This is a genomic window from Exiguobacterium sp. s11 (genome assembly GCF_018619015.1).
Lineage (GTDB): Bacteria > Bacillota > Bacilli > Exiguobacteriales > Exiguobacteriaceae > Exiguobacterium_A > Exiguobacterium_A indicum.
This window is the reverse complement of the sequence record NZ_JACSNF010000002.1, coordinates 1-115343: the sequence shown is the minus strand read 5'-3', so window position 1 is coordinate 115343 and position 115343 is coordinate 1. Positions and strand designations below refer to the sequence as shown.

Below are 115343 nucleotides of genomic sequence, written 5' to 3'. Positions count from 1 at the left end.
CGTCGATTTCTGCTTCTCCTCGTGTGAATAAAAAGGGCGCGACGATATGACTACCCGGATCAAACGGACGGAGCAGTGGATGTGTCGTTTGCTGATAAACACCACCTGTGTCTACGACGAACGTTTCTCCTGCTTTCTCAAGTACGATACTATCCCCTTGCCCGACATCTAAAAACGTGATTTGTTCAGGTACGTGCCACTCTGTGTAACCCCATGCCGTAAGCAAAAGAATCAGCGGGAGAGCATGCCCCCACCATCTCCGCTCAGCAATATACCAAGCGATTACTGTTCCGACAACGACGATTGTCAAGACGATCGGAGAAAATGCTGGAACGGCAACCATTGCTAACGGCAGATTCTCCGCCAGTCGTAACGCTTGGTCCATCCATTGAATCGCGTACTGATGCGCGATCTGAAACGTCGAACTGAGCGGTAAAAATTGAAGCGTCGCCAGAATGAAAGATCCCGGCAGAATCACCCACTCAATCCAGCCACCAATTAATAAATTCAACAACGGAGACCAGATTGAAACCGTTGTTTGTTCAATCCCCTGTAAAAACAAAAGGGTTCCGAATTGTGCCCACGCACTGATAAGTAGCCAGTTCCAAGGACGACGAGCCGAACCCATGAGTCGTCTCGACAGCACAAGAAACAGCGTCAGTCCGACCGTCAATTGAAATCCGATATCGTAAATGACATTTGGTTGAATCGCTAATTGAAAAGCCGCGACCCCCGCAATGACCTCGACCGGATCTAACGGTTTGTGGAAACGACGACCGAGCAACAGAATGATCGCGACGAGCACAGCCCGAGTGACTGGAGGACTCCACTCCGTCAACCATCCGTACATCGGCAGTAAGATCAGAACGATATCAAGTCGTTTTTCTTTTGTCATCCTGATTTTTCGTAAGACGTACAGCAGACTAAACACTAAAAAAGCGATATGTGATCCTGAGATGACGATCGCATGTAATAAGCCGAATTTCTTAAACCGTTCGAGCGTCACTTGATCCATTAATCGATCCTCACCAAATACAAGTGCTTCGACGTAGAATGCTTGCTTTTGTGGTAACAAGTCTTCTATCCGTTTCAACCATGCTTCACGTACCCGTCTTCCTTCTGCCGCATATCCAAGTGTCGGATGACAGGAATCAAACGAATGTACTTCCCACTTTCCAGCGTAACGATTCGTATGCATGAATTGCAGTTCGTCAAAACCTCCCGCATTCGATTGTTGACGGACATCGAGCGGTTCCGTATCGACGTGACAGGAGTAACCGATTCGTTCGTATCCTGTCTCATCTTCTGCAATCGTTGCCGTCAATAGAATCGATTGACCGTTGCTCTCCGCCTCATAGCGAATTCGATCCCCATTACGCTTACCTGATAAGATGTCAACAGACGAGACGTCGTGCGGTTCAGGTGACAGATGACCCATTCCGATGAATAGACAACTCAGAATGAACAAAAAGAAAAGACGACCGATTGAAAAAGACCATGACTTCATGACAGTAAATAGCATCAGCGTCACTAACCACCAGATCGATTCTTTAATGGCGACAATGAGTAAGAGAACGAACAGCGCATGAAGTGGCATCAGTAGACGATCAGGTAGGATTTAAGCGATTCTAACGTCTTTTCCCCAAAGCCCTTCACATCTCCGAGTGATTCATACGTCGCAAATCCCCCCTTCTCCTCACGATAGGCTAAGATCGCTTCTGCTTTGGCAGGACCGATTCCCGGAACCTCCATCAACTGTTCCGCCGTTGCCGCATTGAGGTCAATCAGTCCTTTTGGTATCTCTGCTTTTGAGCGTTTCGTTGGTTTCGGCTGATCTTTCGTCTTTTTTACCGGCACGATGACTTCCTGTCCATCAATGAGACGTGCCGCGAGATTCATTTGTCGAATGTCAGCTTTCTCAGTCGTCTTTGCTTTTTCGATTGCATCCTTCACTCGATCACCGAGGTGAAATTGATAGGGTCCAGGTGCTTCTACCGCCCCTTTCACATCGACAATGATGAGTTTGTCACGAATCGAGGTATCTTTTTCTGCTGGCTCTGCTTTTGCCTCTTGTTGTTTATCCGTTAAGGACGGTTGATCGACCATCGCTTCATTCGAACAAGAGGGTAATGGTACGAACAATAAAATGATGAGTAGCAGGACGACGACGAGACCTGCGATCTGTTGCAAACGTGGAACGGTCAAGACGAATCCCTCCTTTTTCCACGACTCTAACAGGTCGCTACGGACTTCAGGAAACGAAGGAATACGTACTAACCACTCTTTTACAACATGATACGGTGTGTTATGTCGGATAAAGGTCATATCATCCATACCGTTACTTTGAATTAGCATCTGTTTGACGAACAAAAAATCCGTCTTCTTCGAGCAACACGAACGTGTATCGCTTAAAGAAGACGGATGAGATTACTTTTACATTTTTTCAGCAACGAAGAAAATCCGCTCGGCTGTCTCAGAAGGAGCATCCGGTCCAAAATCGCCTGTGACCGCAAGAACCCGGAATCCGGCGTCGCGTAACCACGTCACGTACTGTGCTGGAGGATACGTCCGCTGATGATGCGTTTCATCGACACGCTCATAGCGACCGTCCTCTTCCTCGATGAAGAAAGTCAGTTCATGGACGACAGAAAGCGGTGCTTCACCAGGATCCGCGAACCAGATATACGAACTTTGCTCCGCATGTGTCGCATATGTCTTTCCATTGAACAATGTTTCCATCTTGTATGGAGAGTGTGTATCAAATAAGAGACGTCCACCCTCTTTGAGGATTGCTGCTACATGTGTAAACGTCTGTTTGACATCCTCTTCCGTCCGGAGATAGTTCAAGGAGTCGCATAGGATCGTCGCGGCATCGACAGGTGTCGGCAATTCGATTTCGCGCATGTCTTGCGCCCAGAATTGAATGCGTAATCCCTCTTCCATCGCTTTTTCCTGCGCGACTTCGAGCATCTCTTCCGATAAATCGATTCCGAGCATCTCATAGTGTGCCGCTAATGCAAGCGTCGCCGTACCCGTTCCACATCCGATATCAGCAATCGTACTGCCAGTCGGAACGTATGCTTTGACCCAGTCGACCCATTGATCGTACGGGACGTCTTGCATCAATTCATCATAGATGTAGGCGAACTGTTCGTATGCCATTAGTTGACCTCGACTTCAACCTTTGGAGCATCTGCCCAGAGTTTTTCGAGATTATAGTAATCACGATCGTCACGGTGGAAGACGTGAACGACGACGTTTTCAAGATCCGCTAACACCCAACGTGCCGCATCGAATCCTTCGAGACGTTTGATCGGCAGGTTATGTTCGTGCGCGACTTCTTTGAGTTCACGTGCGATTGCCTGTACTTGTTTTTCTGAATTCCCTTCACAGATGACGAAGTAGTCGGCAACTGGTGAGATGCTCGACATATTCAGGACGACGATATCTTCAGCGCGTTTATCGTCGATGGCATTTACGATTAATTGTAATTCTTGTTCGACTGTCATAGGACGGTCCCCTTTCGTTTGGCCGCGACGAAGGCATTATAAGTCTCAATCGTTCGCGGAAAGATGATGGCTTGTTTTTTACATAAAAAATGAATCGTCTGACTGAGTGTTGCAATGACGGCGTCCGTCAAATCCTGCTCCGCTACTTCACGAAGCGCTTCGACACCTGGATAACTGCGATTTGGTTCAATCGCATCCGCGACGAAGATGATTTGATCGAGCAACGGCATACCGGGTGCCCCCGTCGTGTGATTTGCGATGGCCTGATAAATCACGTCTGAATCAAGACCAAGTTCTCGACGGACAAGCTCCGCACCTACTGGCGCATGAAGCAGTTCGTCATCATAATCGAGTAAAACACGTTGATTCAATTCAACGGCAATCGAACGCATCTCATTCGTATCTCGGTATTTCGCATAATCATGAAGCATAGCAGCAAGTGTTGCTTCTTCTTCGTCAACACCATATTTAAGAGCTAAGTGTCGCGCTGTCTCGACGACACCTAATGTATGCACATAGCGTCGCTCAGGCAACGTACGCTCAATGATTTGACGTGCTTCTTCAAGGCGCATATAGATTCCACTCCTCAATCCGTTGTCGAACGGCTTCCGGTACAAGGTAGCGAATGCTCCGTCCACGCGCGACCCGTTGCCGGATATCCGTCGAAGAAATTTCTAGCAATGGCATATCGACCGCTTTCACACGGGCACCACGCGGAATCAGATACCGACTGCCTGGTCGAGCGACGGCACCAAAGACGACTTCCTCGTATAACTGTTCGGCTTGATACCACGTATCGAGACTCACGAGTGAATCTGCTCCAATGAGAAATAGAAACTCATGCTCCGGGTACCGGTGCTTGAGTGCACGAATCGTATCATACGTATAGGAAGGCTCTTCGCGCTCAAACTCGATTGCTGAGACGGAAAAAGCAGGATTCAATGCAATTGCTTCTTCTACAAGGCGTAAACGCTTGGTTGCGTCTGTGACTGTACGTTGTTTATGCGGTGGCACATTCGCTGGTACGAACCAGACCGCATCGAGTTCGAGTTGTTCCTGCGCTTGTTCGGCAATCAGGAGATGACCGATATGCGGAGGATCGAACGTTCCGCCCATCAGTCCGATTTTCATCGTGGCAATTCGAGCGTCTTGTTCTCTTTTGATTCTTTATAGAGAACGATGACTTTTCCGATGACTTGAACGAGTTCAGCATTCGTTCCTGCGACGAGTTCTTGTGCGACATCCTTCGGTGCGTCCGCACAATTTTGCAATACTTGTACTTTCAAGAGTTCCCGTTTTTCGAGCGCATCCATCAAATCAGCACACATCGCTTCTCCGACTCCATTTTTACCGACTTGGAAAATCGGGTTTAAGTCGTGAGCTGTCGCGCGTAAAAAACGTTTTTGTTTACCTGTTAACATGATTAAAATTCCTCCAATTGCTTTCGTATCACCTGCTCGCCAAGTGCAAGGTCAGGTGCTTGTCCGGTGAAGCGTTCAAATGCTTCAGCCGCTTGTAAGACGAACATCGGGACGCCGTCAAGTGTGTCGAGACCTTTTTCGGTCGCTTCACGCAATAGACGGGTCGGCGTCGGTCGATAAATAATATCACAAATCAAGGCGTGCGTCTCCGTCAATTCGATCGGACATGCCTCGATATGTGGCGCCATCCCGACAGAAGTCGTATTGATGATGACGTCGTAACTCGTTAAATCAAATGTTTTTTGCCATGGTAGAACGGTTGCTCCGAATTCATCGGCAACTGCCTTAGAGCGTTCTTCTGTACGATTCGTGATCGTCACATCTCCGGGCAACGCAGCAATGATGCCTCGCGCCGCACCGCCCGCACCAAGAACGAGCGTCTTTTGAAATGACGGACGACGTTCTGTCAACGCGCGGACGAATCCGATTCCATCTGTATTCGCACCAACCAACTGCCCATCCTGCCGATATACCGTATTCACGGCGCCTGCTTTTTGAGCTGCCGGCTCTAGCCGATCCAGATACGGAATGATTGCTGTTTTATGTGGAATCGTCACATTGATTCCGTCTAGCTGATGTATGCGTAATTTCGTAATGATTTGCGGCAATTGCTGCTCCGTTACATCGATGAGGTCATAACAGCCGAAAAGCCCAGCCGCTTCCAGCCAAGCTGTATGCAGCTCAGGTGAAAGTGAATGGGCAATCGGATGACCGATAACGGCAAAGCGCATCAGACGAGCGCCTCACGTAAGGATACAGCGACACCTTTCGGGGCGTAAGCAGCGACACGTCCACCTTTTCCGTGAACCGCAACCCACCCGAGTCCACTGAAGACGATATCCGTCTTCATGTTGTCGCGGAGGCTGAATTCATGACGGACAAGCGGCGGTAGCATCTCACGCGTCTTTTCGTTTGGCGGAGACAACAGCTCACCGTTGTGGTTCGCGTATAAATCATCTGCCTTTTCAAGCTTCGTCCGGTGAACTTTCAATTCGTTCGACATGTAGATGACGAATGAACGCTTGTTCCCTTCCATATAGTCCAATCGTGCAAGACCTCCGAAGAAGAGTGTCTGTTGCGGATGGATTTGGAAGACTTGTGGCTTGATCTCTTTTTTCGGTGTGATCAGCTTCAAGTCCTTTGCATCAACATAGTGAGCCATCTGATGATGATTGATGATCCCCGGTGTATCATACAGGTTACAGTTATCGTCGAGTGGAATGTCGATCAAGTCTAGTGTCGTTCCTGGGAAGTGACTGACCGTGATGACGGCTTCATCTTCTTCACCAAAGCGTTTGATGACTTGGTTGATCAGCGTCGATTTCCCGACGTTCGTACAACCAACGACATAGACGTCGCGGCCTTTTCGATAATAATCGATTTTTTCAGCGAGTTCATCGACTCCGTGCCCTTTTTTCGCACTGATCAGATGAACGTCGACTGGACGTAATCCAAGTTCTTTCGATGCTTGACGCATCCAGTTCATGAGACGGTTCGGGTTGAGTGACTTCGGTAATAAATCGGCTTTGTTCCCGACGAGTAAGACGTCGTTTTTACCGACGAACCGATGTAATCCCGGTAACCAGCTTCCATTAAAATCGAAGATATCAACGATTTTAACGACAAGTGCATCTTTTTGACCGATTCCGTCTAAGATTTTAACGAAATCATCGTCCGATAACGATACATCTTGAATTTGATTGTAGTGCTTTAATTTAAAGCAACGTTGGCAAATGACCATTTCACGATCAAGTGCAGATTTAGGTGCGTATCCTGGTGCTTTTGTGTCTTCCGTTTGAATGGCGACACCACAGCCAGCGCAGTGGATTTCTTCGATCATATTATGTTGAGCCGCATGCGGGAACGATATCCCTTCTCTTTTCACCGTAGCGCCCTGCTCGCTACTCCAAGAGCGTAACTTCCGACCTCTCGCCGTACATGTTGCGACTGCTGCCTTCCCTTTCATCTACCGATCTGACAGGGTTATTGTTGCTTATCCTGACGAAGTGTTTCGATCGGATGCTCCAGTGCAGAAGGATCTTCCTTGACGCGTTGTGTCAATTTATAGATTCCTTTGCGTTTCATCCGGCGGAAAATGACACGTTCCATCAGGCGATTGAATTTCGTGACGACACCGTCCGTCTTAACGACAGGTTGAACGTGGATGACTTCGATTCCAACGGAGTTTGCACCGAGTACATCCGTAAAGAGTTGGTCTCCTAAGAAGACAACTTCCTTCGCATGATAACCGAATTCCGTCAATGCTCGTTTAAACCCGATAGGAAGCGGTTTTCGAGCAGGCGCAATATAATGCAATCCGAGTGGATCCGCGAACTTCTTGACGCGGTCTCCGTTATTGTTCGATACGATGATGACGTCGAAACCATATTGATTATTCACCATATCCAGCCAAGCAACCAATTCGTCTGGAGCATCTGCGATATTCCATGCGACGAGCGTATTATCAAGATCGGTCAAAATCGCTTTGACACCGTTTCGTTTGAGCATTTCAAGGTCGATATCGTAGATCGAAGCCACGAAATGTTTCGGATAAAGTCGTTTGAACAAGAATAAAACCTCCAGATAATGGTCTAGCTCTATAGTTAAGTTTAAGAAACAGTTATGCTCTTATCGTTCAATTATAGCACAATCAGGTAGTAAGAGCGACGCACAAAAGAAAACGGAAGGTCCACCTTCCGTTTTCTTAATAATATCGAATCCACAGATAGAGTTGCGATAGAATCAACGTTACGATCGTGATCGGTGCTCCATAAATCAAAAAGCGCATATAGGTAAATTTTTCACCTTGTCGTGTCGCGAGACCCGCGACGATGACGTTCGCCGATGCACCGATCAATGTCCCGTTACCACCGAGACAGGCACCGAGTGAGAGGGACCACCATAACACGTCCACTTTCGCATCTGCTGGTGATAATCCAATTCCAGCAGCTACATCATTGATGAGTGGAATCATCGTCGCAACGAACGGGATATTATCGATCGTCGCACTGGCGATACCAGACAACCAAAGAACAGCAGTCGCTGTCGTCTGAATGTCACCGCCTGTCAGATCAATCGTCTTTTCAGCAAGGTAGCGAATGATACCTGCTTCTTGAATCCCGCCGACGAGCACGAATAGTCCAGCGAAGAAGAAGATCGTCGTCCATTCAACACGAGCAAAGATTCCTTCTAGCTGATGATCGTTTTCAATCGTCAGCAACATCAGGATTGTCGCTCCAAGAATCGCGATCGCCGGTGCTTCGAGATGGAGTCCGATGCGATCAAGCACCGGATGCAGTACGAACAGCGCAATCGTACTGACGAGGACGATACTGCTTCGTGCGACCAATTTTCGACTGACGATATAACTCTTCTCATCGATTTCCATCAGTTTCTGCCGATCTTCCGCTTCAACATGTAGTTGCTTCCGGAAGACGAAGTAAAGAATGCCGATCGTTACGACCGTGATGACGAGGATGATTGGTGCGAGATTCACTAAAAAGGCATTGAACGTCAAGTGTGGATTCGCAGCACCAATCATGATGTTCGGTGGATCCCCGATCAACGTTGCTGTTCCACCGATATTCGCAAATAGGACTTCTGCGAGCAAGAATGGAAACGGCGCGATCTTCAGTATCTTCGTAATCGAAAACGTGATTGGAACGATCAATAGAACCGTCGTGACGTTATCAAGGAATGCAGATCCGAGTGCTGTCAATGCGGACAGTAAAACCAATACCTTGATCGGATCACCTTTTGTCGTCTTCGCAGCGCGGATCGCGATGTATTCGAACAAGCCAGATTGATTGGCAATCGTGACGAGAATCATCATCCCAATCAATAAGACGATTGTTCCCCACTCGATATATTCAAACAATGCAGTCTCGAGATCCACAATGCCGATGATGACCATCGCGAGCGCTCCAAGTAAGGCAACGATTGCTCGACTAATTTTTTCACTGATGATGAAGCCATAGGTCACTAAAAAAATAATGAGTGCGATATACGTTTGGACCTGCGTACTTCCGATTTCTGCTAATGCCAGTGCCGGCATGATTCATTCCTCCTAAATGTAAGGAGACGCCCATAACGGGCGCCTCGCTGTCATGAATGCCATTGTCCGAGGCGTTGCCCCATTAAAACCGGTCCAATCGCTTGGCTGTCTAACGTCAATGCATCTTTCGGACAAATCAGGACGACCGTCGAACCGAATGAGAAGTATCCAAACTCATCCCCGCGACGAAGGTCCTTCGACTCGTTCGTCCGAACGATCGAGTTAACGTTCAGTGCACCGACCATGACATGTTCAAGTGCGTGTTTCCCTTGGACGATGCGCGTCACGCGACGGTAATTACGTGTCAACGGGCGAAGCGCATGTGTAAGACCAATCTCATTCACCGGTGCCGAATCGCGACCGAGCGTATAGCTCGTCCGGACTGTTCCATCCATCGGCACATGAACCCGGTGATAGTTTTGCGGACTTAAGTAAAAGATCATCACACGTCCACCAACATATTGCTGTGCTTCATGATGGGAACCGAGTAACTCGGATACCGTATACGATTGTCCTTTGACAGTAAAGCGGCTATCAGCCGTCAAATCGTCAACGACAGACAATACACCGTCACACGGACTGACGAATGCACCTTCTGCTTGATCGATCGGTCGCATTTCCGGTTTGACATGACGAATGAAAACGTCATGTAAACTCGAATACGCTTCTAAATTCTGAGTCGCTTCTGTCATATTTAAATCGTATGCCTGAACGAACGGACGGATGAACGGACGACTGATACGGCTCATCGCAAACCGTTTCAGTTGTTTAGCAACAAGCGGGTGTCCATTTAATTCGAACACGCGAGAGTAAAACCATTTTTTAATCATTGAGATCACCAGATGATTCTTCTTTTGAGTCCTTTACGTCTTTTCCAGCGAAGAACTCTTTATAGCTGTCTTCTGTTTGTTCACCTGCTACGCGTCCGACTTCCTTACCGTCTTTAAAGTGAACGACCGTCGGTGTACCCTCGATGCCAAACGTGTCCCAAGCCGACTGTTCGACAGCAAGATCGATCTGTTCGAATGGAATGTCTTGTTTTTCACCAAGCGGAACGAGATATGGTTTTACTTTTTCACAGTGGACGCATCCCGTTTGATAGAAATACGTATAGAATTCATCACCGGATTTCACTTTATCTGCGACTTGTGTAGCCGTTAGATTGCCATTCTTCGATGCAGAATCTTCTCGATCCGTGAAGACGAGCAGTAACCCCCCAACCAATACGATCAAGGCGATGACTCCCGCTGTAATCCAATTCGCCTTGGATTGCGGTTTTTTCGTGTTTTTACGTTTCGACTTCTTTGACACGTCTATCCCTCCGTCATTCTGGTATTAGCCATTTTTTCTGAATCATTATAGCATGACCATTCGCAAGAATCGTATCGATTTGCAAAGCGTCATCAATCAGTAACAGATCCGCTCGTTCTCCGACCGCGATTCGCCCGCCCGGTATACCATATGCATCCGCGACATGTCGCGTGATCGTCGCGATTGCCTGATCAAAAGCAACACCCTGCTCCACTGCATCGCGAACGGCTTGCATCAGAGAAGTAGGCTTTCCTGTATCAATCCGCACTAAGCGACCTGCATCATCAAACGCCGGAAGACTTGCGCCAGCGTCGCTCGACATCGTGATCTGCTCGGGTGGGATTCCCGCTGCTAAAGCACGAGCAACAGCCTGTCCTGCTGGAATCTCGCCTTCCGCAATGAAAGTTTCCGTCGTACACGTCGTAAAATCGATTCGACCTCCCCGTTTCGCCCAAGCGAGTCCCGCCTCAAAAATCCGTTCACTCCGGTTGATATGCGTCGGAAGGAATTGTCCGATAGGGAGGTCCGTCGTATCAATCACCTCATGTAACAGATCGAGCCCTTGTTTCCCGTCTCCGATATGGACGTTCATCGTTCCCGACACGCCTTTGACCATGCCGGCAATTCGGGCTTCTGACGCTAATCGCGCGAGTTCATGAGCCGTCGGTTGTGTCGATCGGTGATCGTTGATGGCAATCTCTCCGATACCGATCACTTCATTGATGAGGACGATATCATGTCCTGTCGATTGCGTCAGGAAGACCGGCGGAACCATATAACTTCCGCTTAATAGAAAGGGGCGGATACCAGATGCAGCATATCCCCGTATGTGTGCCAGTAGGTCAATTCCTGTTCGTGTCCAACCATCCGTTCCGAGCAATCCAACGACCGTCGTGACACCGCCTTCGAATATGTCACGAACAGTCAACGGTGCCGTTCGCGTGGCAAATCCGCCTTCTCCTCCTCCACCGATCGGATGTAAGTGTCCGTCGATGAATCCGGGGACTAGCCGTTTGTTGCGACCATCAATCCGGTGCGTGATCAGTGCTTCATCTATGGTGTAGGAACCGATTCCAATGATCTGATTCCCTGCGATGTAGACATTTTGCGGCATCTGTTGCCACAGAACCTGTTCGATGACGATCATCGATCATTCCTCCTTAAGACAAAAAGCGAGCCTATCGCCCATGTGACGACATCTCGCTTTTCCTTATTCTGCCTTAGTCCCTTGACCAAGACCTAAATCTTCATTGACGGCATCGAGTGCGAAGACGACAAGTGAAGTGACGACAGACATAGCTGTCGCGAATCCGAAGCTATACGTTACTGCATCAACTGCCGATACGATGAACACAGCCGTGTTCACGAGTAAGAATGACCAAAAGAATGTAACGAGAAAACGCATGATTTCCCCTCCGTTTCCATAACGTACTATAGAGTTATCCTACGATTTGTAGTATACCATTTTTTAATCCAAGCAACAGCTTTTCTCTAATTTTTTCAAGCGCTTTCTTTTCCTTGAAAAACTTAATCGTTTCATACGAAGGACAATCGCTTCATATGCTACAGTAGAATTAACGAAAAGAAAGCGGAGGATTTCATCATGACCCGTCACTTAATCGCTGTCGATCTCGACGGCACCCTTTTAAAAGATGATAAGACAATCAGCGCTGCGAACATCGCTGCGCTCCAGCGTGCGCGTGCGAATGGTCACGAAGTCGTCATCGCAACTGGACGACCATTTCGTCACGCTCGAAAATATTACGAACAGCTCGGTTTGACGACACCGATCGTTAACTTTAACGGTGGTCTCGTCCATCATCCACAAGACATCCACTTTGAAGTCCAGCATCATCCGATTCCATTAAAAACTGTTCAACATATTTTAGAATCCGTCGCTGAGACGAAAACACAAAACATCGTCTGCGAAGTCACGGATCATGTCTATTTTCAATATGACCCAGTCGGCATTTACGAATTCTATACCGACCACGCCTTATCCGTCACGACCGGAGATTTACGAAAGGTGCTTATGCATGAACCAACATCTCTTTTGATTCATGCCAAAGGAGAACACGTCGATGAGATCCGCTCCGAACTATCTGGCATCCATGCCGAGACAGTACTCAATCGTCAATGGGTAAAGCCTGAATTCATGGTCGAAGTGATGCGTAAAGGTACAAGCAAAGCGGTCGGTCTTGCCCATATCGCCGACCACCTTGGAATTGATTCGCGACAGATCGTTGCGTTTGGCGATGAAGAAAACGATTTAGAGATGATCGAGTATGCTGGACACGGTGTCGCGATGGGTAATGCCATCCCTGCGCTGAAGCATCTGGCAAACGGAACGACGAAGCGAAATGAGGATGACGGGATCGCGTATTACTTGAGACACGTCCTCGGGCTCGCATGAAAACAGATAAAAGGCACTTCTGCATGTTGCAGAAGTGCCTTTTTCATTATCCTTTTCGGAAGTATCCGACGACCGAGTCTGTCGCGACGACGTTGATGAAGACCGTCTCGTCCGCTTCCCGGCAAATCCGTTCAATGTCCCGTAATTCATGACGCTCGATGACCATCATCAACGTCGCTTTTTCAGCTCGAGAATACGTACCGATCGAAGGAATTTGCGTGATTCCTCGAATGATGTGCTGATGCAAAGCCGTCGTGATGTCATCCGCATGATTCGTGACGATGAAGATCGTCAGGCGCTGATTGCTCGTATGAATTTCATCGACGACCTTAGACGTCACGTAGATGAAGACGATCGTATACAAAGCAGTCGACCAACCGAACAACGCTCCTGCTAATAATGCGATTAAGAAATTCAAGACGAACAGATACAAGCCGACACTACGATCGGAGAAACGAGCAAAGATGAGGGCAACGATATCGAAACCACCTGTCGAAGCACCGAACTTAATCGTTATACCGGTACCGATCGCAAGCAAGACCCCTCCAAACACTGCATTCAGTGTTTGATCACCTGGTATGACAGCATATTGAGGAATAAGACCAATGAAAATCGTCGTTGCCAATACCGAAACCAACGTAATGATTGTAAAACTCCGACCTAACATGATCCATGCGAGCACGATCAAAGGGATGTTCAACGCCAAGAACCAGACGTTTTCACCAAACGCAAATGCTGTATTTTGAAGGACTTGCGTCAGGATTTGGGCAAGTCCTGTAAATCCAGTCGAATAGACACCACTCGGAATCAAAAACCAGTTCATGGCAACGGCAATGACGAATCCCCCAATCGAAGCCACGATCACTTTTAACATACTTTCCTTTACTACTGCTGTCACACGCCGTTCTCCTCTCATTCATAACTATCTTGAAACACTTTAGCACATTCAAATGTCGTCGGATAGTCAAGATTTCCAAAGATTGATGTTCTTTTTCATGATGGCGTTTTCATTTGTGACAAAGGTGTCCTGCTTCTTGTTACACCCCAAAAAAAGAACCGACTCAAAAATCGGTTCTTTTTTCTCTCTTATACTGTCATCGAAGCAGGAACTGTAATCTGTCCTCCTGCCGGAACTTCAACAGTTGTTCCATGAACGTTTAAGCTGAATGCTTCGCCTTCTGTTTGGGCGATTTCGACGGCATTCGGCTGTACATGGACATGGATATGATGACCTCGCCATTGCATCCGGAACGTATAGCTCGTCCAGCCTTTTGGCAACATCGGCTTGAAGGATAACGTATCGTTCGCCACCCGTAATCCAGCGAATCCGTGGACGATCGACATCCATGATCCAACCATCGACGTGATGTGTAACCCGTCTTCCGTATCATTGTTGTAGTTATCGAGGTCAAGTCGTGCTGAGCGTTGGTACAGTTCGACCGCTTTTTCCTCATAACCGACTTCCGCCGCAATGATTGAGTAGATACATGGTGATAATGACGATTCATGAACCGTGCGTGGTTCATAGAAATCGAAGTTCGCTTTTTTCTCTTCTACACTGAATCGATCCGTCAAGAAGTAAAGACCTTGTAAGACATCTGCTTGTTTAATGAAGACAGAGCGAAGGATCCGGTCCCATGACCAATTCTGGTTTAGCGGAAGATGTTTTGGATCGAGGTCAGCGACCAAGATTTGTTCCTTATCCATGAAGCCATCCTGTTGCATGAAGATTCCTGGTGCTGCCTCATCTTTCGGATAATACATCTTCGCGTCGATATCTGCCCACTTTGCCAGCTCCTCATCCGTCAACGCTAATTGATGCATGAGTTCTTGCAGACGTTCTGGTTCTTCTTGTGCCAAATGACGGTGGACGGTCTGCGTATATTCGAGACACCATGCCGCAATCAGATTCGTATACCAGTTATTGTTGACGTTGTTCTCATATTCATTCGGTCCCGTCACGCCAAGAATCATATAGACATCCTTGTGCGGCACGTAATTGACACGGCTTGCCCAGTAGCGGGAAATCTCGACTAACACTTCAAATCCGTATTGTCCGAGGTACGACGTGTCTCCCGTGTAGTTCGTGTAATTATAAATCGCATGCGCGATTGCACCGTTCCGGTGAATTTCTTCATGTGTGATTTCCCACTCGTTGTGGCACTCTTCTCCGTTCATCGTTACCATCGGATAAAGTGCACCCTTCATTCCGACATTCTTATCCGCATTTTCTTTCGCTTGCGGTAATTGATTGTGACGATACTTGAGTAAATTCCAAGCAACTTCCGGTTTCGACGTCGCAAGGTAGAAGTTTAAGCAATACGCTTCTGTATCCCAATACGTCGCACCACCATACTTCTCGCCCGTGAATCCTTTTGGTCCGATATTCAGGCGTGAATCTTCACCTGTGTAGGTCTGGAACATATGGAAGATGTTGAAACGAATCCCTTGCTGTGCCTCGACATCTCCTTCAATTTTCACGTCCGCTTCTTCCCAGTGGTGCAACCAAGCTGCTTCATGTGTAGCAAGCAATGTATCAAAGCCTGATTCGAATGCGACGTGAACACGTTTCATCGCTTGCTCCAGTAGCGCATCGATTTCATGGTCGCGATTCGTTACGAGTGCGACGAATTTTTCGACTGTGACAACCTCACCTACTGCGGCTTGTTTCGTGAAACGATTCGCGACGTACTGCGTATTGCCATCGACGACCTCACACCGCGCGCCTTCGACATCCGTGATCATCGCTGCCGTCACATGCCAATCGAGCTTTTTCGTTTTTGATGTGACATAACCGAACCGTTCTTCAATTCCGTGTTCGACAGGAAGCCAGAACTTCTCGTCATAGTTCGAGTCTTCATTTTCAACATCTGCATCGAGATACGATTCAATGACGATTTCTGCTTCAAAATTGACAGGTGTCACCGTATATTGCAAGGCAGCGATTTCTTTATCAACGATCGAGAAGAAACGCTTGGATTCGACTTTCGTTTCCTCTACCCCATTCTTCAATAGCATCGTCCGTGTCAACACACCGTGTTGCATATCAAGTTCGCGTTTGAAGTCGATGACTTCCCACGTGTTCAAATCAACAGCTTTTCCGTTGACGGATACTTTCAATCCCATGATATTGACAGCATTGAGTACTTTCGCAAAGTACTCTGGATAACCGTTTTTCCACCAGCCGACACGTGTCTTATCCGGATAGTAAACACCTGCGACATACATGCCTTGATGCGTGTCCCCTGTGTACTCTTCTTCAAACGTCCCGCGCATTCCCATATGACCGTTTCCGATCGATGTCATCGATTCTGCCAATCGATTATCTTCTGGATGAAAACCAAGCTCTGTAATTTTCCACTCATTGACCTCAAAAAGTCGTTTCATCGTCAAGTCGCTCCTTTTTATGCTACGCATGTCGGTCACCCTGATCATGTAAGCGTTTCATCTATACTATACATTCTTTATTGTACACATAAAAAGCATCAATGCAATCGTTTGCACGAAAATAAATTTCTTTTTCTGCAACCGCTTCCTTTTACTAGAAATCGATATCCATTTGAATCAAAAAAAGTCTATTTTCAAACCAATCGGCTTAAAAATAGACTATCATTTCATGCTTCAGATTTTCCGCCACAAGACTGACGAACGACGAGATAATGCGGAACGATGACGCGTTTCCCATAAGGTGTCGCATCTTCATTGATTTGTTCAATCAAACAATTCGTCGCTTCAAAACCAAGTCCAAAAATATTGATTTCAACAGAAGTCAACGGTGGGCTTGAGAATTCTGCGATGAACAAGTTATTGAAACTGACGACGGCCATTTGATCCGGCACACCAATCCCCATCTCATTCAGTGTACTCATGACACCAAGTGCCATCATATCGTCACTAACGACGACAGCCGTCGGCGGATGTTCAAGCGACATCAGTCGCTTGACTGCCTCGGCTCCTCCTGTCGTCATGAATGGTGCACTGACGATGTAGGATTCTTGAATCGGAATGCCCTCTTCCATGAGAGCCGTCTTGTAGCCACCGACACGCTCTTGCGTCACAGCTAAGTCCTGTGCGCCTCCTACGAATGCGATACACTCATGCCCAAGTTGATGCAAGTACTTCGTCACTTCGCGACCGGCTAGATAATTATCCGTATCGACATACGTGACATGTGATGAATCACTGAATGGTTTTCCGACGACGACGAACGGAAACTTCGAGTCTTGCAGAAATTGAACGACTTTGTCATCCGTACGGGAATACAGTACGACGACACCATCGACCCGACGGCCCTGAACCATCGAGACGACACCTTCATATACTTCTTCTTCCGAGACACCTGTCGTCATATATAACGAATATCCATTTTGATGCGCTTTTGTACTGATTCCTCGAATGACCTCCGAAAAGAACGGGTTTTGTAGTGTTTTCGTTGCAGCACTTGGCATGACGAGACCGATCGCCTGTGTCGTTCGATTCGCTAGACTGCGTGCATGAACGTTCGGATAATATCCGAGCTCATCCATCGCCTGCCGCACCCGTTCCTTCGTCTTTTGACTGATGCGTGAACTATTCGCAATGACGCGTGATACCGTCGAGGGTGCGACATTCGCTTCCCGTGCTACATCCTTGATTGTTACCTGCATCCCCTTCACCTCACATTTCCCCTAGTTAAGTATTTTATTTTGTTTGACGTTGCATGCGTTTACGGTGAACGAGAAGAAGTATGAGCGCTAAAATAGGAGCAATCGCACCAATTGCGATGATCGACCACCAGTTGACTTGTGACTTTTCGATGACATAGCTGTTCGCACTATTTGCATCAATCGTGATCTCATAGGCGTCACCATCTTGACGCACCAAGTCTGAGAATAAAAGTCCTCTTAGACGCTGATCATCACCGATTTCTTTCGCAGACACGCGTAAGCTCGTCTTTTTTTCTCCAAGATTAATCGCGTAAACGACTTGTTGTTGTTTCGTCTCCCGTGAGTAGACTGCCATATGATCGGTTTTTGCGATCAAGCGTTGCTTCCCTGTTGCAAACGCTGGGTAGTCCTGACGCATCTCGTTCAACGTTTTTACGTACTGTTGCATCTTCTTGTTTTGATCAAATGTCATCATCATTCGGTTTCCGGGATCCTCGCCACCTGGCATCGCTACCTCTGTTCCTTGGTAGACGATCGGCATCCCCGGAGCAGCATAGAGTGCGAACAACGCTAATCGAAGCTGCCGCTCCTCTTCGTCTGCTCCACCAATCTTTGCTTCCGTGATGAAGCGTTTGACATCATGATTATCAATGAAGGTTGCAAGTCCCTTGGCATTCGGATTAAACGTAGTATCTCGATTATAAACTGAATCGAGCTCTTCCGCGGAACCATTTTTGCGAGCAAACTGATCCTTGACTCCATAATAAAACGGGAAGTTCGTCACGGAATCAAAACCTAATTTCGAATAGGATGCGATTTTTCGCGGATCTCCATCGAACACTTCAGCCAACAAGAATAAGTCCGGATGCTTTTCTTTTATTGCTGGGATAAACGTTTCCCAAAATGTGGCTGGCACATGGCGAACCGTATCGAGCCGGTATCCGTCTATACCCGTTTCATCGACCCAGTAGTTCGCGACATCAACTAAATAATCCATGACTTTCGGATTTTCTGTATTGAAGTCCGGTAAATCGAACAGCCAGTTATTCTCGACTTCCGACGGGTTATTCCAATTCATGATCGGTTGATTTTTATGAAACCACTCCGGTTTTTCTTTCACCATTGGATGATTTGGTCCTAAATGATTGACGACAAGATCAAGGACGACCTTGATATCCCGTTTATGCGCTTCTTTGACGAGACGTTTAAACTCTTCCTTTGTTCCGAAGTGCGGATCAATCTCGTAATAATCATCCGTCCAGTATCCATGATAACCATTCGGACGGTTCTTAAAGATCGGCGTCAACCAAATCGAAGTGAATCCCTTTTCCTTGATGTAATCGAGACGTTTCGTCACGCCTGCTAAATCGCCACCTTGGAACGCTTTTGGATTTTCAGGATCCGCCTCTTTATCATTACTCGGATCGCCATTCTCGAACCGGTCGACCATGATGAAATACATTCGTTCTTTTTCCCAACCTGCTGCTTCACCCGTCATCGGTTGAAGCCCGATAGACAAGAGAAGCGGCAAGAGGAGAAGCATTATGCCTCGTCTCATGCCGCTGATTTCCCCCTTATGATTATCCTTTTGTTCCACCTGCTGTCAATCCAGACACGAAGAAGCGCTGGAATGCGAAGAAGAGAAGAACGATTGGAACTGCTGATAATACGGCACCTGCCGCAAATAACGTGAAGTTATTGTCGAACTGCTCCGACACCATGTTGTACAACCCGACCGCAAGTGTCTGTTTCTCAGGAGAACGCAGGACGAGCGATGCTAAAATGAAGTCGTTGAATGGTGCCATGAAGTTGAACAACGCGATGACGGCGACCATCGGTTTTGCGAGCGGTAAGATGATTTGCCAGAAGATTCGTAAGTGACCGGCACCATCCATCCGCGCCGCCTCATCGAGTTCTTTTGGAATCGTATCGAAATATCCTTTTGCAAGATACGTATTCATTGGAATCGCTCCACCCGAGTAGAGTAGGATAAGCGCCAGATGCGTATCAAATAATTCTAACATATTAAGCAAGACATAAATCGCAATAATGGCAACGAATTGCGGTACCATCTGCAACACGAGGAACAAGATCAGTGAATTTTTCCGACCGACGAAGCGATAGCGTGAAAAAATGTATCCTGTTAACGTGATTAGAGCGACGGAGACGACCATCGTGATGACGGCAATCTTGATTGTGTTTAAATACCACATGCCATAATCCGTTTTTGATGGATCGAACAAATCGAAGTAGTGAATCAAAGTCGGATTACTTGGGAAGATATCCGATGTAATACTTTTCCCTGGGTTGAGTGAAGTACCAACAACCCAAAGGAGTGGATAGACGATAATGATGGAGGCGACCGTCAAAATGAGATATGACAACGCCATGTTGATTCGGTTTTGTTTTCTCATATTAGATCATATCCTCATCTTTGAATGATTTTGAACGCTTGAACTGAATGACGGCAATCGTCATGATGAAGAACGACAACACAAGCGTGATCGCTGCTGCGAATCCATACTGAGGGTTCGCGCCAAGCGACAATTTGTAAATCCACGAAATCAAGATATCCGTTCCACCAGCCGATTGACCCGGCACTGCCGGTCCACCGTTGTTGAAGAGATAGATGATATTGAAGTTATTGAAGTTGAACGTATACTGCGTGATCAAGATCGGTGCTGTTGCGAAAAGAATCATCGGCAATGTGATCAAGCGGAACTTCTCTCCTGCTGTCGCTCCGTCGATTGTTGCTGCCTCATAAAGATCTTCTGGTATCGACTGCAAGATTCCCGTCGTCAGTGTCATGATGTATGGGAAACCTAACCACCACTGAATCCCGATCAAAGCAAGCTTCGTATACGTCGGATCTGTCATCCAGTCGACACCGTCAGTAAGACCGATCGCTGGTAACAATGTCGTATTGAAGACACCGAATGTCTCATTGAACATCGAGCGGAAGATCAAAATCGTGATGAAGGCTGGTACTGCCCATGACAGGATCAAGATGGAACGGAAGAACCGTTTTCCTTTGAGTCCTTTTTGGTTCAGCAAGACTGCAAGTCCGATACCGATTGCGATGACACCTGTCGTCGAAGCGACGGTCCAGACAAGCGTCCAACCAAGAACGCTGACGAATGTATCGCGGAAAATATCAACCGTAAAGATATTCAAGAAGTTTTGAATCCCGATCCAGTCGACCAGCTTTGCTGGAGGCGAGTTGTTGAACTTATAGTTCGTAAAAGCAATTAAGAAAGTAAAGATCAACGGTAAGACGACTGTGAACACTAAAAGTACTAACGAAGGAATCAACATCGCATACGGGAATCCATTATCGCGGAAGTTCCGTAGTTGCATCTTCAAGGAAGGTACTTCGAGGTTCATGTCGCGCAACTTACCGATTCGATACGCATCGATAAAGTTCCAGACGTAAATGGCGATACCAAAGACAAGTAAAATCAAGGCAATGATGCCCTCGACCATTAGAAAGATCGAGTGATCCCCCCTTACGCCTGGTACCTCACCGAGTGTAATCAAGCCCCAGATCGCTCCGCGATCGCCAGGACCATTTCCGGCTCCTTTGAAGAACAGTTCAAAGTTGACGAGAAAATATGATAGTACGACGACAAAAAATGTCGCGCCTTTAAGGAATTGTTTATTGTATAGTTGTCCTACTCCTGGAATGATCGACATCAGCGCCGCAATCGTGCGGTGGTTCGTCTTTTTTTCAGGCGTTGGATTCGTCGGGTGTGGTGTTGCAATCGCAGCCATCGTCCGTTCTCCTTTCCAAAGGTCATGTCTGACCTCAGGCTTCTCTTCCAACCATAAAGATGAGGGGGAATCCAAGATCCCCCTCTCTTTATCTCTTTGTCATGGATTCACGCGTTCCACTTACGCTTATTGATTGTTTGCTTCGATTTGTTGCTTGATTTGTTTGACAGCATCATCAGCTGATTTTTGTGCGTCTTGTTTGTTTGTTGCAACAAGCTGGAGTGCTGCTGCCATTGGTTCCCAAACTTGACCCATCTCAGCGATGTTCGGCATTGGCACACCGTTTTGTGATTGTGCGAAGACTGCTGCTGCGACTTCGTTATCCTTGATTGCTGCATCTTCTTGAAGCGCAGTGACTGGTGGGATCTCATTGTATTTTTCGAACATTGCTTTCGCGTTCTCTTCACCAGTGAGTGATGCCAAGAACTTCTCAGCCCACTCTGCATTTTCCGAGTATGCTGAAATCGCGTATGTTTTTACACCAACGAATGTTTTAATCGGCTCACCGTTTGGAAGTTTCGGAAGAGCTGAAGCTCCGAGGTTGATGCCTTTTTCTTTATAGCTCGCAACTGCCCATGGACCGTTCATGACAGCAACAGCTTTTTTATCGCCGAAGAGTTGGTCAAGTGCTTGACCACCGCCACCACCGATAAGACCTTTCGGGAAGAGACCTTCTTTGTACCACTTGCCGATGTAATCCATACCTTCGACAGCACCTTTGTTGTTCAAGCCGATATCTGCTGGATCCAATTTGCCACCGTTGTCTTTGAAGACATATCCGCCGTAGCCACCAATTGGACCGTGTGCGAAGTAGAAGTTATCCCAAAGCGCGAGGAATCCGTATTTGCCGTCTTTCTTTTGCTCTGTTGAGATCTTGTACAGATCGTCCATTGAAGCTGGTGCTTCTTTTAATTCATCTTTATTGAAAAGGAGGATTGGTGTTTCAACTGCTTTCGGATATCCGTAGACTTTACCGTCAAACGTTACTGCTGATTTCGCTGTATCGATGAATGGCTCAAGTGCTTTTTCGCCATCCTTGAGCTCTGCGATCAAGCCTTGGTCAACGACTGTACCGATTTGGTCGTGTGGAAGAAGCATGATATCCGGTCCTTTACCTGCTGGTCCGTCAAGTGCTACTTTCTTCTGCTGATCTGTCATCTTAACTTCTTTGACTTCGACTTTTACGCCTTCTTTTTCTTCGAACGCTTTAGCTGCTGCTTTAGTCGTTTCAGCTTTTTCAGTGTCTTCCCAGATGACGATCTTGCTTGGTTTTTTACTACCTGAATCTGAAGATGATGATTCAGAGTCTGATCCACCGCCACATGCTGCAAGTGCACCGATTGCCATGACAGATACAGAGAGACCTGCTACGAATTTTTTCATTTCCATGATTGAAATTTCCTCCCCAAGTTAACTTATGAATGATAAGTTTTAATGCACAACGTTTGCATAAAGGCACAACCATTTTCTCATGATAACAACCGAGTGGTTGTAAGCGTTTTATGAAAACGTTTGCATCACCTTTACATTTTTATTATACAATCTAAAATCCTTTTGACAAGTCCTTTTATTCAATTATTTTCTTACATTTCAAAAACTTTTTATTTTTGATTTCATTATTTGAATCAAATGCTAGATAGAATAAGTGCATAAAAAGAAAACGTTTTCATTTTTATTGTTTGCACAACGTGATGCAAACGATTGCATCATACTCTCGACTTTTATCAGGAATCCTTGATTTCACGGGATTGGAATTGACTTTAAGAAAGCGCTTTACTATTCTTAGGTCGAAGACATAATCAATATGATGCAAGCGATTGCGTTAAGGAGTGACTGCCATGTTCAAAGAAGCTGTGTTTCACCGTGCGATGTCTCCGTTCGTCTATAAATATGATGAGCGAACAATTCACATCCGTTTACAAACGAAAAAAAATGACGTTGATCGCGTCGATTTGATATGGGGCGATCCATACGATTGGCATACTGAAAATCCGGATGCTGCCGATTGGAACTTCGATCCCTCAAAATCAAACTACTGGAATACATTTGAAACACCGATGAAGCGAAGTGGATCAGATGAGTTATACGATTATTGGTTCATCGATGTCGTACCTCCCTTCCGTCGTCTACGATATGGTTTCCGTCTCCATGACGGTTCAACGAGTCATGTATTCACGGAACGTGGATGGTTCGACGAAAAACCGCTCGATGATACTGGCTACTATTTCTGCGTTCCTTTTCTTAATGCAGTCGACGTATTCACTGCACCAGATTGGGTCCAGGATACGGTTTGGTATCAAATCTTCCCAGATCGCTTCGCAAATGGCGATACGACGAATGATCCAGCTGGTACACTCCCATGGAATAGTACAGCACCGACGACGACGAATCTTTTCGGTGGAGATTTCCAAGGGGTCATCGATCACATCGATTATCTCGTTGAACTTGGTATCACTGGTATTTACTTCTGCCCTATCTTCTTGGCGAAATCGAATCATAAATATGACACAATCGATTACTTAGAAATTGATCCACAGTTCGGTACGAAAGAGAAATTCAAGGAAATGGTCGATTTGTTACACGCACATGGCATTCGTATCATGCTAGATGCCGTTTTCAATCATGCCGGCTTCCACCACAAAGCATTCGCTGATATTCGTGAACATGGTAGTCGTTCCACCTATAAAGAATGGTTCCATCTGCGCGATTTCCCACTCGTGACCGAGCCGCTACCGAACTACGATACATTTGCTTTTGTACCTGAGATGCCAAAATTCAATACCGAGAACGATGAAGTAAAATCATACTTACTCCATGTCGCCCGCTACTGGGTCGAAGAATTCGGAATCGATGGCTGGCGACTCGACGTCGCCAACGAGGTCGATCACGCATTTTGGCGTGATTTCCGTCAAGTCGTCAAGGAAGTCAACCCTGACACGTATATCCTTGGTGAAATTTGGCATGACTCACAGGAATGGTTGCTCGGTGACCAGTTTGACGCCGTCATGAACTATCCATTTACGAATGCCGCTTTGAACTTCTTTGCCTTAGATAAGACTAAAGCAAGCTCGTATGCGAACGATATGTCGCATGTGTTGTTCTCAAACACGATGAATGTCAATGAAGTGACCTTCAATCTAATCGGATCACACGATACACCGCGTGCGTTGACACGTGCTGGGAATAACAAACAGAAGCTTCGTCTTCTCTTGTTATCGATGTTGACGTTCTCGGGTAGTCCCGTCATCTATTATGGTGATGAGATCGGTCTCGATGGCGATCAAGATCCAGGCTGCCGAAAATGTATGCCGTGGGATCCAGAGGAGCAGGATCAGGAGTTATTCGCCTATACACGACACTTGCTACAGCTTCGAAAGCAACATAAGACGCTTGCGAACAAAGGACATATCTCTTTCGTTCACGCGAATGATGAGACGAATACAATCATCATGCGTCGCATGAGCCCGGAAGGATTATATTATATCTACTTCAACAATTCAGATGCTCCCGTTTCGTTGACCGCTCCACAAGCTGGTCGGGGGCTTGATTTAATGACGAACACGCACCAGCAGACGCTTGATGTCTCTCTCCCTGCGTATTCTGGAACGATCGTTCAAGTCTTATAACCATTTAAAAGCCTGTACACTCACCTTCTGAAAAAGAAGTTTTGTGTCCAGGCTTTTTTCTGTATCCGTTCTCCAGGAGAGAAACGAGTTAATGAATGCTAGCGAATTAGGGTATAGGGTACAGAAAGGAGGACATCCTCCATGGAAATTTTCTTTTACGCCGGTCTCATCCTCATCGGCTTATTTACGATCAGTTATTTGAGTGAACGATTCCATGTTCCGAGTATTCTGGCCTTCATCTTGATCGGAATCGTCCTTGGATTTTATTACGACCCTCCCGAAGAGCTGAAACTCGGAGGAGAAGCGGGCATCATCGTCCTGTTCTTTTTACTTGGTCTAAAATTTTCAGTGGCGGACTTGCTGATTCAGCTCCGTTCCATTTGGAAAGCAGGAGTCATCGATATTCTACTTTCGTTTGGTGGGACTATCCTGTTGACCCTATCGTTTGGCTTTTCAGTCGCCGAATCGTTTTTGATTGGCTGTGTCTTATATGCGACGAGTTCTTCGATTTCTGCTCGGCTGCTCGATCGGGAACCGCATAAACATCAGGATGTGAATCGCTTCGTGCTGTCCTTACTCGTCTTCGAAGATTTGATGGCACCAATACTACTGACAACGGCCCCGTTCGTTTTAGGGACTGAGACGTTCTCGGTTGCCAAAATCAGCATCATCTTTCTCGGGTTCGCCTTCTTATTCATTGCTTTAATCATCATGACGTTATTCATCCGAAGACGGAAACGTCTCGTCGATTCACTCTACCGTCATCCTGATGCCGGCATCGGAATCATCGGCTTGATCTTGTTATTTTCCGGTATCGGTATCTTATTCGGATTGTCAGAAGTACTTGGCGCCTTCATCATCGGTATTCTGTTAACCGAACTGGATGAGACGCGTTATCTTAGACGACTAGTCACTCCGTTCCAAGACTTATTATTACCATTGTTCTTTATCACGTTCGGAATGTCATTCGAGTTGACTGACGGATTACCGATTGATCTATTTTTCTTCGCTCTTGTCATTTGGGGAGTCGTCTCTAAATTTTTAGTCGGTTACCTCGGCGGAAGGTCCTTTGGTTTATCGAATTATCATGCGATCGAATCTGGCTTTTGTCTGGGTCCACGTGGTGAATTTTCGATACTTTTCATCACGCTCGCTAGTGGTGCATTCGTGACGTTGACCGGGATATACATTTTTGTTTCTGCTTTTCTTGGAATTCTACTATTCCGTATCTCTACAGGATTGACGAACCGTACACATGCGACCGCACGAAAAATCAAAAAGAAATTGAATTAAAAAGACGTCGGCGCATCGTGCGTTTCCGACGTCTTTCTTCTATAAAGTATGCTCGATTCATCGTCCGACAAAAACAGGGCGTTTTTTTTCGATGAAGGATTCAACAGCATGGCGATGGTCTTCCGTTTTTCCAGCACGTGACTGATAGATGATTTCTTGAGCAAGCATTTCCTCCAAGTTACTTTCATAACTCGCTGCTTGCAGCTGCTTGATGTACCCGATCACTTTTGTCGGACGATCTGCCAGCTGACGAGCAAACGCTGTGACCTCTTCTACAAATTTCTCTGATGGGATACTTCGTGTCGCAAGATTGAGCGAAACGGCTTCTTCTGCTGAAATCGTGTCACCGAGTAACGCAAGCTCCGTTGCTTTTGCCGCACCGATTAGCCGGGGTAAGAAATACGGTGCTCCTGCATCCGGGACAAGACCGATATTGATGAATCCGAGCGACAATTTCGCTTCAGCGTGGACGAGCCGGAAATCGCAGGCGAGCGTTAGTGACAAACCGGCACCTGCCGCTACACCATTGATGGCAGCGATCGTCGGTTTTTTTGATTTAGCAATCGCCCGAACGACAGGATGATAATACTGTTGTAGATATTCACCATGATCGAGCTCAGGCGAGACGGTTTTCAAATCTTGTCCTGCACAAAAACCACGTCCTTCACCAGTCAAGACGATGACACGTACTTCCTCATCCTGATTCGCTTCTTCTAGAGCGTCTGCCAACTCTTCTAGTAAATTCGACGTTAATGCATTCAGTTGTTTGGGTCGAGCTAGCGTTAGCGTTGCGATTTGATCCTTGACGACATAATGCATTTCTCGTTTCATCAGATTCCCCTACCTTTAAAAAATGAATGATTGTTCATTATGATGTATTCGTGATATTTTATGAAAATCCTTTTAAATCTCTTTTTTTTCGATGAAAGACAAAAAACCCTCTTTCATTATGAAAATCGAAGGCGTATAGTTTCAAAAAGATAAAGAAACACTATTCGTTTTATGAAACAAAGGGGATTTATTTATGAAAACAGTCAAGCAACCAAGCTTATTCCACATTACGTGGCCATTATTCATTGAGATTGCATTGCATATGAGCCTCGGGATCATTGCAACGTTGATTTTAAGTTATTACTCGGATAGCGCTGCTGCGGCAGTCGGTGTATCCAATCAAATTTTGAATATCTTCATTATTCTCTTTAACATCACCTCGGTCGGTGCAACGATCATCATTGGTCAGTACCTCGGTGCAAGAAAGACGCAAAACGCTCGTCAAACGGCTCGTTCTGCTTTTGCGATTAACTTGTATACCGGTCTCATCGTTTCTCTGACCGTCGTGTTGTTCGGAAGACAACTTCTTGGATTTTTCTCGTTAGAAGGAGAGACGCTCGTCTATGGCGAAACGTTCATTAAGATCGTTGGTCTATTCCTTTTCTTAGAAGCCATCTCATTGACACTGGGTGCGATTCTCCGGAGTCATGGATTCACTAAAAATGCTATGTACGTCACGCTACTCATGAATTTCGTTAGTGCTTTTGGTAACGTCATCGCTGTTCTTGGACTCTTCGGCATTCCCGTTCTCGGTGTTGCTGGTGTCGCTTGGTCGATTGTCGTCGCCCGGACAATCGCTGTCCTTGTCTTGTTCTTTGTCGTTTACCGCAAACTTTCTTTACGTTTTACAGTAAAAGACTTGATTCATTTTAATCGTGAAGATGTGAAACGAATCATGAACATCGGAATCCCATCTGCTGGTGAAGGGATCTCCTATCAATTCTCACAACTCATCATCACAGGATTCATCGCAACAATTGGTGAAGCAGCGTTGTCTGCTCGTGTTTATGTATCAAACATCACGATGCTTTGTTTCCTATTCACGCTTGCCATCGCTCAAGGAACGCAGTTACTCGTCGCACGCCAAGTTGGTGCGCAACAATTTGAACAAGCATATGGACGTGCTGTGAAAACATTGAAGATTGCTGTTTTCGCAAGCTTCATCTCAGCTGTTGCACTTGCTTCATTCGGTTCATCGATTCTATCAGCGTTCACATCGAGTCCTGAAATCATTGCAATCGGTATCCCACTACTTTGGGCAAGTGTCATTCTTGAACCAGGTCGCGCAATGAACATCGTACTGATGGGAACTCTTAAATCGGCAGGAGATGTTCGTTTCCCTGTCGCCATCGGTATTCTATCGATGTGGGGAATCGCGGTCGTCCTCAGTTATACACTTGGTCTTGGTTTCGGTCTTGGTTTACTTGGAATCTGGATTGCCTTCTCTGCTGACGAATGGTTCCGTGGCATTTTTGCCATGAAACGTTGGCATGGACGGAAATGGGTCCAATACTCACTCGTCAAAGGAGAAACACATGAGCAAAACGAACGTCGAGAGGCTTCTGAAGCAGTCTAAGATTGACTTCGAATCCCTCACTTATCCTGTTGATCTTGATGACTTATCTGCTGAAGCCGTCGCTAGAAAGATTAATTACCCCCTTTCGACCATTTTTAAAACCCTTGTTTTGAAAATGGTCGAAAATAAATATGTCTTCGTCGTCATTTCGGGGGAAGAAGAACTCTCTCTAAAGGCAGCGGCTAAAGCATTGCATTCGAAAAAAGTCGCGCTTGTTCCGATGAAGGACTTAGAAGACCTGACTGGCTATATTCGAGGCGGTGTCTCTGCAATCGGTGCTAAGAAGAATTTTCAGGTTCTCTTATCGGATCGTGCTATCCATGAACCATTCATCATCATATCCGCTGGAAAACGTGGACATCAAGTTCGGTTGAATCCTCATGATTTTTTATCTTTCACTCAGGGGATTCTCTTTACGAACGGCTGAATTCCATCTCCTAATTATGGTATGATGAGTAGTATCGATGAAGTGGCAGGAGGAATCATTTTGTGGAAAGATCGTGTTCGTAATTCAATACCTAACCTATTTACGTTCGGAAATCTGTATTGTGGTTTTTTAGCCATCGTCATGGCAGCAAAAGGTGATTTTCAAAATGCCACCTTACTAATCGTCATCGCGATGATGCTTGATAGTCTGGACGGACGCCTTGCTCGGATGCTTGGTGTAGCAGGCGACTTCGGAAAAGAACTGGACTCATTAGCAGATATCGTGACATTCGGTGTCGCACCTGCAATGATGGCCTACTATACGTATTTCTATGAATTCGGAGAAGTTGGTTTACTCATCTCTGCTCTGTTCCCGTTGTTTGGCGCATTTCGTCTTGCTCGTTTTAATTTATCGGCAACGAATGTGGCATCTGCTTATTTTTCAGGTGTACCGATTACAGCGGCAGGTGGTATTTTGGCCGTCGTCACGTTGTTTAGCGGACGAATGAACGACTTGATGGTCCCACTCGTTTTTACAGGTCTTGCCTTCTTGATGGTCAGTCGTGTCAAGATTCCAAGTTTTAAAGACATTCCCGTTCCGCGCCATACGTTCGTCATCACCTTTACGTTGCTATACGTGACGTATGTCATGATTGCGCGTAGCAATGAGTGGTCTACGTTTTGGTTCGTTGCTGTTCCGTTGTATATCGCGTTTCTCCTTTTCTCGTTCATCAAAAAGAAGAAACAAAAACAACATTCAAACGGATGATGATAGGAAGTGGTTCGGTTTCTCTTACGAGAAGCCGGACCACTTTTTTTATAAGACCGCTTCTCCCTCGCTCGTTTTCAAGATATATGGGTATACTTATGACAGAAGCTATTTTGGAAATGGAGGAATGTCACGCATGGAGCAGTTTCATAAACGTCTTTGGATTTTCTTTTCGATTTGGTTCACCATCGGCTTGATCTTAGTCGGTTTTTCGTTACTTCCCCCTTGGCTCGAGTGGGCCAATGCCGTCTTTTTATTCGCTTCCGGCTTATACGCAGCTCTCTATTTTTGGCATGTCTTACCGAAGGGGCGTCTTGTCATCCCCTTTATCTTCTTTGGTTCGATCATCATTGAGTCGATTGGGGTCCATACCGGTTGGCCGTTCGGAACATATCGTTACGAGTCGGATTTCGGTGTCCAATTATTAGGTGTACCGATTACGATCGGGGCTGCATGGCTATCGGTCATGGGGGCGAGTCTCGCTTTCTCCCGTTTGTTCTCGTTTCGCTATAGTACATTGATTCTCGTTCCATTGTTTGCCGTCTGGCTCGATTTAGCGATCGATCCTGTTGCTGCTAACGTGAAATCGTATTGGCTTTGGCAAGACGGTGGCTGGTATTACGATATTCCGACACAGAATTTCTTCGGGTGGTATGGAACGGCGCTCGTCTTTTCCTTTTTCATCAATCGATATCAAGTCAAGGCGACGGATGCCGCACTCGAACAAAACAATCAGTATCTCTTTTTGATGTTGCACACTTTATTCGGTGTAACAGCAGGAGTTGCTGGTCTCTATGGCGTCACTTTAGTCAGCTTAAGTGCATTCATCGTCTATTTCATTGTGAAACGAGGGGTTATCGTTGAAAGAAGCAAACAAAAGCAAATTAGCTGAATCCGTATTTCATACGTATGTCGATCATGCTTTGATCCGACGTCATTTCCACCGTGTCTTATATCGAGCTGACGATCTACCTGTCCCTGGTCTCATGCTTGCTACGCACAGTTCTTGGTGGGACGGTATGATTCTTTTTCATTTGGATCAGACCTGTTTTCATCACGACCCCTACGTCATGATCGATCAAGCAGGGCTTGCTCGTTTCCCGTTCTTCTCCCGTCTCGGAGCTTTCTCTGTTGACCGGACATCATTCGCTGATATCAAGACAAGCCTTCATTATGCAAAAGAACGACTTCAAAATGGCAGCAGCGTCTGGATGTTTCCTCAAGGCGAGGAACGTCATCAAGAGGACCGTCCGCTTCGCTTAGCAAGTGGTGCCACACATTTGACGCGTCATACGGATCACGTGTCTCTCGTTGCCTTTTATTATTCATATGGCCATGAACAGCAACCGGACGTCTACATCCGGACGCGTCGTTTTCGTCCATTACCTAACGAACGGTCAAGTGCTCAGGCAAAACGACTGACAACAGAACTAACTGATTTATACGACGACATTCGAGCAGATGCCATTGCGGAACGTGTTGATTTGTATCGCTGTATCTCTACCCGAAGGGAACCACTTCCTGCACGAACGGAGCGCTGGTTACGGGAACTTCGGTCATGAGTTGGTTCTTTCTCTTCTTCGCTCTAGCTGTCTGTCTCTACACATGGATCAATTTAGCTTTCTTACCACGATTAACGGATCCCGTTCAACCAGATAGTCTAGCAATCTGCATCCCGTTACGGAATGAGGAGCGTAATGTACGAAAATTATTAGACGCATTAGAACCCGCTCTGACACCAGGGATGCACGTTTACTTATATGAAGACCGCTCGACCGATCGGACACGTGAGTTATTGCTTAATCGGATCGGTCAAGACGACCGTTTTACAGTGATTGATGGTCTTCCCTTACCAACAGGCTGGGCAGGAAAGGTTCATGCATGTCATCAACTCGCGAAACGAACGACAGAGGACTATCTGTTATTTCTCGATGCTGATGTGACACTGACACCGGATGCGATTTGTCGCTTATACGGAACGTTACGAACAGAACAAGCCGTTTTCCTTTCCGGTTTCCCGTCCTTTCCTGTACCGACGTTTCTCGGGAAGTGTTTGATTCCGATGCAACATGTTCTTATTGCACAGCATCTTCCGATTCCGTTTCGCAAAGTGAAGCATCCAGCGTTTGCTGCTGCTAACGGCATGGTCGTCCTCGTCGAACGACACGCGTATGATCAAGTCGGTGGACATGAAAGTATTCAATCGGCTCTCGTTGACGACTTAGAACTTTGTCGTACATTTAAACGAAACGGGTTAACGACGACGCTCGTCGAAGTCGCCCCAGCAGTCTCTTGTGATATGTACGCCACGAACGACGAAGTCTGGCAAGGTTTTCTAAAGAATGTCTTTCGTGGGATGAACGATTCTTACGTCGTCGGATTATACTTTCTACTCTTTTACTTGGTTCAAGCAAGTGTCCTACCTTATCTCATCCTTCACCCATCCTGGCAGATGGGTGGCGCACTGATTCTTCTTTACTTAGCACGATTCCGGATCGATCGTGCGGCACGAATCCGACATGTTTGGTGGCTCCATCCTCTCGCGGTATTCCTTTATGTCATCTTGCTAGCAAGTGCAATGATTCGAAGCTTTAGGAAACGGGAAATCACATGGAAGGGTAGGACCTATTCATAAGGAGGAATCAGTAGCATGAAACATATAGCTGTCATCGGAGCCGGTCTTGGTGGACTCAGCGCTGCCATCTCATTAGCAGCAAAAGGATTTCGCGTCACGGTCATCGAGCGTAATACACATATCGGTGGCAAAATGATGCCGATCGTCACAGAAGGACATCGCTTCGATTTTGGTCCGAACACGATCACGATGCCGGAAGTTTTTCAGTCTGTCATTCTTGAATCCGGTGCGGATCCCGATGAGTACTTTACATTCACGAAACTTGAACGTCATACGGTCAATCATTTTTCCGACGGACGAACATTAACATTCTCGTCTGGACGCGAAGCGATGCGGACAGAAGTAGATCGTTTCACGAACGGTCAGTTGGCGAAGAACGATATTACGGGTTACCAAGAAGAAGTGGCGAAGTTGCATACGATCGCAAAACAACAATTCTTTACGAATATTGATTCGTATATCCGCCCCTCCCTCTGGCGAGACATGTTGAAAGTGCATCCCTTTCAAAACCTTCATGGGTTGCATAAGCACTACTTTAAGGATAAAGGGTTAATTCAGGCACTCGATCGTTATGCGACGTATATCGGGAGTAGTCCGTATCAAACACCCGCTACCTTCAGTTTAATCGCTCATTTAGAACTAAATGACGGTGTCTACTTCACAAATGGCGGTAATACAGCAATCGCAGAAGGGTTCGCCCGACGTGCAAAAGAACTAGGTGTCGTCTTCCGTCTTGGCGATGAAGTGACACAGATCGAAGTCGTCGATGGACAAGCAACGGAAATTGAATTGAATCACTTGGAATATCTACCGGTTGACTTCGTCGTCATGAACGGTGATTTGTTGACACAATATCCACGTCTGATCTCAGAAACGGCACGACCTGATTTTAAAAATCCGACACCTGCTCAAGTCGAACCGTCGATTTCTGCCTATGTTCGATGTATCGGTCTCTCACGTCGGATCGAAGGGCTGGCTCATCATAACGTCTTCTTCTCTTCGGATTACGAAGCTGAGTTCAAGGCACTCTTTGATGAAAAACGTTACGCTGAGGAGCCGACGATCTATATCTCGAATTCTTCCGTCACAGCACCAGAAATGGGACAAGCGGGTGATAACTTATTCGTGCTCGTCAATGCACCTGCAACGGATACTGGACATGCGATTGATTTTGATACGTATGATCAACTGATCAATCAACGATTGCAGTCCTTTGGGATTGATATTTCGTCCGATGTCGTCTTCGAACAACGGGTCACGCCACAGGATATCGAACAAACCTTCTTTGCCTATCACGGCTCATTGTATGGCTTGTCATCCAATGGCATCCGGTCGTCTTTCCTCCGTCCGAGCAACCGTTCAAAAAATGTTCACAATTTGTTTTTTGCCGGTGGATCAACGCATCCTGGTGGTGGTAGTCCAATGGTGACGCTTTCAGGAAAACTAGCAAGTGAACGAATCGTCTCTGCTGTCGCCGCTACCCTGTGAACGTTATGTGAATTGCATATCAATCACTTGTACGGACAACTAAGATTTGATACGATTACTTCGAGTTCAAGAGGTAGTGATTGACCCCACATCCTCAATCAAGCGCAAGGTGACTTCCCCGAGTCAAGAGCGTTGAAGAACTTACTTTTTCTAACCAGCGAAATCAAATGGGACCCACCCATTTCATCACGTGACTCATCGTGTGTCCATTCGCATGACTTACGACGTTCCCCCTTAGATCGTCTCATCCGTTTGGTCCACAGATAGCTCGATAAAGAAAAGACCATCCCCGTGGTCGAAACAGACCTATCTCGTAGTCCAGATGTTCGCTCTGGTGTAGAAGTAATCTGAGACTCCCCGGTCTCAGACCATAGAAAAAAGACCTTGGTCCCCGCCAAGGTCTTTTTTCTATGGTCATGTATTAAATCGTAGCAAGTAACTTCATTTTTTGCCAACGGCTGACGTATGCCCGTTTTGTAAAGACGTCATAGTGATTATCCCGCGCTGCATCGAGTATACCGCGGTACAGGAAGGCAGCAGCCTTAAGAGCACGCCGACTCTCTCGTGGATACCGTTCAAACGATGGAATCGCCGCGTCATACAGATGCTCTGCTCGAAGTGCAACCTCTTCCCAGAGACCGATGAAGTCTCCTGAAGGACGACCAGCGAGTAACGACTCCGCTGTGACACCGTATGTCTCCATCCATGAATGAGGCAAGTAGATACGGCCGCGTTTTGCATCTTCACCAACATCTCGTAAAATATTCGTTAATTGCATCGCGATTCCAAGATCGATAGCAGACTTACGAAGATCAGGCTGTTGCGGTGCAAGGATGGGCAACAACATCAAACCGACCGTACTCGCTACGTAGTAGCTGTATTGCTCTGTCTCTTCAAGCGTCTGATAACGATTTTTCTCTATATCCCAACGCATCCCTTCCGCGAGCTCAAGGAATGGTGTCTCATCCATTTCATAACGTTCAAATACGTCTGCCAACGCAATCCATAACGGTTTATCTAATACTTCGCCATCACGGAATCGTTTGAATTCATTCAAGAAAGCCAGTAAACTCTCTTTCGGCGTATCCGACTCATCGACGGTATCATCGAGGAACCGGCAAAATGTATAGATGGCATAAACAGCTTGTCGATCTGCTTTTGGTAAGAGTGAAAAGGCTTTATAGAACGTCTTAGATCCGGACTGAATGACTTCCTCACATTTGATATACGCGTTCTGGATCGTCACTGAATTCATGTTTCCACCCCATCTCTTGTTCCATTCGGTTTACGAGTATCGTTGCGCCCATCATGACGACTGGTACTCCTCCACACGGATGCACCGATGCACCGACGGCATATAATCGATCGATATCCGGATACGGTTTTGCCTGTGTCTTTAAGGCAGCCGATTGGCGAATCGTCGGCGCAATCCCAAAACTACCTCCCTGATATAATCCAAAGGCCTGTGCATCATTCGGTGTACGAATCTTCATTTCTTGTATCTTTTCCCGGAATCCCGGATGATGATGCTCGATTTTTTCAAGTACAGTCTCAATGAAGTCTACTTCTTCATAATCTTCTACACCATAGCCTCGCGGAGAAGGAATTAATGAGTAGACGACACTATCGTCTGTTCCTGTTAAACTACGGTCAATCCGACTCGGATGGAACAGATAGACTGCCGGATGTTCTGGTAATCGTCCTTTTTTAAAGATATTCGTCATGAGCGGTTCCAAGTCGTTTGGCATCAAAAAGCGATGCACCGGTAAATCGACTTTCCCTTTCATCTTGAAATACAGCAGTAGCGTACCGCCTGAAGGCGTATAGGTCTTAGGTTGTTTACCTTCTACAAGACGTTCCATCAATGGAAACTCTCCGTTTAATACGATTTGATCGAATGCTTCCTGTGTGCCATCTTGTAAGACGATTTCCTTCGCCTGTCCTTGGTCGATGACGATTCGTTCAACGGGTGCCTCGAAGACGAATCGGACACCACGTTCGACTAATGTGTCGTACATGCGTTCAGCAAGCGAGAAATAGCCACCTTTTACATACCAGACACCTTCTGCTTGTTCCCGGTACGGAATCAAACCGTAAATCGATGGTGTTGTATAAGGGTTTCCGCCGATATAAAATGTCGGAAAACTGTATGCCATGCGCAAATATTTACTCTTGAAGTATCGCTTCAAATGGTCATGTGCAGTCTCTAGAGCATGCATCTGTAATAATGGACGCATCATGTCTGGGTGCAACAACTCCGTCTTCCGACGATAACCACGTTCTAAAAATTTCGATACACTCGTCTCATAATCCTTTTCTTTTTGATGCATGAATTCATAAAATCCACGACCTTCACCGAATTGACGTTCGATCGCGATCGCTTGATCCACGACATCGGCTACTTTCGTAACGACCGTACCATCGTCGAAGTGAAGGTCATACAATGGATCGACCCGTTCAAGTTCTACTCCCGTAACTCCGGCTTCTGCCAACTGCTCTTTTAACTTGCCTGGCATCAGAACGATCGTCGGACCTTCATCGATGCGGCCACCCGATTCAAAATCGACGGATCGTAATCGACCACCGACATGCGCTTCTTTTTCAAAAATCGTAATCTCGACTCCAGGATGTCTTGCTGTCAGCAAAAGCGCTGCATGCAGTGTACCGACACCGGCTCCTACGAATCCTATCTTCATGTCCGCACCCCTTCTTTTTTGAGCACGAGTTCTGCCGTAATACGCGCGGATTCGAAAATCGTCGGTAATCCGCTACCCGGATGTGTGCCACCTCCGACGAGATACAGATGATCGAGCTCTTCAAATTGATTATGCGGTCGGAAATACATCATCTGTGTCAACTGATGACCGAGATTGAACGTCGCGCCTTGATGGATTCCCATCGCTTCCCAGTCGTCTGGCGTGAACATCTCTTCGACTTCGATTGCCGCTTCAATCCCTTGATATGGTGAACGCGTTTCAAGAGCGTCTAGAACACGACGACGTAGTTTCGGTCCTTCGATCGACCAATCGAGTTCAGAGTAATTGTTCGGCACCGGCACTAGGACATACATAGCAGACTTGCCTTCAGGTGCTAGCGTTGGATCAAGAATGGATGGATTTTGGACATAGAATGAAAAGTCATCCGACAATTCTAAAGTCTGCGTCATCTCGCGAACGTTTTTCTCATAATCCTCTGCAAAGTAAATCGTATGGTGTGGTGCATCGAACGTCCGGTTGACACCAAGGTATAACATGAACGTCGAACACGAGAATTTTTTGCGGTCAATTTTTGGTCGGGACCATTTTTTCAAAACCCCTTCCGGCACCAGATGATTCATCGCATGTGCGAAATCGGCACCGATGATGACTTCATCGAATAACTCATGTTGACCTGACTCGAGGATGACTCCTTCGACAGCTTTTCCGTTTAAAATCAATTGTTCGACGCCCGCACCCAACTGTACGGTTCCGCCTAGCTCCTCAATCGCACGTTGCATTGCAAGCGGTACTTGATGCATCCCACCAATCGGATGGTGGACACCGTAAGCATGTTCCATGTAAGACAAGATCGAAAAACCACCCGGACATTCCCAAGCTGACATGCCTAAGTATTTCGCTTGGAATGTAAAGGAATACTTCAATTCTTCGCTCGTGAAGTAATCGGATAAAACATCATAAAGCGATCGTCCGAGCGATAGGCGTGGCAGTGCCGTTAAGACACGCGGTGATAAGTAATCCGTCAGCCGATCGTGACGTGTCTGTAAGATTGGCATGAGTTTTCCAAGCTTAAGTGCTTGCTCCGCCATGAATCGATCGTACCCTTCTCCGTTTCCAGGAAATTGTCGTTCGATTGCCTCTTTCATCCGGTCCCGATCCGTCGTCATCGTAAACTCCTCTGTTCCTCCTTTGAAATAGAGTGTATACATCGGATCAAGTGCCTTTAAATCTAAATAATCTTCTAACCGAAGACCGGCTTCGTGAAAAACGTTTTCTAAAATATGCGGCATATTAAGGAATGTTGGTCCTCGATCGAACGTATAGTCACCTAGCTTGACGGCAGAAGTTCGTCCACCGACTTGCGTTTGTTTTTCGTAAACGGTGACGTCTACTCCTTTTCCTGCTAATAACAAGGCACATGCAAGTCCCCCAGGTCCTGCTCCTATCACTGCTACGCGTCGCTTCACCCAAATCTCTCCTTTTTATCTCTCATCGTTCAACTATTATACTAAGCACATAGTAAAAGCAACAAATTTGAACTGTCTTCTAACTGTAAAAACGCCAGACTTCGCTTAGGAAGTGGCGTTTGCAGTCACAATATACCAGGCACCTTCTTTTAGGAACGGTGTGATCGAAATGTTTTCAAACCCAGCTTTCGATAGATCTTCTTTCAATTCTTCCTTACTTGGTAATGGATACAGATTCTCATGCAACGTCATGAAGGCATTGAATGCTGCTGAGAATGGTGCACCGTGTGAACTGTCGCGTAATGGTGTGACGAGAATGACTGTTCCATCATCCTTGACGAAACGACGAACTCCTTCTAATAGCGCAAGGCGCTCCGGTTGCGGGAAGTAATACAAAATATTATTCATCATGACACCGTCATATGTCTCTTTCACATCAAACGTTTTAATGTCCCCGACGACAAAATCAATCTCTCCACTCGTATCTCGTCGTTTTGCTTCGGCGATGACGGATTCTTCAATATCGATTCCGGCGAGTCGTAAGTCCGGCAATGCCTCGTGAATTTTACGGAGATATCCACCATAAGCACAACCAATATCAAGTAGTGAGGTCAGGTTACGACTCCGAATGATATGGCGTACTGCCGGGAAAGCAACAGTCTCAACGAGAGCTGAAGTTTCAGCCACGATGTCTCCATGTTCCTCTCCATTGAATGTCTTTTGTTGACCCTCTTCTAAAAACTGAGGATAAGAGAATAGTGCTGGCAAGTGCAGCTCCATCATTTCCGATAACATGAATCCGATACTGCGATCGTCTGATTGAGAGAGTTCCGGAAGAACATGGCGAGTCGCTGTATATCGCAAATCTTTTTTCTTCAAGTGACCGACTGCGACGCCAACTTCGAACCAGCGGGATAACGCTTCCTGTGTCAGCGGACGCTGCATTCGTAACTGTGTCTCTGCTTGTGTTGCCCCTGTTTGAAGAGCATCGAATAATCCATATTTATAACCGATATACCCATGCCAAAGTGGTAACACCGGTTCTGCGCGTTTCATCCATTTTCGTGCCCGGAAAACTTTCGTCCATTCCTTCAACTGTGCCACAAGCGTTCCCCTCTCTACTGTGTAATACATCCCTTTTCCCAAATAACAACCACTTGTAAACAAAAATTACTAACGAACATGACAAAAAGAGTCCTTTCAACCTGTAAGGTCGAAAAGGACTCTTTGATTTCGCATGAACTTAGAAAAATTTCATACCATATGGGAGTGAATAGCCTAGGAATACTGTCACAAGGACGAGTACGATGAATCCGATGACGAAACCGGAATAAGCTTTTCCTTTTTTAAGTCGAACAAGTGTCAACTCTCCGAAGATGAGCGATAGTAAGCCGAGTGTAATCTTCGCATGGTAGAGTGGGTCTGGATTTTCAGACATCCCCATGATTTTGATGTACAGATAAAGACCTGTCGCGAACGTCAATAAGAGTAAAAGACGGAACGCCATATGAATCCCTTTTGCAGCTTTTTTGTTGTTCTTGTACATCGAAAAGGCGACGAAGAACGTAACCAATAAAAGTACCCAAAGTAAGACGTGTGTGTGAACGAATGCTGTGATTGGCATTTCATTTCCTCCTTTCTTTTCCTATTTCATCGTATCTGATTTCAGGACGAACACCTAGTGTTATTTTGTTGATATATGGTTTTTTCAGGAGATTGTCACATGTGTAGACTGGACAAGTGGAAATTTGACGGTAAAAAGACTACCTTCCTTCACGACTGACTCGACATGAATTTCTCCACCATGACCCGTGACGATTTCCTTACAGATAGCTAGTCCTAGACCAGTCCCACCAATTTTTCGACTATCCGAGTTATCGACGCGATAGAACTTTTCGAATAGACGACTCAGCGATTGTTCTGGAATCCCGATTCCCTCATCTCGAACTTGAAGAATAACTTGATCAAGTGATGTCGTGAGTACGACATCGATCGCACCACCAGATGGTGAATATTTCACCGCATTATTCAATAAATTATTGAGCAACTGTCTGATTTTTTCTTCGTCTGCTTCAATGACAGGCAACTGATTTCCCTCGTGACGGAACGTAATCCGATGAGCCTGTGTCGAAGCCGCATAAAATTGTGTCGTTTCTTCAGCAATCGTATAGATGTTCACGGATGCTTTTTTATACGATTGTGTGCCCGACTCCATGCGCTGGACATCTAAGAAATCATTAACGAGATTCGCAAGACGTTCCGTTTCGGAATGGATCGTCCGCAAATATCGATCTTGGCGCGACTCTTCGATGTCTCGGTTGAGCATGAGTTCTGTAAATCCGTAAATCGAAGAGAGTGGCGTCCGAAGTTCATGAGAGACAGTTGAAACGAGTTCTGATTTCAAACGATCCATTTCAGTCTCTTTCGTCACATCACGCATGACGAGCATCGTTCCTTTATGTACGTGATGGATGTGGATCACCTCGACATAAAATTGAATGAATACCGTTTCGTTTCGAATCGAGAACTGTAAACTATCAGTCGGTAATTCTCCACGCAGAACTGCATCAACATAACGGCTAAAGACTTCTGGTTCGTCGACAACGGATCGAATGACTTCTAAGCACGTTTGCAATGTCTCCTGTTCAGTCTGGACACCATAACGTAATTCCGGGAATAAATCGTATAATGGTCGATTGACGAAGACCTCTTCTTTACCCAATTCAAGATAGATGACGGCCTCTCGAATCGAGTCAAGAATCCGCTCCGTCTTCGTTTTCTCTTTCGTCATCTCGTCAAACAGCCGCATCCGTAAAAGCGATAGCGATAATTGGCGGGAGAAGGACATGACATCACGCATCTGTTCGTTCGTAAACTGATCGCGGTAACGGACAAGGTAGATGTACGCAATGATATCATCTGCAGTGGGGTCGAGAATCGGTACAGCTGTTTCGTACATATAGTACGGATATGGCAATGGATGATTGCTTGCGACTTGTTTAGAAGAATGAACAGGTGACTTTAGTGACTCAGCTCGTTTTAAGAGAGACGCATCGTTTTGAAGCAGCTGTTCTGCCAATTCATCCGTCATTCCATACGTAACGACAGAATAACTATCTTCTTCATCAACAAATACTAATGCACCAATCTCAGAATCCGTGATCGTGACGAGTTTCTCGATGATTTCCGGATAAGCAGTCAACGACTCACGCGCCGCGAGCGTTTCTGTCAAATCATTCCGATACTGCAGATGTTGCTCATTCCGCATCGTCAGCTCTAATGCTTCTTCGAGTTCTTCTTGCTGTGCTTGCAATTCTTCCTGCTGTGCTTGCAATTCTTCCTGTTGCGCTTGTAATTCTTCATTTTTCGCTAATAAATGCTGCTTGTTCTCGGAAATCGAACTTGCCATCTGATTGAAGGATAACGCCAGAATTCCGATTTCATCTTTACGATTCGGTACTTTAACGCTCGAAACATCTTCACCGTTCGCAAGCCGTTGACTGTTCTTGACGAGAGATAATAATTCCATCGTGATGCGGCGGATAAACGGATAAATAAAGAAAATCAAGACGGCAAGTAAGACGACGATATTCGCTAACCAAATCAGCTGTGTCGTCCGGATTTCCCGTTCCAGTTGGTCGCTCGTCCGTTGTGCCCAATCCTCTAAAAATTCACGATAACCGCCGAGTGCTAGCTCGCTCTTATTGATTTCCGAGAGTACATCAATGTTTCCTTGAGCATCTAATTGAATCTTACCTTCAGCTGATAATCGCTGACCAAGTGGCAATTCAGCAAGTGTTGTTCCTTTTAAGAAGGATTCCGTGACATCTCCAGATTCTTTCGCTTCGACATACGATTGAATAAGCGGCAAAATCGCATCGAAATAATAACCATACAATTCTCTCGAGGACTGGGCGAATGCCTTTCCTTGATCATAAATCGCATTTTTTTCGAACCATTCTGTTTGCTGATCAATCTTATCTTGTTGAGCCATGACTTGATTGTATAGATCACCATTCCCCATCAAGGCATAACCGCGCATGTTGAACTGGACATCCTGCCACTCTTCCCATAAAGCGCCCGCACGTGCACTCCGGTCACGGATATCTTCTAATTTCGCCCGAGTCGCCTGCAGTTTCGTATCGGTGTAGTTGTAGACGATCAATGATGAAATCATCAATGTAGCTAATACGACATAAAAGGAGGCCATGAGTTGACGTCCGATTTTTCGATTAATCCACTTGGTGATCACTCAGTATTCCTCCCACGACATCAATCAGTTCTAACGGACTAAAGGGCTTCGAGAAAAAGTAATTCGCTCCGATTTCTTCTGCTCGTTCGCGGTCTGATTGTTGACTTTTAGCCGTCAACATCATGATTTTTAAGTGTTGCTTATCTGGATGTTGTCGGACTTTTTCGATGACTTCAATCCCTGTCATTCCAGGCATCATGTAATCGAGTAAAACGAGATCATACTCAGCGTTCATGATTTTTTGATACGCTTCGTCACCGTCTGTCGCTTCGTCAATCGTATATCCTTCATCTTCTAGTGTATCGAGTACTAACATGCGTAAGACATCTTCGTCTTCTGCTAATAAAATACGCGCCATCTATTAAAACCTCCCAAAATTATCCATCATCAAAGTGACATATCTTCTTTATTTTACACAGTTCCTTCACAATAAGAAACGGAAATCACTTCAGAAACTGATTTTACCTCCTTCTTCTTCATCCCTCTTTCGACCCATACTAAAACCTCCCTCATCTCTACCTAAAGTAGGAGGATGAGGAAGGTCTCAGTAATTTAAATTAAATCAATCGTTTCTTCTAAAGCAAACGCATAGATGACCTTGCGTGAAATTTGAATATGAAGAATCGCTTCTAACGCTTCTTGATACAGATTCAACTGAGTTGCGTACCGATCCCGTAACACATCAGCAGGTGTCTGTCCGACTTCCGTCGTAACGATTTGATCCGATTTATAATCGAGCAAGATATATGACTCCCCATCCTGAATCAAACAGTCGACGATTCCTTGCATGACTGCGTCATCCACTGGACCTGTCCAGTCTTTCCGGAAACGCGATGCCCCGATCTTATATGTGAACGGCAACTCCCGATAGACGTGGTTCGTCCGTAATCGTTCGCTGAACAATTGTCCGATTTCAGAGTCGAGGAACCCTTGTAACTGTGCTGTCGCTTCCCGCATCGTCGTCGCTTCAATCGGCGTAATTCGTTCCGTCGCTTCCCATTGATTGATTTGTTGCGAAATCGATTCGTCCGGTTCATACAATTGCATCGCTAAGTGTAAGACCGTTCCTCGTTCCGCTCCACTTAAAACAGGTCCGAGGAATTGTGGCGTACGGTAATACGTCGTCTGGCGATATGTCGTTTCGAATGCTGCACGTTCTAGCTGTTCCGCCCGCTTCAGTTCCGTGACGGTCTGTTTTGCTGCCGTCTCTGTCGCAAGCGCATGCGGATACTGATACGAAAATGCCGCTTCGACGATTTCTTTGACTTGCGAATTAACCGGCACATCGATTTTTTCAAGCTTCTGAACATGTTCGAGTTGCTCCACGAGTGTTGAGATTTCTTGATACGGTGCTAACTCCTCTAAAGACATCACGCGAATCGACCAATCCGTCTCATCCGGACGTAGTAAACTGCTGCGTAAGACTGCCGGAACGACCCATTCCGCATAACTCTTCGCTTGGCGCCGGTCATTTTCAGGAAGTAAGACTTCATCTGGTGGCGTCATCTGCCAGGTCGCCATTTGATCTTCTAAATCCTTGACTGTCCCGACGAGAATCAACTTTTCCTTCGCTCGAGTCATCGCAACATACAAGACGCGCATCTCTTCTGCCTTCATCTCTCGATCCATTTCCCGGCGGATGACTTCTTTTAAGAGTGTCCCAGATCGCAAACGACGAATCGGATCAATCGCATCCAGGGCAATACCATACGTCTTATGCAACTGAATCGCCTGCATTTGATCCTGTTTGTTGAATTGCTTCGTCAATTGGCTGACGATCGTCACGGGGAACTCGAGTCCTTTTGATTGGTGGATCGTCATGATGCGAACGACGTCCTCGTCTTCTCCAAGCGAACGGGCTTCTGCGAAGTCTTCTCCTCGTTCAATTAATCGATTGATCAGACGAAGGAAACGATAGAGTCCACGATAACCGGACGTCTCATATTGCTTCGCTCGCTCATATAAGGCGTTCAAGTTGGCTTGACGACTTTTTCCTCCGGCGAGACAGCCGACGTACTCAAAATAGCCGGTCTGATCAAAGAGCGATCGAATGAGGGCAGGTAGGGCACTCCCACGCGCTTCAGTTCGCCATGATTGAATCTGACGGATGATTTCATCCATTCGAATTCCGAGTGATGATTCCTCTGCCGCCATTGCTAGCGCTGCCTCATAAAAGCTTCCTTCTTTTTGTTTTGCTCGAATCCGTCCTAAATCTCGATCCGCCACCCCAAAAATCGGCGATCGTAACAGACTCGCGAATGGGATGTCTTGAAGCGGATTATCGATCGTCTTGAGCAATGCCATCATGATTTGAATTTCCGTCGCTTGGAAGTATCCGCCCGTCGTATCCGCATAGACCGGAATCTCATACTGTTCGAGCACTTCGACAAGCGCTTGGACACGCTTACCACGCGACCGTGCTAAGACGACGATATCGCGGTATTCACACGTTCGGAATCGGTTCGATTTCGCATCGTAAATCAGATGTGGATGCTTCGAATCAACGAGTTCTAAAATTCGCGTCGCAATCGCTCGTGCTTCAACCTCTTCCTTTTCACTATCAAGTGGATCTATCAAGAGTAATTCAGGCGCCACTTGCTCCGATTCGAGATAACTCAGATTCCCGAGTCGAAGGTGCGCGGCCTCATCGTAATCAATCTCCCCGACCGTCTCATCCATCACTTGGCGGAAGATTTGATTCGTTCCATCCAGCACCTCAAGACGACTCCGGAAGTTTTTTGTTAAATCGATCCGTGTTCCAACGTCGGTCTGTTGGAATCGTTTGAATTTCTCAAGGAACAATCCTGGCTCTGCATGACGAAATTTATAGATGGATTGTTTGACATCACCGACCATGAATAGATTTCCTGTCGCCTCATCCGTTTTCGAGACCAATTGGATGATGCGTTCCTGAACCTCGTTCGTATCTTGATATTCGTCGACCAGTACTTCAACGAAGCGTTCCTTCAGAAGTTTTGCCACGTCTGACGGTTGTCCTTCGTCCGTCAAAATCTCTAATGCAAAATGTTCAAGATCCGAAAAATCGACGATACCACGTTGTTGTTTCGCTTCGAGATAATCGCTTGCAAATTGACGTACGAGTGTCACGATCGTCTCCACGTGTCGAAGCTGCGACCGCAAGTCCTCCAAGTAATCAACACCAGTCTTTTGGACGAACAGCTCTTTCATTTTCTTGAACTCCGCTACGAGTCGCGTCCGCTCTGCTTGAAACGGTTTGATTCCTTCATCCCCGCGTGGACTCTTCCAGCGACCGAACTCTACTGCTTGAAAAGCAAGCGCAACCATCGACCAGTGGCGTGCCGACGTCTCAAGCGAGGTAAAAGGAGCAATGTCCTGAAGCATCATCTGTCCCATTTCCGTATAACCAGACTGCTCCAGCTCAAAAGCAAGTTCTCGGTAACGTCCTAATACATTCGAGAGACTTTCCCACTCTAATTCGACTAGTCGTTGCATGAGTGGAGAATCATCCGGGTCAATCGGCTGATCGTACTGACTGATTAAATGTGCATAAAAAGCTTCCGGATCCGGTAAGGAACGGGAAAACCGATAGAGATTCGAAATCAGTGTCAGCATCGCTTGATCATCGCGATCTGACGTATAACTATCAATCAAATCATAGAATCCTGGGTCCTCAGAAGCATAAAAGGACTCAAAGACCGCTTCTAAGACATCGTCTTGCAATAACAGTAATTCAGATTCATCGGCAATTCGAAACGCAGGATCTAAACCAATCCGGTAATAATTCTCGCGCAGAATCGACAAACAGAACGAATGAATCGTTGTAATTTGTGCCCGGTTCATCAATTGACGCTGTTTTTTCAAATACAAATCATCAGGTGCCTCTTTGATGCGCTGGTCCATGACCTCGATGACCCGCGTCTTCATCTCACGTGCTGCCGCATTCGTAAAGGTAGCGACGAGAATCCGATCAGCCGACAGCTCATCTTCGGGATCAATCAATCGTTGCGTCAGCCGTTCAACGAGGACCGCTGTCTTCCCTGATCCCGCTGCCGCTGAGACGAGGATATGTCCACCTCTAGCTGAAATGGCTTGTTGTTGTTCTTCTGTCCAACGCACGCTCATTCTTCTTCCTCCTTCAACCGTTCCAGTACCTCTTTTTCAGACATCGGTTTTAATGGGCGATACTGATTCCCAAGCGATTCATCGAACTGACAGACTGAACGATACTCACAAAAACTACACGGTGTCCGTTCCTGATAATCGAATGGATTGATGGCGATATCCCCATCATAGATATCTTGACTGCTGTCTTTTAATGCCTCCCATGCATGATCCATCAGCGCTGATAAATCTTCCTCTTGTACGACACCTTTCGTCTGCGTCTTATGCAGTCCGTTTTTTGTGAATGTCACTTTGACAAGCGGTGATTTTTTTCGTTCATCGTACGCAATATGATCCATCGCTCGTAGTACCTCGTCATTCTCGAGAATGACGCCTTGCATTTGATAGGACTCGAGTAACAGTTGGTTGCGCTCTTCTTCGTCAGCCGATAAATCGCCCCGTAACATCGGGTTTTTGACGTGGAAATATAACGCACCAGCTGGTTTTGCCTGCCGCTGATAGAGCAACTCCGACTGCTCCACGACAGTCTTCAAATACAACAACATCTGAATCGCAAGCCCATAATAGATTTCCGCAAAATCCAGTCCTCGAGCACTCGATTTGTAATCAATGATTCGAACGTATAGCTGATCACCGATCGTCGCCTGATCAATCCGGTCGATGCGACCCGTGAATTCAATTTCTGTTCCATCCGGTAACGTAAAGCGTAATGGTGGGAACGTCGCGTTCCCAAAACTGATTTCAAATAAGTCGGGTTCAAAATCTGTTCGTTTTGCTTGTTCCACAAGCATTTTAGCTGTTTGCTCCACGACATCCGTCAATTTTTTCTTGATATACCCGAACCGACTCGAACTCATCAAAATCGCATTCTGAATTTCCGGTGTCACCTTTTCGACAGCTTCCTTCGCAAGTGTCCCGCACGTCTCGCCATCGACCTCTCGCCAGTGTCGTCCGGAAGCTTTAATACTGAGCGACAGATCATTTAATGCACCGTGGAACAGATTTCCGATGTCTGGTGCTTCAAATTTATACAGCTTTCGCTCGCGTAAGCGAAGTCCGTATCGGGCAAAATGCTTATACGAGCAGGCGTTATAGGTCTCAAAAAGCGAAACGCTCGCTTGCAGTGAATCACCATATAAACGATGCGCCAACCCTTCCGGCAAGGCTTCCGCTTTATTTTGATAGAACAAGGCACTCGAGAATAACCCCATCCGTTCACGTCCCTGTCCATTTTCGAGAAGCGTGTTGTACACTTCGAACCAAATCGGTTGAATCGGATAACGTCGTTGAAGACGCCGGAGTTCAATCGCTGTCGCTGCTGCCGCGCGATCTGGACTCGTCACAAAATCAAGTTGTTCTTGCGGTGCGTGTTCCCCAGCTTCTGCAAAGTGTGTTTTGATCGGACGATCGAGCAACAGTTGTCGCTTTAATTGTTTGGTGATCGCTGCCGGCTGAAGCGCCTTTCCTTCTTCATCGACAAGTGCGTAACTGACATACAAGGCTTCACTTGGAGCCATCATCCCTTGATACAGGTAAAACAGCTCATCATCAAACACATCAAGAGACGCTTTCCCAACCGGAATACCATGTTCATGTAAAAAGTCATGATCATTTTCGGACAGTAACTTTGATTGATCTTGAACGAACGGAATCAGACCATCATTCGCTCCCAGTAAAAAGACGACTTTTACTCGTTGTAATCGTCCACGGACATAGTCCGTCGCGATCACTTGATCGAGCGATGGCGGAACAAGTGCAAAACGAAGGCTCTCAAGTCCTGTCTCGACCATCTGAACGAACAGCTCCGTCGATAAAGTATGCTCAGGCGCAGCAGCTTCTAGCTGTTCGAATAGATGAAGTATCGCTTCGTATACTTGATCATGTTCTCGGGCAACAAGTAACTGATCCTGCTCTAGTGCCTGCTTACGCCATTCCATTAAACGCTCTGCAATTTTTTGTTCTTCGAGGAATTGATAAAGACCTTTCGTATACGCGCTCATCGTCTTCGCCTGCTTTAACCTACGGTGCAACGGTTCAATCAAGTCGACGACGAATGTTCGTAAATGGTTCAGTTCTTCTTCTTGCGCAAGCTCCTCTTCCGTTAAGCGAACTTCCTCTGCTAAGCGTCGCTTTAATTGCCACGGTTGTTGCCACATTGATCCTTTGATGCCGCGTTCGAGCACGAACGTCTCGAAACGATCGAGCGCTAGACGCGCATCTTCTGCGGGAATCGGCAAGAGCTCCGTCTTCAGTAAACGAAAGACTGTTTCTTCCCGATAACCCGATGTCACGATGTCTAAAGCGGATTGAATCAAGTCAACAAGCGGATGATGAACCATCGACTCACGTTGATCCAAGAAATATGGAACATCATACATGTGGAAGGCTCGTTCCAAGTGATCCGCATACGGCTCAAGATGTCGCACGACGAATGCCATCTCATGAAAGCGATACCCTTTTTGTCGAACGAGTTGAATCGCTTTCCGCACGGCTGATTCTGCTTCAACTTGACGGTTAACTGCAGCTGTCATCTGAAAGCCGTCAATGTCATGATCGACAGGAGGATATCCCGGCTTCAACAAGGCCTGCTCCAAATGTCGTAGCCCTTCTGATTGAAACTTGATTGGTTGATCATACAAGATTTCTTCGTATGGAATCGACAGCTCCTGCATTTGACCGATCAACTGCATGTAGCATCGCTGAGACACACCAAAAGAAGTTTGTTTCGCATAAGGATCCGTTGCGTCCATTGTAAAACTAATATGCATTTCAGCCACTTGTTGCATCAAGGCGAGTAAAACTTGTTGTTCCTGGAGCGAAAATTCATAAAATCCGTCGACGATGATCGTCGCTTGATCCAGTCGCGCTTTGGGAAGTAATTCGAGTAACGTCGTATAGTAATCGTCTGCATGGAGTGCTTTATCGACAATTCGTTCCGTAAAGCGCTCATAAATCAACGCAAGGTCGTTTAATTTCGGTGACCGTTCGAGAGAGCGATCACTCACTTGACGCAACATGTCTGGCTCAATCAACGAACGTTTAAACGACGCAATGAGCTCATCAAGTCCTTGGAAAAATCCTGGCATGTTTTTAGTTCGTTTAAAAATCTTCAGTTCGTCTTCTGATTCCTCAACGACCTGTCGCAGTAATAGCTGTGTCCCCGTCTCATCAAGAAATGGAATCGCTTGATTCCCGTAATCGCGTAAAATATGAAACGCAAAGCGCCGTAGACTCATGACCTCAAGACGAACAAGACCTGCTATCCGTTCATCTGTCGCAATCCGCCGCTCCATTTCAAATGACATCTGATCTGGAACGATGAAATACATCTTCTCCCCTAATGGTCGTTGCTCGAGTTCTTGTACGACGCGCTCGATCAATTGTGTCGTTTTCCCACTACCGGCACGACCAATATGCATATGGTTCATCAAGAAAGCCTCCTCCTCGTTTTTCTTTACTCTTATTATCTCACAAACAAGAACAAATGTACTGTTTTTGGCGCATGTCTTCTACGTATAAATTTGCTATAATCAGGACACATCCTATGTAAGGCAGGTGATGCTCCTTGTCACTTTACGAAACCATCGGAGGCGAGCATGTACTCACATCCTTGGTTCGCTCGTTCTATCATCAAGTCTACCATGATTCACTATTGCGACCGTTGTTCCCTGACGATCGACAACGTGTCGAACAGGCACAACTCGTCTTCTTGACCCAATTGACAGGAGGACCGCGCGACCCGGATCAAGCGCCGGCGAGTTTAGCGATGATTCACCGGTTATTACCGATTCAAAAAGAACATGCCATCCGTTGGTTGGAACTGATGGAAGTAGCTTCTCTTGAGACAATTCCAAATGAAGAAGCACGACTCCAACTACTCGATCGATTACGAATTGGCGCGATGAATGTACTACGCGTTTGTGAAGCACACCAGATGGACTGAGGGATTTTTCTTTCTCATCTGTCCATTTCCATGTAAAATAATAATTGGAGGCGATAAAACATGACGGAAGAACAAGAACAACGACCTGAACTCGTAAAGAATGCGATCGAGCAAGCAGAAGCATCGACGAACGAGGATGACACGCTCGAGGAAGAGCAAACCGAAGAACAAAAAAAATTGGATCACATCAAAGGTCTCGTAACACTTGAACGCGGATCTGATTACTATCGTGTCGTTTTTTATGACGACCATAAACACTTGATTTTCAAGGAACTCGATTACGATCGTGTTGACTTCGTAGGTCGTTTCTACAATGACAGCTTTGATCCGACAAACCTGACGGAACTTGAGGAAATCGCAGACAAAGCACTCTCGACTTCTTTACGAAAACGATTCTTATAATGCATGAAAGAAGCCGTCCTCCGATTGGAGAACGGCTTCTTTTTTATTGATCAGATTGTTTTTTCTTCCGACGAAGGACGTAAGCAAGAACCCCACCTGCGACAGCGATCCCTGTTGCCGCTAAGATCGGTAATAAGACCTTTTTGTTAGATGCTAGTTTTTGTTTGACTTGCTCAAGGCGTGACTCATTCGTCTCCTTCAAGGCGATAGATGTCCGACGGTTCATCGTGACGTGTTTCGCAGCATCCGTCACAACGATGCGTTTCGTGACCCAACGGCGATTTCCAGCATCATCGACGACTAATTGTCGTGCCCGTTTAATTCCTTTGATTCGTTTACCCGGTGTATTTTCCGGACGCACGATGCGAGAACTGATAAAGCGTCTGCCTCCAGTCGCACCAAATCCAGGCTGTAGCTTTCGGCGATTTAACCATTCGTATGATTCATTCATCGTGTCGCGGTAAAAGTTACCGCTTCACCTCCCTATGATTTCTCTCTCTACTGTTTCTCCTTACGTAAGTAAGATTCCTGTTATGTGTTTCCACTTTTCACCGATTCTTAAACTCCGGCAACTGAAAACGACGTTGCATTTCATACGCCAATTCCAGTGTTTTAATCCGTTGTCGTTCGATGCTATACGCAGATGCATCCGTATCGATGCATTGACCCGTCTGAAATTCGACTTGTACTTTGCCGGATTTTTTCTGAACAGTCTTCATCTGTTTGAAATTAATCCAAATACATTCCGCCTTTTCTTTTGCGGTCGTCGGAAAGAAAATCGTTTGTGCTTGCCAATCCACTAAAACAGGGGTCTTTCGGTTCGGACCAAGAATATGCCGCGCTGCTTCGATTCTTCCACGCATGGACGAACCAAAATACAAACAGGATTCTTCAATCAACTTAATGGGATGACCATCTAAAATACTTTCAGAATGTTCCTTGATGACGAGTGTCTGCGGTTCACCGTATTGACCGTATCGCGGGATCAAGGCTAACGTTTCTTCCGTGATTGGGTATGACATCTCCTTCGCTCCCTTCCTGGATTATATTGGTTATATCAAACTTCCTTTTGCTTTGCATGAACGTAACGATTATTTCCTAATGAAAAAAACGAGATCCTAAGATCCCGTTTTTAAAATTCTTTTGGATTTTTTTCCTCTTGCTCAATGAAATGACGCGGAAAATTAAAAATCACACAAACTTTTCCGATTCCATTTCCCGCAGAACGATTCTCGATTGCAACTGTCCCGTCATGACGCTCGACGATCCGTTTGACGATATAGAGACCAAGCCCAAACTTCCCTTCCTTACCACGTGAGAATTGATGGAACAGTGGCGAGGAGGCGTCAAGCGGTGGTCCATCATTTTCGATTTCGATATGAACCTGATCCGCTGTTCCGGACAGGCGAATATCAATTCGTGTTTCGGCATAACGAATCGCATTGTCCATGACATTTTCGAGCGCAACACGTAACTGCTCTCCTTCACCAAGAACGATTCCTGCTTCTCCACTGACATGCCAGTCAAGTGACTTCGTTCCGGAAAAACGATTTTTCAACAGATGCACCATCCGGTCGATGTCAACATTGTCCCACGTCGAACGATCGAGCTCGAAATAGTCGAGCTTCGTGACATAGAGTAGAGCCGCGACTTTTTTCTCCAACCGCTCCGCTTCTTCATCAATGACGGATACGGATCCGGTCAAATCACCATCTGGATAGATCCCGTCTGAGATGGACTGGGCATAACTTCGGATGACCATGATCGGTGTTTTCAAATCATGGGAGATGTTTTGAAGTAATGATTTTTGTGCCTTATCTTGTTTTTCAAGATCCATCCGCATCGCATCAACGGATCGTGCGAGTCGTCCGATTTCATCCCCGCGATCAAGTGGAAGTGGTGTATCCCATTTCTGAGCCGCGATCTTCCCGACCGCTCCCTCGATTTCGACGAGTGGTTGTGTCAACCGTCGCGCTAACCAAAAGGCAATGAATAGCGTAAAGATACTTCCAATGATGACGACGAATCCGATTTTCGAGAATAACTGCGTAATCAGTTCTTGTCGATACGCATCCCAAACATAGGAGACACGATAGTACGTTTCACCACTATCCTCGATTTTTCGAATACTGTAGTATACATCTTCTTTATCAAGACGCGTTGTATACTTTGCCGTAATTGTTTTTTGATCAATCGCATCACGGTACATCTGATTGATCAGCTGTTGTGGTGCTCCACCGTAATAGAGCTTTCCGTTTTTAGAAAGGAGTAAGATATTAACAGAACGGGACTCCTGTTTTCGGCGGTCAAATTCAATCGGATTATCCTGAAGCATCTCGATGACGGAGGCGTCCTTCGAGAAGAAGACTTCGCTATTCTCAAGTGTCGCATAGACCTGTTCATCGATGAAATTTCCGATCGATGACCGAATGACCAGGAGAATGACCGCAGAAAGCGTGACGATGACGAGCAGAAACATCGCCCAAATCTGGAATCCGAGACTGCGGTTTTTCATGCAGACACCAAGCGATAACCGATCCCGTAAATCGTTTCGAGCTCGAGTTTCGATAATTTTTTACGGACGCGACGAACGAGATCATCTACGACTCGGTCCGAACCGAAATAATCGTCACCCCAGACGCTGACGAGAATCTGCTCGCGTGACATCGGCGTCCCGATTTGTGTGGCGAATAAAATCAACAAATCGTACTCTTTCGACGTCAAATCGATTTCTTGACCATTCTCTTCGATGATTCGTTTCTCTGGATAAATCATATAATCACCGTATTGGATGACACCACTCTTTGGTGTCGCATACGTTCGTGCCAAAATCTTTTTGACGCGGATGACGAGTTCTCGCGGAAGGAACGGTTTTGCGATGTAATCGTCTGATCCCATCTCAAGACCAATGATTTTATCGATGTCCTCATCCCGAGCCGAGATGAAGATGACAGGTGTCGTCTCATCATGTGCCTTGATCCGTTTAATCAATTGAAAACCATCCATATCCGGTAGCATGATGTCTAAAATCCATAAGTCAGGCTTTTCAACGATGGCAGAGGCCGCTGCCTCACCAGACGTAAATGATTTCACTTGCCATCCTTCTTGCTCCAAATATTTCACGAGTACACGGTTCAAGTTCACTTCATCATCAACTAAATAGATTGTATGCATGGCTCTCACTCCTCGACTAATGTGCTTTGTTTCAGTGTATCAAAGGAATTCCGCAAAATTATGGGAGAGTGGATAATAATTCAAAAAAACCTTTCTTTTCAAAAGAAAAGAAAGGCGAAGTCATAAATTTTCTATTATTTGACGAGACGGAGCGCTGGATACGCTACTTGCTCGTTCTTTGAAGTCACAGGTGTTACCTGTTGACGACGTTCCATTTTTACGACGTGCGTTAAAAATCCAACGCCGCCTCCTAGCAATACCGTTACACCCGTCATTAATAGAATCTCCATTTTCTTCGCCACCTTTTCCATCGCAATTGATAATCAGTATCATCCTCAAACTGACTATATCACGCTCAAACGAAAATGAGAAGCGTTCTCATGAAATCAATCGTCTAAAAACTTTTGTTGTTCCAGTTCATGGCGTTTTCGAATGATTTCCTTCCAATCGAATTGTCCTTGTTCGAGGCCATTGATTAAAATTTCAGCAGTTCCGACATTCGTCGCAAGCGGCAAATCGTATACGTCACATAATCGAATGAGTGCCGAGACGTCCGGCTCATGCGGTTGGGCCGTCAGTGGATCCCGTAAAAAAATCACGATATCGATTTTTCCTTGTGCTACCATCGCTCCGATTTCCTGATCTCCGCCAAGCGGACCTGACTTACAGCGATGGACGTGCAGATCGGTTGCTTCCATGATCCGTTGTCCGGTTGTTCCTGTCGCATATAATGTATTTTTCTTAAAGAATGCGGCGTAAGCCCGTGTAAAGCCCATCATCTCATCCTTTTTCTCATCATGTGCAATCAAAGCGATATTCATTCGTATCCCCTCCTTCTTGTCTATGCACAGAAAAAGAACTTCAGAAACCTGAAGTTCTTGAGACACTCATGAATTCGTCGGTTGTTTCTTCAACACGGTCCGTAAAATCTTCCCGGTCGTATTACGAGGTAATTGATCGATGAACTCAATCTGTGTCGGACATTTATATTTCGCGAGTGATGTAGCACAGAACGCCTGCGTTTCCTCTTCCGTCATCGTCTCACGAGCAACAACGAATGCTTTGACAGCTTCGCCCATCTCCTCATCCGGTATGCCGATGACGGCGGCTTCAATGACGTTCGGATGCTGATAGAGGACTTCTTCGACTTCACGCGGGTAGACGTTGTACCCACCGACGATGATCATATCTTTTTTGCGATCGACGATATAGAAATACCCGTCTTCATCTCGACGAGCCAAATCACCCGTATATAACCAGCCATCGCGTAACGTCGCTTGCGACTCTTCCGGCATCTTGTAATAACCGGTCATGACGTTTGGTCCCCGAACGATCAATTCTCCGACTTGACCATCTGGTAATTCTTGTCCGAGTTCATCGACGACTTTGTTTTCGACATCGACGATCGATGTTCCAATCGAGCCTGGTTTTTGAACACCATTGACCGGATTGAAACAAGTGACGGGTGATGCTTCCGATAAACCATATCCTTCGAGGATATGACATTGGAATGTTCGATCAAATGCTTCAAGGAGCGGCACTGGAAGACTCGCTCCTCCTGAGACGAACAAACGTGTTGATTCAAAATAGGTCGCATATTCCGGATGAGCCTTCACGGTTTGAAGTAAGAAATTATACATCGTCGGTACACCCGCAAAAATCGTCACCTGTTCTTTTTTCGCTAACTCAAACGTCTCTTGTGGTGAAAAACGTGAAGCAATGATGATTGACGCTCCATGTGCGAGTGACGCATTGACGACGACCGTCAAACAAAAGACATGGAACATCGGTAATACGGCAAGTGTCCGGTCGTTACTGGATACATGTAGATAATCCCCAATCGAGCGCGCATTCGACGTCAGATTACGGTGGGATAACATCGCACCTTTTGGTTTTCCTGTCGTTCCACTCGTATAGAGAATGACAGCGATGTCGTCCAGTTCATTCGTCACTTCGGTCAAGGGATGTTCGATTTCGAGCCAGCGATCGAGCGTGATGAACGTCACTTGTTGATGTGTTTCGTTTGGTCCTTCTTGATCCGCGTAAGGAACAGAGACGACAATCTTAAGATTCGGTAAATGCACGAGACGATCTTTTGCAGCTTCGACGAGCGGTGCAATCCCTAAAATCCCCTTCACATCACCGTTCATCAGGATATACCCGATTTCATCCGGTGTGTATGTAGGGTTGATCGGAATCGCGATTGCCCCTTGTTTCATGATGGCGTAATATGCCACTAGGAATGCTGGGCTATTCCCTAAAATCAGCGCGACATGATCGCCTTTTCGGATCCCGTTCGCTTCAAGCGCACCGGCTGCCCGGTGAAACTTCTCGACAAACTCACGATAGCTGACTTGCGTGTCCTCAAACACATACGCCGTTGAATCCGGATGTGTTCGAGCAGTTTCTTCGACGGATTGAATCAATCCAAGCATGAGCAAAATTCCCCTTTCGAATGAATGACTATTCATTTTTTACGTAAAAAAAATCCATACGTAGTCAAAAGCGACCGTATGGATAGTGTAACACTTTTTGGAAACGTTTTCACAGAGTTTCTTTTTAACCGTTGACGATGACGCCACCGTTTAAGTGAAGGACTTGTCCTGTCATATAACTTGAATCGTTACACGCGAGGAAAACATATGCTGATGCCATCTCAGCCGGCTGCCCTGGGCGATCCATCGGTGTATTTTTCCCGAATGTCTTGACTGATTCATGCGGGAACGTTTCCGTGATGAGCGGCGTCCAGATCGGACCCGGTGCGACAGCATTGACACGAATGCCTTCCTTCGCTAAGTTCATCGAAAGACTTCGTGTGAAGCTGACGATTGCACCCTTCGTCGCAGAATAGTCAATCAAAAGCGCGTTTCCTTCGTATGCCGTCGACGATGTCGTATTGATGATGGCAGAACCGAGTGAAAGGTGCGGGAGCGCGGCACGGGCAAGACGCATCATTCCGAAGATATTCGTCTTGAACGTCTTTTCCATCGACTCGTCTGTGATGTCCTTCAGACTATCTTCTGGTTTTTGCATACTCGCATTGTTGACGATGATATCTAAGCGACCGAAACGATCGATTGTTTTTTGGACGAGTGTTTCACAGTAATCTGCATCTCCGATATCCCCTTTAGAAAGTAGGACTTCGCCGCCTAATTCCTCAAGTCGTGCTTTTGTTTCTTCCGCTCCTTCTTGATCACCGTAGAAGGCGATGACGACTTTTGCTCCTTCACGGACATAAGCAATTGAGACAGCACGCCCGATTCCAGAGTTGCCGCCCGTGACGATCGCGACTTTTCCTTCTAATTTTCCTGCTGCCTTATAATCATCACGCTCATAATATGGTAACGGCTGTTCATCCTCCGTTTTTGGTAATCCTTCTGAAATCCGTTCAAAATCAATAAAGTCCGTCAACGAACCTTCTAAAAAATTATCTTTATTATAGCCCATGAAAAAAACTCCCCCTATACAGTTGATAGAAGGAGTTTTCCCATAAAGACTTACGCTAAAACGTCTAGCACTTCATCTAGTTCGACAGCGCCGAAGTATTTTTTCAATTCGTACCGACCGAGCACTTCGCGAAGAGACGCGCGATCATAGCGTGAACCTTCGAGCGCCCGCGCAATTTCTTCTGCATCCTTGACACCAAAGAAGTCGCCATAAATCTTCGCTTCTTCAATGATGCCTTTTTTGACGTTCAGCCGGAAATCAATCGTACCGATCGGGAAGCGTTTTTTATGAATGACATCAAATTTCGGCGATTTTCCGAAATTCCACTCCCAGTTGCCATAACGTTCTGCTGAGATGGCACGTACTTTATCCCAGTCCTCTTCGGTTAAGATATACCGTTCAATCTCTTTTCCTTCATAGATCGAAGCAAGGAGATGATCGACGAATTGTTCCATCGTCAACGGTTCTGACAGGAATTCCGAGATATTCGCGACACGACTTCGGACCGATTTAATGCCTTTAGAGCGCATCTTTTCTTCACTGACGACAAGCGCATTGACGACTTCTTCGATGTTCGAATCAAGCATCAGCGTACCGTGACTAAACATTCGTCCTTTCGTCGTGAACTGGGCATTCCCACTGATTTTCCGACTTCCGACATGAATATCGTTTCGTCCGGATAGCTCCGCTTCGACACCGAGTTTATGCAGCGCTTGTACGACTGGCTCCGTGAACTTTTTATAGTTGTTGAACGAATCACCGTCATCTTTTGTCAAGAAACTGAAGTTCAAGTTTCCTTCGTCATGATACACAGCGCCACCACCTGAAAGACGACGGACGACGTGGATCCCGTTTTCCTCGACATACTTCAAATTGACTTCTTCGTTCGTGTTCTGGTTTTTTCCGACGATGATCGATGGACCGTTGATATAAAACAAGAAATAGTCTTCTTCATTGACGTTCAGGTTGTTCAAGATGAATTCTTCGACAGCGAGATTGATTCGCGCATCGCGAATCTCAGGATGGAAGATGAATTTCATAAGGGTTTCGTGCTCCTTTGTGATGGAATCATAATGTGATCAGTTACAGCCGTCAACACCACACGCGTCACCTTCAGCGATGACTTCAAGTGTTTGTTCTTGGCGGATCTTCGCGAAGACTTGTTCGAATGCTTCCACTGGTTGTGCGCCTGAAATCGCATATTTCCGGTCGAAGACGAAGAACGGTACACCACGAACTCCGAGTTGTTGTGCCATCGCTTCTTCTTCTCGAACATCTGTCGCCAGTTCTTCTGACGCAAGAAACGCTGTGACGTCTGCTTCAGCAAGTCCAGCATCTACTGCGATCCGTGTCAGAATGGCTGGGTCATTCAAATCTTCTCCATTCATGAAATACGCTGTGAACAAGGCTTCTGATACTGCATTCATCTTACCATGTTTTTTAGCGAATTGAGTCAGACGATGAGCCTCGAATGTATTGGCTGGGATGACACGATCCATCTCGTAGTGCAAGCCTTCCTGACGTGCCGTATCAACGACACCTTGCGACATATTCCGTGCTTGCTCGAGAGTCGTTCCATATTTTGACGCAAGAATTTCGTATAAGCCTTGTGTCGGTACTGCTGGTGCATCTGGATCGAGTTCAAAGCTTTTGAATTCGACCTCGACATCTAACTTTTCGTTCGCAATCGCTTGTTCTAAGCGACGCTTCCCAATATAACAAAACGGACATGCGTAATCCGACCATACTTCTACTTTCATCTGTGTTCTCTCCTTTTGTGCAGTTTCATACATTAAGCATAGTCGCCTCTAGACAGAGTTGCAATCTTTCCGCCCGCGCCAATACGAATATGCAAAAAAGGAATCAAGATCATATTGATCTTGATTCCTTGATGAGTTAGAGAGCTTATTCTGTCACGAGTGCATGTGCTGCATCTTCGATTTCGATATCGAGTTCTTTCGTGTAAGCAGCTGTTTGTTCTGCTGTCCAGTTCAAGACAGATTTCATTTCTTCGATGACGGCATCTTTGTGCGCACGAGCCCAAGCGATGTCGAAGAAGACAGCACCTGTACGGCGGATGAAGAAGTCGATTGGACGAGCGACCATTTCATGTTCGATGCTGTAGTGGAGTTGTGCATAGACAGAACGTGGAAGAGCTGTCGTTGCTGCATCGAATGCTGCTGCATATTCCAGTACTTTCGGTAAGTTCGAACCGTAGCGTTTTGCTAGGAATTGAACTTCTTCTGTCGTTAGACCGTTCGTTGCTGTTTGAGCTTTTAGGAATTCAGCAAATCCTTTTGCTCCGCCGACGTGTCCACCAGACATTGGCATGTTTTTCGTCGAACAACGCGCATACGCGACGTTCTCTTCTTTTTTCAAAAGTTTAGCGACGAGATCAACGACGTGCTCACCCATTTTACGGTATCCAGTCAATTTCCCACCCGCAATCGTGATGAGACCTGACTCAGACTGCCATACTTCATCTTTACGAGAGATTTCAGAAGGGTCTTTTCCTTCTTCATAAATCAATGGACGTACACCAGCCCAGCTTGATTCAACGTCTTCTGCTGTCACTTTAACCTCTGGGAACATATAGTGAATCGCGTCTAAGACGTAGTCTTGGTCTTCGACTGTGAACTTCGGATGTGCAGTATCTTTATCGAAGAACGTATCTGTCGTACCAACGTATGCTTTTCCATCACGTGGAATCGCGAAGATCATCCGACCGTCTGGTGTATCGAAATAGACCGCTTGTTTAAGTGGGAATTTCGATTGATCGATGACGACGTGGACACCTTTTGTCAAACGAAGTTGTTTCCCGACTTTAGAGCCATCTTTTTCACGTAATTCATCAACCCATGGACCTGTCGCGTTGACGACTTTTTTCGCACGAATTTCATGTACGTCACCTGTCAAGAGGTCTGTCACACGCATGCCGACGACTTTTCCAGCATCGTAGATGATTTCTTCCGCTTTTGTATAGTTGACGACGCGTGCACCGTGTTCAACCGCTTCTTTCATGACTTCGATTGTTAGACGGGCGTCATCTGTACGGTACTCAACGTAATAACCGCCACCTTTGAGACCTTGTTGTTTGACGAGTGGTTCTTTCGCTAATGTTTCTTTCGCAGATAACATCGTACGCCATTCCGAACGTTTAACACCTGCTAAGAAGTCATAAACACGAAGACCGATTGACGTACTGAACGGTCCGAACGTACCGCCTTTGTGCATCGGAAGCAACATCCACTCTGGTGTCGTGACGTGTGGTCCGTTTTCGTAAACGATCGCACGTTCTTTACCGACTTCCGCGACCATTTGAACTTCGAATTGTTTTAAATAACGTAGACCACCATGGACTAATTTCGTTGAACGACTAGACGTACCGGACGCGAAATCCTGCATTTCGACGAGGCCAATCTTCATACCGCGTGACGCTGCATCGAGGGCAATCCCCGCACCTGTGATACCGCCACCTACGACGAGTAGATCGAGTTCTTCACGTGTTAATCGATTATAGACATCTGCACGGTTTTTGCTTGAGAATGGTTGGTTAGCCATGAATAGTTCCTCCTGTTTAGGTTCGAAAAAAAAAGAGACCACAACAAACACGCTGACTATGTCAACTGCTGCTGTGGTCTCTCCATATTCTCCGACCGATTTATTAACTTGACCTTACTATAACATACGTCACATCATTTGAACAACATAGTAGCTTGAACAGCTTTTTGCCATCCACCGTAGAGCGCATCCGTCTCTTCTTTTGCCATGCTCGGCTCGAAGCGACGTTCTTTTTTCCATTGCGTCGCAATTTGTTCACGGTTCTCAAAGAATCCAACAGCAAGACCTGCGAGGTACGCTGCACCTAATGCCGTCGTTTCATTGATTTCCGGACGCTCAACTGGTGCTTGGATGATATCACCTTGGAACTGCATCAAGAAGTCGTTTTTAACTGCTCCACCATCAACACGGAGCGTTTTCATCTCGATGCCTGAATCTTGCTCCATCGCAGATAGGACGTCGCGTGTCTGATAAGCGAGTGATTCAAGTGTCGCGCGGATGAAGTGTTCTTTTTCCGTACCACGTGTCAAACCGAAGACGGCACCACGAACGTCTGAATCCCAGTAAGGTGTACCAAGACCAACGAATGCTGGTACGACGTAGACACCGTCTGAAGACGTGACGCGTGTTGCGTATCCTTCTGATTCTTTGGCATCATCAATGAGACGTAATCCGTCACGTAACCATTGAATCGCAGATCCTGCGACGAAGATACTTCCTTCTAAAGCATACTCCACTTTTCCATCGACGCCCCACGCGATCGTCGTCAGCAATCCGTGATCTGATTTAACAGCCTCTTCCCCTGTGTTCATCAACATGAAGCAGCCTGTACCGTATGTGTTCTTCGCCATTCCTGTATCAAAACACGCTTGACCAAACAATGCGGCTTGCTGATCGCCCGCTGCTCCAGCAATCGGAACTGATTCTCCGAAGAAGTGATACCCTGCTGTCTCTGCGTACACTTCAGAAGATGGTCGTACTTCTGGAAGCATCGCTTTCGGGACATCTAAGATGTCGAGTAACTCGTCATCCCATTTTAATTCATGAATGTTATACATCAACGTACGACTTGCATTCGAATAGTCGGTCACATGTGCTTTTCCGCCGGATAATTTCCAGATGAGCCACGTATCGATCGTACCGAACAATAGTTCACCACGTTCAGCACGTTCCCGTGCTCCTTCGACATGATCTAAAATCCATTTGACTTTCGTACCAGAGAAATAAGCGTCAATCAATAGACCTGTCTTCTCACGGAAGAGCTCGGCATGACCGGCTGCTCGAAGCGCTTCACAGATTTCAGCCGTTTGTCTCGATTGCCACACGACTGCATTGTGAATCGGTTTCCCTGTTTTTTTTTCCCAGACGACAGCTGTTTCACGTTGGTTCGTGATTCCAATACCAGCAATCTGCGACGGCTTTACGTTCGCCTCCGTCAGACAAGTCGCCACGACAGCAAGGACACTTCCCCAAATCTCGTTTGCGTTGTGTTCGACCCAACCTGGTTTCGGAAAATACTGCGTGAATTCCTGTTGTGCTGAATGGACGATCTCGCCGGCACGATTAAACAGGATCGCACGTGTACTCGTCGTTCCCTGATCCAATGACAAAATGTAGTTCTCCATCTCTTCCCCATCCTTTTGTATCTAAATAAGTTAAGCTGACTTTGACTCCACTGACGTTGTTTTGTTCGGACGAACACCGAATCTATAGCATAAGCCTAATATGACGATTGTCACAAGTCCTACAATCCAAAAAGCCGGTGTATCTTTCCCTGTGAAGACCGAACGATAAAACAATCCGCCAAGACTTCCACCGAGAACTGGTCCGAGAACCGGAATCCAAGAGTATCCCCAGTTCGATGATCCTTTTCCATGAATCGGTAGGATGAAGTGGGCGATACGTGGACCAAGGTCCCGCGCCGGATTCATCGCATATCCTGTCGTTCCTCCGAATGACATACCGAGGCTGACGATCAAGAAACCGACGATCAATGGATTTAGACCATCTGAGAACTTATTTGCTCCGATTGATAACAACCCAATGACAAGCAAGAATGTCGCGATCATTTCACTCATTAGATTGGCAAATGTATGTGGAATCGCTGGTGACGTCGCAAAGACGCCGAGTTTCGTTGCTGGGTCTTTCGTCTCCGCCCAGTGTGGTAAGTAATGGACGAAAACAAGACTTGCACCAAGTATCCCGCCGGCAATTTGAGCGACGATATAGCCTGGTACGTCTGCCCATGCAAATGAACCGTCAAAGGCTAAACCAAGCGTTACTGCTGGGTTAAGGTGTGCTCCACTGAATTGACCGACGGCATACGCTGCAATCGCCACGGCAAAACCCCATGCAAACGTGATGACAATCCAACCTGCATCCTTCGCAAACGATTTCGTCAAACTAACGCCTGCACCAACACCGTTCCCAAGCGCGACAAGCAAAGCTGTGCCTAAAAATTCCGCTAAAATGGGTGACATATGTGTTCCTCCTTTTGGTTATGTGAAAAAAGCAACATAAAAAGGAGATCCACGTCAGTTCATACTTGAATGTTCTTCAAGCAGGACTCACACGTGAATCTCCCTTTTCTCCGTCACTTTGTATCAACTTGATATCACTATAACAATCAGTGAAAACGCTGTCAAATAATCCGAATGATTTTCCTCACAATCAACTTAAGAACGTGGTTCAAAATGACGCCACAAGTCCTTATTCGATGTAGTGATACTTGAGGCACCTGCTTCAATCGCTTGTTCCACTTCCTCGACCGTATCGATGAGTCCACCGGCGAATACGAGACGCCCTGTCTTTTCTTTCACTTCTTGAATATACTTTGGCATTAACCCTGGTAACACTTCGATGTAATCAGGTTGCGTCCGTTCCATGAGTTGATAACTTTTTTCGAGTGAACTGGAATCAAGTAAGAACATGCGTTGCATCGTCTTGACCTTTTTTTGACGTGCTTTCAAGATGACGCTCGCCTTCGTCGAAATGACACCATACGGCTTCAATTCTTGGCAGACGTATTCTGTGGCATATTCATCATTTTTTAACCCTTGAACGAGATCCATGTGCAAAAACATTTTTTTGTCGTAACGATGCGCCATCTCATAGACCGCTTTTAAACGCGATACATGCATTTCGAGTAAGACCCCATATTCATATGGACTCTTCAGCATCTTTTCAAAGTCTTCTAATTTTCTAACGGAAGGCAGGATCTTCTGTCCAAAATATGTCATATGTTCTCCCCCTGATTCGTAATGTGTCCTAAGTATGTCGTGAAACATAAGGAATAGGCAATGCTCTTTTCATGAAAATAAGTGAAAAGAGCGCTACGATTAGGGTATAGCTTAACGAAACGATTTCTTTTCAGGAGGTGAACGCGCAGTCCTACCGTCTGTGCACGTCAATGAGTCAGCAAAAACGGATTGTCATCTATTTATTCTCTATTTTAATTAACGCCTTAGGAAACAGCTTCATGGTGACCGCCTCGATCGGGAGTGCACCTTGGACATCAGCGAGTGAAGCCGTTGCGGCCATCTCCCCTTTAACTGTCGGACTAGCGATCATCGTCTTACATGTGCTCGCTTTGATTGCGGCACTCTCTCTTGGGAGTCGATTTAGTTGGTGGACGATCGTCCTCAGTTTCGCACTCGTCGTCCTGTTCGGCGCTGCGATTGATTTCTTCTTATCGATCCATCAATTGATTTATACACCACAGGGACTTTGGATGCGCGTTGTGTACATGTTGATCGGCATGCCATTGATTTCACTTGGACTCGCTCTCTATCTACAAATCGGATTCGTATTGATGCCACCGGATTACTTGATGAAGTCACTGATCAGTCGCTTTAAAAGTACCTCGCTCGGGGCAACGATCAGCCTCGGCATTCCTTTTTTGATTGCTTGTCTCTTTTCACTGATTGAACGCGAACTGATCGGCATCGGAGTCGGAACTTTCATTTTTCTCTTATTGAACGGTCCACTGATCGAATGGTTTCAGCGATTGTTCCCGATTACAGCACGTCCACCTAAACGGACAAGTTCTTGAATACTGTAAAAGAGCTGCTATTGATAGACAAATTCATCTATCAATAGCAGCTCTTTCATTTACGTATATGATTTTCTTTGGAAGACAAGAATCGATGCACCTAACAAGACGATGATATGAGCCAATACGAACAAGGCGGAGAACGTCAAAGTTGTTCCCATCGCTTCACTCGTACCATAGGTCATAGAATCCTTGAAATACATTGACCAGTCTAAATGCATGAATACGATCCACTTAGCGATTGCTGGTTTGAAACCAACCAGTAAGTTACCCGCAATGCTCGTAAAGAACTGTGCTAGTACGGTGAAGCCGATAATCATTCCAACAGAACGGAACAACAATGAGAAGAATAACGTCATGAATATTGTAAAAATCGGACTGACAACTTCGACGATCGTATCGCGGAACAGAATTGGATCTCCTGCCTCTGAAAACGCAAATGAGCCTGCGTAGACGATCGCAGCGATGAACACGAATTGGAACAACATGATCAAGATCGAAAAGATAAGTTTCGAGAAATAAATCGTCATTCGGGAATACGGACTCATTAATAAGTGTTTCATCGTGTCATAACGTACTTCATTCCCGATGGCTTCTGCCGTGAAGACAATCGTGATGATTCCTAATAGAGATGTCAGTAAAAGGAACGTTGATGAATAATAATCATAACGTGTGAACTCAAAATCATTCGTCTTTGCAACGATGATAATACCAACTGCAATAACGACATATAGTGCTAAAACGATTTTCGCTTTTTTAGTCGTCCACCATTTCATCCATTCATTTTGTATGAGCGAAAGCATGTGAATCCCCCTCTTTTTTCGTTACTTGCAGGAATTGTTCCTCAAGCGTCAAACGTTTAACGGTCAGTTCATGTAAATCGGCAATCGGCACGACGAGTCGAGCGATAGCTGGACATTCACTTTCCGGTGCGGTGATAATGATTTTATTCTCGAGTACTTCTGATGGGTAGTTCGCGACGCGAAGGGCATCGAGTACCTCTGTCATCGCTTCTGCATTGACACGAAGAGCGATTTTCGCTCCAGTTTCATTACGAACGGACTCGACCGACTTGATGACACCCTGATCGATGATCGCATAACGATCACTGATTTGTTCCATCTCACTCAACATATGGCTTGAAATTAAAATCGCGATATCTTGCTCACGCGCCATTTGGCGTAAATATTCACGAAGCTCTGCAATTCCGGATGGATCCAGACCATTCGTCGGTTCATCTAAAATCAAGACGCGCGGGTTATGTAGCAAGGCACGAGCAATTCCGAGTCGTTGCTTCATTCCGAGTGAGTACTCTCCGACTTTTTTTGAAAGCTTTCCTTCAAGACCAACGAGTCGTGCTAGTGCATCATAATCCACTTGACCGAGTCCCGGAATGAGATTTTTTGCATGAACTAAGTTTTGTTTTCCTGTCAGATAAGGATAAAACGCTGGATTTTCAACGATTGCTCCGATTTGCGTCAGCGCTTTCGAACGCTCTTCTACGACATCAAATCCATTGACTGTGACTTTCCCTGCATCCTGCTCGAGTAGTCCCGTGATGATCCGAATCGTCGTCGTCTTCCCTGCTCCATTCGGTCCGAGGAAGCCGAACACTTCTCCTGGGGATACCTCAAAACTGACGTCTTTTAAAATTTGCTCTTTTCCGAGACGCTTTGAGATATTTTCAATCTTTAACATCTGCTCTTCCTCCTCATTCATATTTTGTCTATGCTATTAGTGTACGTGATTTTAAAGGATAAGTTTCATTTCTTACAAATATGTAATCTGATTCCAATTAAAAAGGCGTAACAACAGAAATTTTATATTAAAAATAAAGAATGGAGTCGCTAGATGATTCGCTTTGAACAAGTAACACATGATCACTTTCCGATCATCCAATCGTTGTACGCGAGCGTTCCTGCATATGCGCTCTTAGAAGAACGAGTGCTTCCGCTCTCTGATTCGACCTTACAGGAAGAGTTTTTAAATCCCGATACCGTATCGCTGATTGGGTATGTAGACGGAGAACCCGTCTTACTGATTGATTACCTACCGAAGCATCCAAAAGACGGTACACCTTGGATCGGTCTATTTTTACTGGATGCTTCTCAGCACGGTACGGGAACTAGCAGTCGGTTACTATCTGCTTTTTGTGATCAGTTTCTAAGTCAGGAACCTCACATTCATCTCGCGGTCTTACCCGATAATTTAAGAGCCCGTCGTTTTTGGGAAAAACACGAATTTCGATATGTACGAACGAGTATCTCGAACCGCGAACAACAGGTAGACGTCTACGTGTATGATGTAAGTAAAAAAAAAAAATGAAAACGCATGAATGGAGTATCGCACAATGTTCAGACTCTCACTTCGCTTTGATGTTTTGTTAGCGGGATTGATTTCCCTGCTATTTTTTAGCATGACGCTCGGATTAACTTTTTTCATTAGTCAACATGCCACAAACCGACTCCAATCGGAAGTCGGGATGAGTCTGTCAACGACTGCTCACCAACTGTCTGATAAGCTTGATCATTACATGTGGTCACGTTATGCCGAAGTAAAATTGCTGGGTTCTTTATCGACGATTCAACAAACAGAACAAAAAGCAGAAACACGGCAGACACTCGAAGAGTTACAACGACAGATTCCTGACTTTTCTTGGATTGGTCGCTTAGATGCGAAAGGCAAAGTCGTTGCGTCAACGAATCAGATTCTTGAAGGAACATCGATCAAGGAACGCCCCGTCTTCCAACAAGCCTTATCACAACCATTCATCGGGGATGTCCATGAAGCTGTTCTACTCGCAAAATTATTGCCAAACCCAAGCGGTGAACCGTTACAATTCGTCGATATTAGTACACCTTTGTACGATAAGGGGCGATTTTCTGGTGTCCTTGCGACACATCTCAGCTTCGAATGGGCAAAAGCGATCGAACAAAGTTTTCAGAGCGCCACGTCCTCTCTCCAACAAGTCGATGTCTTCATCATTAGTCAAGATCGAAAGACGATTTTGCTTGGACCGAACGGATGGAGCGGTAAAACATTACCTGATAGCGTAACGCTGACTTCGAATGCTTCTGCGACCGCTTCTTGGCAAGGGAAAGAATTCGTCTCTGGTCAAAGTACAAGCCGAGGTTACAAGGATTACGATGGATTAGGTTGGACGGTTCTCGTGCGTCAACCGACTTCGATTGCCTTCGCTGATGCCGACGCTTTACGTCAAACGATTTTTATCGCCGGATTGATTGCCTCTTTCATCACAGCCTTACTCGGATGGATGTTAGCGAAGTTATTGACACGACCATTATTAAAAATCACGCATGCCGCACAGCAAATGCAGGATGATCCTTCAAAATCACTCCCGAATCATCGTGGAATCCGAGAAATCGAGACACTGACGGATGCCTTACAACGACTGATTCATCGCTTGCTACATACCGAACAAGAGAAATTAACGTTTGAACGCTTGTCACAACGCGATAGCCTGACGGGTCTCGCGAACCGCAACGGTCTCGCTCAATACATTGAACAATTGCCTGCAGAAACGCATTCTATCTATCTTTGCCTTGATTTAGACGGCTTTAAAGCAGTCAATGATACGTATGGTCACGCGCTAGGTGATCTCCTGCTGATCGAGGTCAGTCAACGTCTCGAACAGTTGCTTCCACCTGGTGGATTCGTAGCTCGTCTGGGCGGCGATGAGTTCATCATCGTCTTGACGACTCAATCCTTAACAGAAGCACGATACTTAGGTGAACAATGGATCGCTCACGTCTCGATGCCGTATCACTTAGAAGAACAAACCGTCCACATCGGTATGAGTATCGGAGTCGCCGAACAGGTGACAGGAGAATCACTCGAACAAGTCATGCATCGCGCTGATTTAGCGCTCTATCGTTCGAAGCAAAATGGCAGAGGATGTATGTCCGTTCATTGACCATTCAGGACGGAGGATTGACAAGCGCAGCTCTCCTCCGTAAGGTGAACGAGAGAAGCGTATAATTTTTCAACGAGGAGCTGTCAACATGAATCAATGGACACGTGAAGCACGATACCGTCCCCTCTCGGATGTCGATCCGAGCGTCTACCAAGCGATGAAGGAAGAAGTTCGAACATCTCCTTGGCGATTTTCTTACCATATTCAACCTCCGACCGGACTTTTGAATGATCCGAACGGCTTCGTCTATCATGACGGTCTCTATCATTTGTTTTATCAATGGTTTCCACTCGGACCCGTACACGGGCTGAAGTACTGGTATCACATGACATCAAAAGATCTTGTACATTGGTTCGATGAAGGAGCTGCCTTGATCCCAAATAACGATCCTGATTCACACGGTGCTTATTCCGGTAGTGGCTTCATTAAAGATGATCAAGTGCACATCATGTACACCGGTAATAAACGGGATGCGGATTGGAATCGCCATACGAGCCAAATCGTCGGTCATCTCCGCTCGGATGGACGAATCGAAAAACATTTACCACCTGCTATTCCAAACGTTCCTGAAGGATATACGGAACATTTCCGTGATCCGAAAGTCTTCCAAGATGCATCGGGCATTTGGTACTGCATCATTGGTGCACAGCGTAGTGACTTGACGGGTTGTACTGTCATCTATCAGTCTCAAGATGCAGAGCACTGGACATTCCTCGGTGAGTTACAGACGAATTACTCGACATTCGGTTATATGTGGGAATGTCCTGATTATTTCGAGCTGGATGGAAAAGGGATCCTCCTCTTTAGCCCTCAAGGGATTGAACCAGATGGTCCGAACTATCAAAATATTTTCCAGTCCGGTTATTTCATCGGCGAACCGTTAGCTTTACCCGACTTAACATTCACACACGAATCGTTCCAAGAACTCGATTTCGGATTTGACTTCTACGCGCCACAAACAACTGAGGCGGCAGATGGTCGACGGATTCTTGTTGGTTGGATGGGGTTACCGGATATCAGTTATCCTTCTGACATCTATAACTGGGCACATGCTTTAACATTGCCTCGTGAATTAACGATCGAACAGGGACAACTTCGTCAACGACCTGTCAATGAACTGACACAGCTACGAAAAGAGACGCTGTTTGACGAAACGATTCTTTTCGAACAAGACGTGACAATTGCGGAAGCCGAGATTTTCGAGCTCGTGATGACAGACTTGAAACTGTCGTCGGACTCGTTCCGCTTCTCGATTCGTCAAGACGCCACAGAAGAAACCGTATTCCATTACGATGCTGTATCACGTCAATTTACGATCGATCGAAGCCGATCAGGTGCAGAAGTACCTGCCGAATCATTCGGCACTTCGCGATCGACGATTCTTGCGAAGGACTTGCATACATTACGTCTGTTCGTGGATCGTTCTTCGTTTGAACTTTTTCTAAATGACGGAGAAGCCGTTGCATCTGGACGGATTTTCCCGAAAACATCCAGTCGAGGTATTGTCTTCTCTGGTGAAGCAGGTGCGCATTTATCACTCTACGATTTATCTTAAATAAAAAAGCATTTTCCTGAATAGAATCAGGAAAATGCTTTTTTGCTTCAATGCTTCAATGCTTCAATGCTTCAATCGTGATTCTTTTTCTAGATCAAATGCAAGGATGTGCTGCTCCCCAATTGGACCCATGACGGACTGTAACGTATCAACGTATCCCGTTTTGAAATACAGTGATTTTGCAGCAATATTCTTTTTATTGACCGCTAGTGTGATCGCTGTGACTTCTGGAAAATGATGATGCACGAACTCTGGCAACTGCATCATTGCCTCTTTCGCATATCCTTGGTGCTGATGGCGTGCATCAATGGAAAAGGCACGTAATAGGACACTTTGTTCATGTGTTCGATGTGTTTTAGGGGGATTAAGATGAAGAATAAAAAATCCGACGACTAAATCGTCTTTTTTGATGACAACCGGGAATTTTTCTGGATGGGCAACCGCATCTGTGACGACATCCGTCGGAAAAGAAGTAAACTGGACTTGTTCTTCCGGAAGAATGAACGCATCACATTGTTCATAATGTTCATTCGTATACATGTGTAATTTCACTACAGACATTCTCATTCCGCCTTCCCTCTTTGTACAGGACAAGAGAGTACTCTCTTACATCTATTCCCATTTTAATATTTTTGTATCCATTTGCCTAGTCTTTTAGGGTACTCGTCTTACATAACATCCAATAGGCTCTTGTCTCTTTATTCCACGGTTCTTCTTTCCGTAATCCAATCCTGACACTAAAAATGATACACTAGGGAAAGTTCGATTATTGGACGAGAAATAAATACGCTCGAGGTGAACTGTATCATGCATGAAGATTTTTTCGAACAGATGGAGCGATTGACCGGCATTCAACTGAATCCTGTCCAACAACAGGCAATCGAACATGACCATGGTCCGTTGCTGTTACTCGCCTCACCCGGCTCTGGAAAAACAACGACGCTTAATTTTAAGATTGCCTATTTGATTTTACAAAAAAAGATCGAACCACATCGTATTTTAGGGCTGACCTTCAGTAAGGCAGCAGCTCGCGAGATGGCGGATCGTTTTTATCATCTATTTCACGAATTAATTGGAACGACAGCGGCATTCTCGACGATTCATAGCTTTGCTTTTCAAGTCGTTCGGGATCATACATCCCAGCAACGTCTCTCCTATACGATCATTGAGGGACCAATGGATCAACAACATCCGAATGCGCCACATAAACGCATGTTACTCCGGCGTATTTTCCAGGAAATTAATCGGAGTGTCATTACCGACGACCAGATGGATGAGTTATTACGAATGATTTCCTTCGTCAAGAACCGTCTTCTTTCTTTAAAGGAAATCAAGGCAGTACCGACGACGATCAAACATTTCCCTGATATCTATGTCGCGTATGAACAATTCAAGTCGCGTGATCCCTTACATCCGTTACTCGACTTTGATGATATGTTGACGTATGCGAATACGATTTTGGAGCAAGACCGTCGTCTGTTGCAACATTATCAGCGTCGCTTTGACTATATCCTAACGGATGAGAGCCAGGATACGTCACTCGTTCAACATCAATTGGTCGAAAAGTTAGCCTTACCGCATAACCGACTTTGTGTCGTTGCAGACGATGATCAGACGCTATACAGCTGGCGTGGCGCGGACGCTTCTAAAATTTTGCACTTCAAAGATACGTATCCGAGTGCGACGATTCTTTACATGGAACAAAATTATCGTTCGTCTCAAGACATCGTATCCGTCGCAAACCAATTCATTCAGCGCAATAAAGCACGTTATCCGAAACAGATGTTCACGGAGAACGCTGCTGTTCGTCCGATTATCTTAGAGACGTTACCAACTTACGAGGATCAGACCCGCTATCTGTTGAATCAACTACGGACAGAGACGAATTACCGCGAAGTAGCCATCTTATATCGCAACAATGCCTCATCAATCAATGTGATGAATGCTTTGGATCAAGCAAATATTCCGTTTTATATTAAGGATGTCGATCATAAATTCTTCAGTCATTGGATTTTGAAGGATATCTTAAACTTCATGACATTCGCACAAGATCCGACAGATATCGATGTGCTAGCAACTATTCATACGAAATTCGCCGGGTATATCTCAAAAGCGCAACTTTCTCAATTGCAACAGTTCGGTACGGGTGAATCTGTATTTGATCTACTCATAAACAAAATCGAGATGAAGTTTTATCAAAAGAAACAACTTCAACAAATGAAGCGCACGTTCGCTTCCATCCAAACCGTTCGACCCTCTGCTGCCCTCTCTCTGATTCGTCATGAACTGGGTTACGAAAAGAATTTGCGGAAAATGAGTGAGAGTCTCGGTTTTAGTCTCGATCACCTGCTTGAAACATTGAATACGATTGATAACATCGCAAGTGATGTACCAACGCTACTCGCTTTTCGTGAACGGATCACGCATCTCGAACAATTGATGCGTGATGCGAAACAAAATAAAAATCAAAATGCGGTCACCCTTTCGACCTTTCACAGTGCGAAGGGACTTGAATTCGATCGCGTCTTCATGATTGATCTCGTTGCTGGTATTCTTCCATCAGCTGATACGATCAAGGCGTACAAGAATGGACAACTCGATGATATGGAAGAAGCTGCACGTTTGTTTTACGTCGGCATGACACGAGCGCGACACGAACTACATCTTCTGTCCTATCGTTTTAAATCGAAATCATTTGATGTCTCGCCATTCGTCGAAGACGTTCATCGCCTCGTCACGCCTGATGCTGCAAAACGAAAAGTAGAGCGCAAGCGAACTGCTGTTACAGCGCGAGCTAGCGTTCTTCCTCTACCGATCACTGAGAACATGCGTGTCTCGCATACAGCATTTGGTCCTGGAACCGTCTTGCACCTGGTTGACGATGTGCTAGAAATTTCATTTGATCAAGGAATGAAAAAACAGCTTTCGTTACAAGTCTGCTCTGAAAATGCATTACTCGAAATTTTATGATTCAGAATGGACCTGACTCAAAAAAAAAGAATGACGCGTCTTTTCACGCCCTTTCCTCAGGCGAGACACAAGCCAGTTTTTCTGCTTCATTCAAGCAGGAAAGCGGGTCTTGTTTGTCTCTGACAGCGCATAATGCGCTTTTTCCTGTAGGAGTGGCGTGTGACGCGTCATTCTTTTTTTTACGAGATAAAGGTGGCAGATTTTTATTCTGCCACCTTTATCTTTGTAGAGGCTGACTTTTGAGTCAGCCTTTGTTGTATCCGTTAATTTTTCGTCGATGACTCATTTTGATGAATCAAGGCATCTCTGATTTCTGTCAATAATTTTTCTTCTGTCGTTGGTACCGCTTCTTCTTCGACGACTTCTTCCTTCTTCCGGAATGAAGTGATTCCTTTGACAAAGATAAACAGTGCAAAGGCGATCAACAAGAACTCGATACTCGCTTGAAGAAATTGACCGTACTGCAACTCTGCATTTCCGACCATGACCGATAATCCTTTGACATCAATGCCCCCGATGATGATACCGATCAGTGGCATAAAGACGCTGTCGACGAGGGATTTGATGATCCCACTAAACGCAGCACCCAGAATAACCCCGACCGCTAAATCGATCACATTGCCTCGAAAAGCAAACTCCTTAAATGCCTTAAACATGAAACGTCCCCCTTACCAAGCACGGGACGCCAGTTGCTGAATCGCATATCCGACGCCGTGCTCATCGTTTATTTTCGTCACATGATGCGCAATCGCTTTTGCTTCATCATGACCATTCCCCATCGCGATCGCCTTTCCAGCAACCTTAAACATGGGAAGATCGTTCAGATTATCACCGATGACAGCGACTTGTTCGATCGGCACACCAAGGTGGTCCGCGAGGATTTTAACTGCCGTTCCTTTATCGGCACCGACTGCCATGACTTCGATGTTATCGTGTCCTGACGACGTGACATAGACACCCTCGACTTTCTGCTCGATTTCCTGCCAGATTGTTTTCATCAATTCTTGATCAAATGAGAACGAAATGAACTTGAATACTTTTCCCGCTTGATTACGAATGTATGACCGGAATCCATCAATCATCTTGACGTCTTCGTGGACATAATAGCGATCGTGGAAGAAATCAAGCACTTGTTTTGCCCGATCACTTTCTTCACTTAATTCTTTTAACGAATCGTAGGCTGCATCAATCGTCGCTCCTTGCGCTGTCACGAGTCCTTGATCACAGAACATCTCGAAGAAGACTTCGTACTGGCTAATGATGCCGTAAATTTGCTGTGCTTGTTCTGTCGTCAGAGTCGTCGCACTCAACTCTTCTCCATCGACGGTCATCACACGTGCCCCGTTTGAAGCAATGATTGGACAGTGGATTCCTGCGGCATCCGTCAATTCTTTAGCATTTAAGTAATTACGTCCTGTTGCAATTGCAAACTCGACACCTTGTTCGCGTGCTGCTTCAATTGCCTGAATCGTCTCCGGCTCTATTCGTTGTTTGCCCGAAAGAACGGTACCATCCATGTCTGATACGAGTAATTTGATTGGATTTGCCATCGTCTTCACTCTCCTCTTTTTCTATTTCCATACTACTATACCATTTTTCACATTTTGACTGGTCGTAAACACGGTTTACAAAATCGGTGACAACAAACGCGAAATACTTTCCTTGAATTTGATCATTCTTGAACGCGCAACATACGACTCGACCGTCATGAGCTTTGATACCTCACAATCGGCTAAGAAGAGCCGTTCTAGTTCAATCGCTACTGCCTGGTCATAGACGATTGTATTCATTTCGAAGTTTAAACGAAAACTTCGCGCATCGATATTCGTTGTTCCGACCGAAGCAATTTCTCCATCGACGACGATTGTCTTCGCATGCAAAAATCCAGGTTCATACGTGTAGATTTTAGCTCCGTAAGATAGCAGTTCCCCTACAGCAGCAGTCGTTGCCCAGTAAACGAATGGATGGTCCGGTTTGTTCGGAATCATGATGCGTACTTCCACTCCGGATAAGAGGGCTGCCTTACATGCATCTAAATAACTCGTGTCGGGAATGAAATAAGGCGATTGGATATAAATCGTCCGTTTTGCTTCGTTGATCATTTTAATCAAGGCAAGCTTCAAATACTCTGAACGAGAATCCGGACCCGATGTGACGATTTGCATCGGTAATATATCCTGAATCCTATGCGTTCCATAGTAAAACAAAGATTTTTCCGTATAGACGTCACTTGCTTGGTTCCAGTCGAGAATAAAGCGATCGAGTTGATCGTGAACGACGTCACCTTCCAAGCGAAAATGTGTATCCCGCCAGTAGCCGAACTTTTCATCGATACCGAGATATTCCGTACCAACGTTGAACCCACCAATGTAGCCGATTCGACCGTCGATGATACAGGATTTACGGTGATTGCGGTTGTTCAATCGAAAATTAACGAATCCAATCGTCGACGGGAAAAAGGCAAACACTTCTCCCCCGTGTGCGAGTAAATCCTTGAAATCCGTCCGTTTGAGACTACGTGATCCGACAGCATCATACAATAGACGGACTTTGATCCCACGACGGGCACAATCGGTCAATGTATCGATCAACGCTAACCCGAGGCGATCTTTCTGAATGATGTAATATTGGATATTCACTTCATGCTCAGCCTGGCGGATATCTTGAATCATCCGATTGAACTTCTGCTCGCCATCCGAAAGAATCTGTAGTTGATTCGAGAGACTGAGTAACGAACCGTTCGACATCAGGTTCATCCGAATCATATCCCGGTGTTTTTGAATCATCGGGTGCCGTCCCATCGTTACAAGTTCTTTTTTCTGTAAGGCGATCCGTCTATCCTGTTCAAGTTGTTCTTCATCCGTGACACGATAAAAATTCGTTTTTTTCAACAGTCTTCCGAAAAACAGATAGACGAGAAACCCAACTAGCGGAACGAAATACAAGATGAATACCCATGCCCACGTCGCACCAATATCGCGTCGCTCGAGAAAAATAACCGTCAGGACAGCCAAGATATTCATGATAAGCAATCCGTAGACGATGATGATCGTGAACGTACTCCATACTTCCACCATACGATTCCCTCCCGCTTCAACGGTATTCTTCGATTTTGATTCCTCTGTCTCTTATTCCCGTTTCCTTCCGTGTCATTCTTCTGAAGACAAAAAAACCTTTTTGAAGCACTGATAGCTTCAAAAAGGTTTAGGTGTGTCATGATTCTTTACATGGTTCCGGTTGTTGTAACGCCATTTGTTCAAGCGTCGCTTTGACACCTGCTACACAGTCTGGCAAACCAACACCATCATAAGCGAGTCCGGCTAAATGAATGTGTGGATAGTGAGAAGCGACGATTTCTCGCACTTCTTGAATCCGCTGTGCATGTCCTACCGTATAGGCCGGTAAGCCGTCTAATAAACGACTGATGACGACACGTTCCGGTTGCAATGGACGACCACAGATGTTTTCAAGATCTTCTAAGACGACACGTTCAATCATTTCGTCTGATTCACGAACGAGTGCATCTTTTCCGGGGCGTCCGATGAAGGCTCGGAGCACGGTATGATTCGGTGCTGCATGATTCCACTTTTGATCAATCGCCGTGCATGCTGTAATTGAATACGGTGCCCGACGGTTGACGATGAATCCCGTTCCATCAATCGGTAACGCCGTTTCCTTATCAAAAATCAACGTGACTGTCGCCGTCGAGTGTGTCGAGAGGTTCGCAAGCCCAGGCAGCGTCGCTTCTGGTAACAGGGACACGACTTGGCGATGCGGAATCGTTAACAAAATATCATCGGCATACTCTGGACCATGATCCGTTTCGAGACGATACCGCCCGTCTTCTTCCCGTTTAATCGAGCGAAGTGGTGTCTCAAGACGAATTTCTGTCCGTTCAAGCACCTCTTCTAGCCGCTCGACGAGAGACTCGAGTCCAGTAGCGAGCGATAAAAATTGACCTGTCGCTTTGAGCGTCGGACCTTGTTGTTGATCAAGCGGACGCATGAGGCGCATCCCTTCGAACAAGCTTCCCGCCTTTTGCTCATTCACAACGAATTGCGGGTAGGTCGCAAACGTACTCATCCGATCGATATCACCAGCATAAATGCCTGAAAGAAGCGGTTCGATCAACTTCTCGACGAGCGCATCTCCAAGACGCGGACGCAGGTATTCCCCTAATGGGATGTCTGTTTCCGGAATCGTCAAATCAGGAGCAGGGTGAAGCAAGCGTTCTGTCACCTCTGCCTTTTCTTCTTCCGTCAGTAGAGACGTCTCTGCGAATAACTCTAAATCGGTCGGGATCCCCATGACGGCACCTTTTGGAATCGGGTGGAGACCGCGCGCATCCAAGATATACGCTTGCGACGTGTTATTGCGAACGAGTTGCTCCCCTAATCCGATCTCTTCGATGAGATCCGTCAACACGTGTTTCCGTGCGACGTATGAATCCGGTCCCCGCTCGATCGTCAATCCTTCGTCCCGATATGTCGCCACCTTACCACCGAGACGACCCTCTGCCTCGAGTAACGTGATGTTCATCTCCGGAAACTGCTTCTCTGCATAATAGGCGGCTGCAAGTCCTGATATACCACCGCCCACGATGACGAGACGTTTACTGGACATAACTACCCACCTGTTTCGCGACGGCTTCCGTGACAGCTTTCATGAAAGCTGGATCCGCGTTTGGCATGACAGGTCGCGCATAATGAATTCCGAGTTCGTCGCAGACGACTTTACACTCGTAATCATTATCGAACAATACTTCTAGGTGATCGGCAACGAAACCAACGGGTACGTAGACGAATGCTTCGTATCCTTTTTCTTCGTAGACGTCACGTGTCAAATCCTGAACATCTGGTCCAAGCCATGGTTCTGGCGTTTGTCCAGCCGATTGCCAGCCTGTGATCATATGCGGTACACCAGCACGTTGCGCGATCAATTCAGCTGTTTCCTTCAATTGTTCTGGGTATGGATCACCGTTTGCAATGATTTTTTCAGGTAGACTGTGTGCTGAAACGACGAGAACGGCTTTCTCTTCAGATACTGGTAAAGCGTCGAACGTCTTGCGAATTTCTTTACCCCACCAATCGAGAAACGCTTCTTCTTTGTACCACGATTCAACGGATGCGAGACGGATACCGTGTTGGTCCGCGACTTCCTTCGCACGACCGTTATATGAACGGATACTGAACGTCGAATAGTGTGGTGCTAAAACGACTGTGACCGCTTCTGTGATGCCGTCTTTTGCCATTTGCTCGACAGCATCCTCAACGAATGGCTCGATGTGTTTCAGACCAAGATAGAGTTTGAACTCGATTTCACCAGCATATTTCTCAGACAGTTGACGGTGTAGCTCTTCAGCCTGATCAATCGTGACTTGTGCGAGTGGTGAGACACCACCGATGGCTTCGTAACGTTCCGTTAACTCTGCCAATGCTTCTGGAGACGGTTTGCGTCCGCGACGAATGTGCGTATAATAACGCTCGATATCTTCTGGTTTATATGGCGTACCGTACGCCATAACAAGTAGTCCTAACGTCTTCATTTTCCTACCTCCATTTTTTCTTTCGAATAATCATGGATAAATGCAGTCAAACGTTTCAATACTTCTGGATCGACTTCCGGGAAGATGCCGTGACCGAGGTTAAAGATAAATCCTGGTTGCTTCATTCCCATATCGAGAATTTCCTTCGTTTTTGCTTCAAGGATATCCCATGGTGCTAACAGATAAGACGGGTCGAGGTTTCCTTGGACAGGTTTCGTCAGTCCACGCTCACGTGCTTCGTCAATCGACAAACGCCAATCAAGTCCGACGACGTCTAACGGTAAACTGTGCCATTCCTCTGCCAAGTGACTCGCTCCTACACCGAACATGATCATCGGCACGCCTGTATCTTTTAATTCTGTGAAAATGCGTTCCATCGTTGGCTTGATGTAACGGACATAATCTTTCCGGCTTGTCGTTCCGACCCATGAATCAAAGATTTGGAACGCTTGTATTCCTGCATCCACTTGTGATTTGATGTAATCGATGACCATGTCACCTAGTTTCTCCATTAAGGCATGCCATACCTCAGGTTGTCCATACATCAATGCTTTCGTTTTATGGTATCCCTTTGAAGGACCACCTTCAATCATATAGCTCGCAAGCGTGAATGGTGCCCCGGAAAAACCAATCAACGGTACTTCGAGTCGTTCCCGTAACAAACGAATCGTTTCATAGATATATGGAATATCTTCACGGTTAAATGGTTGTAATGCTTCGACATCTGCCATCGTGCGAATCGGGTTCGCGATGACTGGACCGATACCACTCTTGATTTCGACGTCAACGCCCATCGATGGAAGTGGCGTCATGATGTCTTTATACAGAATCGCTGCATCGACCCCTAATTGTTTTACAGGTAGTTCTGTCACATATGCGCCTAGTTCCGAGTCATGTGTGATCTCGAAAAGCGTCCGCGTCTTTTTGATTTCACGATATTCCGCTTGATAACGACCTGCTTGTCGCATGTACCAGACGGGAACGTGATCAATCTGCTCGCCACGGATCGCCCGCAAAAACGTATCATTGAATTTCTTCATCATAACTACCCCTTTATACTCGTTCTAACGCCCCAAAAAAACGTACGATAAGTTTGTGAACACAGAAACATTATATCTGAAATTAAGAAGTCTGTGCCAATAAATCGTTTACAAAATGACAGTTCTGTTACCAGTTCATGAAATGTTCACTGTTTCTTGTAAAGACCGAACGCAGCGTTTAACTGACCGCGGATCAAGTCTGAACGTTGCTGTTCCGTTACCTTACGTTCTTTTTCTCGAATTTCGTGCGTACGCCAGCCATCCTCGATTTTTTCCGCGACTTCGACGAGTCGCTCGACATCCGTAAACGAATATTTTCGTGTTTTTCCATTTGTCCGTTCTGGAAAGATCAACTTCCGTTCCTCATAGTAACGAATCTGACGTTCTGACAAGCCGGTCAATTCACAGACGATTCCAATCGACATCACCTTTTTTTCACGGTAGTTCATCTTCGTCACTCCTTTCCACAAAAATACCATGTCAGATTTTCTGACACAACACGTTTCTTTGAAAGTATTTCCGTCTAAAGTAAACACATACTTTAAATGGATAAAGGAGGAACGACAATGAAACTGGAACAACTCGCTATCTCAGTCGATACGTTTTATGTCTTATTCGCAGCACTGCTCGTCTTTACGATGCAAATCGGATTCTTACTTCTAGAAACAGGGATGTTACGGGCGAAGAACGCGGGGCACGTCGCCGTCAAACAAATCATCAGCTTCTCGGTTGCCGCTCTCGCCTTTTGGGCCATCGGATTCGGATTGACGTTTGGTGATGGCAATTCTATCATCGGAACGGAAGGATTCTTTTTACAAGGAGGATTCAGCAGTCTTGATTGGTCGAACATCACGATTGATGTGAAGTTCCTCTTCCAACTCTCATTCGTCGCTGTCTCCCTCGCGATCGCTTGGGGCGGATTCGCAGAACGTGCTAAATTATCCGTCTACCTGTTGTTCGGAACGTTTTTCGTTGCTATCATCTATCCGATCATTGCACGTTCCGTTTGGGCAGGTGGATTCCTTGGTTCGCTCGGGATGCAAGACTTCGCTGGATCAACGGTCGTTCACTTACAAGGTGGGATTGCTGCACTCGTTGCTGCTTTACTGCTCAAGAAACGAATCGGTGCTGAAAAAACACCGTTACTCGGACACAACGTCATCTATTCTGTCGTTGGTGCCTTCATCCTCTGGTTATGTTGGTTCGGCTTCAATGCTGGTTCGACACTAACGATTGCCGATGGATTCTTTAGTTACGTTGCCTTGACGACGTTACTTGCGACTGCAGCAGGTGCCCTCGGTGCTCTTGCCATCTCATTCTGGCACCGTCGTGTCGCAGATATCCCTTCGATCATCAACGGTGTCTTAGCTGCACTCGTTGCCATCACAGCAGCCTGTGCCTTCGTCGAACCGTGGGCAGCTGTCGTCATCGGTTTCCTCGCTGGTGTGATCACATATGGAACGAGCATTCTTCTCGCAAGCCGTGTCGATGATCCATTATGTGCCTTCTCCGTTCATGGCGTCGCTGGTATCTGGGGTACACTCGCAACTGGATTCTTCGCTTCACCACGACTCGTTGAAATCACAGGGATCGGACAAGCTGGTCTCTTCTATGGTGGCGGTTTTACGCAACTCGGTGTTCAAGCACTTGGTGTCGTCTTTGCCGTCGTCATCGTCAGTGTCTTGAGTTATGCATTCTTAAAAGTTCTCGACCTTACGATTGGTCTTCGGATCACACGCGAAGATGAACTCCGCGGACTGGACGTTGCGGAACATGGTCAATCTTCTTACGATCTCCCTGCTCCTGTCAGCAAAGAATTGCGTATGGTCGAAGAAGAAGATCTCTCAAACGAACGCGTCAATTAATAAAAAGAACAAGAGCCTACACGATGGATTCATCGCGTAGGCTCTTTCTTGTTTATTATTTTCGAGCGTAGTATTCACCAATCACAAGCGCCAAGGCTGCCCCACCAACGACATAGATGGATCCGCTTAAAAAGAATCCAAGTAGCGTCAAGACGATGCATTGACTGATTGCTGCGAAGCGGATGATTTTTCGTTTCGCCTGTACAGCATTTCCAAACGGTAATAGACGAGTCAATAGATGTTGGTCCACTGCCTTCGTGAACGGTGCTAGTTGAAAGCTTGTCAATCCTGCAAACGCAGGGATTGCAAGCGCAACGAACAACTCGTTGCCACTCGCTAACCACATGAACACAGCCCCGATCAGCGTCAAACGAACAATCAATCCGATCCCGTCTCCACTCCGGATGAACTGTTTGACATACAAGTAATCGAATGTCGTTTGCGCTCGATATGGAATCCGCTCGACTATGTTACTCAAGAGACGACGGCGTTTATATGTTGCCGATAAATGCGGCACATCGACGAACCAGTTCGCTAATCGATAAAAACGATCACGCGATTCCTGTTCGAGCGCAATCCATTCGCGTAGAGGAAGATGGTCCTGACGCTTTAAATGGAGTACGACCATTAAGAGAAGTGCGACGACGATTGTCATCCATGCCATATCGATGATGACGAGTAGCGCCGCTCCGCACGCATACAGTAACACCGTCCGATGTGCGATGCCTTCAAGCTTTGATAAATTCGCAGCAGCTCCGAACAAAGCAAGCGCTACCCCAAGTAAAACAAGTTCAAGTGGTGTCGTCTGTTCCGTTCGAACATAGAGAACAACGACAGCTAAAAACGGAATCACGGCACGGATGATACCAAAGACCGCATTGTACGCTCGTACTTGTTTCATGAAACTTGATAACTTCGCTAACACCGGTAATAGAAACACTTGGTCCGCCTCAACGAGAAACGTCCGACTCGTCCGATAGAGCGGTAAAATCAGAAACAAGGCTGCCATGACGAATCGACCTGGAAACGATGGATCGAGTTGGTCGAGGAAACGTCCGTAGACGACTAAACCGTACAAAATAACGAAGTAAACGGTAAATAACAGTCCGCCATTCGCCATGTACCTTGTATATTTCACCGTTTCCGTCATCGCCGCCTGGTAGCGTTCCTTCCATAAGGACTGGCTGTTCATCGTTCCGCCTCCTCGATCGCGGCAACGTACAGATCATCCAGCGTTCCATCTTGCAGTCCATATCGTGCGCGTAAAGCAGTTGTCGTTCCCTCTGCTGCAATGTGCCCCTCATGTAAGAGCACGAATCGGTTACAGTGACGCTCGGCTGTCTCAAGAATATGCGTCGACATTAAGATCCCCTTACCGTCCTGCTTCAGTTCACTAAAAATCTGAAGTAACTCTCGGATTGCCAGTGGATCAAGTCCAACGAACGGTTCATCGACGATCAACAGTTCACTGCCTGTGACGAGTGCACATAAAATCATCGCTTTTTGCTTCATCCCTTTTGAGAAGACACTTGGAAACCATTCGAGTTGCTTCGTCATTCGAAGTCGTTCAGCATAATGTTGCGCGCGTTCTGTCGCGATTGCTTCTTCGACGTCATATCCTTGCGCCATCAGACGAAGGTGCTCCCGTAACGTCAGTTGTTCATATAACATCGGCTGCTCCGGAATATACGCCACTTGGCGACGATACTCGGTTTCGTTCGTCGTTAAATCCAATCCATTGATTCGAACCGATCCCGTCTTGACCGGTAAAAGACCAAGGATATGCTTGATCGTCGTTGATTTTCCGGCACCGTTCAACCCAATTAGACCGACGAGTTCACCTCGGTCGACTTCGATATTGATGTCATGCAGAACGGTTTTTGATCCGTATCCTCCTGACAAATCTTTAATGTCTAATAACATATCTGCCACTCCCTTTAGGCTCATCGTAAAGTAGACTCGCTTCGTTTTTCTAGCGTAACGCCTAGTTTTTTAAAATATAATGTTTTAATACTTGTTTTTTCGGCAATTACTCTAAGTGTAATCGTTACATCAATATATGAAAACGATTTACATGTAAATTGAAAGTGAAATCAATGAATCGTCTATTCATTCTCTATCAAGTGGTCTAATCGTCTAGTCATTTAAAGAATGAACTAAAGAATGAACGATTTCAGATTTTTTCATTTTCGCACGTGTTTATAACTGCCTGAAAACAGGTAAAACTAATATGTAGAGGAGATGTTTAGAAATGGGTTTCTTATGGGCACTCATCATTGGTGGTCTCATCGGTTGGATCGCAAGTTTAATTATCGGGAAAGATGTGCCGGGTGGCATCATCGGTAACATCATCGCTGGTTTCATCGGTTCGATGATCGGTCAAGCCATCTTTGGTTCAATGGGACCAAAAATCGCTGGTTTCGCAGTCATTCCGGCTATTCTCGGAGCAGTCATCTTGATCTTCATCGTCTCACTTATTCTCCGGGCAGTACGTAAGTAATCATATATCTTAAATTGAAAAGGAGTGTTTTAAATGGGATTCTTATGGGCATTAATCGTCGGTGGTATTATTGGTTGGTTAGCAAGCTTGATTTTAGGTAAAGATGTTCCAGGTGGTATCATTGGTAACATCATCGCTGGTTTCGTTGGTGCATTGATTGGTCAAGCATTATTCGGAAACTGGGGTCCAATGGTTGCTGGATTCGCAATCGTACCTGCTTTACTCGGAGCTATCATTCTTATCCTCATCGTATCGTTCATTCTCCGTGCGGTGAATAAACGATAACCAAAAATCCTCGGACGTTCTGTCCGAGGATTTTTTTAGTCTTTTAATTGTAACCACATACCGTCCTCTCGCTCGACGACTCGTTTTTCTGCTCGTAAGTTCAACCATTCGAACACACCTTCGAGAAAACTAGACGGATATTCCCAAACGGTACCGACTTGCTCGCGCTTCTTTCGTTCTGGTTTTCCAGCGATGGCTTCTAACTCATCTGGAGTCTTATTTAATCGGATTAGCAATTCTTCCACCTGCCCCGATTGATAGGTCACTTCATATCCATCGTATCGTGCTCGATTGGCAACGGTCGAATCAGGCGTGCCGAACGTATTCTCGAACGAGTCACGCGAACGTCCGAGATAGCCAGTCATCGTATCGATACTTTTTCCAGTCCGGGCTTTCACTTCCGTCTCAAGTAACGTTTTGATATCGACTGCATATTCGTTCGAAACGGTCGTATTGAATCGATCAGCCAATTTAAAGTCGACTGTCGCGTTCGGTTCATCTCCGAGTTGTACAGTCTTTGATTCCTGGACGGTCTGTCCGGATTGTTCCGCACTTGCTTGAACATCGTACTCTCCAGGAGATCGCTTGAGTTCAAGGGATTTCTGATCAATCGTCCCGACTTCTTCTCCATCTAATGAAATCTTCGTTCCCGGTAAATCACTTGAAACGGTTAACCGCTGAGGATTCACATCGAGAGAGTACCGGTCATACCAAAGCCATCCATCTTCTTCTTGAAGCGAAAACAGATGTGTCTTCACTTGCTTCCCTGCGCCTTGATCCTGTTTGACTTGTGCGATGACCCGGTCCGTCCGTTCTGAGTCAGCCGTCAACCAATTAACGAGTCGCGTCGCTTCACTCATCGGTAGTGACTTACCATTCATCGTGACGAGTTGTTGGAATCCACGCTGATCCTTTTCCTTTAACAAGGTAGCAAGACGCTCGTCTGTTTTCTCCATTCTCGCCGCTTCTTGCATGTTACGTCCAAACCAAAAGGCAACGAATAAGAAAAGACCGACGATGATGACGCTACCGACGAGCAGGCGCCGTTTTCGTTTTTTTTGTGCCGTCGAGGCTACTCGTGATGCCATGCAATTCGCTCCTTCCTTCAGTAACTGTATGTTTCTAAGTGTATCGGGTTCAATTTGACTGTCAATCGTGCGGAAGTCGGAAACTTTCCGTATACTAATATTATCTTACCCAAGGGAGTGAACGTTCCATGCAAAAAGAGTCATGTATCTTCTGTAAAATTGCTCGCAAAGAAGTCCCTGGTCATATCGTATTCGAGAACGAACAAGTTCTCGCTTTCCTTGACCTGTCACAAGTGACGAAAGGACATACGCTCGTCATCCCAAAACAACATGCCGATAATTTGTATGATCTCTCTCCTGATCAAGCACAAGACGTATTTGCGACGATCCCGCAAATCAGTCGTGCGCTTCAACAAGAGACAGAGGCAGCTGGCATGAATCTCTTATCGAATACAGGAAAAGTAGCGGGTCAATCGGTCTCTCACTTCCACCTGCACCTCATTCCGCGTCACGATAAACAAGACGGTTTCGGTGCAAAATGGGAAGTTCATAATGACGATTACACGGCAGAGGAATTAGCTGAACTCGCTAACTCGATCGCTTCTCGCATCTAAGTCTGTTCTTTTTCTTCTATTCTTAGAAAAATATTGCCGAAATAGGTTTCTTTCATTCGATTTTCGGTAAAATAATATGAAACAAATATTTCAATATTAAAAAGGAGGTTCAATATGTCGAAGCGTCCCGCCCGTAACTGGGTCGCTTTTGGTGCTACGCTAACACTTGTGACTTTTTACGGTCTGAAGGCGCTTCGCCAAGGTACGAAAAGCGACTCTTCGAACGGTCATCAACGTCGAAATTCTTATTCTACAATCGTAACGAATGTGCAGGATTTGACCCAGGAGGGCAAGAACTTAGTAGAGACAGCAAAAGCGTCTGGTATGCACTTTAAAGAAGAAGTCATGCAGAGCGTCTCGGAATACCAAACGGAAGTCCAAGCATCGCTCACGAAGATCCAGTCTCTCGCTGATGAAGCGAAACAGGAAGCAGACCAGCTTTCTCCACAAAAGTAAGATCCGTTGCTTCGATTTGTTTTTGTATAGTTTGCATTTTGCGCGTTTGAGCCATTGTCACCTTTCGAAAGGATGAGTCAGATATGGAACACGAAAAGTTATATCCTGGACAAGAGGCTTTGTTGTATAGCCACAAGATTGTTCAGTTAAGCAAAGCACTATGGAAAACGGTAGAAAAAGATTGGCAAAATTGGATCAAGCCCTTTGATCTGAACATCAATGAACATCATATCTTGTGGATTTCGCACGCGCTAGGCGGTGCCTCGATTTCAGAGATCGCGAAATATGGTGTCATGCACGTCTCGACGGCATTCAACTTCTCGAAGAAGTTAGAAGACCGCGGATTGTTGACGTTCTCGAAAAAGGAAACAGATAAACGAAATACCTACGTCCAGTTGACACCAGAGGGCGAATCACTCTTGCTTGAGACGATTCAAGCGTTCCGCCCTGAAGAAAACGGTGTCTTCCGTGCATCACTTCCTCTTCAGGAATTGTACGGGAAGTTCCCGGAATTAACGGACATTTCTGCGATCGTACGTCGCTTGTATGGCGACAGCTTCATGGACATATTCGCTGAGACATCAAAGATGATCACAGAAGAAGCAGATCGTCGCCCTCAAGATCCAGTCATGGACTCAATCAAAAAAGCATAACCTTACCAAAAGCGTTTTAGCCTCTAGCTAGAATGCTTTTTTAGGTCTTTTTTCCTCATGACAAGGACATTACTACTATGTCTCAAGAGCGTTATTTCCCTCACAATTTCCCATAAAAATTATCCTCAACCGACTACTGGGATGTGATAGCATGGAAAAGAGCAAGTATCTCTTGGCATGACAAGATACAGCTGTCAACCAGACGAGAATATGATATGATAAAACGGTTGAAATAAATGGTAAATTAGGGGTGTATGTATGAAAAAGAAATTGTTAGGCGCAGCAGCAGTCGCAAGTGTATTTACGTTAGCAGCATGTGGATCAAATGACGAAGCCGTCATCAATTACAAAGGTGGCGAAGTCAACAAGGCTGACGTCCAAGAAGAAGCATACGAAAAAGCTGGTGCACAAATCGCTTTCCAGCAAACAATGAACAAATTGCTTGAGAAGAAATACGGCAAAGAAGTCACGGATAAAGAAGTCGAAGCAGAAGTCAAGAAGACAAAAGACCAGTTCCCGGATAAAGAGCAGTTCAATACAACATTGAAATCTGCTGGAATCAAGAACGAAAAAGAATTCGAGACAGTTCTTCGCACACAAATGCTCTTAACGGAAGCAAAATCTGCGAAATCAAAAGTAACAGATAAAGAAATCCAAGAGCGTTTTGACCAAGAAAAAGTCGAAGTCAAAGCAAGCCATATCCTCGTTGCGAAAGAGTCAGAAGCAAAAGACATCAAAAAACAATTGGATGACGGCGCGGACTTCGCGAAACTGGCAAAAGAGAAATCAACAGATACAGGTAGCGGTGCAAAAGGTGGAGACCTTGGATACTTCACAAAAGGTAAAATGGTCAAGGAATTCGAAGATTATGCGTTCAAGGATGGCGTTGAAGGTAAAATCTCCGATCCAATTAAAACACAATTCGGTTACCACATCATCAAAGTAGTCGATCGTAAAGAAAAGAAAGACTTTACGCTTGATAAAGAAAAAGCACGCATCAAAAAAGCACTTGCTGAAGAAAAAGCAGCACAAGTCAACCCGAACGATATCTACCGTTCACTCATGAAAGAATACGATGTTAAAATCGAAAACAAAGACTTCAAGGATGCTTTTGATTTAGATAAACAAGAACAACAACAAATGCAACAACAAATGATGCAACAACAACAGCAGTAATCAAAAAAGGAAGCCGCGAAGGCTTCCTTTTTTCGTGTCGTTTTTCATTCATATGAGCGATAGTTAACGAACCGTCCGGATTGGTGCCCGTTCGTATTGTTTCGGCAAGGCGACCGTATCTCCTAGTTCGGCTGCCGCATGATAGACCCAATAAGGTTGGCGAAGTAGTTCACGTGCGAGCAGGACGATATCTGCTCGACCGTTACGGACGATTTCTTCTGCATGGGCAGCTGTCGTAATCAATCCAACCGCGCCTGTTGCAATATCCGTCTCTCGTTTCAACTCTTCTGCATAGCTCACTTGATAGCCTGGATACACTTCCGGTACGGCATTAGCGACGACAGCCCCTGAACTGCAATCGAGTAGATCGATGTGACGTGCAGCTAGTTCTTTCGCGAGTGGAATATAATCCGTCGCCGTCATTCCCCCTGTTGCGTGATCGGCTGCTGAAATCCGGACCCAGATCGAGAGCTTGGAAACGGCTTGAATGCCATCAATGATCTCTAGCAACAAGCGCATCCGATTTTCAACCGATCCACCGTATTGGTCCTCACGAACGTTTGATAACGGAGAGAGGAACGTGTTCAGTAAGTAACCATGAGCCCCATGAATTTCAATGAAATCATACCCTGCTCGTTCCGCACGCAGTGCTGCATCGATGAACTGTTGTTTGATCGTCGCGATTTCCTCAAGCGTTAATGCTCGTGGATGTGTATACGTATCATCAAACGGTAAAGCACTCGGTGCAACGGGTGGTTCTGCCGTCGTACTTTTGCGCCCGGCATGGGCCAGTTGAATGCCTGCTTTTGCACCCGCTGCTTTGACTTGCTCTGCGATTCGTTGTAAGCCTTCGATATGAGCATCTGACCAAATTCCAAGATCACCGGCTGAAATGCGACCGTCTGGCGTAACAGCACTCGCTTCTAAGATGACGCCACCGACACCACCCATCGCACGGGTTGCATAGTGCGTGACATGCCAATCCGTAACGAGTCCATCTTCTTTTGCACTGTACATACACATCGGCGCCATGATGACCCGATTTCGGAATGTCAACGTTCCGAGTTGAACCGTATCAAACAACTTCGTCTTCATCTTTTCTCCCCCTTATAGCTTCGGACGGTAAAAAGCACGATTATCTAGTGCGAATGATCGTTCCGAGAACTGTCCTGGCTCGACATATTCAAGGAGACGATCCATCATCGTCATCCGTGCATCAAGGTTATCGATCAAGAACAAAACTTCTGCCTCGCGCATCTGTGGTGCGACAGCAGAACCCCATTCCGGTCGTCCGTGATGACTTAAGACGAGATGTTGCAAGACCGTCAGTACTTCTGCGTCAATTTGTAATTCTGCTCCGACTTTTTCAAGTTCCGCTACCATCATCGTAATATGACCGACGAGTTTACCAGGCAACGTATATTCCGGTGCAACCGGATCGGATAACTCCTTGATTTTCGCATAATCGTGCAGAATGATGCCACTGATTAGCACGTCACGGTTTAAGGTCGGATAGAGTTGAGCGATTTGATCCGCTAGACGCAACATCGAAAGGACATGGTATGACAGCCCCGAGTAAAAAGCATGATGGTTCTTGACCGCTGCCGGATGCGTGAAGTAAGCGTCGAATCGCGAAGTAATCAAATGTTTAACGAGCTTTTTCATATCACTGTTCTGAATCGATTCTACGAACGCGAGGACTTCCGTCTCGATTTGCTCTCGCGGAATCGGTGCGGATTGGACATAGTCCTCGACATTCGTCTCCTCTAGAACCGTGATTTGTTTGAGCTTGAGTTGTGTCCGCCCTCGATAGTCCATGACTTCTCCAGCAGCATGGACGATTGATTTCGGCGCATATTTTTCAAGATCACTCGTATCCCACATCTTCGTCTCGATTTCGCCTGTCTTATCCGTCAAGATGAGCGTCAAGTATGGTTTCCCATTCGCTGCAATTCCTTTGACCGCTTGCTTGATCATCGCTCGTTGATCGAGCGTTTCTCCAACTGCTAATTTACCAATTCCTTTCATACTTGAAACACGTCCTTTATCTGTAAAATAGGTGTCTTTTTTATATTCCATTGACTACACTTAAGGCATATACTATTTCATTCTACTATATGGGAGTCATGAACATGGAACTGGAACCTCAATTTAATTGGTCTCGCTATCTCGATTTAGCTGACTATGAACAAACCTTTCCGACGGCTGCCGTCGATCAATCCGAAATGGACTGGGTGACGCAGCTGCGATCGAAAGACATGAACTTCACCCGCTCGGAAAAAGGGGTTCTCTATGGCGCTGTCGTCACCTGGCAAAATCCTGTCGACAAAAGTGACCGCCGCTCGATTTGCTTTTATGTAACGAAAGAAAAACTGATCACGATTGGATTGTCGGATTCAATCGTGTCCCTGGTCGCTCCCTATTCTCCCGCGCATCCATTCGCAGCCTTTTATACGATTCTTGCTTTACAGCTGAACACGTATTTTGCCGGTATCGATCAGTTTGAGACGGAACTATTCTCAAGACAAGATGAACTACGTGGCAGCATCAATGAAGATTCGCTCGATAGCATCTTCGCTTTACGCGACACGATCGAGAACTGGTCCGATTTAATCGTTCCGTTTCAAGAGCTCGTCATGGCTGGTGAAGAATCATTTCTCGACGAGGACGCGTATCTCGAGGATCTCTCGTTGAAACTAGCTACGAAACGTGTCCGCCGTCTGTTGATGCTCATTGAACATTATCAAAAAGACATTGAGGTCCTGCTCGACTTATCGACGACCGTCTCGAACTTCCGTGGAAACGAAATCATGAAGGCATTAACGATTTTTACTGCCGTCGCGACACCAACGATGGCTCTCGGTGCGATTTGGGGGATGAACTTTAAAATCATGCCGGAATTAGAATGGAAATACGGTTACGCCCTATCCCTTGGTCTAATTTTTCTCTCGACCGGTGGCATCTTCTACTGGATGCGCTGGCGTGGATGGTTAGGCGCTCTTGTTCGGATGCCAAAGAACAGTCGACCAAAAAAATAGATATCAGAACATAAGTTCGTTATACTAATTGTATCATATCTACTGAAAGGAGACGCTTGTACGATGGAACGAAAAATCATTCATATTGATATGGACGCCTTTTACGCTTCCGTCGAGCAACGCGATCGTCCTCGATTAAAAGGTGTTCCCGTCGTCGTCGGTGGACCGCCTCATGCACGTGGTGTCGTAGCGACCTGTTCCTATGAAGCACGGAAATACGGTATCCATAGCGCGATGCCGTCAAGACGTGCCTTCCAGCTCTGCCCCCGTGCGGTCTTCATTCGTCCCCGCTTTGACGTCTACCGAGCTGTCAGTGCGCAAATCATGGCGCTTTTTCGAGAAGTGACACCGCTCGTCGAGCCTCTCTCGCTTGATGAAGCGTATCTTGACGTCACGGAAAATTATTTTGATCAAAAAAGTGCGACCTATATCGCGCAATATGTTCTTCAGCAAATTAAAGAACGGACAGGTCTGACGGCCTCTGCTGGTGTTTCGAACTCTAAGCTCGTCGCGAAGGTCGCATCCGGATACGAGAAACCGAACGGGATGACGGTAGTTCCTCCAGAGGACGTCCTCAGTTTCTTGTCTCCATTAAAAATTGGAGATTTACACGGCGTCGGAAAAGTCACGGAACAAGCGTTACGAAAACAAGGAATTGAAACCGTCGCAGATGTCCAAGCAATGCCGGTCGAACAATTACGAGCATTGCTCGGACGCGATCGCGGAACGGAACTGCATGCGATGGCACACGGGATCGACGAGCGTCCGGTTCGTCCGGAACGCGAGCGAAAATCGATTGGTTCTGAGACGACCTTCGAAGAAGATACGGAGGATATCGATACGATATTCGAGACGTTGATTCGAGAATCAAAATCCGTCATTGCGAGTCTTCAAAAAAAAGAACTCGTTTGCCGGACGATCACGATCAAGTGGAAGACCGATACATTCCAGTCACGTTCGAAACGGCATACATTTTCAGAAGAAACGGCGGACGAAGAACGCTTACTTGAGGAAACAACGAAATTGTTCAATGGTATCACCTTCGACGGACCGATCCGCTTAATTGGTATGACGGTCAGTCACCTGACTACTCCTCCCGCTGCGCGACAGTTGACGTGGCAAGACTTAGACCTGCGCTTGTAAAATGAATAGCTATTCATTATACTAAGTACAAGACCGATCAGACAAGGGAGGAACAAGTATGCAGTATACGATTACAGTCTTTTCAGACCGTGGTGAAACGTTACTCGATGACGTTTTTGAAGCAGAAGCAGATGGACAGGCACGAGAAGAAGGGATTCGGCGTCTCAATGAGAGTGGTTACGCTCATCATGCAGCTCGTGTCACACGTTCAGGTCGTTTGATTCATTTCGAGCGCGCTTACTTGCCACGGATCGTCCCTACTTCATCTTGAGCTATACAAAAAAGGAAGACGGCCATAATGGCGCGTCTTCCTTTTTGATGACTTATTGAACGTCGTCTTGTTGCTCCATCATTGGCGCGTAGAGTTCTTCTAACGGCTTCATGATGATTTGTGTGACTTCCGTCAGCATCGTGTGCATCCGTTGCTCTTCTTGCATCAGCTGACTGATTAATGGGTTGTTTTGGACTTCAAGCATCTTTGTTTGGGCAGACGCCATATCGTCTGGTGTGATTTCTTCACCTTGCATCTGCTTTTGTTGTAATTCGAGTTGGATGTTACGGAACGATGCAAACAATTCGTTTGATTCCGGATCCGCGTTAACTTGCGTGTACAAATCTTTTAATGTCGTGTACTCCGAAGTCTCACGTAATGCACGCTCCAGTGTGTACGCGTGATCATATAAGTTTGTTTCTGCCATGAGTAAAACCTCCAATTTGTTTAGACGAGATAAAGCCCCGCCTGTATCAATCCAATTAAACCACCTAACAACCCTCCAAGCCAAGTGATAGCCCGGAATTCTCGCTTGGAAATCGATAAGACGATTTCCTCGAGATACGCAGTATCCAGCAAACCGACCTCTTCTCGAACAATCGTTTCGAGATCAAGCGTTTGTAGAATTTGCCCGATTTGATTCGTCGTCCGTTCGAATAGATGATCGATGACGACAGGGACATGTTGCTCGAGTAATTGTGACTCGAGGGGATTCAACCAGACGCGTAATGGTGTAGCAAGCATCGATTCAATCGGTAAACGCGCCAAGACTTGTTCTTTGACGGTCTGTCGAATCCGTGACTCCGTCTCTTCTGTCATATAAGACGACAGTGGACGATCTAGTCCCTTTTGCCATTCCTGACGTAATAAGGCAAGGATGAACTGAGACGTCGACTCTGATTGAAGTACCCGTTTCAGCTCCGGCTGAATCATATCAACGACGTTGACGTTCGCGAGCAACATCCCGAACATCCCACCTCCGAGACGCTGTTGGATGAAACGAGCAACAGTTTCCTCGAGTTGTAGACGTCCTTCTGGTCCATCAAAATATTCCTCTGCTTGGTGCAATACGGATGTGACGAGTCTTGGCATGACCTCTTCGATTTTTTGTTCTCCGGCTTCCCCGATCAACTCGCGCACGGACTGCTCACGCCATTTACCTATGAGGAGCGAAAACTCCTGCTCCAAGTGATAACTGATTTTTCCTTGGATCCGTTGTTTTGGTTCGTCGATGAATCGACTAATCCACGCTTCCGTCGTCTCTTCCGAGCGTGTCCATTTCATGACTTCTTGTTCGACGAGCCGCGTGACAGCTCCACGAACAGCTGGTGATGCGAGACGTTTCCCGATCCCTTCTGGCGTCAAGAGATGCTTGACGACCGTCCGTCCGAGATTCGCTGCTAGTTCATCTCGCCGTTTAGGAATCAGACCCGGCGTAAACGGCACGCGAAATTTTCCGATGTATTTCGGTTCAAGTGGTCGAAATAACATCCGAATCGCTAGATGATTCGTGACTGCGCCAATCAGGGCCCCAATGACAATGATTCCGACAAGTTTCAATACGAGTAAAAACGTATCTGACATAAGTTATCATTCCTTCCGATTTTCGACTTATGGTAAAGTCGAGATAGTTATGTACGATTTAGGAGTGATGCCGTGTGTTACGACAACTGATGACTGTATTCAATGACCAGCTTACGACCGATCCGAATGTTTATTGCCAGGAACAGTATAGCGTATATCGCCTTGAAGATGGACTCTGTTTTGGAATCAAGGCGACTGCCATCTCTGACCGCGAACAACAACTGCTTGATGTATTCGCTGAACGCATCATCACGACGTCGCGGTCTGATATCGATCTATGGCGAGAGCGTATCCAATCTGCTCATGCCCTCGAAGATCAGTCGTTCCGACTTGTCCATTTTTTGTTCAATCCAACCGATGAACGGACAAGTGAAGAAATTCAACAATTGCTCTCCTCTTTCTTTTCGCAGACGAGCATCCTTATTCCTTTTAGCACACACCGCTTCACGGTCGTTGAACGCGAAGAGTTTGTCATCGAGTCCGAACTATCCGATTTATTTTTTGCATTACAATCTGATTTTGTACTCGACGGTAAGGTATTGCTTGGTCAACAACGTGCTGCAGGTGATATCGCCGTTCAGTTCCAACTCGAACAAGCAGCGCTTGCTTTCGTTCCTTCGATGCAAATCGAACGTTTCTTGCCTGCCATGATCCGTCTTGCAAGTCTAGATGACCGGCACCGCGCGACACTCGTCGATCAGTTCATCCGTTTACTCGAGCCAGAGTCTCGTGAGACGATCCTTGCTTTTTGTCGAGCTAATTTGAACGTCTCCCTGACAGCAAAACATCTATTCTTACATCGAAATAGCCTCCAATATCGACTCGACCGGTTGACGGAGCAGACTGGAATCGATGTTCGCTCATTTGAAGGCGCTACTTTCCTCTATACCTTACTTCTTGTAGCATGATGCCTAATTGAAAACGTTTGCATTTAGTCAGGTTGTCCATAGGCAGACTCCCTGACTTCTTTTATACTAAATCTTGTAAGCGTTATTATTTCATCATTTACATTAGGGGGAACTACACATGGCTGAAATTCGTCTTGAACATATCGATAAAATCTACTCAGGTGATGCAAAAGCGGTTGATGACTTCAACCTTCACATTAAAGATAAAGAATTCATCGTCTTCGTCGGACCATCAGGTTGCGGTAAATCAACGACGCTCCGGATGATTGCTGGACTTGAAGAAATCTCAGGTGGGGATTTCATCATCGACGGCAAACGCATGAACGATGTAGCGCCAAAAGATCGCGATATCGCGATGGTCTTCCAAAACTACGCGCTGTATCCACACATGAACGTCTTCGATAACATGGCGTTCGGATTAAAGCTTCGGAAGTTCCCAAAAGATGAAATCAAGCAACGCGTCGATAACGCAGCTCGTATCCTCGGTCTTGAAGAATACCTCGAGCGGAAGCCAAAAGCACTCTCTGGTGGTCAGCGTCAACGGGTAGCGATTGGTCGCGCCATCGTTCGTGATGCTAAAGTCTTCTTGATGGATGAGCCGCTCTCGAACTTAGATGCTAAATTGCGTGTACAAATGCGTAAGGAAATCATTCAGCTACACAAACGTCTTGAGACGACGACGATTTACGTCACGCACGATCAGACGGAAGCGATGACGCTTGCGACACGAATCGTCATCATGAAAGCGGGTATCATTCAACAAGTCGGTACGCCGAAAGAAGTCTATGATCACCCAGATAACATGTTCGTTGCCGGATTCATCGGTTCACCATCGATGAACTTCTTGACAGGTAAATTAGCGGAAGACGGTCTCTTCCACGTTTCAGGAACAGAAGAGAAGTTCGAAGTACCAGAAGGAAAAATGAAAGTTCTCCGCGACCGTGGTTACACGAACAAGGATCTCGTCCTCGGAATTCGTCCAGAGGACATCCATGCGGAATTGATCTACCAAGACACGAAAACAGCACACCGCTTCCCAGCACATATCGAAGTATCCGAATTGATGGGTGCAGAGTCTTACCTCTACTCAAAAGTCGGACAACAAGCGTTCACGGCACGTGTTGATTCACGCTCACACGTCGAGATGGGATCGCAGCTTGATCTCTTCTTCGATATGACAAAAGCACACTTCTTCGACTCTGCGACGGAAGCAACGATCCGTTAATCGCATCATCGATCAGTTACGATGTTTCAGACTGTCCTTTTAAGGGCAGTCTTTTTTATTGACAGACGTTCCTGTAACTTTGTATGATACTGCTTGTAGCTTAAAATTAATCCTATTCGAAAACTAGGAATTGAAATCATTCATTTATAAAGGAGAGAGCGCTATGAAACACGGTTTGAAATTAGCTGTAGCAGCATTATCGACAGCGGGGGTGCTTGCAGCATGCGGCGCTTCGAACGACAACGCAGGTTCTGATAAAGAGTCAAAAGTCATTACAGTCGGTACAGAAGCAACGTACCCACCTTTCACGTATAAAGAAAAAGGAAAATTGACAGGTTATGACGTAGACGTCATGAACGAAGTCGCAAAACGTGCCGGCTATAAAGTCGATTACAAAGCGATGGACTTCAAAGGACTCATCCCAGCACTCGATTCAAAACGAATCGATGTCATCGCGAACCAAATGGGAATCACGCCTGAGCGCCAAGAAAAATACGCTTTCTCTGATGCGTATACGGTCTCTGGTTCAACGATCATCGTCAACAATAAAACGAACGACATCAAAACACTCGACGACTTAAAAGGAAAGACAGTCGGTTCGACACAAGGTTCACTTTACGCGAAGACGGCTGAAGAAGCTGGCGCGAAAGTGAAATACTACAAAGGTGCGAACCAAGTCTTAAAAGATCTTGAAGCAGGTCGTGTTGATGCTGCTATGAACGATCGTCTCTTCGTTTTGACGGAGCTGAAGAAAGCAGGCTATAAAGTCAAAGCGGTCGGTGAGACGTTCGACAAGAACGAATCAGGCTTCATGATGGCAAAAAACAGCAAGTATACAGAAGACTTCAATAAAGCACTCTCTGAGATGCAAGAAGACGGCACTCTTGCAAAAATCGGTGAGAAGTATTTCAACGAGGATATCAGTAAGTGAGTGAATTACTAACGATCGTCCGGGATAACTCGGACGTCTACGCAAAGGCGATTGGTACGACCCTTCTAGCAAGTGGTCTCGCCATCGTCTTTGCGCTTATTCTCGGGTTGATTCTTGCCGTCATGCGTGATAGCCGTCTTGCCGTCTTTAGCGGTTTTGCACGTTTATACGTCTCCTTCTTCCGAGGAACACCATTGCTGTTACAAATCCTGATTTTATACAATGGTCTCGTTGTCCTTCAATTGACTGGATTCCAAGCTCTCGCTTTCGGCTTATCGCTTCACTTTTCTGCGTATATCTCTGAATCGTTCCGGGCTGCCATCTCCTCTGTCGATCGTGGACAATGGGAAGCCGCTGACTCGCTCGGTATTCCGCGCCGTAAGACATTCAAGGACGTCATCTTGCCGCAAGCACTATCTCGGGCGATTCCACCACTTTCGAACTCTGTCATCGATATCATCAAATCAACATCACTCGGTACGATTGTTGCTGTTGAAGAATTGACGTATGTCTCTGACCAGATTTCAGCAACGACGTATCTCGTCATGCCGTTGTTGCTATTCTCAGCTGCAATTTACTGGATCATGTCGACACTCATTCAAAGTGTTCAACATCGCTTAGAGGCGCGATTCAGCATTCCAGAATGAATTTTCCACACTTGGAACCGTCAGGATTTCAAGTGTGTTTTTTTAGATTTTTTTAGGTTTAGCACTAGGCAATCCGGGAATAATCAAGTATACTAATAAAAATCAGAATTATCTGACAACTTACAAAGGAGCGTGGCCTAGATGAAACAAGTAATTGAAGCTTTCCGTAGACAAGATGCAGAGCAGCGAATTCCAGTGCTACGTCTCGAAATCGATTATGAGCTCAGTACGCTCTTCGATGCGATTCAAGCCAATGACCAAGCTGCCATGTCAGCAAGTAAAGATCGTTTAGATAAATATCGTCAGGAGATGCTTCGCTTAGAAGCTTAACCTCATAGATCCCCCATCTCTCCTCCCCCTTGAGATGGGGCTTTTTTTATTTACTTTTAAATGAGAGGAACACTCTATTCGTAAACGAAAGAGAGGATCGCCTCCAGATGATATATCGGAAACGATCCTCTCACTTTATTTCGCTAACGGACAACGTGCGCATTGATCCACTTCTATCTTAAAACCAATTAATCGACGTCACGACCACGTGACGCCTTTAAAATCTCAAACCATTGCTCGCGTGTCAAAGACAATTTCGTCGAACGAACAGCAGATTCGATACGTTCAATCTTACCAGAACCAACGATTGGCATGATACGTGCTGGATGTTTGAGCAACCATGCATATGCGACTTCATCGATTTCTTCTGCCCCGATCGTCTCTGCGATCTCAGCTAATTTTTCGCGTAACGGTGCATATTGCTCGTCCTTGAAGAGACGACCGCCTGCAAGCGGACTCCATGCCATCAACGGCATCTCATTTTCATGACAGAGATCAACGGATCCATCCTCGAAATGTTTCAGTTCCGAAACCGACAACTCGAGTTGGTTCGTCACGAGCATGAATGGTAAGCGCGACTGAATGAGACTTTGTTGCGCAGGTGTATGGTTCGAGAGACCGAATGTCCGTACCTTTCCTGCGTCCTTCAACTCTACGAACGCTTCAGCAATCTCGTTCGGGTCCATCAACGGATCTGGACGGTGAATCAACAACGTATCCACGTACTCGACACCGAGTTCTTGAAGAGAACGATTCACCTGTTTGATGATATGCTCTTTCGTCGTATCGTAGAATGATAACGACTGATCCGAGAAATGGTTCCCTTTCATCTTGATGCCCGTCTTCGTAACGATCTCCATTCGGTCACGTAACTCCGGTTTTAAAGCAAGCGCTTCTCCGAATAAGCGTTCATTCGTGTAGTCGCCATAGATATCCGCGTGATCAAATGTCGTAATTCCTAAAGCAAGGCATGCTTCAATCAATTCAAGCCGCTCTTCTTTCGTCATCTCCCATTCATTCAATCGCCATAAACCGTGAATGATGCGTGAGAATGATAAATCTTCTGTTAGTTGAATCCGTTCCATCTGTCTTCCAACTCCTCTATCGTATAAACTCTATCTCGTTTACTGTACCTCAAAATGGTACCGGTTGCACGGATTTCACTTTTTGATGCTCTCAGACAAAAAACAGGATCCCGTCGATGACGTGATCCTGCATAGGACTTATTGAATTTGTTCGACTTCTTGCATGACTTCATCTTCGATCTGCTGACGTTTCCGTGTCGTCTCAGCAGCATCGGGTGACGTGACGCTGAAGTAGAATTTGATTTTTGGTTCCGTACCCGATGGACGAAGGCAGAACCATGATCCATCGCTAAGCGTAAACTTCAGTACGTTGGATTTTGGCAGGTTGATCGGTGAAGGTTGATGTGTCTTCAAATCGTGGGCGATGCTCGCATCATAGTCCTCGAATAAGACGACCTGTTCTCCAGCCACTTGTTTTGGCGGATTCTCACGGAACGTATCCATGATACGCCCGATCTGTGCCACGCCATCCTTCCCTTTGAGTGTCAGAGAGCGGAGTGACTCTTCAAAGTACCCGAACTGCTCGTAAATCGCCTGTAATGCCTCATAGAGCGTCCGTCCTTCTTTCTTATGGTACGCAGCCATCTCAGCAGCTAACAAGCACGCTTGGACGGCATCCTTATCTCGGCAGAAGTCACCGATAAGGTAACCATAGCTCTCCTCGTATCCGAAGAGATACTCATATTGACCCGATGCGTTGTATTGTTTGATTTTTTCCCCAATGAACTTAAAGCCTGTCAACGTGTTCTCGACATGAAGATCATAGTGACGCGCAATCAATGCACCCAGTTCTGAAGTAACGATCGTCTTCGCGACGAATCCGTTCGCTGGAAGTGTTCCCTGTGCCGCTTTTTGTGAAAGGATGTAGTCGAGCAATAACGCTCCCGTCTGATTCCCTGTCAGGACTGTCCATTCTCCGTCTGCATCACGTGTTGCGACTCCAACACGGTCAGCATCGGGATCCGTCGCAATCAAGATGTCTGCATCTGTCCGGTCACCATATTCGATCGCCAGTTTAAAGGCAGCATGTTCTTCCGGGTTCGGTGACGTCACGGTCGGGAACGCACCGTCTGGTTCTGCTTGCTCCTTAACAACTATCACGTGTTCGAATCCATACCGTTTCAAGCCTTCTGTTACCGGCACAAGACCTGTTCCGTGAAGTGGTGTGAAGACGATTTTAAGTGGATTCGCTAATTCCGATTGAATCGAAGGTAAGACACGAATCGTTTGTAATTTTTCTTGATACGCCTCGTCGAGCTCTTCTCCGACACGGACGATCAAACCGTTCGCGCGAAGGACTTCTTCTTGCTCCAGTTCAATCGATAGCTCATCTTCGATTTGGCTGACGTACGAAACGAGTTCATCTGCTTCTTTTGGCGGAAGTTGTCCACCGTCATCCCCGTATACTTTATAGCCATTGTACTCTGGTGGGTTGTGACTCGCCGTGATGACGATCCCGCCCGCCGCTTGTAAAGACCGAACCGCAAACGAAAGTTCCGGTGTCGGACGTAGACCGTCGAACAGATACGCTTTGATGCCGTTACTTGCGAGCGTCCGTGCCGCCTCTAACGCAAATTCTGGTGAGAAATGGCGTGAATCGTGTGCGATGACGATTCCTTTTGCTGCCGCTTCTTCCCCCGACGCCTTAATGAATGCTGCGAACCCTTGTGATGCTTTTCGGACCGTATATACGTTCATCCGGTTCGTTCCGACACCGATTTCCCCACGCATACCACCTGTTCCAAATTCGAGTTCTTTATAAAATGCTTCTTCGGCTGCTTTTTCATCCGTTGCTAACGTGACTAACTCTTCTTTTAATGCGCTATCTAAATCAGCGAACTGATCCCATTTTTGATAGGTTTCTTTCCATGACATGGTAAATCGACTCCTTTTTGAATGAGGGTAAGACTTGCGATGAAGCGATACCTTTCATATGATTAACACTAGAAAGGGTAAGGTGATGAGGCATGTTTCCTACGATTCAAATGGCAGATCTTCAACAGCTCGTCCGAACGGATCAGATTCGCTGGTTTGACTGCCGATATGACTTGCAACAACCTGAATATGGACGGAATGCTTTCTTGGAACAACACGTCGAAGGTGCACAGCACCTGGATTTAACGACTGACCTTTCCGGTCCCATCGATGAGGTCGGTGGTCGGCATCCGCTTCCTTCAAAAGAAGCGTGGCAACACACACTGGAACAGCATGGTGTAACACCAGAAGACTTCGTCGTCTTGTACGACGATGGTTTTCCGTATGCCGCTCGTGCCTGGTGGTTATTTAAATGGATCGGACATGAGCGTGTCGTCGTCCTTGAGGGCGGATTCTCCTCTTACCTAGCGTTCGATCTTCCGGTCACGGACGACGTTCCTACTTATGAACCGTCTCAGTACACGCCTCGTTTTCAAGATGAGATGCTTGTCTCGTTCGAAGAGTTGAAAGATCAGCTGACAGAAACGATGGTAATCGATTCCCGTGCACCCGATCGATACCGTGGAGAAATCGAACCACTCGATCACGTCGCCGGCCACATTCCAGGTGCCGTGAATTGTTTCTTCGAACAAGCACTCTCACCAGATGGTCGCTTACGGGACGCGGAAGATTTGAAAGAACTGTACGCCGACATCCTACCGGTCAAAGCCCCTATCCTCTATTGTGGAAGTGGTGTGACAGCGTGTGTCAATGTCATCGCTCTCCATTCACTCGGGAAAACCGATGTCCGGCTTTACGCCGGCTCTTATAGTGATTGGGTCAGCCGTGGTGAAGATGTCTCCCGTTCGTAAGCATCAGACACTGACAGAAACATCTGTCAGTGTCTTTTTGTTCAGAGTTGAATCGGTTTGATGTTCCAGATCGCATTCGCATACTCTTTAATCGTTCGGTCACTTGAGAACACACCTGACCGTGCAATATTAAGAATGACGCGTTTATACCATTCTTCTGGTTGCTGATACATCCGATCGATTCGTTCTTGCGCTTGTTGGTAGGATAAGAAATCTTTTAAAATTAAATATTCATCATTATACGTCAATAATGAATCATAAATCGCTTGGAACTCACCTGGAGCAAATAATGTTCCATCGACGAGACTATCGATGATTCGTCGAAGCTCGGGTTGGGCACTGTATTGATCGTATGCACTGTAACCACCGTACTGCTTATAATTCATGACTTCCTGCGGTGTTAAGCCGAAGATGAAGATGTTCGCATCCCCGACCTCGTCTCGAATTTCGATGTTCGCTCCGTCGAGCGTTCCGATTGTCAGTGCACCATTCATCATGAACTTCATGTTGCCGGTTCCAGAGGCTTCATAACTTGCAGTCGAAATCTGTTCACTGACGTCACTTGCCGGGAAGATTTTCTCAGCAAGCGATACACGATAGTTTTCTAGGAAAACGACTTTCAAGTACGGACTGACGTCTGGATCATCGTTAATCAAGCGTGCCAATGCATTAATGTAACGAATGACTTCTTTTGCATAATGATAGCCTGGCGCCGCCTTTGCACCAAAGATGAATGTCCGCGGTGTCATCGTGAAGGAACGGTCTTCCTTCAGACGATAGTAAAGTGAATGAATGTGTAACGCATTCAAGAGTTGACGTTTGTACGCATGCAATCGCTTGACTTGAACATCAAAAATCGAGGTCGGATCCACGACGATCCCGGTTTCTTTTTCAATGAGCAACGCTAATTCTTCTTTACGCTGAAGTTTGATCTCGGCGATGTCCTTCTGTAATGCTGCATCCTCTGCCCATTTCGTCAACTTTTGCAAATCGGACGGATGCTGAATCCAACTATCCCCGATCGCTTCCGTCACACGATTTGCCAGTGCTGGATTCGATGAGAGGAACCAGCGACGATGTGTAATTCCGTTCGTCTTATTATTAAAGCGAAGCGGAAACATCTCATAAAATAGTCGCATCTCGCGCTGCTTCAGAATCTCAGTATGAATCTGAGCGACACCATTCGTCGAATGCGTGCCGACGACAGCCAGATTCGCCATGTTGATCCGGTCATCCGCGATGATGGCGATATCTCGCATATGCGCTTCCATGTGTGGATAGTTTGCAAGCACATCCTTACAGAAGCGTCGGTTGATTTCCTCGATGATGAGGTAGATGCGCGGTAACAAGCGACGGAACAAATCGATCGGCCAGCGCTCGAGTGCTTCTGACAGTAACGTGTGGTTCGTAAACGACATGACACTCTTCGTGATCCGCCATGCTTCTTCCCAGCCAAATCCTTCTTCATCGACAAGAATCCGCATCAACTCCGGAATCGCGACGACCGGATGTGTATCGTTGATATGGATAGCGATATGGTTGCCGAGTTGCTTCAATGAATGATTTCGCTTTTTAAAGGACGTCAAGATACTCCGTAATCCGGCAGAGACAAAGAAGTATTGTTGCTTCAAACGCAACTCTTTTCCTTCATACGTCGTATCATCCGGATACAGAAACTCTGAAATCGTCTGAATCGATTGTTTATGTGCCAGTAAATCTTTATAGTTCCCACGGTATTGGCTAAGTAATTCATCATCATCAAGTGGGGACTCAGCACTCCAGAGTCGCAGGTTATTGACGACCTTGTTTTGATAGCCGACGATCGGCATATCGTACGGAACAGCACGGACGATTTCAGCCGGCTCATGATGGACACGATATCCATCACCGACTTCTTCGAGCCAGACATGTCCACCGAATGGAACATCGACCGCTTTATCAGAACGTCTGATTTCCCACATGTTCCCGTTCTTCAGCCAGTTATCCGGTAACTCGACTTGATAACCATCAATGATTTTTTGCTTAAACAGACCGTACTGATACCGGATCCCGTTCCCGTGTCCAGGCAGACCCAGCGCAGCCAGGGAATCGAGGAAACACGCCGCGAGACGACCGAGCCCTCCGTTCCCAAGTCCAGGTTCCGGCTCTTCTTCTGTCAAATCACTGAGCTGATATCCGAGTTCTTCCAGTCCCCGTTCCACATCCTTTAAAACATCAAGACTCAATAGGTTATTATGCAGGAAACGTCCGAGTAAAAACTCGAGTGAAAAGTAATAGACTTGCTTACTTTTTTTATGGATATATGTTTCCTTCGTCCGTAACCAATCGGTCGTAACCGTCTCACGTACCAGATAAGCGAGCGTTTGATAGATATCATTTTCTGTTGCTTCCGTTATGGCTTTACCATGCATCGAAACGAATCGTTCCGTAAACCTCTCCTTAAACTTCTCTTTATCTTTGAACATGACGTAACCCCTTTTCCCAGTGATACGATCAAGTGGCGGACGGTGCAATCAAACGATATAACGCCAAGTATTCGTCGGCTGAACGCAACCAGCTAAAGTCCTCATTCATCGCTGTCTCAATCAAATGCTCAAAGACTGGTCGATCATGATACACCTCAATCGTACGTTTAATCGCTTCTAAAAACTCATGTGCATTATAATTCGCGAACGAGAATCCATTTCCTTCTAATGTGAACTGATTGAACGGTTTGACCGTATCACGGAGCCCACCTGTTTCCCGAACGACTGGTAAACAGCCATACTTCATCGAAATCAACTGACTGAGACCACAAGGTTCAAAACGCGACGGCATCAAGAAGGCATCACTTCCTGCATAGATCCGTTGTGCAAGACCAACGTCAAATCCGATATAAGAAGCGATTTTGTCTGGACGAATCGATGTCGCATGATGGAACAATCCTTCATATTCCGCTTCACCCGATCCGAGAATGATGAACTGCGCATCGAGTTCGAACAAGTCTGGCAAGATATGCGCGAGTAAATCGATTCCCTTTTGGTCGACAAGACGAGACACGAAGCCGAACAGTGGTACGTCCGGATTAATCGGGAGACCTAGTTCCTCTTGTAAGGCCGCCTTGTTTTTTGCTTTTCCTTCCGTGACGGTATCAACGGAATACGTCTCAACGAGATGCGTATCATGCGCAGGATCAAATTGACGATAGTCGATTCCGTTCAAGATGCCACGCACGTCGACAGCGCGATGTTGCAAAACCGGCTCAAGTGTCTCACCGTAATACGGATCCATGATTTCATCACGGTACGATGGACTGACTGTCGTGATTTGATTGGAGTGGACAAGTCCTGCCTTCATGTAATTGACGAGACCGTTATGAGCAATCCCATCCGCTGTGAAATGTTCATGACTCAAACCAAGTAAGTCACCGAGCACTTCTTCTGGGAAGACACCCTGATACTGTAGGTTGTGGATCGTAAAGACCGTTTTAATATCTTGATAACGCTCGAGGTGTTGATAATGGATGCGTAAGAACGCTGGAATCACACCAGTTTGCCAATCATGACAATGAATGACGTCCGGTACTTCCTTTCGATCCAAATGTTGAATCATCTCAAGGACGGCACGTGAGAAATAGGCAAACCGTTCCGCATCATCGTAATGTCCATAAATGACGCCATCGCGTTTGAAGTAGTATTCATTATCGATGAAATAGAACGTCACACCCTCTTGTTTCAATCGAAGGACAGCACCAAATTGCTGGCGCCAGCCGACTGGCACGATGAAGTCGAACAAGAACTCCATCTCGGATTTATATTGCTCTTTGATTTGACCATAATTGGGTAAGACGACCGAAACGTCCGCCCCTTCCTCAGCAAGCGCTAAAGGGAGCGAGCCGACGACGTCAGCTAGCCCCCCTGTCTTGATGAAGGGTGTCGCTTCCGTGGCAGCAAACCATACCTTCATGAATGACATCTCCTTTAAACGATTGTTTGTTTTTTGATGACGATTGGCTCTTCTGCCGTACCGCGGATGACTTGACCGCGCTTGACAGTGACTTCTTTATCGAGAATCGCGTACTCGACGACCGCGCCTTCTTCAATGACTGATTTTTGCATGATGATCGAATTTTTGACACGAGCGTGTTTTCCGACTTTGACACCACGGAACAAGATGCTGTCCGTCGTCGTGCCTTCTAACTTACAGCCATTTGCGACGAGTGAGTTCTTGATGGCAGAACCCGGCAAATAACGCGTCGGCGGTTCATGCTTGATTTTCGTATAAACGTGTTGGAAGTCGTTGATTGCTCCCCACTGTTCAAGTAACAGCATGCTCTCACGATAGTACGAACGAAGCGAATGAATGACTTGTGATGTACCACGGTACTCATACCCGTGAACGTGCAAGCGATTGAGCTGCGAACGAATGATGCTTTGAAGTAAATCGTACTCACCACGTGCGATTGCTTCATCGATTAAGCGAACGAAGAGATTCTTCGATAGGACGACCGTCTCCATGTAGAACGTCTCATCTGTCGGTTGGAACCCTCGTGATCCGATTGCAGTCACGCGATTCTGTTCGCCAAAACGGATCGGACGGCAGTATTTACAAGGCAGCTCACGCTTCGTATAGACGACCGTGATGTCCGCATTCGATTCTTTATGTTCGCGTAACACATCTCGATAATCTACTGCGGATAAGATGTTTGAACCAGAAATGACGACATAGTTTTCCTTACTGCGAAGGAGGAAGTCACGGTGGAGATGGAAGTTCGATAAATCTCCACGGAACTCGTTCGCATCTTGTGACAATGCAGGTGGGAAGATATAGAGTCCACCGTTTGAACGGTCAAGATCCCACTCTTTACCCGATCCAAGATGGTCCATCATTCCACGATATTTCTCGAGCGTAAAAATCCCGATGTTCGCGATATCGTTTTGTACCATGTTCGTTAATGTAAAATCGATCAACCGATAACGTCCTGCAAATGGAACTGCCGCTAAGTTACGATGTTCCGTCAATTCTTTGAAAAAGCCTTCTTCTCCGCTTAAATTGATGACACCTAATAAATCGACCTTCATCCGAATATCCCCCTTATTGAATCGCTTCTTTGATGACTTCGTTCTTCTTGACGATGCTGTCTGCTTCAATGACGAAAACTTCTCCATCTGGAGAGCCGATCGTTGCACCATCTTCTACGATTACACCGTCTGCTAAGATTGCCCGATGAATCGTGACGTCTCGTCCGATTTTGACGTTCGGGAAGATGACCGAGTCTTTGACGAGTGATCCTTCTGCTACGTCGACACCATGGAAGAGAACCGAATGATTGATTTCCCCCTCGATATGGCAGCCTTCATTGATGATCGATGTCTCGACTGTCGCAGCATTCCCGATATATTGTGGTTGCTGATTTGGGTTGACCGAATAGACTTTCCAAGAAGGATCATATAAATCAAATTCTGGTTCTGCCGTCAATAAGTCCATATTCGCTTCCCAGAGCGATTGAATCGTTCCGACATCTTTCCAGTATCCTTTAAATTTATATGCACGAATATTGAGGTTTTCAAAGAGCATGTTCGGAATGATGTTCTTACCGAAGTCAAAGCTTGATTCCGCATCGCCAGCATCTTGAATCAAATGGCGTTTTAATACATCCCAGTTAAAGACGTAGATTCCCATCGATGCAAGATTCGATTTTGGATTCTGTGGTTTTTCTTCGAATTCATTGATTCGGAGGTCATCGTCTGTATTGAGAATTCCGAACCGTGGTGCTTCTTCCCACGGCACTTCACGAACGGAGATCGTCACGTCCGCTCCGCCAAGACGATGCTCTTCAATCATCTGTTCATAATCCATTTTATAAATATGATCGCCTGATAAGACAAGAACATAGTCAGGGTCAAATTGGTTGATGTAACTCATGTTTCGATAAATGGCATTTGCCGTTCCTTCGTACCAGTTCTTTCCGTTTTGCGCCTGGTAAGGAGGTAGAATCGTCAAACCACCGTTACGTCGATCTAAATCCCATGCGCTCCCGATTCCGAGATAGCGGTTTAATTCAAGTGGTTCATATTGCGTCAATACACCAACTGTATCGATTCCTGAGTTCGTACAGTTCGAAAGTGGGAAATCAATGATCCGGTACTTTCCTCCAAATGCAACAGCTGGTTTTGCAGTATGTTTCGTTAAAGCTCCCAGACGTTTCCCTTCTCCGCCTGCAAGTAACATCGCCACGACATTCTTTTTAGCCATTTCGTCCCCTCCATTTATGCTCTTTTTTTTCAGACAATTCGCGTTGTAAAATCCACAGATACTTCTATATACCCAATCTTTTCTCTTTTTAATATAACATTCCTGCAAAATAGGTTTATTAAAATACAAAAATCGAAAAAAAATCTACTGATTTCTCCACAAAAGACCGATAATAGGAATGAAATGGCTTTTCGAAAGGAGTTCTCATGCGAATTACTACAGGATATCTTGTCTTACTTGGTCTTGCGACGATGCTTCTGTTTTCCTTATTTTCAATAAAAGATGAGTTGAAAACAGCACGTACACTTTTTTTCTGGGCCGATGAACAGACGACGCGACATCCACTGACTTCCTATCAACCAATCACCGTAACCTATGAAAACAAACGGGTCGAGCTCTATGACGGATTGCGACGGGATGATCTAACTCCTCGAACATTGCCAAAAAAAGTCGAGCAAGCGTTTGTTGCCATCGAAGATCAGCGTTTCTATCAACATGACGGATATGACATCACAGGAATTTTACGCGCGTTTACAAAAAATCAGTCTGATTCTAAATCTCAAGGTGGCAGTACGATCACACAACAACTAGCAAGAATGACGTATCTATCAAACGAAAAAACATATACTAGAAAAATAAAAGAGTTGTTAATTGCTGTGTCTTTGGAGCAAAAATATTCGAAAAAAGAACTGATGACAGCGTATGTCAATCAAGCCTATTTCGCGAATAATATTTATGGCATCGAACTTGCCGCAAAATCGTATTTCAATAAGCCGGCACGCGAGTTAAATTGGTCAGAAGTCAGCTTTTTGACAGCGATTCCGAATAATCCTTCTCTTTACGACCCGCTACGTTTTCCTGAAAATACAAAAAAGCGCCAGCAACGAATCGTTCAAGCGTTAGTTCGTGATCGTCTACTGACCGATAAATTTACCGTTTCTCGTGTGTCGCCTCGATCCTATAAACCGCGTATTCCTTATCCAGATTATATCGATGCCACCGTTCAAGCTGCTGTTCGGATGACCGCTCAAAAAAAAGGTTGGAGTGAGCAGCGTGCTGCAGAATATCTGCATCAACAAGGGGCGGTCATCTCGACATATCTCGACTCAGCAGAACAACGACGGGCTAAAGAAGCTCTTCGCAATCTACCCAACCCGATTGAGGGTGCTTATGTTGGCATCGACGGACAAACACACGGAGTCACCGCTCTTGTCGGCTATAAATCCGAATTGACCGGTCAATTCAACCGGGCTGTACAATCCTACCGACAGCCTGGTTCAGCAATCAAACCGTTACTTGTCTACGGTCCTTATCTCGAGAAGACGAAAGCCCGCTTGTCCAGTACGCTAGACGGTAGTCCCGTCTGTATCGATGGCTACTGCCCTTCAAATAGCGGAAATCGAATACTTGGACGAGTGACGATTGCCGACGCAATTGCCTATTCCTACAACACACCAGCGATTCGCGCGTTCGCGGTCTCCTTCCGGGAAGGATTGAAGTCCATCCGTCCGTTTCAGTTCAGTCAATGGACACGGGAAGATGATGCGTTTACGAGTGCTCTAGGCGGTTTACAGTACGGGATCAGTCCATATGAACTGACAAATGCCTATACCGTATTCGTTAATGATGGACTCTATCGACCGGCGTCGATGATTAAAAGTATTACGCTTAAGAATGGAACGGTCGAACGACCACAAGAAAAGGAACAACGGATTTGGTCCAGTCAGACGAACCGGGAATTACGGGCTGGTTTGAAAAATGTCATGACGTATGGAACGGGACGCAAAGGATTTGACTCCTCTGCTCGTTATATTGGAGGAAAAACAGGAACAACGAACGACAATAAGGATATGTGGTTCGTTGGCATCAAAAATCAACATATCGGAGGGATTTGGCTAGGGGCAGATCGCCCGCGTCCTTTCCCTGTCGAAGCGAATGCAACGCTACAGGTTAAGACGTGGGCAACGATTTTACGCCCTTGAGTCAACTTGGAAATAAAATTGCTTCCCCGAAGGAATTAAATAAAGTCAAACCGACCCATGATAGACCAGCAAGTAGAACGCCCCAGGCTAAGAAGGAGAAGATGATCAATCCGACGGCTCCTGCCGCACTCGTCATCTTACTGATTTGTACTGTATAAAAGATAAAATAGATGAGGAAGGACGCAAGCAACACGATTCCGACGTGCAAGAAGGACGTCATGAAGGCAAAGCTGACACAACCTCCGATAAGTAACAGAATACTACCCGGACGTAACATGCCGAGTGTCGTACCCTCTTGTTCCTTGATGAAAAAGGCGAAACCGAGTTGATTGATCGTATCCGATAATAACTTCAATGAACTGAAGATCATGAAATAGACGATCAAAAAGCCGAGCCAAACGACGAGCTTCGTATCGCGCGCCGTCAAGAGTTGCAGTAGTTCATCGTACACACCAACTTGATCGAGCCAATGTAATGCGAGTTCCGTCGTTGCAATTGCAAGGGATGTACTAAATAACAAGATGCTGATCAGCGGGGCATAACTTAACAGGTAAACATTCGTACGCATGTGGAGTCTCCATTCATAGAAAATTCATATGTAGCACACAATTTCACTTACAGGTATACTATAATAGATTATATCGGTTCAAGAGACTGAAGGGGGAAACAAAAATGGCATTTATCTTAATGGTCGGCGTAAGTCTTGCGTTTTTGACAGCAATCTTCACTGCAGGCTACAACAAAAAACCTGAAGGTAACGAATAATTCATAAAAGCTCCCTCCTGAATCAGGATGGAGCTTTTGCTTTATAGAAGACCTGCATATCCTTGCTGACGCAATGCTTCATAGACGATGATCGCTGCCGTGTTCGAGACGTTCAGTGAACGAACGAGGTTCGATTGAGGTAGACGGATACAACGCTCCGCGTTCGCATCGATGACTTCAAGCGGCAATCCTTTTGTTTCCCGACCAAAGACAAAGAAATAATCCTGTTCGACGTCCGATAAGTCGATCTGGCTCGGGTACTGTTCTCCATATTTCGTAATATAGTAGAAAATCCCCTCCGGATGCTTCTCCCACAGTTCTTCTAACGAATCATGATAACGGACATCGACGAATTCCCAGTAATCGAGACCCGCACGTTTAAGCTGCTTATCGTCCGTCGAGAAGCCGAGCGGTCGGATCAAGTGAAGGACGGAATGCGTCGCTGCACATGTTCGTGAAATATTTCCTGTGTTTTGAGGAATCTCCGGTTGATACATAACGACATGAATAGCCATGGTTTAATTCTCTCCTATCTCATGCGCTAAAAGCGCTTCTTTATGGGCAATCCCACTTGCAAAACCCGTCAGTTTACCAGTCGCCCCGATGACACGGTGACACGGATAAATTAGCGCGATCGGATTCCGGTTCAAGGCACCGCCAACAGCTCGTGCTGCCTTTGGTTTCCCAATTATTCGAGCCAGTTCACCGTAACTGATCGTTTGACCAAACGGAACGGTTCGTAAAGCGTGCAATACTTGCTCTGCAAAAGGCGTGACACGCAACTGACAAGGAAGTGCATCAAGCGCTTGTCGATCGCCTACTGCGTAACGATCAAACGCCATGCGCCAAGCATTCGGTAATTCACCGTCGTCGGTTTCTTTTTGCAAATAGGTTCGAGCACGCTCTTCATTCAATCCAAAATCGAGATACACGATGTGCTCTTTTTCCCATGCGACGAGCAACGTACCAAACTCATAAGTGAGCTGTTGAAATGGCATCTGCTTCCCCCCACTCCTCAAGTAACCGTTGTCCTTCGGTTTGCACATCCACTGCAATATCGGCTAAAAGACGTGATTCGATGTACGACTTCTCATCGATTCCGCCAATCCGGCCGACTGCCCAGAGTGCCAGTGCCCGCATGTCTTCCCGGGCATCCGTTTCTGTCATTAACCGTAACGCTTCAATCGCGCTCTTGTCTCGGTAATGGACGAGCGCACAAATCGCATTACGCTGAATCGGCTTCTTTCCACGCCATGCGCCAGACAACGTCCCGAACCGGCTCTTGAACTCACGGTTACTCATGGATAAGAGTGGAACTAAGAGCGGTTTGACTTGCTCTGGATCCGGCTGCAGTTCAGCGTGATGTGTCGCATTTTTCTTCCGGTTATACGGACATACTTGCTGACACGTATCACAACCGTATAGACGGTTCCCAAGCGCCATTCGGAATGGTTCTGGCAGTAATGTTTTCGTCTGCGTCAAAAACGAGATGCACCGTTTAGCGTCGATAACGCCAGGTTCAACAAGCGCATCCGTCGGACAAGCGTCGATACACTTATTGCATGTCCCACACAATTCTTCGACTGGCTGATCCGACGGTAGGACGATATCTGTAATCAGTTCACCAAGATAGAGATAGGATCCGTGCTCCTCACTGATGATCGAGCAGTTTTTCCCACTGAATCCGATACCTGCTCGTTCTGCTACTGCACGATCGACGAGTTCTCCTGTATCGACCATCGAGCGCGTCCTTGCACCTGGACTCAATTCTTGAATTTTTTCTTCAAGTAACGTTAAGCGTTGTCGCAACGCCTGGTGATAATCGAGTCCCCAGGACGATCGACAAAAGATTCCCCGTCGCTCCCCTTCCTTACCCCGAGGTGCATTTTTGAGAGTACTTGGATACGCTACCGCAATGGCAATGATCGAAGCAGCATCTTCAACGAGTAGAGACGGTGTCGTTCGAAGATCGAGATCGGGCTCTTCAAAACCAGAAGCGAATCCTTTTTCTTGTTGCGCTTGCAATCGACGTTTTAAGACAAGAAATGGATCAGCCGTCGTCACCTTCAGCTCATCGATCCCAATCTCTGCTGCGTACTCTTGTAAAGCCAGTTTCAATTGTACACCATCCATCACAACTCACTCCTTTCCTGTTAAGATTCCTTCCTAAACAAAAAGAGCAAGGTGTCAGCGAAAACGACACATTGCTCTTTTTTGGTAAGCGGGTGAAGGGAATCGAACCCTCGTCATCAGCTTGGAAGGCTGAAGTTTTACCATTAAACTACACCCGCATGATCAGGTGAAACATCAGATTGTGTAAAAAGTATAAAGCGGGTGAAGGGAATCGAACCCTCGTCATCAGCTTGGAAGGCTGAGGTTTTACCATTAAACTACACCCGCAAGATACCGGTGGTCGGAATCGAACCGACACTCCAAAGGAACACGATTTTGAGTCGTGCGCGTCTACCAGTTCCGCCACACCGGCACAATCTCTTGCAAAACTATTTAGTTGAGAAATAGTTGGAGGCGCCAGTCAGAATCGAACTGACGATAAAGGAGTTGCAGTCCTCTGCCTTACCACTTGGCTATGGCGCCACTCATTGGAGCGGAAGACGGGATTCGAACCCGCGACCCCGACCTTGGCAAGGTCGTATTCTACCACTGAACTACTTCCGCTTGAAAAGCTGGGCTGGAAGGGATCGAACCTTCGCGTGCTGGAATCAAAATCCAGTGCCTTACCACTTGGCTACAGCCCAATAATAAGAGGGCGACTGATGGGAATTGAACCCACGAATGCCGGAATCACAATCCGGTGCGTTAACCACTTCGCCACAATCGCCATGGTAAACAGGGGCAGCAGGAATCGAACCCGCGCTGACGGTTTTGGAGACCGTAGTTCTACCGCTAAACTATGCCCCTATGGTGGTGGGGGGGGGCGGATTCGAACCGCCGAACCCGAGGGAGCGGATTTACAGTCCGCCGCGTTTAGCCACTTCGCTACCCCCCCACAAATGGGAAAATCATGTTGTTAATAAAGATGGTGGCTTTGGACGGAATCGAACCGCCGACACAAGGATTTTCAGTCCTTTGCTCTACCAACTGAGCTACAAAGCCTTAACAATGGCGGTCCTGACGGGATTCGAACCCGCGATCTCCTGCGTGACAGGCAGGCATGTTAACCGCTACACCACAGGACCGTATGTAATTGCGGGGGCCGGATTTGAACCGACGACCTTTGGGTTATGAGCCCAACGAGCTACCAGACTGCTCCACCCCGCGACGCTATAAATGGTGACCCGTACGGGATTCGAACCCGTGTTACCGCCGTGAAAGGGCGGTGTCTTAACCGCTTGACCAACGGGCCATTATGAATTGAAAGTGATGATGGCGGAGAGCAAGGGATTCGAACCCTTGAGACGCTTTTGACGCCTACACGATTTCCAATCGTGCTCCTTCGGCCACTCGGACAGCTCTCCATTGTACGTGGTGAAGAAGTAATAAATGGCTCCGCAAGTAGGATTTGAACCTACGACCTACCGGTTAACAGCCGGTTGCTCTACCGCTGAGCTATTGCGGAACGATCGCCTGGCAGCGTCCTATCCTCACAGAGGGAAGCCCCCAACTACTTTCGGCGTTCAAGTGCTTAACTTCCGTGTTCGGCATGGGAACGGGTGTGACCACTTGGCTATCGCCACCAGACATTTATTATCTTAACATTATGTTCACATAACGTCAAGACTTTTTTTCGTTTTTTCGAAAGGCTCGCGCCCTCAAAACTGAAGTCATCAACAAGCATCTGCTAGAACAAGGCCTCGACCGATTAGTATCACTCAGCTCCACATGTCGC

Annotated in this window: 107 protein-coding genes, 15 tRNA genes and 1 rRNA gene (1 of these 123 running past the window's edge); 34 read left to right on the top strand and 89 right to left on the bottom strand. The window is 46.2% G+C overall.

Translation table 11 applies throughout. From position 1 onward, the window contains the following. From KNQ12_RS08245 to KNQ12_RS08175, 15 genes are all read right to left on the bottom strand, one after another. A protein-coding gene (locus KNQ12_RS08245) for a DNA internalization-related competence protein ComEC/Rec2 (RefSeq protein ID WP_214747488.1) crosses the window boundary here: on the bottom strand, positions 1-1597 show its 5' portion. The gene continues 566 nt to the left of window position 1, outside the view; only the first 1597 of its 2163 coding nucleotides appear in the window; the start codon lies at positions 1595-1597; its stop codon lies beyond the left edge, outside the window. Then, positions 1597-2205, bottom strand: coding sequence for a helix-hairpin-helix domain-containing protein (locus tag KNQ12_RS08240; RefSeq protein WP_214747485.1), 609 nt, complete (start codon positions 2203-2205; stop codon positions 1597-1599). Before KNQ12_RS08240 ends, KNQ12_RS08245 begins: the two co-directional genes overlap by 1 nt. A gap of 228 nt (positions 2206-2433) precedes the next feature. Further along, positions 2434-3162, bottom strand: coding sequence for a class I SAM-dependent DNA methyltransferase (locus KNQ12_RS08235; protein ID WP_023467428.1), 729 nt, complete (start codon positions 3160-3162; stop codon positions 2434-2436). Next, positions 3162-3509, bottom strand: coding sequence for a ribosome silencing factor (gene rsfS, locus KNQ12_RS08230; RefSeq protein WP_023467427.1), 348 nt, complete (start codon positions 3507-3509; stop codon positions 3162-3164). The genes KNQ12_RS08235 and rsfS overlap by 1 nt, the downstream gene beginning before the upstream one ends. Then, positions 3506-4081, bottom strand: coding sequence for a bis(5'-nucleosyl)-tetraphosphatase (symmetrical) YqeK (yqeK, locus tag KNQ12_RS08225; RefSeq protein ID WP_023467426.1), 576 nt, complete (start codon positions 4079-4081; stop codon positions 3506-3508). Before yqeK ends, rsfS begins: the two co-directional genes overlap by 4 nt. Beyond that, the gene (nadD, locus tag KNQ12_RS08220) at positions 4071-4640 is read right to left on the bottom strand and encodes a nicotinate-nucleotide adenylyltransferase (RefSeq protein WP_064300344.1); all 570 of its coding nucleotides are present in this window, start codon (positions 4638-4640) and stop codon (positions 4071-4073) included. Before nadD ends, yqeK begins: the two co-directional genes overlap by 11 nt. Next, entirely contained in the window at positions 4637-4930 is a 294-nt protein-coding gene (gene yhbY, locus KNQ12_RS08215; RefSeq protein ID WP_023467424.1) for a ribosome assembly RNA-binding protein YhbY, read from the bottom strand. Before yhbY ends, nadD begins: the two co-directional genes overlap by 4 nt. A gap of 2 nt (positions 4931-4932) precedes the next feature. Then, entirely contained in the window at positions 4933-5721 is a 789-nt protein-coding gene (aroE, locus tag KNQ12_RS08210) for a shikimate dehydrogenase (protein WP_214747482.1), read from the bottom strand. Beyond that, positions 5721-6830 (bottom strand): ribosome biogenesis GTPase YqeH, encoded by a 1110-nt coding sequence (gene yqeH, locus KNQ12_RS08205; protein ID WP_023467421.1) that lies wholly within the window; start codon positions 6828-6830, stop codon positions 5721-5723. The genes aroE and yqeH overlap by 1 nt, the downstream gene beginning before the upstream one ends. Positions 6831-6973: 143 nt before the next feature. Continuing rightward, the gene (locus KNQ12_RS08200; protein ID WP_023467420.1) at positions 6974-7558 is read right to left on the bottom strand and encodes a YqeG family HAD IIIA-type phosphatase; all 585 of its coding nucleotides are present in this window, start codon (positions 7556-7558) and stop codon (positions 6974-6976) included. A gap of 136 nt (positions 7559-7694) precedes the next feature. Further along, the gene (locus KNQ12_RS08195) at positions 7695-9044 is read right to left on the bottom strand and encodes an ArsB/NhaD family transporter (protein WP_214747479.1); all 1350 of its coding nucleotides are present in this window, start codon (positions 9042-9044) and stop codon (positions 7695-7697) included. Positions 9045-9094: 50 nt separating this feature from the next. After that, positions 9095-9874, bottom strand: coding sequence for a phosphatidylserine decarboxylase (locus KNQ12_RS08190; RefSeq protein WP_051353617.1), 780 nt, complete (start codon positions 9872-9874; stop codon positions 9095-9097). Further along, the gene (locus KNQ12_RS08185) at positions 9867-10355 is read right to left on the bottom strand and encodes a thioredoxin family protein (protein ID WP_023467417.1); all 489 of its coding nucleotides are present in this window, start codon (positions 10353-10355) and stop codon (positions 9867-9869) included. The genes KNQ12_RS08190 and KNQ12_RS08185 overlap by 8 nt, the downstream gene beginning before the upstream one ends. 13 nt (positions 10356-10368) lie before the next feature. Beyond that, positions 10369-11502 (bottom strand): beta-aspartyl-peptidase, encoded by a 1134-nt coding sequence (gene iadA / locus KNQ12_RS08180; RefSeq protein WP_214747476.1) that lies wholly within the window; start codon positions 11500-11502, stop codon positions 10369-10371. A gap of 63 nt (positions 11503-11565) precedes the next feature. Beyond that, positions 11566-11760 carry a YjzD family protein gene (locus tag KNQ12_RS08175; protein ID WP_023467415.1) on the bottom strand — a complete coding sequence of 65 codons (195 nt, stop codon included), beginning with the start codon at positions 11758-11760 and terminating at the stop codon, positions 11566-11568. A 198-nt stretch (positions 11761-11958) separates the two neighbouring features. On the opposite strand from KNQ12_RS08175, the gene KNQ12_RS08170 reads away from it, so the two are divergent. Continuing rightward, entirely contained in the window at positions 11959-12768 is an 810-nt protein-coding gene (locus tag KNQ12_RS08170; RefSeq protein ID WP_133207938.1) for a Cof-type HAD-IIB family hydrolase, read from the top strand. A 46-nt stretch (positions 12769-12814) separates the two neighbouring features. On the opposite strand, the gene KNQ12_RS08165 is transcribed toward KNQ12_RS08170, so the two are convergent. The 7 genes from KNQ12_RS08165 to KNQ12_RS08135 form a co-directional block, all read right to left on the bottom strand. Further along, positions 12815-13666 (bottom strand): YitT family protein, encoded by an 852-nt coding sequence (locus KNQ12_RS08165; protein WP_023467413.1) that lies wholly within the window; start codon positions 13664-13666, stop codon positions 12815-12817. A gap of 188 nt (positions 13667-13854) precedes the next feature. Further along, positions 13855-16155, bottom strand: coding sequence for a glycoside hydrolase family 65 protein (locus KNQ12_RS08160; protein ID WP_214747473.1), 2301 nt, complete (start codon positions 16153-16155; stop codon positions 13855-13857). A 227-nt stretch (positions 16156-16382) separates the two neighbouring features. Beyond that, positions 16383-17414, bottom strand: coding sequence for a LacI family DNA-binding transcriptional regulator (locus tag KNQ12_RS08155; RefSeq protein WP_035398727.1), 1032 nt, complete (start codon positions 17412-17414; stop codon positions 16383-16385). A 34-nt stretch (positions 17415-17448) separates the two neighbouring features. Beyond that, the gene (locus KNQ12_RS08150; RefSeq protein WP_214747470.1) at positions 17449-18972 is read right to left on the bottom strand and encodes an alpha-amylase family glycosyl hydrolase; all 1524 of its coding nucleotides are present in this window, start codon (positions 18970-18972) and stop codon (positions 17449-17451) included. A 22-nt stretch (positions 18973-18994) separates the two neighbouring features. Next, on the bottom strand, positions 18995-19828 hold the full coding sequence (locus KNQ12_RS08145; protein WP_023467409.1) for a sugar ABC transporter permease: 834 nt from the start codon (positions 19826-19828) through the stop codon (positions 18995-18997). 1 nt (position 19829) lies between these two features. Beyond that, complete coding sequence (locus tag KNQ12_RS08140) at positions 19830-21185, bottom strand: carbohydrate ABC transporter permease (RefSeq protein ID WP_023467408.1); 1356 nt, start codon at positions 21183-21185, stop codon at positions 19830-19832. 126 nt (positions 21186-21311) lie between these two features. Continuing rightward, positions 21312-22568 carry an extracellular solute-binding protein gene (locus tag KNQ12_RS08135; protein WP_174316741.1) on the bottom strand — a complete coding sequence of 419 codons (1257 nt, stop codon included), beginning with the start codon at positions 22566-22568 and terminating at the stop codon, positions 21312-21314. A 455-nt stretch (positions 22569-23023) separates the two neighbouring features. On the opposite strand from KNQ12_RS08135, the gene KNQ12_RS08130 reads away from it, so the two are divergent. Beyond that, on the top strand, positions 23024-24811 hold the full coding sequence (locus KNQ12_RS08130; protein ID WP_214747467.1) for a glycoside hydrolase family 13 protein: 1788 nt from the start codon (positions 23024-23026) through the stop codon (positions 24809-24811). 141 nt (positions 24812-24952) lie between these two features. Next, positions 24953-26104: a cation:proton antiporter gene (locus KNQ12_RS08125; RefSeq protein WP_214747464.1), complete on the top strand. Its 1152-nt coding sequence runs from the start codon at positions 24953-24955 to the stop codon at positions 26102-26104. Positions 26105-26161: 57 nt separating this feature from the next. Here the strand turns inward: KNQ12_RS08125 and KNQ12_RS08120 are convergent, their stop codons facing one another. Further along, a complete protein-coding gene (locus tag KNQ12_RS08120) occupies positions 26162-26935 on the bottom strand; it encodes an enoyl-CoA hydratase/isomerase family protein (protein ID WP_214747462.1) in 774 nt (257 codons plus the stop codon). 193 nt (positions 26936-27128) lie between these two features. On the opposite strand from KNQ12_RS08120, the gene KNQ12_RS08115 reads away from it, so the two are divergent. From KNQ12_RS08115 to KNQ12_RS08085, 7 genes are all read left to right on the top strand, one after another. Further along, positions 27129-28511, top strand: a complete 1383-nt coding sequence (locus tag KNQ12_RS08115) for an MATE family efflux transporter (protein ID WP_214747459.1) — start codon at positions 27129-27131, stop codon at positions 28509-28511. Further along, positions 28471-28938, top strand: coding sequence for a Cys-tRNA(Pro) deacylase (gene ybaK / locus KNQ12_RS08110; RefSeq protein WP_214747456.1), 468 nt, complete (start codon positions 28471-28473; stop codon positions 28936-28938). The genes KNQ12_RS08115 and ybaK overlap by 41 nt, the downstream gene beginning before the upstream one ends. 21 nt (positions 28939-28959) lie before the next feature. Next, a complete protein-coding gene (gene pssA, locus KNQ12_RS08105; protein WP_174316042.1) occupies positions 28960-29706 on the top strand; it encodes a CDP-diacylglycerol--serine O-phosphatidyltransferase in 747 nt (248 codons plus the stop codon). Between the two features lie 136 nt (positions 29707-29842). Beyond that, entirely contained in the window at positions 29843-30598 is a 756-nt protein-coding gene (locus KNQ12_RS08100; protein WP_023467400.1) for a carotenoid biosynthesis protein, read from the top strand. Beyond that, positions 30567-31268 (top strand): lysophospholipid acyltransferase family protein, encoded by a 702-nt coding sequence (locus KNQ12_RS08095; protein WP_251055770.1) that lies wholly within the window; start codon positions 30567-30569, stop codon positions 31266-31268. Before KNQ12_RS08100 ends, KNQ12_RS08095 begins: the two co-directional genes overlap by 32 nt. Continuing rightward, on the top strand, positions 31265-32341 hold the full coding sequence (locus KNQ12_RS08090; RefSeq protein ID WP_214747452.1) for a glycosyltransferase family 2 protein: 1077 nt from the start codon (positions 31265-31267) through the stop codon (positions 32339-32341). Before KNQ12_RS08095 ends, KNQ12_RS08090 begins: the two co-directional genes overlap by 4 nt. A gap of 15 nt (positions 32342-32356) precedes the next feature. Beyond that, positions 32357-33829, top strand: a complete 1473-nt coding sequence (locus KNQ12_RS08085) for a phytoene desaturase family protein (RefSeq protein WP_035398446.1) — start codon at positions 32357-32359, stop codon at positions 33827-33829. Between the two features lie 421 nt (positions 33830-34250). Here the strand turns inward: KNQ12_RS08085 and KNQ12_RS08080 are convergent, their stop codons facing one another. The 9 genes from KNQ12_RS08080 to addB form a co-directional block, all read right to left on the bottom strand. Further along, positions 34251-35084 carry a phytoene/squalene synthase family protein gene (locus tag KNQ12_RS08080; protein WP_055966987.1) on the bottom strand — a complete coding sequence of 278 codons (834 nt, stop codon included), beginning with the start codon at positions 35082-35084 and terminating at the stop codon, positions 34251-34253. Further along, positions 35044-36525, bottom strand: a complete 1482-nt coding sequence (locus tag KNQ12_RS08075; RefSeq protein WP_023467395.1) for a phytoene desaturase family protein — start codon at positions 36523-36525, stop codon at positions 35044-35046. Before KNQ12_RS08075 ends, KNQ12_RS08080 begins: the two co-directional genes overlap by 41 nt. Further along, complete coding sequence (locus KNQ12_RS08070) at positions 36522-38012, bottom strand: phytoene desaturase family protein (protein WP_214747448.1); 1491 nt, start codon at positions 38010-38012, stop codon at positions 36522-36524. The genes KNQ12_RS08075 and KNQ12_RS08070 overlap by 4 nt, the downstream gene beginning before the upstream one ends. 105 nt (positions 38013-38117) lie before the next feature. Next, the gene (locus KNQ12_RS08065; RefSeq protein ID WP_251137743.1) at positions 38118-39146 is read right to left on the bottom strand and encodes a class I SAM-dependent methyltransferase; all 1029 of its coding nucleotides are present in this window, start codon (positions 39144-39146) and stop codon (positions 38118-38120) included. Positions 39147-39255: 109 nt separating this feature from the next. Next, on the bottom strand, positions 39256-39636 hold the full coding sequence (locus KNQ12_RS08060) for a DUF1516 family protein (RefSeq protein ID WP_023467392.1): 381 nt from the start codon (positions 39634-39636) through the stop codon (positions 39256-39258). Positions 39637-39720: 84 nt separating this feature from the next. Continuing rightward, positions 39721-42264: a HAMP domain-containing sensor histidine kinase gene (locus KNQ12_RS08055; RefSeq protein WP_214747441.1), complete on the bottom strand. Its 2544-nt coding sequence runs from the start codon at positions 42262-42264 to the stop codon at positions 39721-39723. Further along, positions 42245-42622 carry a response regulator gene (locus KNQ12_RS08050; RefSeq protein WP_023467390.1) on the bottom strand — a complete coding sequence of 126 codons (378 nt, stop codon included), beginning with the start codon at positions 42620-42622 and terminating at the stop codon, positions 42245-42247. Before KNQ12_RS08050 ends, KNQ12_RS08055 begins: the two co-directional genes overlap by 20 nt. 194 nt (positions 42623-42816) lie before the next feature. Next, positions 42817-46368, bottom strand: a complete 3552-nt coding sequence (gene addA / locus KNQ12_RS08045) for a helicase-exonuclease AddAB subunit AddA (protein ID WP_214747438.1) — start codon at positions 46366-46368, stop codon at positions 42817-42819. Next, the gene (gene addB / locus KNQ12_RS08040) at positions 46365-49796 is read right to left on the bottom strand and encodes a helicase-exonuclease AddAB subunit AddB (protein WP_214747435.1); all 3432 of its coding nucleotides are present in this window, start codon (positions 49794-49796) and stop codon (positions 46365-46367) included. The genes addA and addB overlap by 4 nt, the downstream gene beginning before the upstream one ends. 137 nt (positions 49797-49933) lie before the next feature. On the opposite strand from addB, the gene KNQ12_RS08035 reads away from it, so the two are divergent. Together KNQ12_RS08035 and KNQ12_RS08030 are read left to right on the top strand one after the other, a co-directional pair. Continuing rightward, positions 49934-50311 (top strand): truncated hemoglobin, encoded by a 378-nt coding sequence (locus KNQ12_RS08035; RefSeq protein ID WP_214747432.1) that lies wholly within the window; start codon positions 49934-49936, stop codon positions 50309-50311. Positions 50312-50371: 60 nt separating this feature from the next. Then, positions 50372-50713, top strand: a complete 342-nt coding sequence (locus KNQ12_RS08030; RefSeq protein WP_029340963.1) for a hypothetical protein — start codon at positions 50372-50374, stop codon at positions 50711-50713. A 43-nt stretch (positions 50714-50756) separates the two neighbouring features. Here KNQ12_RS08030 and KNQ12_RS08025 read toward each other — a convergent pair whose 3' ends face one another. From KNQ12_RS08025 to KNQ12_RS07960, 14 genes are all read right to left on the bottom strand, one after another. Beyond that, positions 50757-51164 (bottom strand): hypothetical protein, encoded by a 408-nt coding sequence (locus tag KNQ12_RS08025; RefSeq protein WP_023467385.1) that lies wholly within the window; start codon positions 51162-51164, stop codon positions 50757-50759. A gap of 97 nt (positions 51165-51261) precedes the next feature. Further along, positions 51262-51735, bottom strand: a complete 474-nt coding sequence (locus KNQ12_RS08020; protein ID WP_029340962.1) for a competence protein ComK — start codon at positions 51733-51735, stop codon at positions 51262-51264. Between the two features lie 110 nt (positions 51736-51845). Then, positions 51846-53228, bottom strand: a complete 1383-nt coding sequence (locus KNQ12_RS08015) for a HAMP domain-containing sensor histidine kinase (protein ID WP_214747429.1) — start codon at positions 53226-53228, stop codon at positions 51846-51848. Further along, positions 53225-53887: a response regulator transcription factor gene (locus KNQ12_RS08010; RefSeq protein WP_023467381.1), complete on the bottom strand. Its 663-nt coding sequence runs from the start codon at positions 53885-53887 to the stop codon at positions 53225-53227. Before KNQ12_RS08010 ends, KNQ12_RS08015 begins: the two co-directional genes overlap by 4 nt. A gap of 134 nt (positions 53888-54021) precedes the next feature. Next, on the bottom strand, positions 54022-54177 hold the full coding sequence (locus KNQ12_RS08005) for a hypothetical protein (RefSeq protein WP_174316041.1): 156 nt from the start codon (positions 54175-54177) through the stop codon (positions 54022-54024). Between the two features lie 96 nt (positions 54178-54273). After that, the gene (gene mgsA / locus KNQ12_RS08000) at positions 54274-54708 is read right to left on the bottom strand and encodes a methylglyoxal synthase (RefSeq protein ID WP_214747426.1); all 435 of its coding nucleotides are present in this window, start codon (positions 54706-54708) and stop codon (positions 54274-54276) included. A gap of 66 nt (positions 54709-54774) precedes the next feature. After that, positions 54775-56322 (bottom strand): fatty acid--CoA ligase family protein, encoded by a 1548-nt coding sequence (locus KNQ12_RS07995; RefSeq protein ID WP_023467378.1) that lies wholly within the window; start codon positions 56320-56322, stop codon positions 54775-54777. A gap of 124 nt (positions 56323-56446) precedes the next feature. Then, positions 56447-57334: an SDR family oxidoreductase gene (locus KNQ12_RS07990; RefSeq protein WP_023467377.1), complete on the bottom strand. Its 888-nt coding sequence runs from the start codon at positions 57332-57334 to the stop codon at positions 56447-56449. Between the two features lie 50 nt (positions 57335-57384). Beyond that, entirely contained in the window at positions 57385-58374 is a 990-nt protein-coding gene (lplA, locus tag KNQ12_RS07985) for a lipoate--protein ligase (protein WP_214747424.1), read from the bottom strand. 39 nt (positions 58375-58413) lie between these two features. After that, entirely contained in the window at positions 58414-59094 is a 681-nt protein-coding gene (locus KNQ12_RS07980; RefSeq protein ID WP_214747422.1) for a DsbA family oxidoreductase, read from the bottom strand. Positions 59095-59239: 145 nt separating this feature from the next. Next, positions 59240-60895, bottom strand: coding sequence for a glycerol-3-phosphate dehydrogenase/oxidase (locus KNQ12_RS07975; protein ID WP_214747420.1), 1656 nt, complete (start codon positions 60893-60895; stop codon positions 59240-59242). Between the two features lie 134 nt (positions 60896-61029). Further along, positions 61030-62520: a glycerol kinase GlpK gene (gene glpK, locus KNQ12_RS07970; protein WP_214747418.1), complete on the bottom strand. Its 1491-nt coding sequence runs from the start codon at positions 62518-62520 to the stop codon at positions 61030-61032. A 30-nt stretch (positions 62521-62550) separates the two neighbouring features. Beyond that, positions 62551-63375, bottom strand: a complete 825-nt coding sequence (locus KNQ12_RS07965; protein WP_023467371.1) for an MIP/aquaporin family protein — start codon at positions 63373-63375, stop codon at positions 62551-62553. Positions 63376-63570: 195 nt separating this feature from the next. Further along, a complete protein-coding gene (locus KNQ12_RS07960) occupies positions 63571-64134 on the bottom strand; it encodes a glycerol-3-phosphate responsive antiterminator (RefSeq protein ID WP_023467370.1) in 564 nt (187 codons plus the stop codon). 170 nt (positions 64135-64304) lie between these two features. Here KNQ12_RS07960 and KNQ12_RS07955 point away from each other — a divergent pair, with 170 nt between their 5' ends. Beyond that, positions 64305-64946, top strand: a complete 642-nt coding sequence (locus KNQ12_RS07955; protein WP_023467369.1) for a YczE/YyaS/YitT family protein — start codon at positions 64305-64307, stop codon at positions 64944-64946. Between the two features lie 59 nt (positions 64947-65005). Here KNQ12_RS07955 and KNQ12_RS07950 read toward each other — a convergent pair whose 3' ends face one another. After that, on the bottom strand, positions 65006-65722 hold the full coding sequence (locus KNQ12_RS07950; RefSeq protein ID WP_251137742.1) for an ABC transporter permease: 717 nt from the start codon (positions 65720-65722) through the stop codon (positions 65006-65008). 4 nt (positions 65723-65726) lie between these two features. Further along, the gene (locus KNQ12_RS07945) at positions 65727-66644 is read right to left on the bottom strand and encodes an ABC transporter ATP-binding protein (RefSeq protein ID WP_023467367.1); all 918 of its coding nucleotides are present in this window, start codon (positions 66642-66644) and stop codon (positions 65727-65729) included. Positions 66645-66797: 153 nt separating this feature from the next. Between KNQ12_RS07945 and KNQ12_RS07940 the strand changes: the two genes are divergently transcribed. The 3 genes from KNQ12_RS07940 to KNQ12_RS07930 all read left to right on the top strand — a co-directional run bounded on the left by KNQ12_RS07940 (position 66798) and on the right by KNQ12_RS07930 (position 70435). Beyond that, entirely contained in the window at positions 66798-67271 is a 474-nt protein-coding gene (locus KNQ12_RS07940; RefSeq protein ID WP_214747416.1) for a GNAT family N-acetyltransferase, read from the top strand. A 25-nt stretch (positions 67272-67296) separates the two neighbouring features. Then, complete coding sequence (locus KNQ12_RS07935; protein ID WP_214747413.1) at positions 67297-68880, top strand: sensor domain-containing diguanylate cyclase; 1584 nt, start codon at positions 67297-67299, stop codon at positions 68878-68880. A gap of 88 nt (positions 68881-68968) precedes the next feature. After that, positions 68969-70435, top strand: a complete 1467-nt coding sequence (locus KNQ12_RS07930; protein WP_214747410.1) for a glycoside hydrolase family 32 protein — start codon at positions 68969-68971, stop codon at positions 70433-70435. 63 nt (positions 70436-70498) lie between these two features. Here the strand turns inward: KNQ12_RS07930 and KNQ12_RS07925 are convergent, their stop codons facing one another. Then, a complete protein-coding gene (locus KNQ12_RS07925; RefSeq protein WP_214747407.1) occupies positions 70499-70996 on the bottom strand; it encodes a GNAT family N-acetyltransferase in 498 nt (165 codons plus the stop codon). Positions 70997-71242: 246 nt separating this feature from the next. Between KNQ12_RS07925 and KNQ12_RS07920 the strand changes: the two genes are divergently transcribed. Beyond that, positions 71243-73405 carry an ATP-dependent helicase gene (locus KNQ12_RS07920; protein ID WP_214747404.1) on the top strand — a complete coding sequence of 721 codons (2163 nt, stop codon included), beginning with the start codon at positions 71243-71245 and terminating at the stop codon, positions 73403-73405. A 263-nt stretch (positions 73406-73668) separates the two neighbouring features. Here KNQ12_RS07920 and mscL read toward each other — a convergent pair whose 3' ends face one another. The 7 genes from mscL to KNQ12_RS07885 form a co-directional block, all read right to left on the bottom strand. Next, entirely contained in the window at positions 73669-74061 is a 393-nt protein-coding gene (gene mscL / locus KNQ12_RS07915) for a large-conductance mechanosensitive channel protein MscL (RefSeq protein ID WP_023467359.1), read from the bottom strand. Positions 74062-74073: 12 nt separating this feature from the next. Beyond that, the gene (locus KNQ12_RS07910; protein ID WP_214747401.1) at positions 74074-74955 is read right to left on the bottom strand and encodes a Cof-type HAD-IIB family hydrolase; all 882 of its coding nucleotides are present in this window, start codon (positions 74953-74955) and stop codon (positions 74074-74076) included. Between the two features lie 75 nt (positions 74956-75030). After that, positions 75031-76482 carry a cardiolipin synthase gene (gene cls, locus KNQ12_RS07905; protein ID WP_214747398.1) on the bottom strand — a complete coding sequence of 484 codons (1452 nt, stop codon included), beginning with the start codon at positions 76480-76482 and terminating at the stop codon, positions 75031-75033. Positions 76483-76618: 136 nt separating this feature from the next. Further along, a complete protein-coding gene (gene hemG, locus KNQ12_RS07900; protein ID WP_214747394.1) occupies positions 76619-78028 on the bottom strand; it encodes a protoporphyrinogen oxidase in 1410 nt (469 codons plus the stop codon). Further along, entirely contained in the window at positions 78018-78950 is a 933-nt protein-coding gene (gene hemH / locus KNQ12_RS07895; protein WP_064300380.1) for a ferrochelatase, read from the bottom strand. The genes hemG and hemH overlap by 11 nt, the downstream gene beginning before the upstream one ends. After that, a complete protein-coding gene (gene hemE / locus KNQ12_RS07890; RefSeq protein ID WP_023467354.1) occupies positions 78947-79993 on the bottom strand; it encodes a uroporphyrinogen decarboxylase in 1047 nt (348 codons plus the stop codon). Before hemE ends, hemH begins: the two co-directional genes overlap by 4 nt. A 143-nt stretch (positions 79994-80136) precedes the next feature. Next, positions 80137-80439, bottom strand: a complete 303-nt coding sequence (locus tag KNQ12_RS07885; RefSeq protein WP_023467353.1) for a MerR family transcriptional regulator — start codon at positions 80437-80439, stop codon at positions 80137-80139. A gap of 117 nt (positions 80440-80556) precedes the next feature. Here KNQ12_RS07885 and KNQ12_RS07880 point away from each other — a divergent pair, with 117 nt between their 5' ends. Beyond that, positions 80557-81855, top strand: a complete 1299-nt coding sequence (locus tag KNQ12_RS07880; protein ID WP_023467352.1) for an ammonium transporter — start codon at positions 80557-80559, stop codon at positions 81853-81855. A gap of 55 nt (positions 81856-81910) precedes the next feature. Here KNQ12_RS07880 and KNQ12_RS07875 read toward each other — a convergent pair whose 3' ends face one another. After that, a complete protein-coding gene (locus KNQ12_RS07875; RefSeq protein ID WP_214747391.1) occupies positions 81911-83047 on the bottom strand; it encodes an ABC transporter permease in 1137 nt (378 codons plus the stop codon). Continuing rightward, on the bottom strand, positions 83044-83778 hold the full coding sequence (locus KNQ12_RS07870) for an ABC transporter ATP-binding protein (protein WP_214747388.1): 735 nt from the start codon (positions 83776-83778) through the stop codon (positions 83044-83046). The genes KNQ12_RS07875 and KNQ12_RS07870 overlap by 4 nt, the downstream gene beginning before the upstream one ends. A gap of 328 nt (positions 83779-84106) precedes the next feature. Here KNQ12_RS07870 and KNQ12_RS07865 point away from each other — a divergent pair, with 328 nt between their 5' ends. Together KNQ12_RS07865 and KNQ12_RS07860 are read left to right on the top strand one after the other, a co-directional pair. Further along, complete coding sequence (locus tag KNQ12_RS07865; protein ID WP_023467349.1) at positions 84107-84355, top strand: GlsB/YeaQ/YmgE family stress response membrane protein; 249 nt, start codon at positions 84107-84109, stop codon at positions 84353-84355. A 33-nt stretch (positions 84356-84388) separates the two neighbouring features. Beyond that, complete coding sequence (locus KNQ12_RS07860; protein WP_023467348.1) at positions 84389-84640, top strand: GlsB/YeaQ/YmgE family stress response membrane protein; 252 nt, start codon at positions 84389-84391, stop codon at positions 84638-84640. Positions 84641-84675: 35 nt separating this feature from the next. On the opposite strand, the gene KNQ12_RS07855 is transcribed toward KNQ12_RS07860, so the two are convergent. Further along, entirely contained in the window at positions 84676-85728 is a 1053-nt protein-coding gene (locus KNQ12_RS07855) for a TcaA second domain-containing protein (RefSeq protein ID WP_023467347.1), read from the bottom strand. A gap of 128 nt (positions 85729-85856) precedes the next feature. Between KNQ12_RS07855 and KNQ12_RS07850 the strand changes: the two genes are divergently transcribed. The 4 genes from KNQ12_RS07850 (at position 85857) to KNQ12_RS07835 (ending at position 88567) form a co-directional block, all read left to right on the top strand. Next, positions 85857-86282: an HIT family protein gene (locus KNQ12_RS07850; protein WP_058265038.1), complete on the top strand. Its 426-nt coding sequence runs from the start codon at positions 85857-85859 to the stop codon at positions 86280-86282. Between the two features lie 114 nt (positions 86283-86396). Continuing rightward, complete coding sequence (locus tag KNQ12_RS07845; RefSeq protein WP_023467345.1) at positions 86397-86738, top strand: hypothetical protein; 342 nt, start codon at positions 86397-86399, stop codon at positions 86736-86738. Between the two features lie 83 nt (positions 86739-86821). After that, entirely contained in the window at positions 86822-87391 is a 570-nt protein-coding gene (locus KNQ12_RS07840) for an HTH-type transcriptional regulator Hpr (protein ID WP_023467344.1), read from the top strand. Between the two features lie 258 nt (positions 87392-87649). Beyond that, entirely contained in the window at positions 87650-88567 is a 918-nt protein-coding gene (locus KNQ12_RS07835; RefSeq protein WP_023467343.1) for a peptidylprolyl isomerase, read from the top strand. Between the two features lie 63 nt (positions 88568-88630). Here the strand turns inward: KNQ12_RS07835 and namA are convergent, their stop codons facing one another. Both namA and KNQ12_RS07825 read right to left on the bottom strand, forming a co-directional pair. Beyond that, positions 88631-89662, bottom strand: a complete 1032-nt coding sequence (namA, locus tag KNQ12_RS07830) for an NADPH dehydrogenase NamA (protein ID WP_058265037.1) — start codon at positions 89660-89662, stop codon at positions 88631-88633. 12 nt (positions 89663-89674) lie between these two features. Further along, complete coding sequence (locus tag KNQ12_RS07825; protein WP_029340932.1) at positions 89675-90595, bottom strand: HD domain-containing protein; 921 nt, start codon at positions 90593-90595, stop codon at positions 89675-89677. Between the two features lie 104 nt (positions 90596-90699). On the opposite strand from KNQ12_RS07825, the gene KNQ12_RS07820 reads away from it, so the two are divergent. From KNQ12_RS07820 to KNQ12_RS07810, 3 genes are all read left to right on the top strand, one after another. Then, the gene (locus KNQ12_RS07820; RefSeq protein WP_023467340.1) at positions 90700-91605 is read left to right on the top strand and encodes a magnesium transporter CorA family protein; all 906 of its coding nucleotides are present in this window, start codon (positions 90700-90702) and stop codon (positions 91603-91605) included. Positions 91606-91668: 63 nt separating this feature from the next. Continuing rightward, complete coding sequence (gene dinB, locus KNQ12_RS07815; RefSeq protein WP_023467339.1) at positions 91669-92748, top strand: DNA polymerase IV; 1080 nt, start codon at positions 91669-91671, stop codon at positions 92746-92748. A 58-nt stretch (positions 92749-92806) separates the two neighbouring features. Next, the gene (locus tag KNQ12_RS07810; RefSeq protein ID WP_023467338.1) at positions 92807-93019 is read left to right on the top strand and encodes a YhzD family protein; all 213 of its coding nucleotides are present in this window, start codon (positions 92807-92809) and stop codon (positions 93017-93019) included. A gap of 52 nt (positions 93020-93071) precedes the next feature. Here KNQ12_RS07810 and KNQ12_RS07805 read toward each other — a convergent pair whose 3' ends face one another. Together KNQ12_RS07805 and KNQ12_RS07800 are read right to left on the bottom strand one after the other, a co-directional pair. Next, positions 93072-93446 (bottom strand): YlbF/YmcA family competence regulator, encoded by a 375-nt coding sequence (locus KNQ12_RS07805; RefSeq protein ID WP_023467337.1) that lies wholly within the window; start codon positions 93444-93446, stop codon positions 93072-93074. A gap of 20 nt (positions 93447-93466) precedes the next feature. Beyond that, the gene (locus KNQ12_RS07800) at positions 93467-94603 is read right to left on the bottom strand and encodes a DUF445 domain-containing protein (RefSeq protein ID WP_214747385.1); all 1137 of its coding nucleotides are present in this window, start codon (positions 94601-94603) and stop codon (positions 93467-93469) included. 74 nt (positions 94604-94677) lie between these two features. On the opposite strand from KNQ12_RS07800, the gene KNQ12_RS07795 reads away from it, so the two are divergent. The 5 genes from KNQ12_RS07795 to KNQ12_RS07775 all read left to right on the top strand — a co-directional run bounded on the left by KNQ12_RS07795 (position 94678) and on the right by KNQ12_RS07775 (position 98644). Beyond that, positions 94678-95511 carry a PucR family transcriptional regulator gene (locus tag KNQ12_RS07795; protein ID WP_023467335.1) on the top strand — a complete coding sequence of 278 codons (834 nt, stop codon included), beginning with the start codon at positions 94678-94680 and terminating at the stop codon, positions 95509-95511. A gap of 118 nt (positions 95512-95629) precedes the next feature. Continuing rightward, positions 95630-96736 carry an ABC transporter ATP-binding protein gene (locus KNQ12_RS07790; protein ID WP_023467334.1) on the top strand — a complete coding sequence of 369 codons (1107 nt, stop codon included), beginning with the start codon at positions 95630-95632 and terminating at the stop codon, positions 96734-96736. Positions 96737-96899: 163 nt separating this feature from the next. Continuing rightward, a complete protein-coding gene (locus KNQ12_RS07785) occupies positions 96900-97667 on the top strand; it encodes a transporter substrate-binding domain-containing protein (protein ID WP_023467333.1) in 768 nt (255 codons plus the stop codon). Next, the gene (locus KNQ12_RS07780; protein WP_023467332.1) at positions 97664-98314 is read left to right on the top strand and encodes an amino acid ABC transporter permease; all 651 of its coding nucleotides are present in this window, start codon (positions 97664-97666) and stop codon (positions 98312-98314) included. Before KNQ12_RS07785 ends, KNQ12_RS07780 begins: the two co-directional genes overlap by 4 nt. A gap of 141 nt (positions 98315-98455) precedes the next feature. After that, on the top strand, positions 98456-98644 hold the full coding sequence (locus tag KNQ12_RS07775) for a hypothetical protein (protein WP_023467331.1): 189 nt from the start codon (positions 98456-98458) through the stop codon (positions 98642-98644). Positions 98645-98832: 188 nt separating this feature from the next. Here the strand turns inward: KNQ12_RS07775 and KNQ12_RS07770 are convergent, their stop codons facing one another. Continuing rightward, positions 98833-99729 carry an aldo/keto reductase gene (locus KNQ12_RS07770; RefSeq protein WP_058265034.1) on the bottom strand — a complete coding sequence of 299 codons (897 nt, stop codon included), beginning with the start codon at positions 99727-99729 and terminating at the stop codon, positions 98833-98835. A gap of 138 nt (positions 99730-99867) precedes the next feature. Further along, a complete protein-coding gene (locus KNQ12_RS07765) occupies positions 99868-101604 on the bottom strand; it encodes a phospho-sugar mutase (protein ID WP_058714000.1) in 1737 nt (578 codons plus the stop codon). 92 nt (positions 101605-101696) lie between these two features. Between KNQ12_RS07765 and KNQ12_RS07760 the strand changes: the two genes are divergently transcribed. After that, on the top strand, positions 101697-102515 hold the full coding sequence (locus tag KNQ12_RS07760) for a sulfurtransferase (RefSeq protein ID WP_035398489.1): 819 nt from the start codon (positions 101697-101699) through the stop codon (positions 102513-102515). Between the two features lie 41 nt (positions 102516-102556). On the opposite strand, the gene KNQ12_RS07755 is transcribed toward KNQ12_RS07760, so the two are convergent. The 4 genes from KNQ12_RS07755 to KNQ12_RS07740 are packed head-to-tail and all read right to left on the bottom strand — an operon-like array spanning position 102557 to position 108749. After that, on the bottom strand, positions 102557-104980 hold the full coding sequence (locus KNQ12_RS07755; protein ID WP_214747382.1) for a glycogen/starch/alpha-glucan phosphorylase: 2424 nt from the start codon (positions 104978-104980) through the stop codon (positions 102557-102559). A 28-nt stretch (positions 104981-105008) separates the two neighbouring features. Then, positions 105009-106460, bottom strand: coding sequence for a glycogen synthase GlgA (gene glgA, locus KNQ12_RS07750; RefSeq protein WP_214747379.1), 1452 nt, complete (start codon positions 106458-106460; stop codon positions 105009-105011). Between the two features lie 14 nt (positions 106461-106474). After that, positions 106475-107575: a glucose-1-phosphate adenylyltransferase subunit GlgD gene (gene glgD, locus KNQ12_RS07745; protein WP_214747376.1), complete on the bottom strand. Its 1101-nt coding sequence runs from the start codon at positions 107573-107575 to the stop codon at positions 106475-106477. 13 nt (positions 107576-107588) lie between these two features. Then, entirely contained in the window at positions 107589-108749 is a 1161-nt protein-coding gene (locus KNQ12_RS07740) for a glucose-1-phosphate adenylyltransferase (protein WP_058265030.1), read from the bottom strand. Between the two features lie 206 nt (positions 108750-108955). On the opposite strand from KNQ12_RS07740, the gene KNQ12_RS07735 reads away from it, so the two are divergent. Next, positions 108956-110731, top strand: coding sequence for a transglycosylase domain-containing protein (locus tag KNQ12_RS07735; protein WP_214747373.1), 1776 nt, complete (start codon positions 108956-108958; stop codon positions 110729-110731). 1 nt (position 110732) lies between these two features. Here KNQ12_RS07735 and KNQ12_RS07730 read toward each other — a convergent pair whose 3' ends face one another. The 20 genes from KNQ12_RS07730 to rrf all read right to left on the bottom strand — a co-directional run bounded on the left by KNQ12_RS07730 (position 110733) and on the right by rrf (position 115195). Further along, positions 110733-111299: a DUF5366 family protein gene (locus KNQ12_RS07730; RefSeq protein WP_023467322.1), complete on the bottom strand. Its 567-nt coding sequence runs from the start codon at positions 111297-111299 to the stop codon at positions 110733-110735. Positions 111300-111537: 238 nt separating this feature from the next. Further along, complete coding sequence (gene trmL, locus KNQ12_RS07725; RefSeq protein WP_023467320.1) at positions 111538-112011, bottom strand: tRNA (uridine(34)/cytosine(34)/5-carboxymethylaminomethyluridine(34)-2'-O)-methyltransferase TrmL; 474 nt, start codon at positions 112009-112011, stop codon at positions 111538-111540. A gap of 3 nt (positions 112012-112014) precedes the next feature. Next, a complete protein-coding gene (locus KNQ12_RS17140; protein ID WP_214747370.1) occupies positions 112015-112494 on the bottom strand; it encodes a methylated-DNA--[protein]-cysteine S-methyltransferase in 480 nt (159 codons plus the stop codon). After that, on the bottom strand, positions 112469-113629 hold the full coding sequence (gene queG / locus KNQ12_RS07715) for a tRNA epoxyqueuosine(34) reductase QueG (RefSeq protein WP_214747367.1): 1161 nt from the start codon (positions 113627-113629) through the stop codon (positions 112469-112471). Before queG ends, KNQ12_RS17140 begins: the two co-directional genes overlap by 26 nt. 87 nt (positions 113630-113716) lie before the next feature. Continuing rightward, a tRNA-Gly gene (locus KNQ12_RS07710) sits at positions 113717-113787 on the bottom strand. Positions 113788-113825: 38 nt separating this feature from the next. Beyond that, a tRNA-Gly gene (locus KNQ12_RS07705) sits at positions 113826-113896 on the bottom strand. A 4-nt stretch (positions 113897-113900) separates the two neighbouring features. Next, positions 113901-113981: transfer RNA gene (locus KNQ12_RS07700), tRNA-Leu, on the bottom strand. Between the two features lie 36 nt (positions 113982-114017). Beyond that, a tRNA-Cys gene (locus KNQ12_RS07695) sits at positions 114018-114091 on the bottom strand. Between the two features lie 6 nt (positions 114092-114097). Next, positions 114098-114172: transfer RNA gene (locus KNQ12_RS07690), tRNA-Gly, on the bottom strand. Between the two features lie 8 nt (positions 114173-114180). Then, positions 114181-114252: transfer RNA gene (locus KNQ12_RS07685), tRNA-Gln, on the bottom strand. Between the two features lie 10 nt (positions 114253-114262). Further along, positions 114263-114335: transfer RNA gene (locus KNQ12_RS07680), tRNA-His, on the bottom strand. A gap of 9 nt (positions 114336-114344) precedes the next feature. Further along, positions 114345-114415: transfer RNA gene (locus tag KNQ12_RS07675), tRNA-Trp, on the bottom strand. Positions 114416-114419: 4 nt separating this feature from the next. Further along, a tRNA-Tyr gene (locus KNQ12_RS07670) sits at positions 114420-114503 on the bottom strand. A gap of 31 nt (positions 114504-114534) precedes the next feature. Then, positions 114535-114610 (bottom strand) — tRNA-Phe (locus KNQ12_RS07665). Between the two features lie 7 nt (positions 114611-114617). Then, positions 114618-114693: transfer RNA gene (locus KNQ12_RS07660), tRNA-Asp, on the bottom strand. A gap of 8 nt (positions 114694-114701) precedes the next feature. Beyond that, a tRNA-Met gene (locus KNQ12_RS07655) sits at positions 114702-114775 on the bottom strand. Between the two features lie 10 nt (positions 114776-114785). Further along, positions 114786-114860: transfer RNA gene (locus KNQ12_RS07650), tRNA-Glu, on the bottom strand. Between the two features lie 21 nt (positions 114861-114881). After that, a tRNA-Ser gene (locus KNQ12_RS07645) sits at positions 114882-114972 on the bottom strand. A 26-nt stretch (positions 114973-114998) separates the two neighbouring features. Then, positions 114999-115073: transfer RNA gene (locus KNQ12_RS07640), tRNA-Asn, on the bottom strand. Positions 115074-115079: 6 nt separating this feature from the next. Next, a 5S ribosomal RNA gene (gene rrf, locus KNQ12_RS07635) occupies positions 115080-115195 on the bottom strand. Positions 115196-115343: the final 148 nt, after the last annotated feature.

Bases quoted from the DNA above. Each gene is read 5' to 3' on its own strand.
- KNQ12_RS08235 (WP_023467428.1), bottom strand. From the start codon at position 3,162: ATGGCATACGAACAGTTCGCCTACATCTATGATGAATTGATGCAAGAC.
- rsfS (WP_023467427.1), bottom strand. From the start codon at position 3,509: ATGACAGTCGAACAAGAATTACAATTAATCGTAAATGCCATCGACGAT.
- yqeK (WP_023467426.1), bottom strand. From the start codon at position 4,081: ATGCGCCTTGAAGAAGCACGTCAAATCATTGAGCGTACGTTGCCTGAG.
- nadD (WP_064300344.1), bottom strand. From the start codon at position 4,640: ATGAAAATCGGACTGATGGGCGGAACGTTCGATCCTCCGCATATCGGT.
- yhbY (WP_023467424.1), bottom strand. From the start codon at position 4,930: ATGTTAACAGGTAAACAAAAACGTTTTTTACGCGCGACAGCTCACGAC.
- aroE (WP_214747482.1), bottom strand. From the start codon at position 5,721: ATGCGCTTTGCCGTTATCGGTCATCCGATTGCCCATTCACTTTCACCT.
- yqeH (WP_023467421.1), bottom strand. From the start codon at position 6,830: ATGATCGAAGAAATCCACTGCGCTGGCTGTGGTGTCGCCATTCAAACG.
- KNQ12_RS08195 (WP_214747479.1), bottom strand. From the start codon at position 9,044: ATGCCGGCACTGGCATTAGCAGAAATCGGAAGTACGCAGGTCCAAACG.
- KNQ12_RS08190 (WP_051353617.1), bottom strand. From the start codon at position 9,874: ATGATTAAAAAATGGTTTTACTCTCGCGTGTTCGAATTAAATGGACAC.
- iadA (WP_214747476.1), bottom strand. From the start codon at position 11,502: ATGATCGTCATCGAACAGGTTCTGTGGCAACAGATGCCGCAAAATGTC.
- KNQ12_RS08175 (WP_023467415.1), bottom strand. From the start codon at position 11,760: ATGCGTTTTCTCGTTACATTCTTTTGGTCATTCTTACTCGTGAACACG.
- KNQ12_RS08170 (WP_133207938.1), top strand. From the start codon at position 11,959: ATGACCCGTCACTTAATCGCTGTCGATCTCGACGGCACCCTTTTAAAA.
- KNQ12_RS08160 (WP_214747473.1), bottom strand. From the start codon at position 16,155: ATGAAACGACTTTTTGAGGTCAATGAGTGGAAAATTACAGAGCTTGGT.
- KNQ12_RS08155 (WP_035398727.1), bottom strand. From the start codon at position 17,414: ATGCAGGTAACAATCAAGGATGTAGCACGGGAAGCGAATGTCGCACCC.
- KNQ12_RS08150 (WP_214747470.1), bottom strand. From the start codon at position 18,972: ATGAGACGAGGCATAATGCTTCTCCTCTTGCCGCTTCTCTTGTCTATC.
- KNQ12_RS08145 (WP_023467409.1), bottom strand. From the start codon at position 19,828: ATGAGAAAACAAAACCGAATCAACATGGCGTTGTCATATCTCATTTTG.
- KNQ12_RS08140 (WP_023467408.1), bottom strand. From the start codon at position 21,185: ATGGCTGCGATTGCAACACCACACCCGACGAATCCAACGCCTGAAAAA.
- KNQ12_RS08135 (WP_174316741.1), bottom strand. From the start codon at position 22,568: ATGAAAAAATTCGTAGCAGGTCTCTCTGTATCTGTCATGGCAATCGGT.
- KNQ12_RS08130 (WP_214747467.1), top strand. From the start codon at position 23,024: ATGTTCAAAGAAGCTGTGTTTCACCGTGCGATGTCTCCGTTCGTCTAT.
- KNQ12_RS08125 (WP_214747464.1), top strand. From the start codon at position 24,953: ATGGAAATTTTCTTTTACGCCGGTCTCATCCTCATCGGCTTATTTACG.
- KNQ12_RS08120 (WP_214747462.1), bottom strand. From the start codon at position 26,935: ATGAAACGAGAAATGCATTATGTCGTCAAGGATCAAATCGCAACGCTA.
- KNQ12_RS08115 (WP_214747459.1), top strand. From the start codon at position 27,129: ATGAAAACAGTCAAGCAACCAAGCTTATTCCACATTACGTGGCCATTA.
- ybaK (WP_214747456.1), top strand. From the start codon at position 28,471: ATGAGCAAAACGAACGTCGAGAGGCTTCTGAAGCAGTCTAAGATTGAC.
- pssA (WP_174316042.1), top strand. From the start codon at position 28,960: ATGATGAGTAGTATCGATGAAGTGGCAGGAGGAATCATTTTGTGGAAA.
- KNQ12_RS08100 (WP_023467400.1), top strand. From the start codon at position 29,843: ATGGAGCAGTTTCATAAACGTCTTTGGATTTTCTTTTCGATTTGGTTC.
- KNQ12_RS08090 (WP_214747452.1), top strand. From the start codon at position 31,265: ATGAGTTGGTTCTTTCTCTTCTTCGCTCTAGCTGTCTGTCTCTACACA.
- KNQ12_RS08085 (WP_035398446.1), top strand. From the start codon at position 32,357: ATGAAACATATAGCTGTCATCGGAGCCGGTCTTGGTGGACTCAGCGCT.
- KNQ12_RS08080 (WP_055966987.1), bottom strand. From the start codon at position 35,084: ATGAATTCAGTGACGATCCAGAACGCGTATATCAAATGTGAGGAAGTC.
- KNQ12_RS08075 (WP_023467395.1), bottom strand. From the start codon at position 36,525: ATGAAGATAGGATTCGTAGGAGCCGGTGTCGGTACACTGCATGCAGCG.
- KNQ12_RS08065 (WP_251137743.1), bottom strand. From the start codon at position 39,146: ATGTATTACACAGTAGAGAGGGGAACGCTTGTGGCACAGTTGAAGGAA.
- KNQ12_RS08060 (WP_023467392.1), bottom strand. From the start codon at position 39,636: ATGCCAATCACAGCATTCGTTCACACACACGTCTTACTTTGGGTACTT.
- KNQ12_RS08050 (WP_023467390.1), bottom strand. From the start codon at position 42,622: ATGGCGCGTATTTTATTAGCAGAAGACGAAGATGTCTTACGCATGTTA.
- addA (WP_214747438.1), bottom strand. From the start codon at position 46,368: ATGAGCGTGCGTTGGACAGAAGAACAACAACAAGCCATTTCAGCTAGA.
- addB (WP_214747435.1), bottom strand. From the start codon at position 49,796: ATGAACCATATGCATATTGGTCGTGCCGGTAGTGGGAAAACGACACAA.
- KNQ12_RS08030 (WP_029340963.1), top strand. From the start codon at position 50,372: ATGACGGAAGAACAAGAACAACGACCTGAACTCGTAAAGAATGCGATC.
- KNQ12_RS08025 (WP_023467385.1), bottom strand. From the start codon at position 51,164: ATGAATGAATCATACGAATGGTTAAATCGCCGAAAGCTACAGCCTGGA.
- KNQ12_RS08020 (WP_029340962.1), bottom strand. From the start codon at position 51,735: ATGTCATACCCAATCACGGAAGAAACGTTAGCCTTGATCCCGCGATAC.
- KNQ12_RS08015 (WP_214747429.1), bottom strand. From the start codon at position 53,228: ATGAAAAACCGCAGTCTCGGATTCCAGATTTGGGCGATGTTTCTGCTC.
- KNQ12_RS08010 (WP_023467381.1), bottom strand. From the start codon at position 53,887: ATGCATACAATCTATTTAGTTGATGATGAAGTGAACTTGAACCGTGTA.
- KNQ12_RS08005 (WP_174316041.1), bottom strand. From the start codon at position 54,177: ATGGAGATTCTATTAATGACGGGTGTAACGGTATTGCTAGGAGGCGGC.
- mgsA (WP_214747426.1), bottom strand. From the start codon at position 54,708: ATGAATATCGCTTTGATTGCACATGATGAGAAAAAGGATGAGATGATG.
- KNQ12_RS07995 (WP_023467378.1), bottom strand. From the start codon at position 56,322: ATGCTTGGATTGATTCAATCCGTCGAAGAAACTGCTCGAACACATCCG.
- KNQ12_RS07990 (WP_023467377.1), bottom strand. From the start codon at position 57,334: ATGGGCTATAATAAAGATAATTTTTTAGAAGGTTCGTTGACGGACTTT.
- lplA (WP_214747424.1), bottom strand. From the start codon at position 58,374: ATGAAATTCATCTTCCATCCTGAGATTCGCGATGCGCGAATCAATCTC.
- KNQ12_RS07980 (WP_214747422.1), bottom strand. From the start codon at position 59,094: ATGAAAGTAGAAGTATGGTCGGATTACGCATGTCCGTTTTGTTATATT.
- KNQ12_RS07975 (WP_214747420.1), bottom strand. From the start codon at position 60,895: ATGGCTAACCAACCATTCTCAAGCAAAAACCGTGCAGATGTCTATAAT.
- glpK (WP_214747418.1), bottom strand. From the start codon at position 62,520: ATGGAGAACTACATTTTGTCATTGGATCAGGGAACGACGAGTACACGT.
- KNQ12_RS07965 (WP_023467371.1), bottom strand. From the start codon at position 63,375: ATGTCACCCATTTTAGCGGAATTTTTAGGCACAGCTTTGCTTGTCGCG.
- KNQ12_RS07960 (WP_023467370.1), bottom strand. From the start codon at position 64,134: ATGACATATTTTGGACAGAAGATCCTGCCTTCCGTTAGAAAATTAGAA.
- KNQ12_RS07955 (WP_023467369.1), top strand. From the start codon at position 64,305: ATGAGTCAGCAAAAACGGATTGTCATCTATTTATTCTCTATTTTAATT.
- KNQ12_RS07950 (WP_251137742.1), bottom strand. From the start codon at position 65,722: ATGAAATGGTGGACGACTAAAAAAGCGAAAATCGTTTTAGCACTATAT.
- KNQ12_RS07945 (WP_023467367.1), bottom strand. From the start codon at position 66,644: ATGTTAAAGATTGAAAATATCTCAAAGCGTCTCGGAAAAGAGCAAATT.
- KNQ12_RS07940 (WP_214747416.1), top strand. From the start codon at position 66,798: ATGATTCGCTTTGAACAAGTAACACATGATCACTTTCCGATCATCCAA.
- KNQ12_RS07935 (WP_214747413.1), top strand. From the start codon at position 67,297: ATGTTCAGACTCTCACTTCGCTTTGATGTTTTGTTAGCGGGATTGATT.
- KNQ12_RS07930 (WP_214747410.1), top strand. From the start codon at position 68,969: ATGAATCAATGGACACGTGAAGCACGATACCGTCCCCTCTCGGATGTC.
- KNQ12_RS07925 (WP_214747407.1), bottom strand. From the start codon at position 70,996: ATGTCTGTAGTGAAATTACACATGTATACGAATGAACATTATGAACAA.
- KNQ12_RS07920 (WP_214747404.1), top strand. From the start codon at position 71,243: ATGCATGAAGATTTTTTCGAACAGATGGAGCGATTGACCGGCATTCAA.
- mscL (WP_023467359.1), bottom strand. From the start codon at position 74,061: ATGTTTAAGGCATTTAAGGAGTTTGCTTTTCGAGGCAATGTGATCGAT.
- KNQ12_RS07910 (WP_214747401.1), bottom strand. From the start codon at position 74,955: ATGGCAAATCCAATCAAATTACTCGTATCAGACATGGATGGTACCGTT.
- cls (WP_214747398.1), bottom strand. From the start codon at position 76,482: ATGGTGGAAGTATGGAGTACGTTCACGATCATCATCGTCTACGGATTG.
- hemG (WP_214747394.1), bottom strand. From the start codon at position 78,028: ATGTCCAGTAAACGTCTCGTCATCGTGGGCGGTGGTATATCAGGACTT.
- hemH (WP_064300380.1), bottom strand. From the start codon at position 78,950: ATGAAGACGTTAGGACTACTTGTTATGGCGTACGGTACGCCATATAAA.
- hemE (WP_023467354.1), bottom strand. From the start codon at position 79,993: ATGATGAAGAAATTCAATGATACGTTTTTGCGGGCGATCCGTGGCGAG.
- KNQ12_RS07885 (WP_023467353.1), bottom strand. From the start codon at position 80,439: ATGAACTACCGTGAAAAAAAGGTGATGTCGATTGGAATCGTCTGTGAA.
- KNQ12_RS07880 (WP_023467352.1), top strand. From the start codon at position 80,557: ATGAAACTGGAACAACTCGCTATCTCAGTCGATACGTTTTATGTCTTA.
- KNQ12_RS07875 (WP_214747391.1), bottom strand. From the start codon at position 83,047: ATGAACAGCCAGTCCTTATGGAAGGAACGCTACCAGGCGGCGATGACG.
- KNQ12_RS07870 (WP_214747388.1), bottom strand. From the start codon at position 83,778: ATGTTATTAGACATTAAAGATTTGTCAGGAGGATACGGATCAAAAACC.
- KNQ12_RS07865 (WP_023467349.1), top strand. From the start codon at position 84,107: ATGGGTTTCTTATGGGCACTCATCATTGGTGGTCTCATCGGTTGGATC.
- KNQ12_RS07860 (WP_023467348.1), top strand. From the start codon at position 84,389: ATGGGATTCTTATGGGCATTAATCGTCGGTGGTATTATTGGTTGGTTA.
- KNQ12_RS07855 (WP_023467347.1), bottom strand. From the start codon at position 85,728: ATGGCATCACGAGTAGCCTCGACGGCACAAAAAAAACGAAAACGGCGC.
- KNQ12_RS07850 (WP_058265038.1), top strand. From the start codon at position 85,857: ATGCAAAAAGAGTCATGTATCTTCTGTAAAATTGCTCGCAAAGAAGTC.
- KNQ12_RS07845 (WP_023467345.1), top strand. From the start codon at position 86,397: ATGTCGAAGCGTCCCGCCCGTAACTGGGTCGCTTTTGGTGCTACGCTA.
- KNQ12_RS07840 (WP_023467344.1), top strand. From the start codon at position 86,822: ATGGAACACGAAAAGTTATATCCTGGACAAGAGGCTTTGTTGTATAGC.
- KNQ12_RS07835 (WP_023467343.1), top strand. From the start codon at position 87,650: ATGAAAAAGAAATTGTTAGGCGCAGCAGCAGTCGCAAGTGTATTTACG.
- namA (WP_058265037.1), bottom strand. From the start codon at position 89,662: ATGAAGACGAAGTTGTTTGATACGGTTCAACTCGGAACGTTGACATTC.
- KNQ12_RS07825 (WP_029340932.1), bottom strand. From the start codon at position 90,595: ATGAAAGGAATTGGTAAATTAGCAGTTGGAGAAACGCTCGATCAACGA.
- KNQ12_RS07820 (WP_023467340.1), top strand. From the start codon at position 90,700: ATGGAACTGGAACCTCAATTTAATTGGTCTCGCTATCTCGATTTAGCT.
- dinB (WP_023467339.1), top strand. From the start codon at position 91,669: ATGGAACGAAAAATCATTCATATTGATATGGACGCCTTTTACGCTTCC.
- KNQ12_RS07810 (WP_023467338.1), top strand. From the start codon at position 92,807: ATGCAGTATACGATTACAGTCTTTTCAGACCGTGGTGAAACGTTACTC.
- KNQ12_RS07805 (WP_023467337.1), bottom strand. From the start codon at position 93,446: ATGGCAGAAACAAACTTATATGATCACGCGTACACACTGGAGCGTGCA.
- KNQ12_RS07800 (WP_214747385.1), bottom strand. From the start codon at position 94,603: ATGTCAGATACGTTTTTACTCGTATTGAAACTTGTCGGAATCATTGTC.
- KNQ12_RS07790 (WP_023467334.1), top strand. From the start codon at position 95,630: ATGGCTGAAATTCGTCTTGAACATATCGATAAAATCTACTCAGGTGAT.
- KNQ12_RS07785 (WP_023467333.1), top strand. From the start codon at position 96,900: ATGAAACACGGTTTGAAATTAGCTGTAGCAGCATTATCGACAGCGGGG.
- KNQ12_RS07775 (WP_023467331.1), top strand. From the start codon at position 98,456: ATGAAACAAGTAATTGAAGCTTTCCGTAGACAAGATGCAGAGCAGCGA.
- KNQ12_RS07770 (WP_058265034.1), bottom strand. From the start codon at position 99,729: ATGGAACGGATTCAACTAACAGAAGATTTATCATTCTCACGCATCATT.
- KNQ12_RS07765 (WP_058714000.1), bottom strand. From the start codon at position 101,604: ATGTCATGGAAAGAAACCTATCAAAAATGGGATCAGTTCGCTGATTTA.
- KNQ12_RS07760 (WP_035398489.1), top strand. From the start codon at position 101,697: ATGTTTCCTACGATTCAAATGGCAGATCTTCAACAGCTCGTCCGAACG.
- KNQ12_RS07755 (WP_214747382.1), bottom strand. From the start codon at position 104,980: ATGTTCAAAGATAAAGAGAAGTTTAAGGAGAGGTTTACGGAACGATTC.
- glgA (WP_214747379.1), bottom strand. From the start codon at position 106,460: ATGAAGGTATGGTTTGCTGCCACGGAAGCGACACCCTTCATCAAGACA.
- glgD (WP_214747376.1), bottom strand. From the start codon at position 107,575: ATGAAGGTCGATTTATTAGGTGTCATCAATTTAAGCGGAGAAGAAGGC.
- KNQ12_RS07740 (WP_058265030.1), bottom strand. From the start codon at position 108,749: ATGGCTAAAAAGAATGTCGTGGCGATGTTACTTGCAGGCGGAGAAGGG.
- KNQ12_RS07735 (WP_214747373.1), top strand. From the start codon at position 108,956: ATGCGAATTACTACAGGATATCTTGTCTTACTTGGTCTTGCGACGATG.
- KNQ12_RS07730 (WP_023467322.1), bottom strand. From the start codon at position 111,299: ATGCGTACGAATGTTTACCTGTTAAGTTATGCCCCGCTGATCAGCATC.
- trmL (WP_023467320.1), bottom strand. From the start codon at position 112,011: ATGGCTATTCATGTCGTTATGTATCAACCGGAGATTCCTCAAAACACA.
- KNQ12_RS17140 (WP_214747370.1), bottom strand. From the start codon at position 112,494: ATGCCATTTCAACAGCTCACTTATGAGTTTGGTACGTTGCTCGTCGCA.
- queG (WP_214747367.1), bottom strand. From the start codon at position 113,629: ATGGATGGTGTACAATTGAAACTGGCTTTACAAGAGTACGCAGCAGAG.